The sequence below is a fragment of the Roseivirga seohaensis genome, assembly GCF_001592945.1.
GTDB lineage: Bacteria > Bacteroidota > Bacteroidia > Cytophagales > Cyclobacteriaceae > Roseivirga > Roseivirga seohaensis.
Window position 1 is genome coordinate 1 of the sequence record NZ_LRPB01000049.1, and the last position, 115,343, is coordinate 115,343.

Below are 115,343 nucleotides of genomic sequence, written 5' to 3' on the forward strand. Positions count from 1 at the left end.
CTTCGACAAGGCCATCGCCCGAATGAAAGAAATCAGAAACAACACCCGATTCAAAAACAGCTGGGTGCATATTGTGAGGTTGAGTAGGTAAGAAGGGAGCCTAACAACACAGAAAAGGGACTACAGCATTTTTGCCGTAGTCCCTTTTTATTTGATCATTCACAATGAGCACTAAAGGGTATAAAAAACCCTGATCAGTTTAGATCAGGGTTTCTCTAGAAAATCGTAATGGCAGATTAATATTGCTGTGAGTCATTTTCTCAATAGTACTTTCTCGGTGTTCTTATTCAGCCTTACCTTTTTTAGCTTTTACAGCTTCAGCCAATTGATAAACTGCCATAGCGTAAAGTGGGCTATGATTGTAGCGCGTAATTACATAAAAGTTATTCATGCCAAACCAGTGCTCTTCTCCTTGTTCGTTTTCAAGAATAATCATGGTGGCAGGGCTGTTGGCATTTAACTTTTCGGCTGGCTGAAAACCAATAGCGGTATAGTCGCTTACTTTGTTTTTAGGCTTAAGTACCTGTTTATTTAAGTTAGTGATTTTGCGAGTCATAGTGGCCTTTGAAGTTATAGGTTCACCTTTCTCCCAACGATGGACTTTCAAGTAATTGGCTACCGAAGTAATGGCGTCTTCTGGCGAATTGATTAAATCTCTAGTGCCGTTATCTTCAAAACTTTTGGCATAAGCACGGTAACTAGTAGGCATAAATTGGCTGTATCCCATCGCCCCCGCATAAGAGCCTTTTGTGGTTTCAATGTCGAGTTTCTCTTCCTTAGCCAATATTAAGTAAGCTTCGAGTTCCGAAGTGAAAAATTTGGAGCGTTTAGGGTAACCGAAAGAGAGAGTATAAAGCGCATCAAGCACTTTGTAGCTTCCTTTAATTCTTCCGAAGTAAGTTTCTACTCCTATAATTCCTAGGATGATATGTTCTGGAACACCAGTGTCGGCACTCACTTTTGCCAAAGTTTCACTGTTTTCTTTCCAAAACTCAACTCCCGCATTAATGCGTTCGTCAGTAATGAATATTTTGCGATAGCGCCCCCAAGTCATTGTACCTTCGGCAGGCTTCGATATTTTCTCAATAATATCGGCTTGATAAGTGGCTTTATTTAGAATGGCGTTAACTTCTTCAATCGGTACATTATTCTTTTCAGAAAACGACTTAGCAAAGTTCGCAACAGCAGAATCATCTATTTGTGCGAAAGCGCCAAACGAGATGAATAAAAGAGCAGTGAAAGCAAATGATTTGATCATGTTCGAATTTAGGCTTTTTCGAACTTCATTTACAAATTTAGAGCCAGAGAAAGATTTGAAGCAAGGCTTTACTTACCTGATCCTAATACTGACTCAAGGTCTGCCAATAAACCGATGGTCAAATTGCTATCAGAAAAATTGTTAACATCCACTTGTCCGTCTTTATATTTAAATAGCGTTTTGAATGGTGACTTTGGAATGTCTACACCAAGTGCAATACTGTAATTTATCTTTAGCTTTTGGTTGGGATTAATGGCTTCGCTGAAGTCATAATACGTGTTTGATTCTATAATGATAGAATAGTTATCGAACACGGGAATGTTATAGTAGAGATTGGCAAATACTTGACCCGATAGTTCATTGCTAGATTCTGCTCCAATCCTCATATTGTCAAACTCCTTGTAAACTTTTCCTCCTATATTCAGGACAGGTTTTAACCTAAGCCTATTACTACCATAGGTAAAATCGACCAAATTGCTGATAAGTTTTTCATAAGAGAAGTTGAACGCCATTCTCCCGCTAGTGAATGTTTGATTGCCCTCTACCCCAAACCTAGCCATCATTTGAGCCTCACTGGCTCCCGAAATATCAAAGTTTAAAGGGTAGATGTATAAATAATTTAATGAGTCTTTGGCATTGGTGCTTACCCTTCCTTTAGCATAAAAGACTAACGGTTTTTCATTACCAGCCTTACCTTTTGAGAGGTGATAAGACTGATGAAAACTGAAGTCTGCATTAAGCTCCATTTTATTGATATCACTTTCGCTTTTAGGGGTGAAACTCCAATTGAATGAATTATTTGCATAAGCATATTCACCACCAAAAGCACCAAAATAGGTTTCCATTAGGTCATCGGTAATCAAAATTTTTCCTAATGATTGGGACTCCAAACTGGTTTTAGGAATGACTAGAGAGCCCGAATTAAGGGTTAGAGAAATGTCAGAATTAGAGCTTAAATAAACATTGCTGCCTAAATTTTGGAGCAGCACTAAGTCAGATTTGCTCACCTTGGTTAATTCTACCTGTATGGCATTATTTTGAAAGCGAGTTTTTACTTGGGCATCGGGGCTGTTCAATAAAACTGGCTTGCCATTGGAGTAAAAGTTGATGGAGTTTTTGATTGAATCATAAACAACCAATGAACGGATTTGATTAATAGGCGAACCGTTTCCTAAGTTCGAAATCACAATATTTACAGAAGGAGTTAAAGGAGTATTAACTACCGTAGTAAACGAATATTGGGCTTGTAGACTAAACCCAAAACTTAGCAGGAGAATAATAAAGAGCTTTTTCATGATTAACGGGGACCTGTGCTATAGTTGTTTGTGGTGTAGTCAATACAATCTTTTATGGTTGCCCAACCCGAAAAAATAGAAGGGTTCAAGATAATGTCATACATGTATTGAGGGTAAGGAGTGCCTCCATCGGTTACAGGTATCCCATTTAAGGTAGATTTTATTTTGTTAAGAAATACGGATTGGTGTGTAGGCTGGAAGTTGGCGAAGCTAAAATCCTCAATATCTCCAGTGAAATCGGCAACTGATAATAACGCAGGCTGCACCACCTGGCTTTTAATAATATCCCTTGTTAATGACATGCTTGGTTGAGTTTGTGTGTCACTAATTTATAAATAAAACTTTAAGTTTTATTCGTTCGGGGAATAATTTAAACTTAAATGCTACTGAATGGGCCGCCAGTTTTTTTAGTTGGTAACTTCAGCTCCTCCAAAAATTGCTGTGCCTCGAATTAAAAGTTCTTTATTCCCATCGGCTTGCGGATCTATCAGTTTTCTTTTATCCGACATTCCGCCAAAAATACCAGTAACACTTACCTGTACATTCCAATCTTGAGGTACACGGATTTTCGAACCACCAAACATATAGAATACATCTATTTCATTACGGCCATCGGCCAGTTTGGCTTGGGTTAGGTCTATTGTCGACCCTCCAAAAATTGCGGTTAGAGAACCTCCTTTAAAACTAGAGCTATTAATTACCTTATCTCCACCACCAAAAATTGCTGTGTCGTTTATTTTATTGGCGTCTAAGTTTCCAGTATTTGGGTCGTACCTATCGTCTTTCGTTTCCTTATTTCGGTTTACAATGGCGATGCCAGCAACTACAAATACCAAAGGCCATAAATCAAATATGCTGATATCAAGATTAAACCACTCATCAAGGTTTAACAAAACACCAATCCCCATAAGTATTCCGCCTGTTTTTGCATTCTCTTTGTTAAGGATTAGAATAGCGCCAACAATTATCAAGATGTTTTCCCATTGAAAAATATATCGCCTATAGTGCCACGAAATAATGTCGAGGTTATCTAATAGAAATACTGTACCGATCAGTATAAAGATCAGTCCTACAATGGCATTTCTGTTCAGGTTGTTCATAAAAGCGATTTTTCAGAGTTTAAATGTAGAAAGGTTCCTACCTATTTACAATTCGATTAAATGTAAATGGTTTAGGCCTCTGTTTGAATTGAATCAAAACTTATCTACTTTTGCCATCCCTAATTTAAAAACCATGCGCACGTGGTGAAATTGGTAGACACGCCACCTTGAGGGGGTGGTGCATTAAGTTGTGTGGAAGTTCGAATCTTCTCGTGCGCACTCAAAGCCCTGATTTTATCGGGGCTTTTTGCTTTTAAATCGTCAAGTCTTTTTGTCTTTTTTAATTAGATAAGTACTTCCTGAATGTATTGTATTATCATAGCATTACATTATTAAATCCAAGAGGAATTTCTATGGATTTAGGTGTGAATAGTTACTATTTACTAGAGAGAGCGTTGAATATAAATTTTAGTAGTGAAAAAAATAATTTGATTTCACAGTTCAAAAAATGCAATTGGTAGTTAAAAATACCCATTACACATTCTAAAGGCCTTTTTCAACGAAAACGTAAGTGCTTTTATTGTAGGAAATTAAATAGAGTTTTCTATCTTTGACCATTACCTAACACCAAACGTGCTAACTCAATTGTGATCAACTGCTCTCTCAGGCTGTGGAGATTTTTCTCCGTTACTGTGATTGGCGTGCTGTTTCTGATAATTTGCACTCATGCAAAAGCTCAAAATAACAGCGTAGTCGCCAATGGATTCACGCTGACCTTTGTCAATGGTACTACCATTGGGTCGGTTGATGAAGTTGCCACTAACGTTCTTCGCGTAAAAAATGGCACTTCCCGAAGAGTAACATTTAGCTTAGATATTTCATCGCCCGCAGGTTGGTCTACCCTTTCTAGCCGCGATAAGAACTACACCGTTGCCGCCAACGATTCTATTTTTATTCCAGTCCGAATTATTCCACAAAAAAACGCTGAAGGAAACGTAAATTACTTTGTAAATGCCTCGGCTGTTTCAAATCAAAATATATTGCTGGCAAGCACGCCTTGGAATTTAGAAATCAAGAAATTCTCGCAATGGAGGGCCAATGTAGTAGATAAAGTGGCATATTTTCCTTCAACAGCCGACAGCACAAGTTTCAGGATTAATTTTACAAACACGGGTAACTCCAATGAGGATGTGTATGTGTTTTTTTCGCCTCCAGTAAAAGTGAATATTACCGACAGCCAAGGTAATCCAATAGCAGAGAATGCTTTTTCGATGAATCTACCAGTTGGGGTAGATACTACTTTGAGGTTTATTGCAAAACTTACTAGTGGAAAAGAAAAGGAAGATTTTTTTTCGGCAAAGCCAATGATGGAGCAAGAAACTGACGAAGGAACTTACCGAGTACAAATTCAAGTGAAAGATAACTCTGGCGGAAGTGCCAGTTCTGGTGGTAGAGTAGAGTTATTAAGATTGGGCAATGAAATAAAAGCTGAAAGCGAAGAGGGTAATTCAAGTATCCCGATTACCATGGAGTTTAATTCATATAATATTCTTTCACAATTCACAAACTTCAGTCTCGATCTTTATGGTGATACTGATTTAGCTTTAAACAAAAACCTCAGATACTACTACCAAACAATCATTTCGAACAGTGCTTACACTGGCACTCAGTTTTTAGGTTCATATCGCTTTGTTCAATACACTACTCCCAAATATCAGGTGGCGGCAGGTGATATTGGAGATAACATGGAGATTCTACTGAATGGAACAGGGATTAAAGGCAATTATAGGTATGATAAATTTAAAGTTGGTGGAATTTATGTTAGACGTCAGCAAAACGGAAACCTTGAAAATTACCTCACAAATATTGGCGCTAGAGTAGGGTATAATGGAGGAAAGGGAATTCAGCTAGAAGCGCAGGCGGTCAGTCGAAAAGATGAGTTTAATGATATTGATGGAAGTTTGGCAACCGTGGAAGGAAGTTACAGAATAAGCCAAAGCCAGAGATTAAGTGTAAATGCTGGTTTTAGCCAAGAAAAGCATACCCAAAGCACCAATCCTTTTGTAACCACAGGCTATGGTTTTGGGGCTAGATATACGGTAACCTATAAGGGTATTAGTTTGGCATCTCAGGCCAGATTGAATAGCCCTAACTTTTTATCACAATACAGAGGAACCACCTCACTTAATGTAAATTTAAGATACCCATTTAAAGACGGTCAGTTTTTCAGTTTAAAAACAGATTTGAACTCCAGAAATGCCGAAATATATAGCAAAGGCTTTCTTTTCCCTAAAAATGAATTTAAAAGAAACGTATACGAATTTCAATATGGTTGGAGTACCGAAAGCGGTAATTTCGTACTGTTCCCGCGAATTCATGACGATGAAGTTTTAGGCATTAAAACCTTTACTACAGGCGGGGGTGTTCTTTTCTCAAGTAACATGCAATCAAAATTTAGAATCTACTCTCGGTTCTATACTGGTTTTACCAAAGCAAAGGATTATGATGTAGACCCTTATTTAGTTGCCCGTTGGGAAAATACACTTAGGTATAAAAACCTTAATGTAACCGCCAGATATTATTATGGGCCATATAATGTTTTAGATAACCTTAGGGTGGTAGAAGATGGTATCAACCCTCAGTCTGCCTATATTTCGGCTTTTGCCAATCTCAATTTCCGAAAGGCACGCCTTTCAGTTCGGCCTACTTTCAATGTTGGCTACGAATCAGTTCTAGCACGCGTTCGCAGCAATTTCAGCCCTATGCTGACCTACTACTCTAAAAACGATTTTCAGTTTACCTTAACAGGCGAACTTTTCAGAATTAATCAAGGAGAAAGCCCGCTACCAAGTGTAAATGCTTTAGGCGATGGCGTTTTCAATACTTACACCCAAAGCAATTTTTTATTACGTTTTGGAATCAAAAAAACATTCAATGTTAAGAGGCCAGGTAGCAAGAGCCATGACTTGGAGGTTGTAGTGTTCAAAGATTTGAACGGAAACAACAGAAGAGATGTAGGGGAAGATTTTGTTAATGATGCCTTAATCACTGTCAACGATATGGCATTAATGACAAATGACCAAGGGGTGGTGATTTTTAAAAACCTAACCCAAGGGGAGTACAAAATAAAATCGGATGTCTTATCAAATGTGGAAGGTTGGTTTAAAGGAGATGGCCAAACCGTATTATTAGACAACGACCGTACTATTTTTATTCCTTTAAAACGTGGGGTACAAGTAAAGGGAAATATCATTCTTCAACAAGCTCAGTATTCGGCCCTTGGAACTGATGGAATGAACCTTTCAGGCATTCGAGTAAATATGACAGATAATCTAGGAAACAGTTATTCTGCTTTAAGCGGGCAAGGAGGAGAGTTTAATTTGTACGTTCCTTTTGGCTTGTATACCATTAAGGTGAATGAACAAGCCGTTGATGAACAGTTTCAGTTTGCTCAAAGTAGCTATACCCTAAACGTGAACAACGTGAATGTAAATTATCAGGTGACTTTTTACTTGATAGAAAAATCTAGAAGGATAAATATTAAGAAATTCGACAATAAAGAAGACAATAAATAAATTGAAGAGCTCATGAAAATTGAACGTAAATCAAAAAACAGCAAACTGATTATTAAGTTGGCAATGGCCTGCTTGCTTATGTTTGTGGTTTTTGAAGGCTATGGTCAAAAAATATCTACTTCACCTACAAGACTTAATTTTAAAGTTTCACCAGGCGGAAGTGGCCGAGGAAGAATTACGGTATCCAATAATTCAGAAGAAACACAAACCTTCCAAGTGGATTTTGGTGACTTTGATGCTACAAGAGCGGGTAAAAGTCAGTTTTTGCAGAAAGGAGAACTGCCTCGTTCATGTGCAGAATGGCTAAGCGCTGACCCTGCTTTTTTCGAATTGGCACCAGGCGAACAGCAAGAAGTAATGCTGGCTTTGGATGTACCTCAAGATTCAACCGCATTAATGGCGCGCTGGGCCGTTGCCTACATTCGTATAGCCAATGAGCGTCAAGCGCAACAAAAGGATAGTGATGGCTTGATTGTTAATTTAAATCAGTCGTATAGGTTTGGAGTGTACGTATTTCAAACTCCACCAAGTGTAACTTTTTCAAAAGGCGAAGTCATCGATTTTACCCATAAAGGAGAAGAGCTGGTATTGCGACTTAAAAATACCGGAGAAACTTTTCTAAAATGTAATTCCTATGCTGAAGTGACCAATCTTGGAAATGGTGAAACAAGACGTTTGGAATCTAAAAACTTTACCGTTTTGCCAGCGAGCAATCGAGATGTACACTTTCAAATACCAAAAGATTTTCCGCCAGGCCGATATTCGGTACTTGGGGTACTAGATTATGGTAACCGAGACGAAGTGGCTGCTGCCGAAATTGAAATTACCATACCCGAAAAGGGTAATTAATTCTTTCATGGAAAAAATATTCACAGATAAAATCTGCCTTTCAACCTTTCAGAGGGGTATTTCTTTTAAAAAAGAAGAAAAATTTCTTGTGAATAGTTTTAGATATGAAAATAAGTCCATATATTCACCTGTCAAAACTTTTAACCTAAACATTAAATACTCATGAAAAAAGTTGCTCAACTGAGAGTGCTGGCTATTGCCGCATTACTCGCTGTTACATCCGCTTTTCAAGCGAATGCTCAAGTTCTACCAGACGATAATGAATTCGTTTATGTAGCTATGGATCTTCAAGGTGTTCTTGATTTAACATTGGCTACAGACCCTAACGTAGAATTCACTTTCAACACAATTCCTAGTTATGTTAATGGTATTATTAAGCCAAACGTTACTGAACTTAGAGTAGAATCTACTGTTCCTTGGGATTTGTATGTACAAGCAGAAACTACTAACTGGGCTCAGTTACAAGCTTTCTCTAGTGCGGGTACTTCTACTGTTCCTTCTACTTTGTTAGAAGTAAGAGTAATTGATGGTGCTGGTACTTCTGCCCTTACAAACTTTACTTCTCTTACCGATACTAGGTTAGATATTGTAGGAACTGTAGGTGCTGGTGACGGTATTGCTGCGGGTACTTACTTAACAACCCCAGATTCACACTTTTTCAGAGTAGACTACAGAATTGTACCTACTTTGACTGCTCAGTATCAAGCTGGTTTTTATGGCTTGAACGTGATTTACACACTTGCAGAAGATTTATAAGAAAGAAATTACTTTTTACTAAGACGTAGTAAAAGTTAGTTCGATTTATGTTGATTGGTAAAAAGAGGTAGCATATTGCTACCTCTTTTAATTTTATATACTTTTATACATGGTTAGAGGCTGGTGCTTCATATTTTTACTTTCACTTATCTCCTCTTTTGCTCGATCTCAAAGCCTTGATATCAACATTACAAGAGGAACAGACCTCAATTTTACTTTTAACACCATTCGGCAATACAACAATGGAATTATTCTAGCCGGAGCAACCGAAATCACAGTAGAATCTAGCGCTCAGTGGGATTTATATGTTGGTGCACAAACCAATGTTCCAGGCAGATGGGATTTACTCGACTCTTATTCTAGCGCAGGTACTTCAAATGTTCCTGTTTCAATACTTGAGTTAAGGGCTTCTAGCCCAGGAGGAACCTCTCAACAGAGTGCTTTCTTTCAGTTACAAGACAACTCATCACCTATTTTTCTAATTGGTTCGGCAGCCGATGACCCGTTGACAGCTAGCGGCATAGGTGCAAATGCTCCGGGCGACCCAAGCAGCAATGCTTTTACACACAGGTTTAGAATTGATTATAAACTAACACCTACTATGGGGTATAGTGCTGGTGTTTATTCTATGACAGTAGTGTTTACGCTTGCCGAAGACCTTTAATTCTCTTTTTCTGCTTTTAATTTAGCTCTATATTCGTGCGTAAAATTGTACGTCATATGAGTATTAATGTATCCCTTCTGAAGAAAGTTTGCGAAGAGGCTGGAGCGCCTGGTTTTGAAAAGAGAATTCGCGATTTGGTAATTAAAGAAGTTTCCCCTTTGGTAGATGAGTTGTCGGTAGATAATATGGGCAATGTAATAGCCATTAAAAGAGGAGTGAACAATCCTGAAGGGAAAAAGGCCATGGTAGCGGCTCATATGGACGAAATTGGTTTTATAGTAACCCATATTGATGATAATGGCTTTGTGCGTTTTCATACTTTAGGTGGTTTCGATCCTAAAACTCTGACCGCTCAGAGAGTAATTATTCATGGTAAGGAAGATGTAATTGGCGTAATGGGCAGTAAGCCTATTCACGTAATGTCGGCTGAAGAGCGTACTAAGTTGGCCAAACTTTCAGACTATTTTATCGATTTAGGCAGGCCTAAAGAGGAAGTAGAGAAGCTTATATCAATTGGCGACCCGATTACTAGAGAAAGGGAATTGATTGAAATGGGCGATTGCGTTAACTGTAAATCTATAGATAATCGTGTTTCTGTTTTCATTTTAATAGAGGCTTTGAGAAACCTGAAAAACCAGCCTTATGATGTTTATGGAGTATTTACTGTACAGGAAGAGGTGGGCTTAAGAGGGGCAAACGTTTCTGCTCATACTATTAACCCCGATTTTGGTTTTGGTTTAGATACCACAATTGCTTTCGATTTACCGGGAGCGCAACCACACGAAAAAGTGACTGAATTAGGAAAGGGTACAGCCATTAAAATTATGGATGCTTCAACCATTTGCGATTACCGTATGGTGGAATTTATGAAGCAAACTGCCAATTCTGAGAAAATTAAATGGCAGCCAGAAATACTTACAGCTGGCGGAACGGACACGGCCGGAGTTCAGCGTATGGGCAAGAATGGGGCAATTTCTGGAGCAGTTTCTATCCCTACTCGCCATTTACATCAGGTAATTGAAATGGCGCATAAAGATGATATTCAGGGATCAATTGATCTTTTGATCGCTTGCCTAATGAAGTTGGATACTTATGATTGGAGTCATTAATTAAACTCTTTTCGAGACTTTATTTTATAAGCCTTTCGGTTGGTCGAAAGGCTTAATATTTGACCCTTTCAGAATCTGTTTAGAACTGATTAGCCCCTTGTAAGTTTATAGCCCACATAAGCGCAAACCATTCCAACCACAACACTGGCGGCTATATACAATAGAGCTTGTAGTGGTTTGTTTTCAAGTAGGAGCGTATTGCCTTCATAGGCAAAAGTAGAAAAGGTGGTAAATCCACCACAAAAGCCAGCAATAAGCAAAAGGTTGATTTGAGGAGAAAGGAGCTTTTCTTGCGTAGCCCAGCCCATCAATAGACCGATAAGGAGGCAGCCTGCAATATTTACTACAAAAGTACCATAGGGGAATAGGTTAGGGTATTTTGAATGAATGGTATTCTGAATTACATACCGTAAGGCACTCCCTACTGCGCCACCTAGAGCTACAATGAGTGCGTTTTTAATCATTCTTTTACCTCTTTTTTGGGCGCCTTCTTTTTAATGTATTTGTATACTTTATCGTAATCGCTGTTTTCTTGATTCGATATTTTTACGTAGCCTTTGTTTATAAAAACCAACTTAAGCTGCTTGTATTCGGTTTTATTGGTGTGAATAATAGTTTCTTGCCACGCCCCTAATTCAGATATTTCTTGTACTGATTTAAAGAACCTGAAAGGGTAGTAAACATGAATTTGGTCATAGCCAATTTTCAATACTTTATAATTGAAAATAAGCTTATACAGCATAATGGAACAAACCACCAATAAAAAGCCTAGTAAAATATACCTCCATGTACCCGATGGCTCTGCCAAAACTTGACGCATAAAGTAGAGTGCACCTATAACGGAAATTAGAGTGAAAACCGTTAGGGAAAAGATAGTCTTACGTTTGGGCTTAGAAATAATCATGTGTTACGAATTAATCAAATCTTCTCTGAATTCGCTAATGTGTAATTGAATGTCGGGGAAAAATAGCCTGAATTCTTCTTCGAACATCGAATAATTTCGTGTTAAATCCTGAATTGATTCATCCATTTTCGAATCGAATTTGGTTCTTCTAGACAAACCTAAAAGCGCACGGTGAATTCCTTTTATTTCGGCATATGCCAAGAGCCAATTGTTTGAAACCATATAAGGTAACATGTGTTGAGCACGAGAAGGCATTTGGTTTTGAAAGGCCAATAGTTGCTTAAAGTGATTTTCAGAAAAAGTTTTCAAATCATCGGAATGAAACTCATTAAAGTTTTTGGCCAAAAAATGGTCGTAGAACATATCAACGATTACTCCCGAATAATGTCTGTATTTTTCTGAAAGTCTTTTTTTACTCTCACTTACCACTTCGTGTGAATCGGTAAAACGGTCAATTTCGCGATGCAGCAGCACACCTTTGGCAATATCAGGCTCATAGTCTTGATATTGATTTCCCTTCACAAAATCGCCCAAGAAATTACCAATGGCAATTTTTGAGTGTGACCCTGAGAGATATAAATGTGCTAAATAATTGATGACCTTTTTTATTAGGCCAGTAAGGTAACCACTGAATACTTGAATTACAATTAGCCTTTGGTGAAGATGTTTTTAATGTTCAGATAATCGATAAAATAAACCATTCTAATGGTAATTGAATCCACATTTGGCGCCCCAAAAGTGTTGTTGAAGTTATCGAAGAAACGCAGTTGAGTGTCATAGTCGTTTGTACCTATGCTTCTTTTCCAAATGGCTTTAATTTCAGAACCAGGGGCAAATTGCCAATTGTATTCCATGTCTATATTAAAGGCATTGTAGTTTCTGTTATCAACCCTTTCTCCTGAATCGACACCAGTGTAGTTTGTGGCTATGAGTTCGTCATTTTCAGTAAGTTCATAAAACTCTTTATAGTCTACACGGCTCCAGTAGTGCCTCACTCTAAGCGTAAGCCCCATTCTGTTGGTGAAAATGTAACTTCCGTTTAATGTATTGGTGAAATTTCTTACTTCTCTTCTACCAAAAATCACTGACTCTAAATCACCCGTTCCGCTGTCGTATAATCTTCGTGCATAGCCTCTTTCATTATTTTGTCTACTGATTTCCAGATTATGACTGATTTCCGATCGCTCTCCAATCCTAATTCTAGCAGAAAGATTTGAGGAAATGTCCGTCTGGTCCCAATCAGGACGTCTTCCGTACCTTAAATTACCAGATACCCTTACCTGCTTACGACTATCAGTGTTTATGTTTATTCTTCCGCTATGGTAACTTGGCTTTTTAAACACATAGCCTGCAACTCTGGATTCAAAAAAGTCATTGCTAGTTCCAGGGCTTTGGTTGAATTCAGCACTTAAGCTCCAAAAGTTTTTAAGCTGCCCACTAGCGTTTATACTGTATCTCCAAGACGAGAATTCTTGTGGTTCATACAGTTGTTCGTGGTTTGCATTGAGTCTGATTCTGTAGTTGTTAAATGCTCCTACTGGGCTAAACTGGTTAAATGAGAAGTTTGCTCCATGCTCTATTTGGTTCGATTGGCGCAAAAAGCCTAAATCGTTGATATCGTAAGTGTCTGATTCTACATTTCTGTTTATACCGTATTGAAATTGCCCTCTATTCTTACTAATTCCAATATTGTATTTTATTCCACTTTTGGTGTCTTTGATGTCATCTGCGTAAGAAGCTATGTTACTGTAGCCAAAAAAACCAGAAGCACGCCAATTTCTATTGGCATCATTGAGTCTAAAGTTGAAAGCCGTTACGTTGGCATCATCTCCCTTCTTTGCTCTTGTAACATTCGTATTCGTAAGTGTTACACTAGAGTTATTCTTTAGATTTTGATCTAGAACAATTACGTTGAAATTGGTGAGTGGGTCTGCTTCTACTTGGGTTTTTTCACCAGTATCAATATTCTCTACTTCTAGATAGGTGGGTTTTGTAATGGCATTAAAGAACCCAATCCCCAAGCCTTTATTAGTTCGGCCTGTAATTTTACTCGCATTAATAAGCTGCGCGGCATCGGGTGAATAAATAACCGATTCGTTGTTGTTAAGTGCTCTACTTCTGTGGCCAAAGGTGCCTCCAATTCTTCTGGAATAAAATAGGCCCGCTTTATTAAAAAGCTCAACTCCTTCGGTAAAAAATGCTCTGTTTTCGTCAAACTTAACTTCAAACGGGCTGAGGTTAAGTACTTGTCTGTCAGATCTTACTCCGCTAAAATCAGGAATAAGGGTCATGTCCAAAGTAAAGGCATCATTAATTCCGTACTTTATGTCCATACCTCCGTTTAGCCTTGGGTTGCTTGCACCAACTCCAGTAGCCCTGTTAACAACGGTTGATACATATGGATATAAAAACAATCGGGTTGGGGGCTTTATGTTTTTAATGTTTTTGACCACACCAGCTTGGTTTAAATAACCTGAAATCTCAGGGTCTATCGGGCTCCAATAGGAGCTTTCATTTAAAGAAGTGTTTTGGCGCATAAAGTTGATACCCCAGTTCTGCACATCTTGAGAACTGAATCTCAATACCGCATAAGGTATTTTCATTTCAACAGTCCAGTACTCATCGCTGATTTTTACAGACGAGAGCCAAACAGCATTCCATCCTGAGTCGTTTCTCCAAATACTTTCATTACCACCGTTTGAATATCGGGTGTCATACTGAACACCAGCAACAGTTACGAAAATCCCTACACCGTTAAGTCCAGCATTATAAGGGTCAAAGCTCACCCCAAAATAATCTGAATTACCAATGTTGTCACGGTTGGTAAGCAGGTTAAAAACATCTTCTTTTTTATCATAAAGCTGTGCAACGATATAGATCGCTTCATCATCATAAAGCATTCTTACTTCCGTCTTTTTGCTGGATGGCATTCCCGGATTCGGGCTGTTTTGAATAAAGTCTGTAACTAACGGAGCCTGACACCACACATCTTCATCCATTACACCATCAATAGTGATTTTTTCATTGGTCCTTACCGCTTCAAACGATTTGCGCTCTTGTTGAGCATTTACACTAATGGACCAAACTAATGCTAGAAGTAAGGTTGTTAACTTATTGAAATTCAATGCTTTTTTGTTTGTATGTAATAACACACAAAGGTGGGTATAGTTGGCAGACTTATAAATTCAAATTATTTACGCACCTCATTTTTTGGTGTGAATGGTTTTGGTACACTAATTCCTGAGTTTAATTATATATGATTATTGTATTCAAAAATGTGAATATCAGAAAGGATAGTTTTCAAAACTGAAACTATAAGAGCCTGTATGTGCGGACAAAGAAGAATAGAAGAGGCCAATTTTTATTGCAATGAAATTCTGAATATTCAGTCCTTTCATTTTCTTAATGTACTTTTATGCCATGGATGTTTACGGAAAGGCACTCAACGATTTTCATGCTGGAAAAGAGGATCAATCACTTATACTTAATACTTCTTATGGTGAGGCCGAAGAAATGCCTGTATGGTATTTTTTTAGAAGCTATGAAGAGATGCCTGAAATGGAGCAAATGGCACTTTCCATTGCCGATGGCGACATCCTAGATGTAGGTGCAGGAACAGGATGCCACGCCTTAGTATTGCAACAAATGGGTAAGAATGTTACCGCTATCGATACTTCAAGCCATGCCGTTGATTTAATGAAAAAGGATGGCTTAAAAAATGCCATTCAAGCGGATTACTTCAAATTCAACCAGAAGAAATACGATACCATAATTCTACTGATGAATGGAATTGGTATGGTGGGTAAACTCAACCAATTGAAAACGTTTTTAGATCATGCCAAAACCTTATTAAAACCTGAAGGACAGTTGATTTTTGACACTTCAGACATTAAGTATTTGTATGAGGGACAAGATTTACCAACAGACAAATATTATGGCGAAGTAAGCTTTCAATACGAATACCAAGGCGAAAAAGGGGAGTGGTTTGATTGGGTATATATTGATGAAGATACCCTTGCCGACATTGCCGAAGAGTGCGGTTGGTTTTTATACTACCTCCATAAAGACGAAAACGATCAGTATTTGGTCAGAATGATTCCTAAAGAGTATAAATAATTCTTTTCTAGTCTTTTTTTATAGATGCAGGAAAGAATAAAACGCTTTTTCCAGCATTCTTTTTTTGAATAAAGAACCACCGATTTTGCCCGAACCAAAGACTAATTCTTAAATTCGTTTATGCAACACATTTTGCAATCCTACCTCAGGCGATTGACAAACCTTTCAGCGAACAACCGCTCGCTGGTGTTGCTCAAGCTTTTGTCCGATCAGTTTATCGATCTCCACGATTTCGATCATATGGACCTAAAGCCTTCTTTTCGAATTATAGAAGATATTATTGCCCAGAAAGCCACCATTCCGCTTATTCCAAATTCAGACGCTAGAGATGCGCGTTCCAATCAATTGGCTACTAGGTTGAGAAAAGTGAAAAGGAGGGAGCGGTTCCTCTTTGATGAAACTGGGGGTAAAGACCTTTATGTTGGTTGGCCGTTTGTGCAGGGCAAATTTAACGATGGCTCCATCGTTCGAGCCCCACTTATTTTCTTTCCAGTGAATCTGGAAATGAAAGATAATGAGTGGAGCTTAAAGCCAAGAACAGATGTGAACATAACCCTGAACAAAAGCTTTTTGATGGCTTATGCCCATTTTAATAATGTAAGCCTTGATGAAGATTTGCTCGAAAGGTCTTTTGATGATTTCGAAAAGGGAAGTACCGTGTTCAGAACGAGCCTGTATGATTTGCTGGAAGAAAGCAAAATCAGTATTCGATTCGGAAGCGAAATTTATGCCGATAAACTGAACCCTTTTGCTGAATTCTCAAAAGCTGGATTTGAAAAGGAAAACGATCTTGGTAAGCTCAACTTGGTTTCAGAAGCGGTATTAGGCATTTTTCCTCAAGCCGATTCTTACCTTATGCCAGATTACGAACATATGCTGGCCAATTTAAAAGTGGATTCGCTGGAAGAGTTCTTCGCCCAGAAAAACTATTCAGAACAAAATGACTTTGGAGCCGACTTTGATCCATACCGGTACTTTCTGGATAAGGTAAAAGAAGAGGAAACTTTCACTCCTTTCAGAAAAGATGTTTTTCAGGAAAATGCCATTAAGGCGGTTAAAAAAGGAAATTCTATTGTAGTGCAAGGGCCTCCTGGTACCGGAAAATCACAATTGATCTGTAACCTGATGGCCGACTACATGGCCAGGGGAAAGAAAGTGCTTTTGGTAAGCCAAAAACGAGCGGCTTTAGATGTGGTATATGAACGCCTTAAAACGAAAGACATCACTGACTTTGTTGGCTTGGTGCATGATTTCAAGAATGATCGGAAAGAGATTTATTCGAAAATTTCGAACCAGATTTCTCGACTGAATGAATATAAAAGGAACAATACCAACTTAGACGCCATTCAACTCGATCGTGCTTTCAAACAAGCCAGCCGAACCATAGATGATGTAACCGATACGCTCGAAGATTATAAGAAGGCACTGTTTGATGATTCTGAAAGTGGCCTTTCTGTAAAGGAATTGTACCTCACCTCCGACCCTGAAATGGAGTCAATTCCTTTGGTGCAAGAGTACCATCAAATTGACTTCCGTGGCAATCAATTTGAAAAGGAAATGACTCGCTATTTTGAGTATGCACAGAAATTAAATGTGGAGGGGCATCCTTGGTCTGAAAGGGTTGACTTCTCTTCTTTTAAGGTTCAAGACCTAAAGAAAATACTGGAATACCTAGATGAGATTCCTGTAGAAACCAGTCGTTTGGCAGCTGAAGTGTCGGCCATAGTGGAGGAAAAGGTAGATTATGATACCTGCCGAAGAATGGCTGAAAATTTAGGCAAGCTCAAAGACTTTAATGAGTACCTGAAAAACGAAAAGATTTATGCCCTGCTAAAACCCATGATTGGTGTTCCGAATAAGGAGAGCGACTTGCTTTGGTTGGCCAACAATAGGGTTTTGATCAATAAATGTTTTGAAGGCGAAGGGGTAGAGAAGAGTTTAGAAACTAAAGCACTTGGAGAAGTTCAGACTTTATTGAAGAAAAGAGCAAATGCTCGAAAATCGATTATTAGGTTTATCAAATGGAGTTTTTCTAAAGAGAAAATCCGATTGGCGAGAATTCTTGTGGCCAATGGGCTTTCCAACACCAAGGAAGATTTCAAAATTCTAGATCAGAGAATTGATAACCGTTTGAATTTGCAGCATCAGATCACAAAGATTAAATCGGTTGTTTGGATCGAAGCAGTACCCAATTCTTTTCAACAGGAAGATTTAAATACATGGATTGATCAGCTAGAAATGGCACTAAGGGCCAAGTTGATTTTTGCTTCCTTTACTAATTTCAAAGAGTACTTTCCAGTCAAAAAGCTCTCTGCTAAAGAATTAAAGTCAAGAATAAAGGCCATTCGCACCACCCTAAAGGATTTACCCAAAAAGAGGGAAGCTTGGAATAAATATATACTTCCGGTACAGGTAGACCAGTTACTCCTTTCTTCAGATTTTCTTTCTCAACTAAAACGAACACTCAAGCGCGATTTCGATTCTATCTGCGAGATGGATCAAATCAAAAGCTCATTAACAGAGGCTCGGCTTTCTGGGCTTAAAAGGTTGGAAGAATTGGGCGCAAGAACCACTGCAGAATATATAGCCATTTTCGATAATAGCTTGCGCTTGGCTTGGATCGATCATATTGAAAGTAAACATCCGATTTTGAGGTCGGTATCTACTTTAAAATTTGAGCAGATGATTAGCGATCTTCAGGATGCCGAGGCGCAGAAACTGGAAACGAGCACTCAAATTTTGCTTCAAAAAGCCAGGGAAAAAACCTACGAGCCTGCGGAGTACAATCGCCTGAACAATATGATCACCTATCGGGATCTTGAGCATCAGGTAAATAAAAAGCGACAGATTTGGCCTTTGAGAAAATTGATCAATCATTTTTCTGAGGATATTTTTTCTTTGATGCCTTGTTGGATGGCCTCACCAGAATCCGTTTCGGCCATTTTTCCTATGGAAAGCTTCTTCGATTTGGTCATTTTTGACGAAGCCAGTCAGTGCTTTTCAGAAAAGGGCTTACCCGCCATTTATAGAGGGAAACAATTGGTCATCGCTGGCGATAATCAACAACTGAGGCCGAATGACCTGTATCGGGTAAAGTGGGAAGAAGAATCGGAAGAGATGGCGCTGGAAGTGGAATCGCTTTTAGAATTGGCGAGTAAGTTCTTAATGCAAGTGCAGCTTCAAGGCCATTATAGAAGTCAGTCATTGGCTTTGATTGATTTTTCGAACCAACATTTCTATAAAGGCAAGCTTCAGGTGCTTCCTCATTTTAATCAAATCAATGATTCAAAACCCACCATAGACTTTATTAAAGTAGATGGGCTTTGGGAAAAACAGGCCAATGAACTCGAAGCTGAAAAAGTAATTGAATTGCTCCTTCAACTCAAGAAGAGTGACACATCTAAATCGGTAGGGGTGGTTACTTTCAATGTGAGCCAGCAGCATTTAATTCAAGATAAAATTGAAGAGCACGGACTCAATGATTGGGAAGGGATTTTCGTAAAGAACATCGAGAACGTTCAAGGGGATGAACGTGACATTATCATTTTCTCCACGGCTTACGGGCGTGACGTGAAAGGCAAAATCAATCTGCAATTTGGCAGCCTTAATATGGCTGGCGGAGAGAATCGGTTGAATGTGGCCATTACAAGAGCGAAGGAAAAGGTAATGATTGTGACCTCGCTGCAGCCAGAAGAAATGAAGGTAAGTCAGTTAAAGAATGAAGGGCCAAAGCTACTCAAGGCTTATTTGGAATACGCCAAAAAGGTATCCGAAGGCGAATATGAACCCACTGTCAATGTTTCAAAAGCCTTTGGCCAAGATTGGTATTTGAAAAACAAACTGAAGGATTGGGAGAAAGACTTCTCCATAAAATTCACTGAAGAACTTCCTTTTGCCGACCTTTCTTTAAAGTGGAGGGGAAAATACAAAGGAGTGTTAATGACGGATGACAATGTGTTTTATGAAAGCGCTACGGTTAAGGACAGTTTTGTTTATAAGCCATTTCTATTAGAGTCGAAAGAATGGAAATACAGGTTTGTGCATAGCCGAAATTTTTGGCAGAACCCCCAAGTCGTAAAAGAGAATATCGGTCGTTTGGTGGAGGCGGTTCAAGAATCAAACTAATTCGCAGCTTCCTCCACCCGAACCCCGACAGATGGAATTTCCTGCAAATCAGCTTCGCGCATATATTGGGCTACTCTGATTTTATAGGTTCCTGTTTTGGGAAAGGTGTAGGCAGGAAGAATTTCTACTTCATGTTGAAAAATGCTGTTGCCTTTGCCGGATGGCTTTCCTGTAATGGGGTCAAACAATTGAATATTGATCAATTCTGATTTGATTTCTGTGCCTTGTTCGTTCAGCAAGTAATAAGTGAGATAGAGATTTTGAGATTTAAAATCAATTGAATTACGAACGTTCAACAGTATTCTTTTGGGTTGGCTGTCGTCAATTTTAAACTCGAATTCAGGTATGATATCCATATTCCAGACGGCAGCCTCAAAATCATACACCTCTTCATAGATTTTGTGCCGATCGCAGGCGCTTAGTGTAACTACCAAAACTAACAGGCAAAGCCATTGTACTCGTCTCATTTTTCTGGCCTGTTATTTTTGTTCTTATTTCGGTTTCTGTTCTTGTTACTCCTATTTCTGTTTTTGGAGTTAAGGTTTCTCTTTTTACCTCCTTGATTATTTGCTCCCTTGTCTTTTTGTTTGAACTTTTTGTCCATTTTTTCAAGGTCGCGGTTAATGCCCACATCGCTCAAATCTTTAATCTCAAGTTCGTCTAAGGTCAAGGTTTCAGGAATCACCCCTTTTTCATTCATTTCTTTTATCTCAGCCACTCTATGGGCATCAATAGGGTGCCAAGTGTTTTCGCCATCGTAGCCAAACCACATGATTTTTCTGAAAATATCGGTTTTTTGAAGCTTGGCATCTCCTACCTTGGTTTTTAGCTTGGTCACTTCTGGAATATCTTCCAAAGCCTCCATATAAGTTTCAAGCTCGTAATTTAGGCAACACTTAAGTCGGCCACACTGCCCAGAAAGTTTACCTGGGTTTAAGCTTAGGTTTTGGTAGCGAGCAGCACTGGTGCTCACACTTTTAAACTCGTTCAACCAAGTAGAGCAGCACAATTCTCTTCCACAAGAGCCTATTCCGCCCAAACGACCAGCTTCTTGTCTGAGGCTGATTTGTTTCATTTCGACACGGATTTTGAACTCACTGGCCAAAACTTTGATCAGTTCTCTAAAGTCAACGCGATCTTCTGCTGAATAGTAAAAAGTAGCTTTGGTATTGTCTGCCTGAAACTCAACATCGGTGAGTTTCATATTCAGTTTTTGGTCTTGAATGATCTGGCGTGTACGGAACATGGTAGGCATGTCGCGCTTTCTTACGCTGTCATATTTTTCAAGATCTTTGAGCGTAGCTTTTCGATAAATCTTTTTGATTTCATCGTTGTTGGCTACTTTTTTCTTTTGCATTTGGAGCCTTACCAGTTCGCCTTGCATTGAAACATAGCCTAAGTGGTGGCCACTTGGTACATCTACAATAACGGCATCGCCAGTAACAAAATCTATGTTATCTGTATTACGGAAGAATTCTTTTCTGCCGTTTTTGAATCTAACTTCTACAATATCGAAAGTGTCTACAGCGGGCATGTCCATATTAGACAGCCAGTCGAAGACATTCATTTTGTTACAACCCCCGGTTGAACAGCCTCCGTTATTGTTGCAGCCAGAGACTTCCCCTTCGGTACTTACTCCACAACTACAGCTCATATATTATATTTAAGACCTTTCGGCCGTTAAATCGTTATTTTAATAATTTCAAAATGTCTTGGCCAATATCGGTTCTGTGATATTCATCTTGCCAAGAAATTTTGTTCACCCCAGTATACGCATTTTCAAGGGCTTTTTCTACCGATGCGCCCATGCCTGTAACCGCCAATACTCTACCGCCATTGGTCAATACTTGGTTAGAAGCGTTCAGTTGAGTTCCTGCATGAAAAACAGTGGCCTCGTTTACCTTTTCAATTCCTGAAATTTCTTTGCCTTTTTCATAAGCTTCAGGATAACCGCCCGCCACCATTACCACAGTAGTAGCCGTTTGAGGGCTAACACTGAAGCTCTTTTCATGGAGCGTTCCATTGGCTGAACCTTCTAAAATCTCTAATAGATCAGAGTCGATTCTAGACAATACGGATTGCGTTTCGGGGTCTCCCATTCGAACGTTATATTCAATTACATAGGGCTCACCTTCCATATTCATTAAACCGATGAAAAGGAAGCCTTTGTAGTCGATGCCTTCTTGTTTCAAACCATTGATGGTTGGCTTAATCACTCTCTCTTCTACCTTAGCTAAAAACTCTTTGGTAGCGAAAGGAACTGGTGAAATGGCGCCCATTCCTCCAGTATTTAAACCTGTGTCTTTCTCTCCAATGCGTTTATAATCTTTGGCTTCGGGAAGAATTTTATAGTTAGAACCATCGCTCAATACAAAAACTGAAAGCTCGATTCCGTGTAAAAACTGCTCAACTACTACGCGGCTTGACGCTTCACCAAACTTGGCATCTACCAGCATTTCTTTTAGCGTTTCACGAGCGTGTTCTGCGGTTTCGGAGATAATTACGCCCTTACCTGCAGCTAAACCATCGGCTTTTAACACGATAGGTGTTGGGTGGCTCGAAACGTAATTGAGTCCTTCTTCCAGGGTGTCAATAGTAAAGGTTTTAGATTTTGCGGTTGGAACCCCATGGCGATTCATGAAGTCTTTCGAGAAATCTTTACTGCCTTCTAATTGAGCACCAGCGGCTCCTGGCCCAACCAAAAGCACATTCTTAAGCTGACTGTCTTTTTCAAAATAATCGCGAATGCCATTTACCAAAGGGTCTTCTGGCCCAACAACTACTAAGTCAATCTGGTTTTCTATTACAAATTCACCGATGGTTTTAAAATCGGTTACTTTAATATTTACGTTTTCGGCAATGCTTGCTGTACCTGCATTTCCAGGGGCAACAAACAGTTTATTACAACGTGGGCTTTGCGAGATTTTCCAAGCAAAAGCATGTTCGCGTCCGCCACTGCCCAACACAAGAATGTTCATGAAATTTGAAATTTTTGAAGCGGTAAAGGTAATTAATTTGCGTATTCTGAATGGAATTTTATTCTCACCAAACGAAGGTCTTCTTCAGAAACGTCTTCATCTGCGAATTCCTCAAGTGCCAACTGAATATCATCACTTTCAGCATTTAAGAAATAATCGAGAATGTCTTCTTCACGATCTTCATCCATGATTTCTTCCAAATAGTAATCAAGATTAAGTTTGGTACCAGAGAAACAAATAATTTCCATTTCGTCTAGTAAGGTTTCCATGCTCCAACCTTTCATTTCGGCTACTTCCTCCAAATCTATCTTTCTATCGATCTGCTGAATGATATAGATTTTGTTTTTGGATTTAGAACCAGACGATTTGATTACAACCACATCTTCTGTATCAATGTCGTTGTCTTCAACATACTTATTGATGATTTTAAGGAATGGCGCGCCAAATTTTTTCACTTTACCCATTCCAATACCATTTACATTGCTCAGTGCTTCTTCGGTAGTGGGGTAAGTAGTGGCCATTTCTTGTAAAGATGGCTCTTGAACAATGGCGTATGGCGGTAAATCATGCTCTTTGGCTACTTTTCTTTGTTCTGCTTTTAGCAAATCAAAGAGTACTTTATCGTACGACTGACCAGTAGTGGTTTGGTGGGTCACTTCATTGCCATCATCTTCGCCCAAGTCTACATCACTAAAATCGTGATCTTTAGTGAGCTTAAACGAATATGGATTTTTTAAGAAGTCTTTTCCTTTTTGAGTAAGCTTTAAGACCCCGACATTTTCAATGTCTTTGGCCAAAAACTCATAGAGTAAGGTTTGGCGAACTACAGATTTCCAGAAACTTTCTTCTTGTTCTTTTCCAGTACCAAAAACCGGAAGCTTGTTGTGCTTGTAGCTTTTAATATACTGATTCTGAGAGCCTCGAATTACATTTACAATGTGTCCTAAGCCAAACCTTTCATCTGTTTCGGTTACGGCCTGAATGGCTATTTTGATATAATCTTGGCCCTCGTATTCTTCACGCTCATACTTGCAGTTGTCACACATGCCGCTTTCACGACATTGGGTGTCATCGTATTCTTCGCCAAAATAGTGGAGCAATTGTTTTCTCCTACACACTGTTGACTCTGAGTAATAACTCATTTCATCGAGCAGAATTTTGGAGTTTTCTTTCTCAGTAACTGGTTTGTCTTTGTTGAATTTCTCCAGCTTCATAATGTCTGAATAGCTGTAGAACATTATGCACTGACCTTCTAGACCATCTCTGCCCGCACGGCCAGTTTCTTGATAATATCCTTCAAGCGATTTTGGCACATCGTAGTGAATAACAAACCTTACATCGGGTTTGTCAATTCCCATTCCAAAAGCAATGGTAGCTACAATTACGTCTACTTCTTCATTCAGAAAATCATCTTGGTTTTTGATTCGAACCTCAGGATCGAAGCCTGCATGATAAGGCCTGGCGTTAAAGCCATTTACTTGAAGAAAGTTTGCAATTTCTTCTACTTTTTTACGACTAAGGCAATAGATAATTCCCGATTTGCCTTTGTTTTCCCTCATGAACTTGATCAATTGTTTTTTGATCGATTTCTTGGGTCTAACTTCGTAATAAAGATTTTCGCGGTTGAATGACGACTTGAAAAGGTCGGCTTGTTCCATTTGCAGGTTACGCTGAATGTCTAACTGTACTTTTGGGGTAGCTGTAGCGGTAAGCGCAATAATGGGTAAATCTCCCAGCTGATCGATTATACTTTTAATTCTGCGGTATTCTGGCCTAAAGTCATGCCCCCATTCAGAAATACAGTGGGCTTCATCAATGGCCGCAAAAGAAATGTCGGCTTGCTTAAGAAACTCTACATTTTCTTCTTTTGTAAGCGACTCGGGCGCTACATAAAGCAATTTTACTTCTCCAGCGAGAACTGCTTTTTTCAGTTTGTTGATCTGACTTTTTGTTAAAGTCGAATTCAAGAAACGGGCATTGATTCCCACAGCATTCATTTGATCTACCTGATTTTTCATCAGGGCAATCAAAGGCGATATTACTATGGCCGTTCCTGGCCTAACAATCGCTGGTAACTGATAACACATTGATTTACCCGCTCCAGTGGGCATAATCACGAAGGTATTTTTACCTGCGAGAATATTTCTTATCACTGGTTCTTGGTTGCCTCTAAAGGTATCGTAACCGAATACTTCTTTTAATTTTTTTCTTAATTCCTCCACACTTCCTATAAATATATCCAGTTTTAAAAAACGTTTGAGCGAATCCTTATCTTTGTCGCGTATGTTTCAAACGCCATTAAGTTGAAATTAGCAAAAAATATTCAAACCACAGCCAAAAATACTCTTCTCAAAGAAGCGGACGCTATTAGACAAATTTCTGAATTCATTGACGAGGGTTTTGAAGCCATCGTTTCATTGATTCTAAAATTAGAAGGAAGGGTGGTTATAACTGGAGTAGGAAAGAGCGCAATTGTTGCAAATAAGATTGTAGCGACCTTAAATTCCACAGGAACGCCTTCTCTTTTTATGCATGCCGCAGATGCCATTCATGGTGATTTGGGAATGGTACAGCCAAATGATGCTGTTATTTGTATTTCCAAAAGCGGTAATACTCCAGAAATAAAAGTGCTGGTTCCGCTGATAAAAAGAACGGGAGCAAAACTTATTGCCTTGGTGAGCAATCTGGATTCTGACTTAGCTAAACAAGCAGACCACATATTGAATGCAACAATTGATAAGGAAGCTGACCCTAATAATTTGGCTCCCACCACTAGTACTACTGCGCATATGGCTTTGGGCGATGCCCTAGCTGTTTGTTTATTGGAATGCCGAGGGTTTACCAGTGAAGATTTTGCAAAGTACCACCCCGGTGGGTCATTGGGAAAACAGCTCTATCTTAAAGTGGAGGATATTTACCCTAAAAACGGTTTACCAATTGTGAAAGAAACAGATTTGGTAAAAGAGAGCATTCTCGAAATTTCTAATAAACGTTTAGGGGCAACAGCCGTTGTGGGTAATAACGGAAAACTCACAGGGATTTTTACGGACGGAGATATCAGGCGAATGATCGAGAAAGACATGAGTTTTGAGTACAGGACTGTGGCCGAGGTAATGACTAAAAACCCTAAAACGATATTAAAAGGAGAGTTTGCTTTGCGAGCCATGAACCAAATGAGAGAACATTCAATCAACCATTTGGTAGTTTTAGATAATGCTGAAAATATCGTTGGGTTTATCCATATCCAGGATTTGATAAACGAAGGAATAGTATAGTATGGAACACAATTATGTAGTGATTATGGCTGGCGGCATTGGAAGTCGCTTCTGGCCGTACAGTCGTGCGAACAAGCCCAAACAATTTTTAGATGTTTTGGGTACAGGTCGTACTTTGCTCCAAATGACTTATGACCGATTTTTGGCCGTATGCCCTGAAGAGAATTTCTACATAGTTACCAACAAGCGGTACCACGATTTAGTAAAAGAGCAGCTTCCAATGCTTTCAGATGACCAAATTCTTTTAGAGCCAATTGGAAGGAATACCGCTGCGGCTGTAGCCTATCCTGCTTTTAAAATCAAGAAAAAAGACCCAAAGGGGGTAATGATTGTGGCGCCTTCAGACCATGTAGTTTTTAAAGAAAATCTATTTACTAAAAACTTAAACACTGCAATAAAGGCATCGACTGGATCTGATAAACTGATTACTTTGGGCATAGTTCCTACAAGGCCAGAAACGGGCTATGGCTATATTCAGTATCATTCTAGCCCTTTGAAAAAGGTAAAGAAAGTAAAAACATTTACTGAAAAGCCAGAGCTTGAATTGGCTCAAAAGTTTGTGGAGAGCGGTGATTTTGTTTGGAACGCAGGGATTTTTATATGGTCTGTAGAAACCATTGTTGCGGCTTTACATGAACACCTCACGGACTTGGCAATGATTTTTGAGGAAGGTAATGATGCTTACTATACCCCAGAAGAGCAAAAATTCATCAACAGTGCTTATGCTCAATGCAAGAGTATTTCCATTGATTATGGCATAATGGAAAAGGCCAATAACGTTTTTATGGTGAAAGGTACTTTTGATTGGTCAGACTTGGGAAGTTGGGATTCTTTGCATGAAATTAAAGCCAAGGACGACAACGGTAATGTAGTAGATGGAAAGGCGCTTTTATACAACTCTAAAAATTGCTTTGTAAAAGGTCCAAGCGATACCTTAATTGTAGCACAAGATTTAGATGGCTACCTCATTACACAAAATGATAATGTAGTGCTTATTTGTAAGAAAGATGCCGAGAAGAAATTCAGAGAATTCTTACAAGATGCCAAAGCCAAAGGCGAAGAATTTAGCTAAAGTTGAAAATTTGTATCAAACAAAAATGGCTACCCTGGTATAGAGTGGCCATTTTTGTTTTTATAAAACGAGCCCTTAACCGCGCTGTCTTACTACTTCGTATAAAACTACGGATGTCGCTACCGACACATTTAGTGATTCTATATTACCTTTAATTGGAAGTTTACAAAGCTGATCGGCAAGCTTTAGATACTCAGGCGAAATACCGTCTTCTTCCGAACCCATTAGTAAAGCGATAGGTACGGTAAGGTCATGTTGGTAAACCAAATCAGAGGCTTTTTCGGTACAGGCTAAAACTGTAATTCCGTTATCACGAATTTCTCTAAGGGTGGTTTTTAAATTATCGGCCCGGCAAACTGGAATAAAGTTTAAAGCACCCGCAGAAGTTTTCATGGCATCGCTACCCACTTGTGCGCTTCCTCTCGATGGAATTACAATACCATGGGCGCCTACACATTCTGCTGTTCGGGCAATGGCTCCAAAATTTCTGACATCGGTAATACGGTCCAATACAATCAAAAGAGGCACCTCACCTTTGCTGTAAGCTTCAGAAATAATATTATCTAAAGAAGCATATACTACTGATGAAACAAAGGCAACTGCTCCCTGATGGTTTTTTCGTGTAATGCGGTTCAGTTTTTCTATGGGCACTTTCTGAACCGGAATATTGAAGTCGCGCGCAGCGATTAACAATTCGGTGGTAAGTTCGTTTTTAACGTCTTTTTGTAGAAGCAGCTTATCTATTTCCTTTCCAGCGTTTATGGCTTCGATTATTGTCCGACTTCCGTAAATGAAGTCATCTTTAGGTTGGTCTATCATCATTCAATTACTTTTCCGCTACGCCAGCTGGTCACAGCATCTACCCACGATTCTTTAAACTTACTTTCTCTAATTAAACGGTAAGTCAAAAGGTTATTTTCTTCTGAAACGATTTCGAAATTAAAGCGTATTCGGCCTCCATTTGGAGCAGCATATACCCACAACTCTTGTTCTTCATTGCGGAATACCTGCAATGGGTTTCCGTAAATTTGGTACACCATTCCTCGATCGGTTTTCCAGCCTTCTTTATTAGAAGTGAATAAATGAGCCGATTTTCGAAGCCTCCTGTAATAGTATTTCACAAAATCTAGGGCTATTCTTCCTCCGTTTGAAATTCGAGTGGTAACAAAATTTTCGAAAGCCGACCGTGTATCTCTGGCTGTCCTCAAGGTTTTGTATTCATCGTTGGTAGTAATAAAAATTAAAGGCTCCACCAATCTTTCAAACTGACCGAAGTACGGAAAAAAAGGATCAGTTACCAGTACTCCTAGAGTATTTGATGGGTCCGTAGCTTCATTTATGATGTAATATCCGGGGGTTGAAAACTTCAGAACTTCATTTTCAACTGCACCATACAAGGTATCAATCTCTATTTTAGAAGGAGCCTGTATTCGCTCTTCATCAAAAGGAGGAATGGCAACCGCTTGATTATTAATCACGCCTTCTATTTGATATTTTCCTTCATTACCGAAAACATTCACCAGTCTTACCGATTGATCTAGGTTAATGAAACGAGAGAAATAGGGCACATTTCTTTGTGCCTCAAAAATAAGGAAGGGTTGATTTTGAGTGCTTCTGTTCCTTTCAATCGGTATGTCGATCAAAAATTTTCTACCTCGTAAAATATTGTTGACTTCTAATATTATCAGGCTTTGGTCAGCTGTTTTTTCAAATTCAAATGAGTAAATAAACTCGCGGAAGCCCGTGGCTACTAATGACGCAGAATCTAATCTAGTGGTAGAATTTACGTGCTTTTCATCAATGTAGCTATCACGAACATCGTATTGAATTTCGTAATCACTAATTTTAACCACCCCGCTATTCAGAATAAAGCGAATGTATACTTTTACTTTATTGCCGTCTTGGGCTAGCCTGTGGTCAATTAAAAATTCATGATCTGGGTTGTACAGAAAACTAACGTCTGCTGAACTCATTCGGCTTTGAGAATATAGCCACTGAGCGCAGATTGTAAGAATTAAAGTGAATACGAGCCTTTTCATGCGGTGTAAAACTGACGACAAATGTAATCAAATTGTAGCGAATGCTGACTTGATTAGCTCATTGTAAGCTAAATGGTTTATTTTTGAGCAAAAGTTAAGCATGGCTACGTACACAACTGAAATTGCTTCGGACAAAATTGCATCTGATAACCCCATACATCAAAGATTATTAAGGGCCTATTATTTGGCTGTACCTTATATAAAGGGAGATTTATTAGAGTTGGGTTGTGGCGAAGGGCGCGGTGTAGAACTGCTAGCGCCTTTGGCAGATAGCTACGTGGCTTTAGATAAAATTCAATCTGTAATTGACGAACTGAAGAGTAAATATCCAGCTCTAGATTTCCGTCAGGCGGTTTTTCCACCCTTTTCTGATTTGGCCGATAATAGTTTCGATTCTATTGTTTCGTTTCAAGTGATTGAACATGTAAAGAAGGATAAGGAGTTTTTAAAAGAAATCTACCGTGTATTAAAACCTGGTGGTAAGGCTATTTTGACTACCCCAAATATTAAGAAAACCCTGACCAGAAATCCTTGGCATGTGCGCGAATACACCGCCCAACAGTTAACGGATTTGGCTTCTGAAATTTTTAATAAGGTGGAAATGAAAGGGGTAACGGGCAATGAAAAAGTAATGGCCTATTACGAAGAAAATAAACGATCGGTGCAGCGAATTACCCGCTTCGATATTTTCAATTTGCAATACAATTTGCCAGCGCCTCTGCTTAGAATTCCTTACGATATTCTAAATAGACTGAACAGAAACAAGCTCAACAACGGAAACACAAAGCTTGTAAACGAAATCAGTCAGGAAGATTACCCCCTGACTGATGATGCAGATACTGCATTAGATTTATTTTTGATTTTAGAGAAATAACCGATTTCTCGGCTATTTCAATTCTTTATTTAGAAGTTACTTCTATCCATGGACAACATCGTGTTTTGTCCATCGAGCATCTCCCTTAGCCTTGCTGCTTGCTCTGGGTAGCCATATTGGCTAAAGATGGATTGCAAGTACTGAAGTCCATTTAAGTACTTTCTGAACTCGTAATCATAGCGCATCTTCTTTTGATGATAAGTAGCCATTTCGTTGAACATTTCTGCTATTTCCATCCCCATGGCAAGTGCTTTTTCTTCTTCGCCAATATTTAAATAAGCTTGAACAAAACTTACAGAAGCAATATCGTAAGGAAGCGACTCTTTAGGCATTACTTCCATACCATAGTCCAAAACAGTTTTTGCTCTGGTAGTGTCCCCCTCGGTAATTAAGGCATCTGCTAAAGTGGTAAACATAGACCTGTGGTTCTGAGCAAAACCTCTGTAGTCTCCGTTCAGGTTCGTACTTGGGTCGTCTAATCCCCTAAACTGGAACTTGTTCATCACATTATCATACATCAAATCTGTATTCACAATCTCTCTCATGCTTCCTGGTTTTTGAACAGGAAGAAGGCGGTAGGCCATTCCTTCTTGCACTAAGTAATCATCCAAATCGAATGGAACCGAGCTTACCGAAGTGTAATTGAAATAGATTGGTCTTTCCCAATTATTGGTGGCAATCAAATCAAGCATCATCAGGTGCGCTTTCTCTAAGAAGTTCTCGCCTTGCTTAAAAGTAAACGTCATTCTATCCGTCTGATACTTCTTAAGACTGTTCGGGATAATTCCAAGTTTTTCTACTTGTGCCGAATCCACATTAAGGAAGAGTGAACGGGCAGGTACTGTATTGATTACTGTGCCTGAGCCAAGCTGTCTTTGAATCACTGGGCTCTTGCGCTGTACTAAAGAAATATAATCTTTCAAGTCAATCGCTTTGCCTTTGTATTGAGGGCGTTCGTCTACATATAAATAGTCGTTTGTGCCCTGTCGATAGCTCTCAATATCCAAAGAATATGGGAAAGCCTCTGAGTCGTTCATTTTCACCTTGGTTTGGTCTACATACCAATCGGTGTTATAGTAACTCAGTACAATTACCCGCACATCGGTTCTAAAGCCTTCTACTTCTTGTACATACCAAAGCGGGAAAGTGTCATTATCACCTCCAGTAAATAGTATGGCATTTGGAGCGCATGAAGCCAAGAAGTTTCTTGCTGAATCTACAGAGAAGAACCTTCCAGTTCTGTCATGGTCATCCCAGTTTTCTGCGGCTAAAATAATTGGCGAAACTAGGCATAGCGCCAGCGCGCCATAAGCTAAAGTTTTACCGCGCTTCATTGCTGCACTGCCAATGGCCAATACCGCAAAACCAATCCAAATGGCAAAGGCGTAGTACGAACCCGTGTAAATATAATCTCGTTCTCTTGGTTCTATTGGTGGCGAGTTCAGATAGATTACTAGGGCCAATCCCGTAAGAATAAAGAACATCAGCGTGGCTGAGAAACGTTTTGGGTCTCGGTTAAATTGGAAGAAGAAACCTATGAGGCCGAGAATCAACGGAATCATATAATACTGATTCCTTGATTTATTATTCTTAATAAAATCAGGAACATCTTTATTGCCATCAAAAGCGGTTAAGTAATCGGCATCTTGAATGTCGCTTTCCCTTCCAGAAAAATTGAACATAAAATAGCGCACATACATGTGTCCAATCTGATGTGAGAACATGAAAGCCAAGTTGTCTATGAAAGTTGGTTTTTCACCTTCTCTCAAGCCAGTAATGGCCATATATTTTTGAATATGGGCAGGTGAAGAACTGTACATTCTTGGTAGAAACGTTGACCAAGCATCGTCATAGGTGGTTTCTACTTTATAATCAGAGATTTTATACTCGTCATTATCTTTATAATATATAGGAGCACCTTGTTTTGTTTGTGGCTGTGGTGCATTGTAATACTGACCGTAAAGGAGAGGTCGGCTACCGTACTGCTCTCTTTTAAGGTAAGAGATGAAAGTCATTACATTTTCAGGATTGTTTTGGTCAATCGCAGGGTTGTCTTTAGAGCGAATAAGGATTACCGCATAACAAGAATAACCTATCAACACAAAAGTGATTCCTAGGATCAAGGTGTTTAGAGTAACGTATTCTTTTCTTCTGGTCCATTTCAATCCAAATACAATGGCGGCAATGAGTAGGGCAATCATAAATAATGCGCCCGAACCAAATGGTAAGCCAAAGGTATTTACGAAAGTAATCTCAAACTTTCCGGCCAGAGTTGGAAGTCCAGGAATGATAAAGGAGTTGATGAGCATTACCAAAAACAATGAAATGCCCATTGCCGCGAAAGCACCTTTCCAAGTTGGGTTTTCGTATTTTTTGAAATAATAGATTAAGCCTAAAGCAGGTAAAGTAACCAAGCCTAAAAGGTGGGCACCTGTAGAAAGACCAAGCATATAAAAGATCAATACTATCCATTTATTTCTTCCACTTTCATCATCTACAATTTCCCATTTAAGCATGGCCCAAAACACAAAAGCGGTAAAGAATGAAGACATTCCATATACTTCGCCTTCTACTGCCGAAAACCAAAATGAATCAGTGAAAGCAAAGCTCATGGCGCCTACTACGCCTGCTCCAGCAAGTAATATTTTTTGAACATTGGTCTCGTTGCCCAGCTCAGCATTGATCAATTTTCTGCCCAACATCACGATGGTCCAATAGAGGAAAAGCACTGCAAAAGCACTGGAAACAGCACTTACCATGTTGATCCAATAGGCTACTTGAGTTACATCGCCAAAAGCAAAAAATGAGAACATTCGCCCAATAAGCATGTAAAGTGGCGCGCCCGGAGGGTGAGATACCTCTAGTTTATAGGCAATGGCAATAAACTCTCCTGAATCCCAAAAGCTCGCGGTTTCTTCGAGCGTCAAAATATAAACGATCAACGAAGCTATAAAAACCGCCCACCCAGTGAGATTATTGAATTTCTTAAAGTCTGTCATTTCAGTATTTTTAATGGCGAGTTCATTTTATAGAAAACCAGAATGAACCAAGCGCCATGCGCAATTATAAACCTATTAGCAGGGCGTGAAATTAGTAAAATTTAGATTGTAGAAGGGTTAAATTTTATTAATACGGTGAATGGCAAGTTGCAATGTGAACTTGAGGCTGAAAACCGATCGAGTTTCTCAGTCCATTTTATTTATACACACCTAAGTAAAACCAAAGCCAAAGCAAGAAAAGCGGAACATAAGAAGTGAATACAATGGCGTTGGCAATCGACTTCTTTTTGCGCGCAGCAAAATTAATTCCGTAGGTAAGTAGTATCCAGTAGCCCACCTCAAATACATTGAGGGCCGAATTTACATACCAATACTTTTCGGGTACTTCTTCATGATTAAAGAAGTTCATGTATGAAAGAGGCTCAAAAGCAAGAAAATCTTGGTAAGTTGGGTCTACATCAATAAAAAAGAACCAGAGAATCGTAAGAATCTCAGGAATAAAAAAGATCATTTCAGCAAACATGGCAATCTGCCAACATTGTTTATAAGTTACCTTGTAGCCCCATAGAAAACAGCCGGTCCATAAAATAAAACCTGTGACGGTAAACTTCAAGGCAAACATAATTGGTATTCCAAGGTATTTTAGTCCGGAAATTGCCTTTAAAATCATTAGGTCAACCCCGTCCATGAATTTAAATGCGGTAATTTCATACAAAATAAAAGTTTGCTGAATGTATAGTAGCAGAATAGAGATGATACACATAAGTATAAACACCATTGTTTTATTGATGGAAGTGTATTCCTTCATTTTTACTTCAAGCGGTGTATATTCTCTTGGCATGGCAAAACAATTTCGACAAATCTACGATTAATGGCTAAAAGCAATAATAAAATTAGTTAAGCGTATTGTGAATCGACTGTGTGGCAGTAGTTTTGCGCGTCTGTTGCACATAAATCAATTTGAAGGTTTTGAAGAAGGTAATTATAGGTGTATTCGTGCTGTTTTTAGCAGTACCGAATGTGGTAAATGCGCAGGTACAGAAGGAGAAGGTTTTGGGCGATACAGCCAAGTATCTGTTGCTCAACATGAACCTTCAGAAGGAAATTACAGATGCGGTTGACTATATGTATAACTTCGATTTTCGTAAAGCGGAAGTTGAGTTCAATTGGATAAAATACAATTTCCCAGAACACCCCCTCGGTTATTTCTTATATGGAATAAGTACTTGGTGGCAAATGATGCCCAATTTGGAAAAGGAATCTCCGCTAGGAGAGGAATTTTTGGCCCACATGGATACGGCTATTGCAAAGGCAGAGGCCATGATAGAAATTGATAAGGATAACATAGAAGCAAATTTCTTCTTAGCTGGTTCTTATGGTTTTCAAGGTCGATATCATTCTGAAAAAAAGAATTGGGGAAGAGCGACTAATGCAGGAAGACTTGCGCTAAAGTATTTAGAAAGAACACACGGTAACGAAAGTTTCAGCCCCGAAATCCTTTTTGGAGATGCCTTGTTTAACTATTATTCGGTTTGGATTAGAGAAGAATATCCACTTTTAAGGCCGGTTTTATTTTTCTTCCCAAAAGGCGATAAAAAGTTGGGGGTTGAACAAATGAAAACGGTAGCAACCAATGCTTTTTATACTAGGGTAGAGGCCATTTATTTTTTAATGCGTATCAAGGCATTTGAGTTGAACGAAACATTCGATGCCCTCAGATGGGCTGAATACATGAATGAGCAATACCCAAACAACCCGTATTTTCATCGCTTTTACGCGCAGATGCTATATACCGCGGGGCAGTTTCAAGATGCCGAAAGAGTCTCACTCGAAATTATGAGTAGAATAAAGGATGGTAGGATAGGCTATGAGGAAATGAGTGGCAGGTATGCCAGCTTCTTTTTGGCAGATATTAATAGGAAGAGAAACGAGTGGGATAAAGCAGAAGTTTATTATCTCCAAACCATTGCCTATTCAAATGCGTTGGAGCTTGAGGAATCTGGTTATCATATCTATTCCTTACTTCACCTATCAGAATATTATGTCCAAGAACAGCGGTACGATGAGGCCATACCTATGCTTGATAAAATAAGAGACAATACCAAGCGTAAAGAGGACACCAATAAAAAAGCCAGAGAGCTAGAAAAAGAAATTAAAAAGAATAAGCGTTGAAAATACTCCGTAGGTGTAATTTCATATTGCTTTTATTTTAACAAATAACTAGTATTCCGAATATTATTTCGTAAAAACACTTAGTAATGGGTCAAAATATCAAACTCGACAAAATAGACAGAAAGATCTTAGAGATACTTCAGTCTAATGCAAAAATTACCAATGCACAACTTTCCAAAGAAATTGGATTGTCTCCCGCTCCAACCTTAGAGAGAGTAAAAAAACTTGAGGTTTCGGGAATCATCAAAAGTTACCACGCCAAACTCGATACCGACAAAATCGGTCTTGGGGTGAGCACCTTTGTATATGCTACTCTAAAGGGCCATAACAGGGGAAATATTGATGTTTTCTTAGAAGAGATTAACAAAATAGATGAAGTTATCGAATGCCATCACGTAACCGGCTCTGGCGATTTCGTTCTAAAAGTGATTGCCGCTGATATTTCAGCCTATCAAAAACTAATGCTCGAGAAAGTAAGCGATATATCTGTGGTAGATAACTTGCAGTCTATGGTCATACTCTCTACTTTTAAGGATAGCAAAGTAATGCCTCTATCCTCTACGGAGTAGGTAAAAGTTTATGTCAAAAGAGAAAAAGCAAATTTTAGATAAAAGCCAGATTGAACAAAAAATCAGGCGAATGGCCTACGAAATCTATGAGCAAAACCATGAGCTCAAACAGATTATTTTGGTAGGAGTAGCTGAAAATGGGCTCAAAATTTCTTCAATGTTAAAGAAGGAGATAGAGTCGATTTCAAAAATTTCGGTACACGTGGCTAAGCTGAGCGTAGAAAAAGATGCGCCAGTACAGCCTCAGGTGCAGTTTTCTGACTTTCCAGAAATTGAACAGTTTACAATGGTTCTTGTTGACGATGTAATGAATTCAGGAAGAACCATGATTTACGCCCTCGATCCCTTCTTGAAAATGGGGGCAAAAAAAATACAAACTGCGGTTTTGGTAAACAGAAGTCACAAGCGCTTTCCAATTTCGGTAGATTATAAAGGTCTTGAACTGGCCACTACCATTCAAGAACATATACAAGTGAATTTGACGGACTCTGATTTCTCCGCATATTTGTATTGATTTTTAATACACAGTCTAAGTTCAAATTAGACCAGTAAAACCTTAAACGACTAATAAAAAACAAAATGGAATCTGATTTACAAGAAAGTGTAAAAGGAGTATGGGACCTTATAGTGGGCTATGTAGTAAGCTATGGCCTACAGGTATTGGGTGCATTAATAACCCTTATAGTTGGAGTTTGGCTTATAAAACGACTTGTAAAACTTGCTCATAAAACATTAATTAAAAGAGAGACTGACCCGATATTAATCCCAACCTTAGTGGGGGTAGTTAAAGTTGGTTTATATGCTGTTTTACTTTTTGCAGTTGTAGACCAAATTGGAATTGAAACAGCAAGTTTCTTGGCAGTTTTTGGTGCAGCTGGTTTAGCTATTGGTTTAGCGCTTCAGGGCAGTTTGGCTAATTTTGCAGGTGGAATTTTAGTGTTAACACTTAAGCCTTTTAAGGCAGGTGATTACGTAGAAATAGACGGTACAGGAGGTTCAGTAAATGGGGTTTCTATCATGAATACTGTACTGAAAACACCCGATAATAAAACTATTTTTCTGCCTAATGGAAAAGTAGCAGGCGCCAATATTGTTAACTTCTCTATGGAAGAAAATCGTAGATGGGACAAAGTTTTTGGAATTGGCTATGGAGATGATTTCGAAAAAGCTAAAGCCATTATTTTAAAAATAATAGAAAACGATAGCCGCTTTTTAAAAGAACCAGCCCCAATGGTAAGGGTAGGAAACCTAGGAGACAGCAGTGTAGATATTACTGTGCGCGCTTGGGTGGCAACTCCTGAGTATTGGAATGTTAACTGGGATATGATTGAGAAGGTGAAAAAAGCATTCGATGCTGAAGGAATTTCAATTCCTTTCCCACAAAGAGATGTACACATCTTCAATGAAAAATAACCGTAGATAGCCATCGCTATACTTTGCAAAACAAGAAGGGGTAAATGTTTATATTTACCCCTTTAATTTTATCGACATGTCAATACACAAATCGGAAATAAAGAAAGTAACTACCCACCAACTTCAAGCCATGAAAGACCGCGGAGAGAAAATCTCTATGCTTACGGCTTACGATTATTCAATGGCTTCATTGGTGGATGAAGCGGGTATAGATATAATTCTGGTAGGCGATTCGGCCTCTAACGTAATGGCTGGGCACGAAACTACTTTGCCAATTACACTTGATCAAATGATCTACCACGCCAGTTCTGTGGTAAGGGCTGTAAAGCGCGCTTTTGTAGCAGTTGATATCCCCTTTGGTTCATACCAAGGAAACAGCTCCGAAGCTTTGCGTTCTGCCATCAGAATTATGAAAGAATCTGGTGCACACAGTGTGAAAATGGAAGGCGGTGCCGAAATTAAGGAGTCAGTCACTCGAATCTTGAGTGCGGGTGTTCCTGTAATGGGGCATTTGGGCCTAACACCTCAGTCTATTTATAAATTCGGCACTTATTCAGTAAGGGCGAAAGAAGAAGAAGAGGCAGCTAAACTTATTGAAGACGCCAAGCTTTTAGAGGCCTGCGGTTGTTATGCAATTGTGCTCGAAAAAATTCCTGCCGAACTCGCCAAGCGTGTTTCTGAAGAAATAAATATTCCAACCATTGGTATAGGGGCTGGCCCACATGTAGACGGTCAGGTGTTGGTAATCCACGATATGCTGGGTATTACCACCGAGTTTAAGCCACGTTTTTTAAGGCAGTATGCCGATTTGGGCACTACAATTAAAGATGCGGTGACCAACTACGTGAAAGACGTAAAAGCAAAAGACTTTCCTAACGATAAGGAAAGCTATTAAAAGCAGGTGTTTAAATTGAAGGGAAAGTCCAAATTGAGGAACTTTCAACCTAGATAATTTCTTACCTTAGCAAGATTAACTCAAATTACGAATCAAATAACCGTTTAACGAAATGAGCGAACAAAAAATAACCATTAGTAACGGGGTTCTAAATGTACCCAACAACCCTACAGTTCCATTTATCGAAGGAGATGGCATTGGTGTAGATATTTGGCCAGCCGCCCAAAAGGTTTTGGATAGCGCTGTAGAGAAAGCTTACAGTGGTGAAAAAAGCATAGTTTGGAAAGAAGTTTTGGCTGGAGAAAAAGCCTTTAACCAAACAGGCGAATGGATGCCAGCCGCTACGCTAGATGCTTTTAGAGAGTATTTGGTAGGTATTAAAGGCCCATTAACTACTCCAGTTGGTGGAGGAATTCGTTCATTAAATGTTGCCCTTCGTCAAGAATTGGATTTGTACGCTTGTGTTCGTCCGGTAAGATGGTTTGAAGGAACGCCTTCTCCAGTAAAAGAGCCAGGTCTTACTGATATGGTGATTTTTAGAGAGAATACAGAAGATATTTACGCTGGTATTGAGTTTGAAAAAGGAACTGAAGACGCTAAGAAATTGAATGACTTTTTAAAGTCAACTTTCCCTAAAAAATTCGAAAAAGTAAGATTTCCTGAAACCGCAGGTTATGGCTTAAAACCAGTTTCAGAAGAAGGAACACATCGTTTGGTGAAAAGCGCCATCGATTACGCTTTCGAACAAAAAAGAGATTCTGTTACCCTAGTGCACAAAGGTAACATTATGAAATACACCGAAGGTGCTTTTAAAACTTGGGGTTACGAATTAGCTAAAAATAGCTACGGAGCTAAAGATTATGAAGGTGGCCCTTGGCAGATCATTGAGAAAGATGGACACCAAGTGATCATCAAAGATGTGATTGCTGATGCGTTCCTTCAGCAAATCCTTTTAAGACCAGCTGAGTATTCAGTAATCGCAACATTAAACCTTAATGGTGATTATATTTCTGATGCTTTAGCTGCTATTGTTGGTGGTATTGGTATTGCACCAGGAGCAAACATCAATTACCTGTCAGGAAATGCAATTTTTGAAGCTACCCACGGTACTGCTCCAAAATACGCTGGTCAGGACAAAGTGAATCCAGGTTCAGTAATTCTTTCTGGCGCTATGATGTTAGAATATTTTGGCTGGCAAGAAGCTGCTAATTTGATTTACAAAGGTTTGGAAGCTTCGATTGCTAAAAAACGAGTAACCTATGATTTTGAGCGACTGATGGACGGAGCGACACTCCTTAAATGCTCTGAATTTGGAGATGAAATTGTAAAGAATATGTAAAACAAAAAGCCCCGACAGGGGCTTTTCTTTTTTACTACCAATTGATTTATTATGGAAACATTTCTCCCCTTTTTTCCTTTAAAGCTTGTCGTTTTTCCAGACGAAAAACTCAACCTTCACATTTTTGAACCTCGCTATAAACAGCTGATTAAAGAGTGTGTAGCCGAGGGCAAAAGCTTTGGTATTCCTGTATTCGACACCGGAATTATGGAGTTTGGTTCTGAAATGATTGTTGAGAAGGTAGTCAAAACATACCCCAATGGGGAAATGGATATTGTGACCCGCTGTACTCGGGTTTTCGAATTGGTTACATTTCAAGAAATGGTACAGGGAAAACTCTACGCAGGAGGGAAAGTTACCTTTATAAAGAACAATAAAGACGGTGAAGCCAAACAATGGTCTCGCTTAAAGGAGCTGGCCACTCAATTAGTGGAGATTCTCAGGATGGATCACAAACTCAATGTTGCGGATTTGACCGAGGAATATGAGCTGGTTCATAAATTGGGCTTATCTTTGGAACAAGAATACGATATGTTGCAAATGGAAAACCAGTCGCAGCGATACGAATTTTTGATCAGGCATATGGAATTAGCTATTCCTTTTGTGAAAGAAATGGAGCGCGCCAAAGAGCGCATCCAGTTGAATGGTCATTTTCAGTATATCGACCCATTGAAGTTTTAAATTAGAATGATAGAGCCTAACCTTACAGAATTCGGAACGGTATTGATTTTTATCTTGGGAGCCATCACATTCGTGTCGGTAGGGCTTATTGCAGCCAGTATTATTCGTCCCAAAAAACCTAATTACGAAAAACTGACTACTTACGAGTCGGGTGAAGAAACCATCGGTACGGCTTGGGGTCAGTTCAATATCAAGTTTTACATTGTCGCTATTATCTTCCTGCTTTTCGAAGTGGAAATCATCTATCTATTCCCATGGGCTGTAATTTTTGGAGACAAAGAATTGATACAAGGCACTGATTATACTTGGGCTTGGTTCGCAATTACTGAAATGTTCATTTTCATTTTTATATTGGCCTTGGGCTTGGCTTATGCTTGGCGAAAAGGATATTTAGATTGGGTAAAGCCAGTCAACCGAGCCTCTGATTTTAAATCGCCAATTCCTGCAGAAGCATATCAAAAGTATAGAGACTAATGGGGCTTTTAGATCGAAACATACAGAAAGGTGGTATTGTCATTTCAAAATTGGATGACCTCATTAACTGGGCACGACTATCTTCCATGTGGCCTATGGCCTTCGGTACAGCTTGTTGCGCCATTGAATTTATGGGCGCTCAATCTACTCCCTATGATTTAGATAGGTTCGGTATTGTGCCTTTTGCAAGTCCGCGTCAAGCCGATGTAATGATTGTGGCGGGAACGGTCACTTTCAAAATGGCCGACCGTGTAAGAAGACTTTACGAGCAAATGGCCGAGCCACGCTATGTGGTTTCCATGGGTTCATGTTCTAATTGTGGAGGCCCGTATTGGGAACATGGCTACCATGTAGTAAAAGGGGTGGATAGAATAATTCCTGTTGATGTTTATGTGCCGGGTTGTCCACCAAGGCCAGAAGCTCTGATTGGTGGTTTGCTTAAGCTTCAAGAAAAAATAAGACAAGAAACCATTGTGGCACCAAAAGCCATTGAAAAGTTGTTGGAAAAGAAAGCCAAAGTAGCATGAATTTCGAGCAAATCGTAGCCCATATTAAAGCCAGTTTAGGAGAAGAAATCATTATTTCTACTGATGAAAATGCTTCGCCAAAGGCCATTAATATTAATGATGAAAACTTGGTAGAGGTCATGGATTTCCTTCAGAAAGATAATCAGCTTTATTTCGATTCGCTTTCCTGTATTACTGGCCTAGACAACGGCCCAGAATCAAATACAATGGAGATGATTTATAACCTCTATTCCATTCCTTTCGATCACCATTTGATGGTGAAGGTAGAGTTGCCAAGGGAAAAACCAGCCATCGATTCCCTTTGTGGTTTATGGAAAACTGCCGATTGGCAAGAGCGAGAAGTCTACGATATGTTCGGTATTCACATCAATAATCACCCTGATTTGAGAAGGATTTTAATGCCAGCCGATTGGGATGGTTTCCCGCTCAGAAAAGACTACCAAGAACAAGAATACTATCGCGGAATTAAAGTAGAATATTAAGTGGCGAATCAGGTACAGTATATTTTCGATCAGGAGAATTTGCGCAAGTCGGCTCCTCAAAAATTCAAGTCAGAAGATTTGAAAAGAGAGGAAATGATTATCAATATTGGTCCGCAACATCCTTCTACCCACGGGGTACTTCGTTTAGAGGTGTTGGCCAAAGGCGAAGAAGTCATTGAAGTGGTTCCGCACTTGGGCTATTTACATCGCTGTTTCGAAAAACATGCGGAGAAACTGCCTTATAATCAGATCATTCCTTTTGTAGATCGAATGGATTATTTGGCCGCCATGAACACCGAACATGCTTATGCAATGGGGGTTGAGCGCATGTTGGGTATCGATAAAATTATTCCAAAACGAGTAGAATACATCCGCGTTTTAGTAGCCGAGTTGAACCGATTGGCCTCTCATTTTATTGCGCTGGGTTCTTACGGAATGGACATTGGTGCGGTCACTGCATTTTTCTGGATGACCCGCGATAGAGAGCATATTGTTCGTTTGTTGGAATGGGCCTCTGGTGCTCGAATGCTTTACAATTACATTTGGGTGGGCGGCTTGTTTTACGATTTGCCCGTAGGTTTTGAAGAAAGATGTCTTGAGTTTACTACTTACTTAAAGCCTAAAATTAAGGAGCTAGAAAGAGTAGTCATCGACAATAAAATATTTATTGACAGAACCGCCAATGTGGGCGTATTGCCTGTCGATTTAGCGATTAATTATGGCATCACTGGTCCAATGCTGCGTGGCTCTGGCTTGAAGTATGATTTACGAAAAGTAGATGGCTATTCAGTTTATCCAGAAATAGATTTCGATATACCAGTAGGCAAAGGCGAAGCGGGAACCTTAGGCGATTGCTGGGACAGGACTTGGGTGCGTGTACAAGAATGTTACGAGTCGGTGAAGATTATCGAGCAGTGCTTAGAGAAACTGACGGGTGAACACAAGAGAACTCGTGATTTCGACCCTCGCGCACTAGCGCCAAAGAAAATCAGGCCTAAAGCGCAAGATTTTTACATTCGAGCCGAAAACCCAAAAGGTGAAACTGGTTTTTTCTTCCGTGCCGATGGAAGATCTGATGTGCCATTCCGCTGCAAAGCAAGAGGTGCAAGTTTCGTAAACCTGTCTATTATCAACGAGCTTGCCAAGGGCGGTTTAATATCGGACTTAATTGCGGTAATTGGGTCGATTGATATTGTTTTGGGCGAGGTAGATCGCTAAGAGAGAGAATAATTCATTACCTCTAAGGCAATTCTTTAAGGTTGTTTTCCCTGATAAAAGCCCTAGTGTTTTTCCATTTAATTTCTACCCAAATGTCCTTCTGACCCACAATTTCTACTTTGTGTCCTTCACCCGTGATTTCGATTAAATCGGCTCCGGCCGAAGGGCCGCTCATTAAATAAGCATTGGCCGAAGTGATAATGCCTTTGGTAGGCAACTGCGAAAAATTAAGCAAATAGGTGGCAAGTAAAAGTGTAAAAGCCAATCCTATGGTAAGCCCAGCAGATCTTTCTTCTAGTTTTTTCTTCCTTTTCAAAATCATGCTTAGAGTAAGAATACCCAGTGCAAGAGAAACCAACACAAAGTAATTCCTATTTTCATCAAAGAACTTTAAGAAGAGGTTGAAGTCACTGGTAGAGTAGCCTTCCAGATTATTTTGCTGCGCCATTTCATTCATTTTGGTGAGCACTTTTTTATCTGAAGTGAGTTTGTAATAGTTGTTCAAAGTGTAAAGAGCATTCCCTAAATCCTCTAAACTCTCATATATAAATGCCATCTTTAACAGCATAGCAGGTGATGCAAGCTGCTCTTCTCGTGTAATTTTCTCGTAAATGGTGAGTGATTGCGTATAGAGCTTCTTTTGGAACAAAGAATCTGCAATTTTTAAATCATTTGTAACTTCTTGAGAATAAGAAGGTTCTTGGAAATATAGAAGTCCCAGAAAAATGAATATCAGAATTTTAAAATTTCGCTCTTGCATTTAATTATTTACCTCTTACCTTTGCAGTCGCAATTAAGGAAAACGACCTTAATACAACAAGAAAAACATTTTGATTTGGTAGCTCAGTTGGTAGAGCATCTCCCTTTTAAGGAGAGGGTCCTGGGTTCGAGCCCCAGCCAGATCACTTCCTAAAGTCTCAGCGAAAGTTGAGACTTTTTTTATGCCTCTACCTTTCTGCTTGGTACTCGTGTTTTTTCTGTGATTTAGCATCCCTAAAGATAGTAAGGCAAATGGCAGTCTACCTGCCTTTCACATTATTTAACGGCTGGTAAAAAAATAAACGGTCGGATTCCCTGCCTTCTGAAAGTCAATAATAATTTAGCATAGCCGCGTTAAGTTTTTATTCGAAACAAATACCTTCGTAGTTATACATGACAAGAAATCAGCCCATAGGAATTTTTGATAGTGGAATGGGAGGCCTTACCGTGGCGCATGCGGTAAAGAACTTACTTCCAAATGAACAAATCATCTATTTTGGTGATAGTGCTCATCTGCCCTATGGGGATAAGTCTGCGGCTATCATTCAGGCGTATTCGGTAAAAATTTGTGACGTACTGTTGCAGCAAGGCTGTAAGGTGATTTTGATTGCCTGTAACTCGGCATCTGCTGCCGCATATGAACTTGTTAAAGCCTATGTGGGTAGCAAAGCACAAGTGCTTAATGTAATCGACCCTGTGGTGGCTTATGTGGCCGAGAAATATAGTGATGATGCTAACATCGGTTTGATAGGCACAAAGCAAACTGTGGGCTCTGGTGTTTATGAACGGAAGCTGAAAAGTGAAAACCCAAAGATTAATTTTGGAGCTTTAGCAACACCGCTTTTAGTACCGATGATTGAAGAGGGTTTTTACAAAAACGATATTTCGGAACAAATCATAAATCAGTACTTGGGGCGAGAAGAACTCGAAGGTATCGAAGCATTGATTTTGGGCTGTACGCATTACCCTTTAATCAAAAAGCAGGTGTCGGCATTTTTTCAAGATAGAATCGAAGTGATTGATTCTTCTACCATAGTAGCTCATGCTTTGCAAAATATGCTCCAAGAAAGCGGTTTACTTGCCACTGAGCGTTCAGGAAAGAACAGGTTCCTTGTTTCTGATTTTACACCTTCTTTTCAGGCTGCTGCCGAACTCTTTTTCCAAGAAGAAATTAAATTGGAGAAACACGTTTTGTGGGAGTAGATAGGTTAAAAGGGAAGTAGAAGTGAGGCTTGTTCTGAGTTAATAACTGATATCCTACACATCTTGTAGGCTTTACTTTACGACTTAACGAATTATATACTTTCTTTGCAGTGAACAAGGGAAATTCGGATCGTGTACGCATTTTTATTCTTTTTAAATTTTGTGCTCATCTATACCATTTTTGCGGTGTATGCGGAAAGAAAAATCTCTGCATTCATTCAGGACAGGTATGGTCCAATGGAAACGGGACCTTACGGTTTGCTCCAAACCGTTGCCGACTTGCTCAAATTGCTCCAAAAAGAAGATATTATTCCTTTAGCAGCCGATAAAAGAATCTTCAAAGTAGCTCCGCTCATCATTTTCACTTCGGTATTTGCTGGTTTTGCCGTACTCCCGCTCACTTCAGATTTTGGAGGTTCTCAAATTGAAACTGGAATTTTCTACCTATTGGCCATCGTTTCGCTAGATGTGATTGGTATTTTGATGGCAGGTTGGGGTTCCAATAGTAAATATGCCTTGCTGGGCGCTATGCGCTCTGTGGCTCAAATTATTTCTTATGAAATTCCTTTAGGGCTGTCCGTGGTCTGCGTCATCATGGTTTCTCAGTCCCTCAACTTACAAGAGATCGTTTATCAGCAAGGAATATTCATCAACTCCATCGACCCGAATGCTCAGAACTTCCTTTTCGGCATTAAGGCTTTGGGAATTGAAACTACTCACATTGGCGGCTTCCTGACTTGGAACATTTTCAGAATACCATTTTTCTTCTTTGCTTATCTGATCTTCTTCATTGCCTCTTTGGCCGAAGCCAACCGTGCTCCATTTGATATTCCGATTGCAGAATCGGAATTGGTCGCTGGTTTTCATGTAGAATATTCCGGTTTCAGATGGGCCATGATCATGCTTTCAGAATATGGTATGATGCTCTTGATTTCATTTTTAGGAGCAATTCTGTTTTGGGGTGGTTGGAATACTCCACTACCGAACATTGGTGCTGTGGCCTTGGCCGATTGGACCAGTGGCGAACCGGGCACAATTGCAGGACATTTATGGGGCGCATTTTGGTTGGTGTCGAAGGCTTTGCTTACAGTAGGTTTGCAAATTTGGATCCGATGGACCTACCCTAGATTAAGGCTAGATCAGCTCATGAATTTAAGCTGGAAATACCTGACTCCGGGCGCTATAATTTTGGTTTTGGTGAGTGCTTTGTGGAGATTGCTGATGATATGAGTAAGTACTGGAAAAATATCGCCATTGCTACAAAAACCCTGAAAGAAGGGCTCAAGGTTACTTTTGAGCATATGAAGGATGTGAATACTCAGCGCGATCCATTGTATGTGGACGATGAAAATTACTTCGAGAAACAGAATGGAATTTTCGCCACACAATACCCTAAAGAAATTATTCCGGTGCCCGACAACGGGCGTTATAAGCTTCACAATGAAATTGAAGATTGTATTGTCTGTGACAAGTGCGCTAAAATTTGTCCGGTAGACTGTATTGACATTGAGCCGGTAAGGGCGGTAGAAGAAATAGGAAAAACTTCCGATGGCACTCCAAAACGGATTCATGCTGCCAAATTTGATATCGATATGGCAAAATGCTGCTTCTGTGGTTTGTGTACTACCGTATGCCCTACGGAATGCCTCACCATGACGAAGGAATACGATTTCAGCGCCTTTGATTTTGCGGACCATAATTTTGCTTTTGGCGAAATGACACCACTGGAAATTCTGGAGAAAAAGCAGGCTTTAGAAGAGTTCAACAAAAAGAAGGAAGAAGAGAAAGAGAAGATGGCAGCTTTGGCTAAAAGTAAGCCAGCTTCAGCAATGGCTGCAAAACCCGCAGGGGCAAAGCCAGCTTTCAGGCCTAAGCCAATGAAGCCAAAGACGGCAGCTACTTCCACTGAAGAAAAAAAGGATGATCCACCTAAGCCAGTAAGGCCAAAAGTGGTGATGAAACCAAAAATTCAGGCCAAGAAAACAGAGGAACCAAAGGAGGAAATTAAAGCAGACGAGGCTCCAAAAGCTACAAGACCGAAAATTCCGATGAAGCCTAAAGTTCCTGCTGGGCCTAAAGCTGAGCCTTCAGAAGAAAAGCCTGTGCAGCGTGTGGTGATTCGGCCTAAAATTCAGGTAAGAAAGAAAGAAGAGGAAGGTTCTTCGGAAGAAGCCAAACCAAAACCTCGCCCGATCATGCGGCCAAAAATCCAGCCGAAGAAAAAGGATGATGAAGATAAAAGTGAGACAAACGATTAACGGATGCCAATAGAGAACATCATATTCTATGCGTTTTTAGGACTTACGGGTCTGTCGGCATTGTTTATTCTATTGTCTAAGAATATTCTGTATTCGGCATTTGCGCTGATCGCCACCTTTATTGGGATGGCGGGCATTTTCGTATTGCTCGGTGCTGAATTTGTGGCCATCACTCAAATTTTGGTGTATGTGGGAGGCATCCTCATATTGATGGTTTTTGGAATTATGCTCACCAACCGTCTGTCGCAAGCCAAAGTGGAAACTGAGGTGTACAATAAGTTTTTTGGAATTTTGATCTCGGTCGGGCTATTTTATATTTTGGCCAAAGCCATTGAAATGGCAGATTTTGCCAATATGGGTTGGATGAAAAATGCGCCTTCATCCCCTTCAAGTGTTCGAGATTTAGGAATGAAAATCATGACGGATTATGTACTGGTTTTCGAAGTCATTGGCATTTTGCTTTTGCTGGCTTTAATTGGCGCAGTGCGCATCGCAGGAAATACAAGAGAGGAGGGAGCCGATGCCGCTTAATACGATTTTGCTGTTGGGTGCTGCCTTGTTCTGTGTCGGTTTGGCCGTTGTGGTTACCCGCAAAAATGCCATTGCCGTTTTGATTGGCATTGAACTCATGTTGAATGCTGCCAACTTAAACTTAGTCGCTTTTAGCCGTTTTGATGCAGTAGAGTTTCAAGGTCAAATCTTTGCGCTTTTTGTGATTACCGTGGCCGCTGCCGAAGCCGCAGTAGCGCTGGCAATCGTGATCAAAGTGTATCAACATTTCCAAACCGCCAATCTGGATAAAATCAATGAGCTGAAAGGATGATTGATTTGAATGACATCATATCGACCACGGAATTTAATCCTTTGATTTATTGGATCATCGCTTTGATGGCTATTCCATTGCTATCGTTTTTCACAACCACTTTTCTGAAGAAAATTGCGCCCATTTGGGGTACACTATTATTGGGAGTTAACCTTTCAATTTCCATTTATCTGGCTTCGCAATATTGGGACACTACTGGAGTGTCAATTCGTGGCAACTGGTTTAGCATTGGTGATACGCAACTCACTTACTCTTTCCTCATCGACCAATTAGCGTTGATTATGCTGGTGGTGGTTAATTTTATTTCGGTGTTGGTGCATTTCTTTTCCATGGAATATATGCGCCATGATGAGAATAAGCCACGTTATTTTGGTTTGCTTGGGCTGTTTACCTTCTCCATGTTGGGCATTATTTTGTTTTACGATTTGCTCTTTATTTTCATTTTTTGGGAATTGGTAGGCTTGTCTTCTTTCCTGCTTATTGGTTTTTGGTTCGAAAAGAAATCAGCCTCCTTGGCGGCTAACAAAGCCTTTATTATGAACCGAATTGGCGATTTAGGTTTTATCACTGGTTTGATGATTCTCTATTCGCAATTTCAAACTTTCGATTTAGAAGGCATAAAGTCATTGACAGTACTCAGCAGTATTGAAGATGGAAATTGGGTAGCCGAATACTTTAAAAATGGAGAATTGGTTAGAAATGGCCTCGATGGCCGATGGCTCAGCGCAGCCGGAATTGCCCTGTTTTGTGGGGCTGTAGGTAAATCTGCTCAATTCCCATTGCAAGTCTGGCTTCCCGATGCCATGGAAGGGCCAACGCCAGTTTCGGCATTAATTCACGCGGCTACTATGGTGGCGGCTGGTGTGTTTATGATCGCCAGAATCTTTGTGATTTTAGATGCTCAGGCGTTGGAAGTTGTGGCTGTTGTTGGTGCTATTACTGCTTTTATGGCGGCTGTTGCAGCCTTTTCACAATTCGACATTAAAAAAGTTTTGGCCTATAGTACCATCTCGCAATTGGGTTATATGGTTTTGGCCATGGGCGTGGGCGCTTATACCGCTGGGCTTTTTCATTTGGTAACACATGCCATGTTTAAGGCTGGACTTTTCTTAAGTGCCGGAACTATCATTCATCAATTGCATCAGCTTGAGGACAAGGATATCAATTTCGATCCGCAAGACATGCGAGTGATGGGTGGGCTTCGGAAGTACATGCCAGTCACCTTCATCTGCTTTTTGATTTGTGCATTGGCCTTGGCAGGCTTACCAGGTTTTTCTGGTTTTCTTTCAAAAGATGCCATTTTATTGAATACCGCAGTGTGGATTGATGAAAAGGGTGGAGGCTTCTATTTTATTGAAGTGCTGGCTTTTGCTACGGTATTGATTACTGCTTTCTACACTTTCAGAATGATTTTTTTGGTGTTTACGGGTGATTTCAGGTTACCAAAACTCATTCCAGCGAACACTACATTAAAGCCTTTGCAGGAAGGAAATATCTTCTTGCAGTTGCCGATGATTCTATTGGCCATTGGCTCGCTGAGCGTGATTTTTGGCTTTACTATGAAGGCCGAAAACACTTGGTTTTATAGCCTTATTCAAGATCCAATTTTCTTGGTGCCCGAAAGTTATGCGGCATTCAATCTGATGGATTTGCCTCACGAATGGTTCGAGAATTTACATTTTCGTGTGTTGGCCATTTCAATTGCATTGGCTTTGTCGGGTGTAGTAATTGCCTACTTCTTATTCAGACCAGGAGCAAAATTTTCAGCTTCTTTTGTTGAACAGCGCGAACCAATTGGTGTAATCGCTCAGATTTCATTTTATCACTGGTATCAGAATGCGCTTTACGAAAAGATTATATTGAAATTCATATTGTGGAAGGTGAAGCGCATTGCTTGGTTTGACCGTGTGATTTTAGACGGTTTCATCAATTTTATCGCCAAGTTTCAGGTGGTGTTTGCGCACCTCATTGCTTGGTTCGACAGGAATATCATTGATGGATTCGTACATTTGACGACTTATACCACAGGGCGCGTTGGGCAACTTACGCGTTCGGTGCAGTCGGGCAATGTACAAGCATATATTATGGCTGCTTTGGCCTTTTTAATTCTCATGTTAATCTGGCTTCTATTTTAGTGAAATGATAGAAAATCTTTTAACCTATATCATATTTACCCCGCTACTTGGAGCGCTTGTGGTCTTACTTTTACCACAATCTAAAACTAGTAGCTTTAAATGGGTGGCACTTGTAGCATTGGGCGTTACGCTTGTGCTATCCGTGTTGGCAGTGACTAGTTTTGATGCTACGGTAGAAGGACTTACCAATTCCGAAGAACAACTTCAGTTGGTAGATAAAGCCGAATGGTTTTCTGTAGAACTGGGTTCCCTTGGTAAATTCTCTGTCGATTATTTTGTCGGGGTTGATGGATTAAACCTGTCCTTATTGCTTTTAGCGGCCATTGTACTTTTTATTGGCGCCATTTCTTCCTTTGGAATTAAGCAAAAACAGAAGGGCTATTTCGGTTTATACTTGCTGCTTTCTACTTCGGTTTTGGGTTGCTTTGTAGCGCTAGATTTCTTCCTTTTCTACCTCTTTTTCGAGTTTATGCTTTTGCCCATGTATTTCCTTATCGGAATTTGGGGTGGGCCAAAAAGAGAATATGCTGCCATTAAATTCTTCCTTTATACACTAGTCGGTTCCATCTTAATCCTGATTGTCATGATTGGGCTGTACAATTCGGTTTACGATCCAGTAAAAACCGGTTTGGAAGCAGGAGTGATTGAAAATGTTTCTGAGGCTTCTCCGGACATGATCAGCAGTATACAGTATGCCGTACAAGCTGGGCAAATGGAAAGTGAAAATATTGTGAAGTCATTCAACATGATTTCAATGGCGGATGATGCCAATTACCTGCCTGATTCATTTTTAGGGAAAAACAGTTATGGTGAAATCTTCGGTCAATCTGCCCGATGGATTGCGTTTTTAGCCTTGTTGATCGGTTTTGCGATTAAGCTTCCAGCTTTTCCGTTCCACACGTGGTTACCCGATGCGCACGTGGAGGCGCCAACCGCAGTTTCGGTAGTATTGGCAGGAATTCTATTGAAAATTGGAGGTTACGGAATTATTCGGACGGCCTTTAGTTTCTTCCCTGACAGTGCATTTCATTATTCGTGGCTGATCGGCTTCTTTGGCTTGTTCTCTATATTGTATGGCGCGATGAACGCTTTGGCGCAAAAAGATTTAAAGCGATTGATCGCTTACAGTTCCGTTTCTCACATGGGCTTTGTGTTGCTAGGTTTGGCCGCCATGACAGTGGAGGGTGTTACTGGCGCGATTTATCAAATGTTCAGTCACGGATTAATATCGAGTATGCTCTTCCTTTTGGTGGGTGTTTTATACGATAGAACCCATGACCGTGGAATTGAAAACTATGGCGGCTTGGCTTCTAAAATGCCGAAATTCACTATTCTGATTACCATTGCTTTCTTTGCTTCATTGGGCTTGCCGGGCTTCTCAGGCTTCATTGCCGAACTGATGGTGTTTATCGGAGCCTTCAAGTCTTCAACCGTAATTGGCGCCATTCCTTATTGGATGCCAGTGGTGGCCACTTTAGGTTTAGTATTAGGCGCAGGTTATTATTTATGGACACTCCAGCGTATGTTTTTTGGCAAGTTTTGGGTGAAAGACAAGGCGTGGAGAGAGACTTTGGTAGATTTGAATGCCAGAGAATATGTGATGTTGGTTCCATTGGTAATCCTGATCATTTGGTTCGGTATTTACCCTGCCACCTTGCTCGATCTTATTAATAATTCAGTGGAAGGTTTCACACAGCTTTTAATCCTTTCGGTTGAATGATGTTGCTGCAATCCAATATGGCACTTGGGCTGAAAGAGCAAATTCAAGGCATTTCGGCAGATATTGCTTGGTTAGCGCCAGAAATTACTTTGGTCATTACAGCTGTGCTTTTGTTGATTTATGACTTGATTTTCAAAGAGAATAAGTCTGTTGGTTTGGCTGCCATTGCTTTTGTGGGGCTGGCTTTCTCCTTGGTTTTACTTATTGCTAGTTGGGGAAATGTTGAAGGAGATAGGATCCTTATGGGCGGAATGATCCGTTTGGATGGAGCCGCCATTTACTTGAAAGCACTTTTCAGTATTGGCGGAATGATCGGTTTGGTGATGATGCTTCGCTCTAAGCAAAAGGAGAAATTTTTTAAATCAAGCGAAACGCTATTGCTGTTCTTCAGCTTGGTGTTGGGTACTTTCTTGATGGCAATGGCCATTAATTTTTTAATGGTGTATGTGGCTATCGAACTGGTTTCAATCTGTTCTTACGTGCTTACGGGGCTTTTCAAAAGCAAAAGAAATTCTGAAGCAGCCATGAAATACTTGCTGTTTGGCGCTGTGGCTTCTGCGGTAATGATTTACGGAATGAGTTGGTTGTATGGCTTTACAGGTACATTAGACTTTACTTCAAATGCCTTTGTAGAAGGCGTTTCTCAAGTAGCAATATTGCCGCTTTCCTTGGCTTTAATAATGACTATTGGGGGCTTTGTTTTTAAACTAGGCGCCTTCCCTTTTCATATTTGGTCACCCGATGTGTACGAGGCCAGCCCAACACCAATTGTGGCTATTTTCTCTTCGTTACCGAAATTGGCAGCCTTGGCCATTTTGTTCCGCTTTGTGGCAAACCTTGATATAACCATAATCGATTGGCAGTTATGGTTAGGTATTATTGCCATTGCCAGCATGACGGTGGGTAATTTTTCCGCCATATGGCAAAAAGATGTCAAACGTATGTTAGCCTATTCTTCCATTGCCCACGCAGGTTTTCTCTTGGTGGGAGTTTTGGCTTTTTCTGAAAGTGGATCAACTTCGGCACTATTCTACGGAAGTATTTATCTATTAATGAATTTTGGGGCTTTCTTCTTGGTTCAGTTATTCGAAAATAATGAAGGCAAAACTTCTTTTGATGTCTTTAAAGGAATGGGCTCTAAAGTGCCTTATTTAGGAGTGTTGATCCTTATTGTAATGATTTCGCTCACAGGCCTTCCACCTATGGCCGGGTTCAATGCCAAGCTTTATATTTTCTCAAGCCTTTGGGAATCTTGGCAAACGGAAGGCTCTTCCATTTTAATTTGGGTTTTAATTTTCGGTTTGTTGAATACTGTTGTTTCTCTCTTTTTCTATTTAAAAATACCTTATTACATGTTTTTTAAAACTAGGAAAGAGGCAGAGAACCCTGTAACAGAAAGCTTAACTGACAAAATACTGGGCACTATTTTGGTTGCGCCCCTGTTATTGTTATTCTTTAAATCAGATTGGTTGTTGAACGTTTTGAATAGTATTAACTTTGCCCTTTGAATCGACTAAATGAGCGAACAGATTAAACACGAGTGCGGGATTGCTAAAATCCGTCTCAGAAAACCCCTCCAATACTACATCGACAAGTATGGCTCAGCCACTTACGCCATAAGTAAACTCTACATCATGATGCAAAAGCAAGCCAACCGCGGTCAAGACGGGGTTGGGGTGGCAAACATCAAGATTGGCGTAGACCCTGGAACCCGTTACATTAGCCGTTACAGAACCATAAGCCAGCAGCCGATTACGAATATTTTTGGGAAAATTTCGAAGAAATTTGAGAAGGCCCAAAAGAAAGAAGGCTACAATCCTAAAGATGCTAAATGGCTGAAGGATAATATGGGTTTTACGGGTGAAGTTTGGTTAGGTCACCTTCGTTATGGAACACACGGCAAAAATAGTATTGAAAATTGTCACCCATTTCTGAGACAAAATAACTGGAGAAGCCGAAACTTAGTAATGGCGGGTAACTTCAACATGACTAACGTTGACGAGCTTTTTGATTTGCTTCTAAAATTAGGGCAACACCCAAAAGAAAAAACAGATACGGTAACGGTAATGGAGAAAATCGGCCATTTTATGGACGAGGAAAACCAGCGAATTTTTGAGAAATACAAAAAGAAAAAGAACAACACCGAAATTACCGAAATTATAGAAAGTGAAATGAATATTCAGCGTGTGCTGAAACGTTCATTTAAAGACTTTGATGGCGGCTATGCCATGGTGGGAATGCTAGGGCATGGGGCATCGTTTGTGGTGCGCGACCCAAATGGAATTCGCCCAGCCTTCAAATACATTGACGATGAAGTGATTGTTGTGGCCTCCGAAAAGCAGGCAATCAAAGCAGCTTTCAATGTAAACTATTCCGATATTTCTGAGGTAGAGCCAGGCCATGCCTTGATTGTACATAAGGATGGTGAATGGGATGAAGTGCCAATCATGAAAAAACGCGAGCTTAAGGCTTGTTCATTCGAAAGAATATATTTTTCGAAAGGTACCGATCCAGATATTTATCGTGAGAGAAAAGAGCTTGGTAAGCTATTAATCCCTCAAATATTAAAGGCTGTTAATTTCGACTTAAAGAATACAGTTTTCTCTTATATACCTAATACTGCTGAAATCTCTTTCTTGGGTATGATGCAAGGGGTAGACGAATACCTGCTTCGCAAAAGGAAGGATATTATCATTGATGGGAAACCGCATATTGATGATGTTGAAGAACTTTTGAGTTTTCAGCCAAGGGTAGAAAAACTGGTAATTAAAGATGCCAAACTGCGAACGTTTATTGCTAGTGATGAAAGTCGCGACCAATTGGTAGCCAGTGTGTACGATACTACTTATGAGGTTATCAATAAAAAAGTAGATACCATCGTAGTTGTTGATGATTCGATTGTTCGAGGAACTACTTTGGAAAAAAGTATTCTAAAGATGCTCGATTTGCTCGAGCCTAAAAAGATTGTGATTGTTTCTTCAGCACCGCAAATTCGCTACCCAGACTGTTATGGAATAGACATGTCGAAAATGAAGGAGTTTGTAGCCTTTAGGGCAATGTTGCTGTTGCTAGAAGAAAAATATGGCAAAGGTCATAAAGAGCTTGAGAAGGCTTACGAAATGGCTGCGACAAACATTGATAATAAAGATCAGACCAATTATATAAAGGCACTTTACGATCAGTTTACTGACGATGAAATTTCGGCTAAAATCACTGAAATTGTTCGCCCGAAAGGCATGAAAGCAGAACTTGAAGTAGTGTACCAAACTGTTGAAAACCTGCATAAAGCTTGCCCAGATAATTCAGGCGACTGGTACTTTACCGGAAATTATCCAACCCCTGGTGGGCATCGGGTAGTGAATAAGGCATTTATGAATTTCTATGAAGGAAAAGAAGGAAGGGCTTATTAAGCCCTTTTTTTATGTCTGAATTTTTAAGGTAACAAGCTAAAATCAATTTTGGGAGCAACGCCCAAAGGTTCACGTTCAATCATGCTATCTATGGGTGTCCAGCCAGTAAAGAAGCCACAATTTTGCATAAAGAAAGATGTTCCTTCGGCTCCGCCAGCATAGTCCATTCTAGATTCTTTTCTGGCGGTAGCATCAGCGGTAAACTTGGCGGTGGTCATTTCATGCCAGTTACCTTTAGTGTCATACACCCATTGGTTTGAGTATAGTCCTTTTCTCGATTGATTACCCGTTTCGGTATGGAAGTTTTCTAAAAATGAATGAGGCCTCATTACATAAGTATCGGTTTTGGGTCTTCTAAAAGAAGCGATCAATTCCCACTCCCCAATTTCAGGAGCAAAGAAATAGGCGGTATAGTCTGTACTGTTATTCCCTGCTGGTTCTGCCTTTAAAAGAAAGCGATAGTTAGTTCCAGCTTTCCACATGTATTTGCGATAACTCTGTCCGCCTGATCCTTCATTGCCAAACTCACCAGTATAAACACCATCACCTTTTTTCAACATTTTAATCTGTTGGTCTTCAGGAATTTCTTTTGGGTTATCGGTTTTGAAGGGGCTCCACACTGAGAAGAGGATTCTTCTTTCATCAGCGCCATTTACTTGTATTCCAAAATAGCCTTCCGCAAATCCGTTGGCCATAAAATAACTACCCAATACATCTTCGCCTGCGGGTACATTGATTTCATTGTAGAAATAAAGCACGTCCGATGCCTCTTCGGGCACCTGATATGTTATATGAACTGAAGGGCCTCTTCGCCCCCAGTAAAAATCATCTTTGGCGAAATAAACTTTTTCTTCTGTAGCAGCCCCGCCAATGAGTATTTCAGAAATATCTATAGATGATGAATTGTCATCTCCTGTGATTTCGAGCGTATGATAGCCCGGTTTTTCAATATTGAAGCTGGCAATTGAAACTAGTTCAAGTTCAGTATTGGAGAGTTTTACCGTTTTCCTTTCACCATTGAAACTGACATTTACGGTTGTAGTGTTGGCCGCCTTTGCCTTCATCCCAATTTTAATTTCACCAATGGCCTCAGTATAAAAATAGGTTTTGGCGGTTGCTTTATTTGGATTCCAATTTTTCACACCATTATCAAGCAGTGCCCTATCTTGCTGAGAATCCAGTCCTTCAATCCATGTATTTCCCTTGGTGGGTATGGCAATAGGTAATTCCTCTGTGGTAAATTTTTCAGCTTTTGGGGCGCACCCCATTGTGAAGAGGAGTAGTAATGCCAGAATTGATTTTTTCATGTGTTTATTATTAGGTTCTGAAAATAGTATTTGCTTTCGAGTTTAAAAATGAAACTTACAATTTCAGTAAAGGCTCATCGTGATGTCTCCTTTCAAATAATGATTGAACTCAATCTCCCAATTTATTTCTAAGTAACACTTGTCTCTATTTTCAAAATGAGTGATTAAATAATTATAAAGGTTGTAATGGTCTCGTAAGGTAGTTTAGATAAGTATGTGTAAATGCTAATTCTTATTCGTTTTTAAAATGACTAACCTTTATGATGTTGAGCAAGGAAAAAAAAATGAGCTCTTCTATTTACAAAAATGAAATGTATCTTGAAATGGAATTCAAACTAGACTACAAACCATGCCTTTATCCTTGAAGACATTTATAAGGCTATCTTGCTTTTTATTTTTATTACTACCCTTTAGTAGCCTCTCCCAAAGTCTGGATTCTCTCAGAGCAACACTTAGAGTTGATATTCACGACACTTTGAAAATTCAAACCTATTTAGAATTAGGTAAGGCCTTTGAAAGAAAAAATTTAGACTCTAGTTTGATTTATTTAGATGAAGCACTACTACTTTCTGAAAGACATTTTAGCGAGTCTCCCCAATTTAAAGGCCTTGTATTAAGGGCAAAAGCAGAAGCCTATTTGGCCAATGGAGACGAAGAATGTTTTGAGTACTACCTGGAAGCAATGGACGTTTTTGGGTCTATAGAGTGGAATGAAGAACTGACGCTAACACAGTATGATCTTGGTAAGGCTTATGATAGAGCATCTCAATTTGATAATGCGATTGAGCAATATGAAGCGGTAATAAATAGAAACATAAAAGAAGGCACAGAATTTAAGATGGCTGCTGCTTATAATAATGCTGGTTTGCTGTATTACTATTTAAGAGAGTTGGAAAAAGCTTCTGGAATTTTATTGGACGGAATTAGATATGTAAAAACAACGCCAGATACCGTTAACCTCAGGGCCTTTTACATGAATTACGGTTTGGTATTAAAGGAGCAAAACAGATACGAATTGGCCAAGCAGTACATGAAAAAGGCCATGGTGATTAATGAGGCGATCGGAAACTTGAATTCAGTTGCTTTGGCGCATACCAATATCGGACAGATATTGATTAAACAAGATAGTCTTGATAGGGCCTTTGAATCGCTGACAAAAGGATGGGAGATTTCAAAAGAAATTAACACTTCTGGTTGGCCAACTGCAGACTATTATAGGAATGTATCCACAATTGAATTTTATAAAGGCAACTATCAGCAATCGCATGATTACATCGAGAAATCTGTGGCCAATCTTCCCGAAGGCACAGCCCCTCAGTCTGTTGGTGATATTTATGGGAGTTTGGTAGAGAAAAAGCTGGTTTTGGCTGATTCTGTTTTTGCCAACAATCCGACCAAACAAAGACAATTATGGAATGAGGCTTTGCCTTATGCCAGAGAAGGTTGGGAGTTAGCCCAACAATCAGAAGCAGGCAACGTACGATATCGGTTGGCCTTGGGGCAAGCAAATCTTTACGCTAAATTGAAAGACTACAAAAAAGCCTTTGAGTTTGGTAAACTAGCCTTAGAGATATCACAAGAGATTAACGATCAGGCCAAAACAGATGCCATAGCGCGAATGTCTGCCGAGTTTGAAACAGAGCGCATTGAAGCGCAAAATGACTTACTTCAGGAAACACAAAAACGACAAACAGCACAACTGAAGCAACAGCGATATCTAATTGCAGGTGCTTTAGTAGTATTGATATTGATAGTAGCTATTATGCTTATTATTCAACGTAATGGACTCAAGCTTAAAAAGGCCAATGCGCAAGTAGAGAAGTCATTGGAGCAAAAAGAGCTATTATTAAAAGAGATTCACCACAGGGTAAAAAACAACTTGCAAGTAGTTTCCAGTTTGCTCGATTTACAGTCGAGGGGAATTGAAGATGAAAAGGCACTGTATACCTTTATGGAAGGGCAAAATAGGGTGAAAGCGATGGCGCTTATTCATCAAAAGCTTTATCAAAATGAAGATCTTGCTACAATCGATTTTGCTGAATATGCAGAGCAGCTAATGACAGAATTGGCATCTATTTATGCTGGCTCTGGAAAAGTTAAAGGGTCTGTTAAATCTGCTCAGAAAGCTAATTTCGACATCGATACGGCTATACCATTAGGACTCATCTTGAATGAATTGATTTCAAATGCCTACAAATATGCCTTCCAAGAAGGAGAAGGAGAGTTAAGTATTTCGATTGAAGATTTGGGCAATGGGAAACATCAGTTGACAGTGAGTGACTCTGGCCTAGGTCTGCCGCAAGATTTCGACTTTAATAAGGCCAAAAGCCTTGGGTTAAGGTTAGTGAGAAGATTGGCAAAGCAACTTTATGGCAGTGTGGAGTATTCAAATATTGGAGGAGCAAAATTTGTGATTAACTTCACCGATACCTTACAGCGCAAGGCAATCTAAAAATGAGCAAAGTAAAAATACTGGTAGTAGAAGATGAAATGGTGATAGCAGATAACATCTGTCTGATACTCGAAGATTTGGGTTATGAGGTTTTAGAACCCGCTATTAACTACGAAGAAGCTTTGGAGATGATTGAATCTGAGCGCCCAGATATCGCCATTTTAGATATTCAGTTGGGGGGAAGAAAAGACGGAGTAGACCTGGCCTGGACAATTAAAGAACAGTTTGATTTTCCATTCATTTTCCTCACTTCCAATGCCGATGCAGGAACAATAGAGCGGGTAAAGAAAGTGGCTCCACCAGCCTACTTGGTCAAACCATTCAAAAAAGACGACCTATACACTTCCATTGAGTTAGCCCTTCATAAATATGCCGAGCAGAAAAATGAAGGAAAGGTTGACGAAGAATTGCTCATCAAGGATGCCATCTTTATTAAAGAGAAAAACCTATTTCATAAGATCAAGCTAGAAGACATACGCTTTCTAAAGAGCGATCATGTTTATGTGGAGGTTTATACGATTAAAGATCAAAAACACCTCATTCGTGGTAGCTTGACTGACCTTTCAGAAAGACTGCCCAATAATTTTTACCGCACCCATCGCAGTTTTACCATCAATGTAGACCATATGGACGCTATCAACTCAGCCTATGTGTTGATGAATGGTGAACAAATCCCTATCGGCAAAAACTACCGTGACGACCTCCTGAAGAAAATTCGGGTAGAGTAACTCAAAGCTAAATTGGTACGTCATGCTGAACTTGTTTCAGCATCTCCTGTTGAACTAAAAAGGCTCTGAAAAGAGTTTAGGGTGACGATTTTAGAGGGTGACGAATGCTTGAACTACCAACCTTCTGGTCACCGCCATTGAGAGAAGCAGCTTCGCTATGAGAATAAGGTTGTTATGAGGCAATGAACTGTCGGTCACGTCACCGCGAGGCACGAAGCAGTCTCAACAGCTCGAGATTGCTTCGTCTCAAACTTCCGCTAGTGCTCAGTTTTGCTTCCCGCAATAACAACCTAATAAAAAATCTTCCCCTTAAAAGGGAAGTGCCCATAGGGCGGTGGGGTTCCCAGAACAAAAAATCACCCATTCAGAACAATTTCAGGTTTCTAAACTAACCCTTCATTAACATCACATTCCCATTAGGGAACCTCAACACTGTCAACACTGATTTTGATCAAATAGATTTCTTTAGAAGACTTTCTTCCTCTCTATGTGAAGAGGTTTATCAACCATCCACACTTTCAGAACAAACCAGCCATAGTTCAGAACATAATTTTTCATGCGCAACGAACCATTGGTTTCTTCGCTGCTGACTATTGAATACCGAAACACTTGCTATATGAAAAGTCCCATTTTAAAAGCACTAATTCTTTCGTTTTCCTTTATAACTCTTTTGTCAACTTCACTTTCAGAAGCACAGACCCTAGAGCCAATTTTCAATCCATCAATGACACCAATAGCATTTGGGCCTTCTGAATCTGCTTTGGGCGAGGGGATAGGCAATGTGATTGATGGAAGTAAGTCAAACAAATTTCTGACTTTCGAAAAGTCTTGGGGTTTAAACTTCTATGTCGACACAGAAGAGATATCAATTGTTAAATCCTTGACCATTACAACTGCGAATGACCATCCAGAACGGGACCCTAAGTTGATCAAGATTTATGGAAGAAATGTTCCTGCAGGAACAAACAGTACAGACACAAAGCCCGGATGGACTCTTATTGACGAGGTGAGCTTTAGGTGCAGGGACTTGAATGAGGAGAGACATGCTGACAACACTGAAGATGTTGATAATGATTTGGCCTTTAATAGTTACTGGATCAGGCTTCATAACCCGTGTGATGCGAGTGAGGCAAATAGTGTTCAGATATCAGAAGTTCAGCTTTACGGTATATTTAATCAGGCACCTTCAATAATTTTTGATGAAACAGCAACAGGTGGCGCAGAGGTGGGAAAAGAAATCACAGCAATATATGAATATTCTGATCCTGAAGATGATCCAGAATCGGGTACTACATTTCAATGGTATTCGGATGATGTCGCTATTGAAGGAGCTACGAGTGCGAAATATACACCAACCATTGCTGATCTAGGTTCTGAGCTAAAAGTGAAAATTATACCAAATGATGGGACGTCCTTCGGGTCAGAGGTGCTTTCATCTTTAGGTACAGTCAATTGCAAGGCAGGCTTTACTTGTGATGTTCAAAACGTATCTGTTTGCGACAGTGATAAGTATCAGGTGCCTGGCGGAGATTTAGTTTCGATCAACGGAACTTATGAGGTCACAGAGGGAATAGTTAAAACCTACTACAATGTTACTTTCAATAGGGCAGAGGCAAGTGCTAATGTATTCTCTGATGGCTTAATTGCAGAATCAGGCTCTGTTGCCTACACCGCCCAAACCAGTGTTACAGGAGTGCTCACCTTTGATAAAGATCAGGATTATTGGGTAGACATGAACGCGCTTCAGGATGACCTCAATGGCACCAGCCGTTCCGTTTTTATGTGGGTAAAATCCGAGGCCAATGTGGCCAATGATAATCAGGCACTATTTGCCATTAATACTGGCTCAGGGGGCAATGTTGCCATTTTTTGGATTGATAATGACGGAGACAACCTGGAGTTATACGATGGAAACAATGCCCGCTCTGCGTCCTTTAATATGAGTGACCAGCTCTGGCATTATGTAGGATATACCTATGATGTAAACACCAATGAGACTGTGATTTATGTAGATGGTATAGAAAACCAGAGATTCACGAATAACCAAAGTACGGTAGCTGATTCCAAATACTCTCTCGGTCAGGAATTTGACAATGCCAATGATACTGACCATTTCAATGGCGACATGGCAGAAATTTCGGTATGGGACGAGGTACTCACCGCAGCAGAGGTTAGAGAAGCCATGAAGGCCAAAATCAATAATGGCCACCCCAAATTTGCCAATCTGGTAGGGTATTATTCAATTTTCGGAGATTGTGAAGATGCTACGGATGTACTAAAAGATCACTCAGGTAAAGGTAATGATGGAGTGATGCAGAACAATTTCACTGTTGACTTTAAAAATGTTCAGTCCGTTCCCGGCTTTAATGCCATTGACTGGTACGAACATATAAGTTGGAAAAAGGATGGAGCAGAAGTTTCAACTGATCCTGCATATACTTTCGATGTAGCTGCCGGAAGCTATGAGTTGGTAGCCACTAGAAACTTTGTGCAAAGCACCGACACATGGTCTATGACGGTCAATGGCAATGCCACTACGGTAAACCAAATTACTGACGAAACCCTGTGCTTAAACGGTCCCGTAACCCGGACGGTAACTACCAGTCAGGTGAATTACCTGGATTTTGAAGAAACGGAGAATAATTCCATTGAAGTGAATGGCTTGGCCGATGCGTTGGCCGGTAAAAGCCGCTCTGTGTTTATGTGGCTGAATAAAGAGAGTAACATTGGCAGTGGAGGCTTTAATGAGGTCTTGGTGTTTCAGGATTCAGATGTAGATAATCTGAGCCGCTTTTATTTCAGGGATACGGAGCGTTTAGCCTTATGGGATGGTACTAATGATCGCCTTAACTCTTCCGTACTGTCCAATGACACCTGGTATTTTGTAGGGTACACTTATGACAATGCTACAGGTGAGACAAAACTCTATCTAAACGGTAATGTGGAAGACAGCGGAACGCTGAATATGCCTTTGGGTGAGGGATGGTTTGCCACTTTAGGAGCAAAATATAACGATAATGGCCTGGAAGATTACCTGGATGGCAAAATGGCCGAAATCACCATCTGGGATAAGGTTTTAACTCAGGAAGAAGTAACCATCCTAATGGGCGCTGCCCCGGCACACGATGCCACTAATTTGGTAGCAGCTTATGGTACACATAAGAATATTGCAGACAACCAATTGCGAGACCTGACTGCTAATGGAAATAATGGTTTGGCCTCACACCAAACGATTATTGTCAATAACCTGGAGGAGGTGATTCCAGATTATGATGCTTCGGCTCATTACACTTTTTCCTGGAAAAAAGGAGGGATAGAATTTGATACTGATGCCATCGGCAATATTACTGTAGAAGAAGGCACCACAGCGTATTCTGTAACTTATGGTACACCACTGTTCCAAAAATCAGATGACTTTAGTCTAAGCTATACCAATCTGATACCGACACAGCCTGCTGGAAAAATAATTGCTGCATCTACGAATGTGACATTTGAAGTGGAAGAAATTCCAGGCGCGTCTTACCAATGGTATAGAAGAGAGGAAGGGTTTGATGAAGTCAAAATAGCCGGAGACCTTACAATCCGGGACGTATATCGGGGACCCGATGGCACCATCTACAACGCCACTTCAACCGCAGGTATTTATTATACTACTGATGAAGGAAATACTAAGGTGATAAGAACCACAGCCCATGGTTTGGTTGTAAATGATATTAATGAGATTCGGGTTTTTGACAATGACATCTATGTGGTGCAAAAAAATACCGCTGTGAGTATTTCAAAAGATGGAGGTAATAGTTTCCAAACACTTTTTCAACGTACCTCAATCACTAGCCCTATTCCTAATACGGTACTGAAAGCGGAAGATGGGTCTATTTATATCGGAGCTTTAAACGGCTTACTTGTTTCTACTGATGGGGGAGCAAACTTCAACAATCATACGGATGTTACAGGAACTGTTGATGTGCTCTATGAGGTGGGTGAAACTCTTTACGTAGGAAGCCGTGAAGGGCTATTTATTTCAAATGATAATGGAGCTACTTTTATTCAGAAGACTATTACAGATGGTCTTGCTTTCAATAGTATTCGAGATGTTTATAAATCTGGAAATACGCTTTATGTAAGTACACAAACAGCAGATTTTAAAGATGGAGCTATTTCTACTTCCACAGATGCTGGTGAGTCTTTTACCAAAACCATTACAGAAGCCAATGGTTTTAACGGGCATCTCGTGAATGCCATTTACGAATTCGCTGGTGACCTCTTCGTAGGCACATCCAGAGGTCTCTTTGTTTCTTCAGATCAGGGAGATACATTTAGCCAATTCTCCTCTCCGGACGCATTCACAAAAAGTGTTTTATCCCTTTCTGAATATAATGGACAGCTAGAGGTAGGTACAAGCGAAGGTCTTTCAACCTATAGAAGTAATCTGAAGCTCGAAGATGAAACCAGTGGCTCTACTAACCTGATTGAAGGGGCAAAAACCCGAAAGCTTACCATCAGTAAAGTAGCATTAGAGCAAAATGGAACGGTGTACTTTGTGGAGGTCACCAAAGGAGATTGCAAACAGCAATCAGATGATCTTTTGTTAACTGTTGTGGATGTACCAGGAGTCACATCAATTAGCCCTGCCAATGGCACTACAGATGTAGCCATAGATACCGAACTGAGCATCGAGTTTAGCAAAACCGTTTCCAAAGGCTCAGGAGGGCTAAAGATATTCAACTATGCTACCGATGCTCTGGTCCAAACATTCACAGCCGATGATTTAACCATTGATGGCACCACCGTTTCTATTACCTCGGGCGTTTCGCTAGACAATTCCAGCCAATACTACATCACCCTAGATGCCGATCTAGTAAAAGACAATAGCAATGCCGGCAACCTGGCCATGACAGATAAAGATGCCTGGTCATTCTATACCATTTGTGAACCTTTGGTGCTTACGCAACCGGAAGATCAGTCAGGCTTTGTGTCTGGCAGTGTTACTTTTTCTGTGCCTGAGGTTGCCGGAGCGAGTTACCAATGGTTCAAAAGCCAAAACAAAACAGAAGAGATTTATGATTTTTCAGGATTGCTCATTACCGATATTAATACAAATGAGTCTACAATTCACGTAACAACAGGCTTTGAAAGACTATTCACTTCTACTGATGGAGGTGAGTCATTCACCGAAAATGTAAACATCGCAGGAAGAGCAAGGAAGGTAGTAGAGTTTGATGGTGTGCTGTATGTGGCCACTTTCAACATGGGACTTGCCATTTCCACAGACAATGGGGCAACTTTCGATTACAAGAATCAGGCAAATAATGGACTTGCAGATGATAATGTAAATAGCATCTATGTTAACAATGAAGCCATCTATGTATCTACTGACTCTGGTTTGAGTATTTCAACAGATAATGGTGAAAGTTTTGTTACCAAGACAACAAATGATGGTTTGGGAAGTAATACCGTAGAAGAAGTTTATGCGAAAGGTTCTACTGTGTATGCTGCTAACTCCAATGGTGGGTTTAGTGTTTCCACTGATGGAGGAGAAACTTTTACATCCAGAATAGGTGGAAATAGTGGCCTCACTTCATCTATTTCAGAGTTGGCGGTTGCTTCTGATGGTACTATCTATGCAGGAGGCGTTAGTGTGTTTGTTTCGAAGGATGGAGGGGATAGTTTTACCGAACTGCCTGCTGCTGAACAGTTTTTATCATCACAAGTTTACGACCTAGATATAGAAGATGATATTCTTTATATCAATGTGCAGGAAGAGTCTTTGGGAGCCGCTGTATATTCCAGCGCTGATGAAGGTAATACCCTAACCACACTATCACAAACAGATGCCTCTGGGTATAGGGAAAGGACAATATCTGTTTTAAACGGACAGGTATTTGCTGGTGGATACTCAGGTACACTTGTGAAACACTCTGGTGTAACATCCCTGAAATCTGGAACAGACCCTCAATCCGATAATTATATTTCCGGTGCCACTACCGCTTCGCTAACCATCAGCAAGCTTACTGAAGATCTCGACCAATCCGAATATTTTGTGGTGGTCACTAAGGGTGAATGCGAGGAGACATCTCAGATAGCCAAACTTACTTTGGGCACACCAGCCCCGTTGGTTACAAACCTATTTCCAGCCGATGACGAATTAGATGTTGACATTTCTCCTGAAATCAGCATCACCTTCGATCAGGCCATTGTAAAAGGTACGGGAAATATTGAAGTAAGAAGAGCCTCAGATGATGAGCTGCTGGTAGATGTCGCTGTCAATTCTATATTGGTTACAGTAGATGATCAAACGGCTACCATAGTATTGGGCGATACCAATCTTGAACTAGATACGGAGTATTACATCACCATTCCAAACACCGCTTTTCAAAATGGGTCAGGTATTGCATTCGCTGGGATTTCTGACAAAAACACTTGGAGCTTTACTACAGAAACGGAAGAAGTAATACCTCTTATTGTAGCTGCCACTTCCCCAAGTGCTACTCGCGATGCCCAGATAGATTTTCCATTCTTAAATATTCAGTTCAATGAACAAATTGCTATTGGCTCAGGACAAGTTAGTATTTATCGTACTAGTGATAATAGCCTATTTGAAACTTTAGATATCTCTACTGCGAGAATAAAAAATAGTGGTAGGCCTTTGCAGGCTCAGTTAGAACTTTCACAAAACTGGGAGGCAGGGGTTGAATATTATATTCAATATCCTCAAGGGCTGATCACCAGTTTAGATGGTGCAAAAGTGATTCAAGCCATTGATGATAATACAACCCTTGCTTTCAAAGCAGAAAGTTTCAATGAAAACATCATTACCAGCTTTTTCCCAGCTACAGGAAGCAACACCTATGTAGCCGATTCTGAAGTTGATTTTAAACTCTTTACAAGCATAGGAGTAGGCCTAGAAAGAGATCCGTTGGGTTCCTTTAGAATATATAAAGCAGCCAATGACGAACTAATCAAAACCATTGAATATGATGGCCAGAATGATAGAGACTTAGACTATGGCGATGACGAAAACTATATCAAATTTGAGTTCGATGATGATGAACTGGAACCTGGCACAGAATACTATGTGCTCATTGATGACGGTTTTATTGTGTCATATGAAAACGCATTGTTTCATGTTGGCATCTCAGACCCTACTACATGGCGTTTTACCACATTGGCAGCGCCAACCACGCCAACATTAATAGGTATTGAGCCAGCCACGAGCGCAACGGGTGTTGCTGTAAACAGTAATATAGTGTTGACCTACAGCGAAAACATTCAATCTTATTTATTTGGAGAGAGTGGCACAGCCACCAACAATGTGGTGCTTTATGATGCCAATGATAATGTGATAGAGACTCTTGCTTCCGATAGATTGAAGTATAGCGGAGCTAGAATATTGATTAAACCAACCAATGATCTTGAATACAATACATCATATTATTTATTGATTGATGATGAAGCTTTTGTTAGTAATAATGGAGTGAAAACAGAAGCGATTACTGATCCTACGGTGATCAGCTTTACCACGGCAAGCCAGCCTAATACGGCACCAGTGGCTAGTAGCGTAAGCATTGCTGGCAGCTTAGAAGCCAATCTGGAGCTTACAGGTTCTTATAACTATAGCGATGCAGATACCGATGCCGAATCTGGTTCGGCACTCCAATGGTTTGTGGCCGATGATGCTACTGGTTCAAACAGAACGGCCATTTCAGGCGCAACGTCAAGCACGTTTACCCTGACTTCTTCTGAAGTGGGCAAGTATATCACGTTTGCGGTAACACCAAACGATGGAACCGATGCCGGAACAAGAGTTTTAGCGGCTTATGCCGGTCCTGTAGAGGCAGCTGTTATACCAACCTTGGTCAGCACTTCCCCAGTCGATGGAGCGATTGATATTTTAAAAGACGCCAACCTGAGCCTTACTCTGAGTGAAGATGTTACTGCGGGAATTGGAAACATTACCTTGACTCCGGTTAATGGAACAGCCACAGTAATTGATGTTACTTCTGCCGTGGTGACTATTTTGGGAACCGATGTAACCATCAACCCAGCTTCCGATCTTTTGGAAGGGGAGTTCTATACGGTCACCTTCGATGCTACTGCTTTTGTAGATGCAAATGGCAACAATTCTACTGGATTGACCAATGAGACCACATGGAATTTTACGGTAAAAGAGGCCAATGTAGCACCTGTAGCTCAAGGGGTAAGTATTAAAAAATCTTTGGTTGTTAATGGGGTACTGGAAGGTTCGTACACTTATTTCGATCAGAATGATGATTCGGAGTCAGGTACAACCTTCCAATGGTACCGTGCTGATGATGCGGTAGGAACTGGCAAAACAGCGATCAACGGGGCAACTTCGAATTTGTATACGGTCACTAATGACGACAACGGCAAGTTTGTAAGCTTTGAGGTAACTCCGAACGATGGAACTCTGTCAGGTACAGCAGAAGAAAGCACTTACTTTGGGCCAATTCTGATCAATGATGGAGTCACCAATATTCCACCAGCCTTTACTTCAGATGCTTTGACCTCTGTGTTGGATAATGCAGCTTATAGCTATACCATCACCTACGAGGACCTGAACAACGATGTGCCAACACTCACTAAAACCACTGGGCCAGATTGGTTATCGGTAAATGGGTTTGTGTTATCGGGTAACCCAACTTCAGCCAACATTGGTAACCATAGCATTGTCTTGACCTTAGATGATGGGAATGGCGGTACCGAAACTCAAAAGTTTACAGTAACAGTGCTGGCAAGCAATACGGCTCCTATCGTGAAATCTGTTGGTGTGGATGTTGTAACGAGTCCAACTATTGGTGCTCCACTACGCGGACTTTACAATTTCATCGATTTGGAGTCCGATCCGGATAACTCCAACTACAAGTGGTACAGATATGATGATCTTTCGGGTTCAGGCAAAACTGAAATAAATGGGGCAACCTCGGTTAACTATACTTTGATCGCAGCAGATGCTGGCAAATACCTTAGCTTCGAAGTGACTCCAAACGATGGTAAGGTTGATGGTGCTACCGTAGAAAGTACGGTTTTAGGACCAGTAGACAAGAAAACCCCGGCTTTATCTTTAAGCGATATTACCAAAACTTATGGTGATGCTGATTTCATTCTATCTGCAAACACTAATTCTTCAGGAGCAATTAACTACACTTTCAACAATGACCAGACAGGAGCAGCTATCAATGGTTCTACTGTGACTTTGGGCAATGCGGGTGAGATTACCGTTAATGTCAGCTTGGCTGAAGATGCAGAGTATCAATCAAGACAAGTTCAAGGCACTATAACCATAGGCAAGAAGGCCATTGAATTGACTGCCACTGATGCAAGCAAGAGTGTAGGCGATACTGATCCAATCCTGAATTATACAGTAACAACCGGAAGTATTGTAGGTAGTGATGAAGTGGTGACCGTAAGCAGAGATGCTGGTGAAGCACCGGGTACTTATGCCATAAACCTAACTGATGGTGCAGATGCAGACAATTATGAAATAACGGCTGTTCCAGGAGTATTCACAATTTCACAAAGAAGCCTGACGATAACAGCAGAGGTTGCAACCAAAACCTATGGCGATGCTGACCCTACTTTCAACTACAGCATTACTGAAGGGGCTTTAGAAAATGGAGACGAACTGAGTGGAGGAATTACCAGGGTTGAGGGGGAAGATGTAGGCATATATGCCTTGCAGGGTAGCTTATTCAATCCTGATTACAAGATCACTTTTGTTAGTGCGGACCTGACCATTGGTAAAGCGACTTTAACAGCCACTGCTGATGACAAGTCCAAAGCCTATGGTGAAGAAAACCCTGAATTAACCATTAGCTATTCAGGCTTTGCAAACGGAGATACCAAAGCAGATATTACAGAACCGACCGCTTCTACTGTAGCCAATGCGTCTAGTCCAATTGGGACTTATGACATCACGCTTTCTGGTGGTACAGCAACTAACTATAATATCAACTTAGTTAATGGCCAATTGACTGTTGAGCAGAGGCCGTTTATAACTACTTGGGAGATAACAAGCAATGATGTAAACCGTTCCAGAACATTCTTCAATACTCTTGGAAGTCACACTTATCTCTATGACATTGATTGGGGTGACGGTGCTGTCGAAACTGACCTGACCGGTGCTGCCTCGCATACTTACGTGGCAGAGGGTACTTACACGGTTAAGATAAGCGGGCAGTTTCCACAGTTTGAATTGTCTTTCTCCAGACTGAGGTCTGTTGAGCAGTGGGGTGATATTGAGTGGAAAAGTATGGAAGGAGCATTTGTCGCTGCCGATTTCGACATCAATGCCACTGATGCTCCAAAGCTTTCACAGGTTACTTCAATGAAACGCATGTTCGAGAGAACCTTCATCGGTAAACCAGACCTAACATCTTGGGATGTATCCAAGATCACCAATATGTCTGAAATGTTTAAAGAGAGCGATTTCAATGGAGACATAAATGGTTGGGATGTCAGTGCAGTAACCGACATGTCATACATGTTTGCCCAGACAGAAAACTTCAATTCATCCATTTCCAACTGGAATACATCGGCAGTGCAGAACATGTCTTACATGTTCTACTACGCTCAGAGTTTTGATCAACCAATTGATGCTTGGGATGTTAGTTCGGCAACAACAATGTCATCTATGTTTGCCGATGCAGCTTTGTTCAATCAAAACCTCAATTCTTGGGATGTGAGCAGTGTAACTAAAATGGATAAGATGTTCGATAATGCATTGCTATTCAATGGTGACATTACAGGCTGGAATGTGAGTAGTGTAACGGATATGTCGAACATGTTTGATGATGCCAAAGCATTCAATCAAGACATCAATGGCTGGGATGTGAGTAACGTTACCAGAATGAATGCAATGTTCAATGATGCCGATGCCTTTAACCAAGACCTTAACTCTTGGGATGTGAGCAAGGTGGAAACCTTCCAAGCCATGTTCCAGAATAACGATACGTTCAATGGCAACATCAGCAACTGGGATGTTTCCAATGCTACTAAATTGGAACGTATGTTCGAAGATGCCCATGCCTTTAACCAAGACATAAGCAACTGGCAGCCGACCAATGCCGAAAACCTAACGGCCATGTTCCGCGATGCCAGATCATTTAACCAGGATATTGGTTCTTGGAAATTCCCTAATGCTGATAGGCTAAACCAAATGTTCTATGAGGCAGCGGCTTTTGATCAGGACATTTCATCATGGGAGACAGGCAATATTGTGGACATGAGTTCCATGTTCGAAAATGCAGAAGCCTTTAATCAGAATATTGGAAACTGGGATGTAAGCTCAGTAACCAGTTTCGGCAGTATGTTCAGGGGAGCTTCCATGTTCAATCAGGACATCAGTGAGTGGGATATGAGTGCGGCCACAAGCATGAACAGCATGTTTAAAAATGCCACAGTATTCAATCAGGATATAAGTGGGTGGGTATTTGCCGATGGTTTGAGCAGCATGAGTAGTGTGTTTGAGAATGCCACTGCATTTAACCAAAACCTGAGTAATTGGGAAATAACTAACATTGAGAACCTCTATGCGATTTTTAATAACTCAGGTTTGTCCGTGGCTAATTATGATGCTACGCTAATCGGTTGGGCTGCGCAAGAGGTAAAGAACGATGTTGAGTTTGGGGTCACAGGCCTTCAATACTGCGCAGGTACCGAAGCAAGACAATCATTGATTGATGAGCATAATTGGACTATCGAGAATGATACCCAAGGATGTTCAGCCACAGTTACTATTCCCGATGTATCGGCCAATGAAGATGATGGTGCTATTACGGTTACCCTAACTTCTGACGCATTTGTAATAGGCGGCTTTACGGTAGATGTAAGCACAAGCAATGGAACAGCTGAGGCCGGTACGGATTACACTGCTGTGACTGCCGAAACCATCACTTTTGCCGGTACAGTAGGAGAGACCCAAAGCTTTACCATCACCCCAACTACTGATATCGATGTAGAAGTCAATGAGACCCTGACAGTAAGTATGGACAACCTGATAACAGGGGTCAATAATAGGGTGACCATTACTGATGAGGCGACAATAACCATTCTAAACGATGATGTGCCTGTAGTTTCATTCAACACAACGGCCCAAAGTAATGCAGAATCTGTGACCAACAGTAGCATTGTGGTGAACTTGGATCAGGCCGGTCTTTCTGCGGCAACAGTTGACTATACAGTAACTGGAACAGCCACAGGAGGAGGAGTAGATTACACTCTTGCCAATGGTTCGCTCAGTTTTGCAGCAGGAGAGCTAAGCAAAACGATAGACCTGACAATTGTTGACGATGCACTCATTGAGGAAAATGAGACGGTAGTGATTGCGCTATCCAACGTTTCTGGTGCTAGCTTGGGTGTCAATACAGTGTTCACTTATACCATTGTAAACAACGATGCAAAAGTGACCATCGAAAATATAAGCCAGTTTGAAGACGGAGAGTCTTTCTTAGTGTCAGCTACACTTGAAGGGACTATTGAAGGCGGATTTACAGTTGATCTATCGACTACCGATGGCACAGCTACGGTGGCCGATGGAGACTACACTGCTGTTAGTGGAACTACATTAACCTTCATCGGAACCGATGGTGAAGTTCAAAAGCTGGATATTGCACCAGGTGTTGATAGTAAACTCGAAGCCGATGAGACCTTTACAGTTTCCTTGAGCAACTTGGCTGGAACCACAGCCAATGTAGTGATCACAGATCAGGCCGTATTGACAATCAAGAACGATGATACCGCGGCAGTAACCCTTGCCGATGCCAGCGGAAATGAAGGAGACGGAGCCATTACAGTTACCGCTACCATAGACAATGCTGTTCAGGGTGGGTTCACGGTAGAAGTAAATACAGTGGATGGAACAGCAACACTAGCCAATAGTGACTACACAGCCGTTGCGGGTAAAACGTTGACCTTTGCCGGAATAGCCGGAGAAACACAAACCTTTACCGTAACTCCAACCAACGATTTGATTATAGAGGCTAATGAAACACTAACCGTTTCAATGAGCAGGCTAAGCACTGTCTTGGGAGTTGATGTCAGTGATGAAGCCACGGTAACCATCGTTAACGATGACTTCAATAACTTCCCAACCGACATCACTTTAAGTGCAAGTTCTATTGCAGAGAACAATGCGCTGGATGCTACAGTCGGATCATTGTCTACAACTGATGCTGATGTTACTAACACTCATACTTATGCATTGGTAAGTGGCGCTGGCGATTCGGACAATGCGAGCTTCACGCTAGCGGGTTCAACCTTAAAAACGAATAACACTTCGTTCAACTTTGAGGATAAAGCCAGCTATTCTGTTCGTATTGAAACCAACGATGGAGAAGGCGGAACCTTTGCCAAGGCCTTTGAAATTACTGTGACCAATGTAAACGAAGCACCATTTACCCTGAGCCTTACCAATGCCACCATCGAAGAAGCCGATGAAGCCCAAGAAGTAGGGCAGTTCATATCACTCGACCCAGACAATGGAGACAGCTTTAGCTATAGCTTAATTGCTGGTGCTGGCGATGCCGATAACGCGCAGTTTGCCATTAGTGGAAACACCTTGAGCAGTGCTGGAGCTATAGATTTTGAAGGTGGAGCAAGCCGAAGCATTCGTGTGCAAGTAGCCGATGCAGGCGGGCTTACTTTCGAGCAAACCTTCAGCATAACTATTGAAGATGTGGTGGCCGAACCGGTGAGGGAGTACACTCAGAACGAACCAGGTGCCGATGTGAAAAACGTATTCTCGCCAAATGGTGACGGAGTCAACGAAACCTGGGTGATTGAAGACTTGCTCGATAATCCGTTCAACCAAGTGAAAATTTTCGCCCAAGGCGGAAAACTCATCTATAGTAAGGTGAATTACTCCAACGATTGGGCAGGAACATTCAAGGACAACCCAGTGCCAGAAGGAACCTATTACTATGAGATTCTCATCTATGCAGATGCCCTGTCCACCACGCCAGCCAGAACCATTAAAGGCTTCTTAACTATAATTAGAAACAGATAAACATCAAAGTCATGCAAAAGCAAATGAAAAACTTAAGAAACATCTTCATCCTTGCGTTTACCTTGGCTTTGATTGCCAATAGCGCAAAGGCACAGCAAGTACCGCTGTTCAATCAATATTATTATTCAGGAAGCTTGGCTTATCCATCAAGCACAGTTTTTCAGGAGAACCGTTATGTAAGCTTTGTTTACAGAGACCAGTTTGGGGGTCTGGTGGGTTCTCCTAAGAACTTTGCTTTGGCTTACAGTACGGCAGTGAAAAACAAAATGGCCTTTAGTGGGAATGTTACCACAGCCGACATTGGCTTTACTAGCCAGGTAAAAATATCTGGAGGAATGGGCTATAAGTTTTTTGGAGAAGGAAAAGAAGGCCTTTCAATTGGAACACAGTTGGGGTTATCTCTATTTAGCTTGAACGAAGACAGAGTAAATCCAGAAAGCCCAGCCGATAATGTGCTGCTCGATCTTTTAGGACAAAACGGAAGCTCTCTCAGTTTAGACCTCTCGGTTAGTTATAGAAAGGGTAATTTGTGGATCGATATGGCAGTGCCCACACTTATCAACGAAAGCCTGTCAGACGATGCCTATGTGCGAATCAATGACGACAATGCCCCTGATTTTATTGGAGGAGTTCGGTATGCGTTCACACTTAATCCAGACCTTACTTTTACTCCCTATGGAGGTGTGAGAATCAGAGAAACTATTGGCGCAGAACTCGATGTAATAGGTGAAATGAATTTTAGAGATAAGTTCATGGCCACTTTGGGTTACCGCGACAACTTTGGTGTGTCGGCAGGGCTGGGAGTTCAGATTTTCCCGAAAATACTGTTTACCTACAATTATGATTTCGGGCAGAAAGACACTCCATTTTTGGCCGATGGCTTCAATGAGTTTGGGCTTCACCTTAAATTGGATACCAAAGTTAAAGAAGACTGTGCTCTAGCCGGAGAAGAAGTAGTAAACTACATTATTGACCAAGGTATTTATGATGAAAACTTGGTGAAACTGGAAGACCGAGAAAAGGCCCTTTGCTATTTCCGAAGCTTAGAAGAAGGCAAGCGGAAGGAAATAAACCTAAATGCTGAAGCCGCATATCAGGCGCTTTTCGCTAAAGTAAAGTCCGATGAGCTGGCCAAGATAGAAAAAGAAAGATTGGCCAAACTACAAGCCGAGCAGCAGGAACAGGAGCGATTGAAAAGAGAAAGGGAAGCAATTGAAATAGAGCGTTTGAGATTGCAAGAACTTGAAAGGTTGGCCAGAGAAGAAACGAAGAGAAAAGAAGCTGAAGCTCAGATTGCAAAAGTTTTAATTATGGCAACAGAGGAAATATCATTTAGTAGTGGCAGCAGCAATTTAATGGAAAGCTCATTGACTTCTTTAGATAAAGTAGCTGCTCTTTTTAGAGAAAACGACAATCTTAAATTAGCGGTAAGAGGGTACACTGATAATAGTGGGAATGCAGACTCTAACCTTCAACTATCCAAGGAAAGAGCTAATTCAGTAAAAGAATATCTAATTTCAAAAGGGGTTACTGAAAATAGGATTTCTGCCGAAGGCTTTGGTATAGCCAATCCAAGAGCTGATAATAGTACTAAAGAAGGTAGGGCAAAAAACAGGCGAGTAGAATTAGCCATAGTAAAATAGAAATACACCTTTTGTGTCTACGGACTCATTGGTTATGAAATCGAAGATGACTGACTATATATTGGTTGAGGTAATATAGAGTCAAATTTAGAAAGCCACCCCTTGGGTGGTTTTTTACTTTATCAAACCTCTATTATAAGGTAGAGCAGCTTTAACTTATGAGTCAAATCATCGATTTTGCTGACCAAAGTCACGAATGGTGATGAGGTTTTAAAATAGCTTTGAGAGTAATTCAGGATGAATGATGCTTAAACGAATCACTTTTATTCTTTTCGCAGTTGTTGGACTTGTATCTGGCCTCTTGTCGGGTTGGCTGCGTATTGGCTGGAACATTCCAGTATATGGCATGGCGGGTTTTCATGGCGCGTTAATGCTGGGTGGTTTTTTGGGTTCGCTCATTTGTTTTGAAAAGGCAGTGGCCACAAAAAAGAACTGGACTTTTTTTGCTCCGGCTTCTTCTGGCCTAAGTGTTTTGGCTTTTTTATTCAATCAAGCGTATCTAGGTTATCTACTTCAGATAGTAGCAAGTATTGGTTTAGTATGCATCTATATATTCTTGGCCAAGCAGAGCCAAGAAAACTACATACTTTTAATGTTAATCGGAGCCATGTGTTGGCTTGCAGGAAATGTGCTCCTGTTTCAAACTCATTTTTATCCTACCGTATTCCCTTGGTGGATCGCTTTTATCCTTTTTACTATTGTGGGTGAAAGATTAGAGTTATCGCGTTTTTTGCCTCTTAAAATGTGGAGTAAATACCTGTTGCTTGGATTGCTCATAGCGACTTTAATTGGGTTTATGTTGCCTTATCACGGCATGGGTAGAACTGTAGCTGCTTCGGGTATTGCAGGTTTAGCCTTATGGCTGCTTCGGTTTGATTTGGCCCGTATACTTCTAAAAAAGAAAGGACATTACTTATATACAGGCGCTTGCCTGACTTTGGGCTACGTTTGGCTTTTTGCCTCTGGCTTATTTATGATCTTCGTTAATTCGGGTGCTTTTGCTTTCGATGCCCTTTTACATAGCTATTTTTTGGGCTTCGCCATTTCTATGATCTTCGCTCATGGACCAATCATTTTTCCGAGTTTACTGAACAAAACCGGACATCGTTTTCATTCAATACTCTGGTTTTGGATGGTGATTTTTCAGACTTCAGTAGCCGTCAGAATTTTCGCGGATTTGCAGGAGTTCTTCCTTCTTAGAAAATGGGCTGGAATGATAAATGGCCTTATTATTCTAGTTTTCTTAGTTACAATGTTTGTCCTTGTTCAAAAAGACAGAACTTTGGGGCAAAGTAGAAATTGAATTTATGTATTGGGAAAGTTACTCACATCAGAAAATTAAGAAAATCGTTTTTGACGCTTTAGAGCAAAATTTAGACTACAGAGAAAAACCAGTTTTAGGCTTGCCTGCTTCGTACCTAGATACCGAAGTATTTTATAATGATGCTCCATTTTTGAAAGATGCTCCTTTTCTTTCTGCTCTGATTGCCAACCCAAATCATATTGGCTGCCATACTTTAAATGAATCGGAAGCAGCTTTTGAGGGCACTCATAAAATTGAGAAAGAACTGATTGACCTTTGCGCACAACAGATTTTTGAAGGTGGAAATGAAGAGTTTGATGGCTATGTGGCTTCTGGAGGAACAGAAGCAAATATTCAAGCCATATGGATTTTAAAGCGTTATTTCGAAGTAGAATTTAATGTAAAGCCCAGCGAAATAGGTGTTGTTTTTTCCGAAGACGCACATTATTCAATGCCGAAGGCTTGCAATTTACTGAGCTTAAAATCTTACGTTTCTAAAGTAGATGACACCACCCGAAGGGTAACCAAATCGAGTATTGAAGCTTGTGTTGAAAACGCTAGAAAGGATGGAGTAAAGCATTTTATTGTCATTATGAATATGTCCACCACCATGTTTGGATCAGTGGACGACATCAATGAAATCACTGGCTGGCTCGATGATTTAGGCGCCAATTATATGGTACATATTGATGGTGCTTTTGGTGGTTATATTTACCCTTTTGCTACTGAAAATCTTGACTATACTTTTCAGAACCCAAAGATCAATTCCTTTACATTAGACGGGCATAAAATGCTTCAATCTCCTTATGGTACGGGTATTTATTTAACCCGAAAAGGCTTTATGGAATATGCCCTTACAGAAGAGGCTAATTACGTAAAAGGAAAAGATTATACTCTTGTGGGGAGCCGTTCTGGCGCCAATGCCATAGCCGTTTGGATGATAATGCGTACTTATGGTTCTGATGGGTGGAAAGCCAAGATTAAGCAGTTGCTCTCTAAAACCGACCGCCTTTGCGGAAATCTTGACGAGCGAGGAGTAGAGTATTTCCGCAATCCAAAAATGAATATTGTCACCATTCGAGGCAAGTATGTATCTCCTGCTTTGGCCAACAAATACTTGCTCGTTCCCGATTCTCATGGTTCAGATGTAAAGTGGTGGAAGATTGTAGTGATGGACCATGTAAGGCAAGGTGTGATTGATAATTTTTTAAATGACTTAGATGCAGAGTTGAGGTAGTGTTGCAGGCAAATACCATATGGAGAGTAGCGTTGGGTTTCTTTATCATCTCGGCTGTCTTTGGTTTGCTGTTAAGGCTGCTGTTTTTTCAGCCAATTACAGGGTTGAATTATCAGTATTTACTACATACGCACTCTCATATTATTCTATTAGGCTGGATTTTTAATGCCCTAATGGCTGGAGTCCATTTTATGCTCTTCCAAAATAAGGTAAAGAAGAAGTTCAGCATTCTATTTCTCTTCTTTCAATTAGCGGTGTTGGGCATGATGTTTACCTTCCCTTTTCAAGGCTATGCTACACTATCTATTATCTTTTCTACCCTACATATTATACTGTCCTATTTATGGGTCGTTTGGGTTTGGCGTGAATCTAAGCGTTTGCCAGACTTGGTTAGGAAATCTCTAAGGGCTGGGCTTGTTTATTTGGCCATATCAACCATCGGCCCTTTTTCCTTAGGGCCAATTATAGCTCTAATCGGGCCAGGGTCAGATGAGTATTTTATGGCAATCTATTTTTACCTACACTTTCTATATAATGGTGCCTTTTTCTTCATTCTGTTTGGCTTGTTCTTTTGGCTACTCTTTAAATTGAATGTGTCGATTAATGTAATTGCTATCCAGCGTTTTCTTTGGCTAATGAACATTGGTTGCGTGCTTGGCATAATGCTTTCTGCCCTTTGGATGACACCACCTACGGTTATTTATATTATTGGCGGAATCGCAGGAATTGCCCAATTGGTGGGGCTGGGCTATTTAGTTAAAATGCTTAAAGAAGTTTGGCCAACCTTTAAACTGAAGATTGGGAACACGGCCAAAGTTGTTTTTTGCTTAGTGTTTTTAGGTTTTATATTGAAGATTTTACTACAAGCAATTTCCGCAGTTCCATCGGTTGCTACTTTGGGTTATGAGGTAAGAAATTATGTTATCGCCTATTTGCACCTTGTCTTCTTGGGTATTATAAGTCCATTTTTATTTGCTTGGTTTAATTCGGTTGAATTGTTTCCAATGCGTTCAGTGATTAGAAAATTGGGACTTATACTTTTTTGGATAGGGTTTGTTTTTACAGAAGTTATTTTGGTTTTCCAAAACCAATGGGCTATTGGAGCTAACTATTACCAGCTCCTGTTCGGCTTTTCTGTATTATTGCTAGTAGGTATTATGTTGTTGGCTATTCGCGTTCACTTTTCGCTAGAAGACAGAACAAATTGAGTTAAGAGTTTATACCAGCCTATAGAATAGATGCGTTCATAAGTCTAGAAATTCATTACATTTCAAAATGCAAAATCCGTTTAAGGGTTCTTTAAGTATTGACTTCTACACCAATCAATCCACTATAAAATATATTGTATTGGTGGTGGCGGCTATTATTGGAGTGGGATCAATTATTTACACCACACAGTTGGTGAATATTTTAAAAGAAAGAGAAAGAGAAAACATTGAGCTTTGGGCCAAGGCTGTTGAGTTTTCTACAGTAGCAGATATTGCGTCACTCAACTTTATTACCGACAATATTATTAGGCCAGATAACTCGTTGCCAGTTATCATCCTTGATTCAGCTACTAACGAGATTCTCACCACAAGAAATATTGAGGTAGAGGAATCTTATAACCAAAAGCAAGCTGATGATTATCTGAATGAGATGCTCGGTCAAATGAAGAGTGAAAATGATCCTCAACCTATTTTGATCAGAGACCGACCTGGAAGTAAAATTGTAAGTATTCAATATGTCTATTTTCGAAATTCTAGGCTTTTACGCCAACTGAGCGCTTACCCGTATATTCAACTTTCGGTAATTGCCATCTTTGCATTCATAGCCTATTTGGCTTTCAGCTATTCCAGAAAAGCCGAACAAAACCGTGTTTGGGTGGGGTTGGCCAAAGAAACTGCACACCAACTCGGAACCCCCCTTTCTTCATTAATGGCTTGGGTAGAATATTTAAGAGAGCTTCCGCAAATGGAGAACAGGCAGGAGATTATTACTGAGCTGAATAAAGATGTTCAACGCCTCGAAATGATTACCGCACGTTTTTCAAACATTGGTTCAAAACCAATATTGAAAGATGAGGAGGTGTCTGAAGTAATTGAAGGAGTGATTGCTTATTTGAAACCGCGTGTTTCTTCTAAAGTGCTGTTTGTTGTGGATGCTGATTCGCCACACTTGGTGGCCAAAATGAATCGACCTCTGTTTGAGTGGGTCATCGAAAATATTGTGAAAAACGGAATTGATGCTATGAGCGGGATTGGTAAAATAACCGTAACCGTTGGGCAAGAATCGGAAGGAATGGTGTTTATAGATATTGCCGATGACGGAAAAGGAATAGCGAAAGGTAAGATAAAGGAAGTATTTAAGCCAGGGTTTACTACCAAAAAACGCGGCTGGGGCTTAGGTTTAACCTTAGTAAAACGAATTATTGAAAACTACCACATGGGGAAAATCTATGTAAAATCATCTCATACCGATGTAGGAACGGTATTTAGGATTTCACTCAAAAATTGATGATTCAATAAACCTAATTTCACTTGCAATTTGGGCGTCTGCTTTTCTATGAGGTAAGCGCCCATATTTTTGACTTCCATTTTCTTTATAAGCCTTTGGTTTAATCGAGATTAGACCTACCTTTGCGCCAAGAAAAGTAAACCGCATTTTTCCTATCTAGATAAAAAAATTAAGAATGGCAAATATTGGAAAGATCACCCAGGTTATTGGGCCAGTAGTGGACGTTAGCTTCGATGCTGAAGGATCAAAATTACCAAACATCCTTGATGCATTGGAAGTGACCAAAGAAAACGGTCAAAAAATTGTTTTAGAATGTCAGCAGCATTTAGGTGAAAACCGTGTAAGAACCATTGCGATGGATTCTTCTGAAGGTTTAACAAGAGGTACTGACGTTACAGATACTGGAAAACCAATCGCTATGCCAATTGGAGACGATATCAAAGGTCGTTTGTTCAATGTAGTAGGCGAGGCCATTGATGGTATTCCACAACCAAAAGGAGACAGAAGATTACCTATTCACAGGGCTGCTCCTAAATTCGAAGATCTATCTACTTCAACCGAAGTATTATTCACAGGAATTAAAGTAATCGACCTTATTGAGCCTTATGCAAAAGGGGGTAAGATTGGTTTGTTTGGTGGAGCTGGTGTTGGAAAAACAGTATTGATCCAAGAGCTTATCAACAACATTGCAAAAGGTCATGGTGGACTTTCTGTATTTGCTGGTGTAGGTGAAAGAACTAGAGAAGGAAATGACTTGCTTCGCGAAATGATTGAGTCAGGAATTGTAACCTACGGTGACGATTTCTTACATTCAATGGAAGAAGGCGGTTGGGATCTTTCAAAAGTAGATCAAGAAAAATTAGCCGAGTCTAAAGCAACTTTCGTGTTCGGTCAAATGAACGAGCCTCCAGGTGCGAGAGCAAGAGTAGCCCTTTCAGGTCTTACTATCGCTGAGTACTTCCGTGATGGTGATGGCGATGGACAAGGAAAAGATATTCTATTCTTTATTGATAATATTTTCCGATTTACCCAAGCGGGTTCTGAGGTATCGGCCCTTTTAGGTCGTATGCCATCTGCGGTAGGTTACCAACCAACATTGGCTACTGAAATGGGAGCCATGCAAGAAAGAATTACATCGACAAAGAGTGGTTCAATTACTTCAGTACAGGCCGTTTATGTACCTGCGGATGATTTAACTGACCCTGCTCCAGCTACAACGTTTGCTCACTTGGATGCTACTACTGTACTTTCAAGAAAAATTGCTGAGCTTGGTATTTACCCTGCAGTAGATCCATTGGATTCAACTTCAAGAATTTTGACTGCTGACATTCTTGGCGATGAGCACTACAATTGTGCACAGCGAGTAAAAGAAACACTTCAGCGTTATAAAGAACTTCAAGATATTATCGCCATTCTTGGTATGGACGAACTATCTGATGAAGATAAATTGATCGTATCACGTGCAAGACGTGTGCAAAGATTCCTTTCGCAGCCATTTCACGTGGCAGAGCAGTTTACTGGTCTTAAAGGAGTTTTGGTAGACATTAAAGACACCATTAAAGGTTTCAACGAAATCATGGATGGTAAGCATGACGATCTTCCAGAAGCAGCTTTCAACCTTGTAGGAACAATTGAAGAAGCAAGAGCGAAAGGTGAGAAATTGATGGCTGAGGCTTCTAAATCGTAATGACTATGTTGCTCGAAATCGTAACACCAGATAAAAAAGTATTTGAAGGCGAAGTGAGTTCTGCTACTTTTACTGGTGCAGAAGGCGAATTCCAAGTATTGTCGAATCACGCTCCAATGATTAGTGCTTTAGGCAAAGGGCGAGTAAGCATTACTGCCTCAGGTAAAGTAGAGAATTTGATCATTGACGGTGGTGTTGTTGAGGTTTTGAATAACAACGTAATCGTATTAGCCGAATCAGTAATAGAAGGTTAAATAACCTTAAGAATATTTGAAAGGCCTCTTTGAGAAATCAGAGAGGCTTTTTTGTTTTATTATGATAGAAAATAATAGCTTTGGTAAAAACAACTTTTTATTATGTCTGTTACTTTTCCATTCGGCCTTCCTCAAAACCAAAATTTTTCACAGTTTATTTATTATCCTAATTTTTTGAATCCTGAAGAAATAGATATGGTGCGAGGGCTGTGGCAGCGAAATGAAGAGTTGGAGGCTAAGCTGAGTAATGGTGAGGAAGCCTATGATGATGCTTTAAGAAAAACTAAATTAGCCTTTATCGAGCCTCAAAAAGAGAATCAGTGGCTCTATGAGAAACTTGGTTCTTTGGCCATTAAATGTAATCAAGAGCGGTATGGCTTTGATATTTTAGGCTTTCATTACAACCTGCAGCTTGCCAAATATGGAGAGGGTGACTTTTTTAACTGGCATTTAGATTTTGGTGTAGGTCCAATTTCTAATCGTAAGCTTAGTATATCCGTACAGCTCTCCGATCCTAGCGAATATGAAGGAGGCGAACTTCAGTTTATGATTAATGATGACATTATTAATGCGCCTAAAGAAAAAGGTACAGTTATAATATTCCCGTCCTTCATAATGCACAGGGTTACTCCAATAACAAAAGGAACACGACAATCAATTGTAGCTTGGATTGCGGGCCCCCCTTATCGTTAATCAGGTTTACTTAGCGTTGATTGTAGTAATTTGAACTACACCATAAAGACCTTCATCTCCATACCTTGAAGTGGCCTGCATGCCTCTGATTGTTTTGATACTTTTAACCATTACAGGCGTAAGTAATCCGTTGAGGTTTACCAATGAGCTTCCTACAGGAATGCCGTCTACAACAAATAATGGTTCCCGATTGGTGGCGTTAGTAGTGTTATATCCACTCATAAATACTTTAGCATTACTTCCACTTCCCATTACCCTTAGGCCTTGAACACTTTGAAGTACTTCTACTAAATTATTGTATTGGGAATAATCTTTTACTGCCTTTTGTCTATTGGCAGTGCCAGAGCTGCTACTGCAAGCCACAAGAAATAAGCTGAAAGCAACAGTGACAAATAAGAATTGAAATTTTTTCATGGACTTCGTTTTTAAGAGGTAAAAAAAGGGCTCACTAAAAATAGAGAGCCCTTAAATTAAAGATAAAATGGTTTATTGCTTAGTTAATCTTATTTGAGATCTAATGCTTGATAAAGCACCACCCCCTGTATCAGCTCTAGTGTGATAAAGGTAAAGAACGATTAAATCAGCGCATCCGTAATTTCTAGCAGCACTTGGTCCAGAAACAGCCTCGATTTGAGAACTTACAGGAGCGCCATCATAAGCTGAGCGTCCAGTGTCATCAACATAAGATAGTTGAGCTTCGGCACTTAGGTCACCAGTTTCAGGATCCTGAGTTACAATAAAGTCATTTCCTTGATTGTAGAAGTTTACAATTGTAAACTGATTTGCTCCAGGGCCTGCAACAATTTGGTAGTCGTTACCATTAAGAGTCTCACCTACACGGCTAGAGTGACTTACTTCCTGTGCTCTCCATGTACCTGCCAAGGCGCTTGGCTCTGTTACCGTACCACAAACCACTGTTACTGGAAAGCTCAATGCTTGAGGCGAACCTGTTGCCAATAGCTCATTGTCTGTGTTTCCACCAGTGATAATGGTTTCGCCATTGCCATTAGTGGTTATAGTATTGGATGTTGGGCCAAATACAGTCCCATCATCAGTTGTCACTTCACCAGTAATGTTATATGCTTCACCAAACTCCAAATCAACCCCTGTTGCAGCTCTGATATCAGAAGCTTTTATCTCCAAGGTAGTAGGGAAAGTAGTGTACTCATCACCTAACTGAACTCTAGTTCCGCCAACATTGATGCCCACATTATATGAAACGGCATTGTTGTTAGGGTCGTAAATTAACGCTGTGAAAACGCCTGTGTTTGGGTCGTCACCTTTGAGTAACTTCTTTTGTCTGATATCATCGAAGTCGATCATTCCTCCTCTTTGAAGGTTTGTAATAGCTTCGTTTCTGACTTTTCGAAAATCACTTGGGTCTTGACAACCCGTCACTATTGCTAACATCATCCCGATAGAAAGCAACATTCCGATATATTTATTTGTTATTTTCATTTCGATTAGTTTATAAATCCAGCAGGGTTAGTATCCCAAAATACTTGTATCTGATTGCTGCTTTTTTGAGTAATGTTTTCGTTTACATTTAGCTCATTAGCAGGGTAAAGGAAAGACCTCATAAATGGTCCCAGATCAATAATTGGATCCATTAAGAAAGAAGGATATCCCGTTCTTCTATAAGTATTGAATGGCTCGATGCCGTTAGTGTATGAAGCAATGTACCATTCACGAGCAATGATGTCCATTTTTCCGTCTTCGTCAGCGGCATCGTAATCTGTCAACACCTCATTTACATAATCATTTACCTGTGAAGCAGGTGCAACGTGACCTGTTTCGTCTGACTGGAAGTTGATTACTTTGTCAATGTGTTGTCTAACTGCAGTTTCTAAGTAAGTTCTTGCATTGCCTGTTACTCCAATTTTTAGAGCAGATTCGGCCAGCATAAACTGAACCCAAGAAGAAAGCATGATTGGATGAATACCATCACCACCAAGGTTATCAACAACAGTTATTGGTTCTCCTTGATCATTATCATAAGCACCAGCTGCAGGGTATGCACCATACACGGTTCTTAACAATCCATCTGCCGGAGCAGCAGAATCATCACCGTGGTCTCTACCCCAGTAGCCATCACCTACATAGCAGAAAGTGAAGTTTGGAGCACCAGCACAAGTAAGTTGAGTACCCACTGGTGCATCTAAGGTTTGTCTATAAAAGTAATATCTCAATCTAGGATCTTGCACTGAAGAAGAGTCTTTCATGTATGATATCAAATTGTTAGGTCTGTAACCCGAAGCACCCGTTGTGTAGCTAGATGACATTAGCGGATGTCTACTTTCGTTTACAACGGCCGTAGTTCCATACTGAAATTGCATGTCTTGGCTGTTGTTTTGAATGTATTCACCTCCTGCTAAGATTGCGTCAATCTTAGTTTTAGAATCAGCGGCTGTTACCAAACGTGTGGTTAACAACATTTTGATTTTAAAGCTGTTGGCAAATCTTACCCAGCCCATTGCGTCTCCATCATAGTAGAGGTCGTTTACAGGCCTTTTTGCACCAGATTTTAAATTGGCGATTCCTTCATCAATTAGGTCATACATTGCTGCATAAATTGATTCGCCAGAATCTAGTGTTGGCTTTGGAATAGATGGATCGTTAGCTTCTGTATAAACAGCTTCACCAATAAGGTCTACCATGTTTACAAATAGAGTAGCTTTCATAATTTGAGCCATTCCTAAATGGTAACCTAAACCATCTTCTTCAGCAATGCTCTCCAAAACCTTAAAGTTGGCATTGAAGTTATAAAGGCTCGTCCACTCCCCATTCATGGCAGTAGTTGAGGTTACAGCGTTATAGGTAGAAGAAAGCACTTCCATTCTCATAGAATTGTCTACTGACCCACCAACTGATCGATTCAAGTTTCTGAAATCGAGCTGCATTTCATTCAATATAAAGTCGGGGCTAGCAGAAGAAAGGCCCAATGAGTTTGGGTTTTCTATCAGGGACTCTAACTCCAAAGTTTCACAAGAGATAACTAAGCTGAAAGCCATGATCATCCCTATAGATTTTATTAGTATGTTTTTCATGTTCTTCATCATTAAAATGTTACTCTAAGTCCTACTGAGAATTTTCTCATAGCAGGGTCTGAGATACCTAGTTCACCAAATCCATTTTCACCAGAAGTGTTAGCTTCAGGGTCTAACTTAATTCCTTTAGGGAAATGTGGGGCATACCAGAATACGTTTTGAACGTTTCCAGTGATTGTTGCACTGTTAAGTCCAATTCTGTTTACCCACGTGTTTGGAAGGGCATAGTTGAGGTTAATCTCTCTAATTCTAAATACAGAGGCATCAAACATGCTATTCTCATAAGAGGTGAACGAGTTGGTAAAGTAGATGTCATTCATTGTTAACTGGTACCTGTTCGGTATTTTATTACCAGACTCATCTCTTAAAGGCTCACCGGTAGTAACATCACCATACACACCAGGTAGGTAGAAAGAACCTTCTCTGTCTTCGGTATCGGTAGTTACACCTCTTTCGTAAATGCTAGATACATAACTAGATGCTATGTCACCACCGTGTGTGTATTCTAACTGAACAGTAAGGTTAAAGCCTTTGTAGGTAACACCGTGGATCATAGAGTATCTGAAATCTGGATTAGGATCTCCTGTTACTTTTTGATCTAAACCAACATCGCTACTGATAATGAAATTACCATTTGCAGGGTTTATTAAAGCATTGCCTTCATCGTCTCTTACGATGTAAGTAGACCTGAAAACACCTAAAGGTTGACCTACAATAGCTGTATTGTTTCCTGAGTACTCAACAAGTTCTTCAGGCAGTTCCTTCACAGTAGTTTCGTAAGCAGTGAAGTTGTTAGTGATAGAGTAAGTTAAGTTTCCAGTTCTTACTGGGAATACAGTAACCCCTAATTCTAAACCTTCGGTATCGATTCTACCTGCGTTAATTGAAGTGCTGGTAAATCCAGTTGATGGAGGAAGGTTTGAGCTAAAGATTTGATCTTTACTGATTCGGTTGTAATAACTCATGTCAATATCCAAAAGGCCATTGAATAGAGTAGTTTCTATACCAAACTCAATTTCTTTTTGTCTTTCAGGTTTAAGATTTGGGTTAGGCTGAACGCTTGAAACAAAGTTAGCAGTGATATTGCCGTCAGTGTCTGACACAAAACGAATTGGGTCAGAACCAAGTACCGCTCTTGTTCTGTAAGAACCAGGGAAGCCCGCAGAAGAACCGTATCCTAATCTAAACTTCAAGAAATCTACAAAAGTTGGCATCATATCAGGCAATGCATCAGACATGATGAATGAAGCAGAAGCACTTGGGTAGAATAAAGAGTTATTTTCTTTTTCTACTTGAGAACCCCAATCATTTCTACCGCTTAGGGTTAGGAAAGCATAATCCCTATAAGAAAGCTCTGTTTGAGCATAAAGTCCCAGTACATTGGTTCTTTGTTTCGAATTTCCAGCAGGTGCGTAAGACAAGAAATTGTCATGTCTGAAGAACCCAAAAACTACTTGTTCCGTACTGTTGATTCCAAAGCTTCTCGTGTTGATACTTCTCATGTTGAAACCTGCCTGACTTGTAATGGTTAAGTCTTCATTAATTTCAAGGCCAGTAGTGTTCAACAAGAAGTTGTGGTCAAAGTTAGATCTTGTAAATGAAGACTGGTTGAAGAAACCAAGGCCAGCGTTGTATCTTACACCACCATAATTTTCTCTTTGGAAACTTTCAGTAATGTAATTGTCATAACCTACACGGTAGCCAAACTTCAAGAAGTCTGTTACATCATAAGTTAAACCAATTTTCATGAAAGTTCTATTGGCATCTGATCCAATCATATGGTTCTTCTGCTGCCATAATGGGTTATCTCTATCTGTTCTGTACCAAACACTAGAGCCATCAATAGGGTTTTCAAATGGAAGGCCATTCAAATCTAAGTTTCTAGGCAAGAACAAAGTTCTACTGAAGATATCATTTGGTGGATAACGAAGTACATTGTTCGTAAATGTAAAAGTACTTTGTAAATTAAGCTTATCAGCTAGTTGAGTGTTAGCACTTAATGAAAGATTTAATCGGTCTGATGTATTTGACTCTATATAACCTCTTTCACTGTTATAACCTACACTAAAGCCCATACTGGTTTTTCCGATTCTAGCATTACCGAGTAATGAGGTATTTCCGCCACTTCCGTTATTAAAGAAATCTTTAATTTGGTTAGGGTAGGCTTGGTAAAGCACCTCTTGTCCCTGGAATTGAGGGAATGCTTCAGCGAATCTAGGTTGGTCTAAATGGTGAGGTACCATAAAGTTATCATCAAATCTACCTCCCCAGTTTCCAACAAAGCCTACATTAGGAACATTATCTGAACCTTGGCCATATGTGTTTTGAAAATCAGGAAGCCCAGTGATTTGATTGATATAGAACTGTTGAGAAACAGTAATAGACAAATCTTCAACTTGGTTTGCTGATGCTGTTTTGGTAGTGAAAATGATTACACCATTTCTACCTTCTTGACCGTATAGTGAAGAAGCGGCAAGGCCTTTCAAAACTTGAACATCTTCAATGTTGTTCGGGTCTAAGTCATCAATTCGATTTCCTTCATAGAAAACACCATCCACAATGTATAGGGGCTGGTTGTCTCCGTTAATTGAAGATACACCTCGAATTACAACGTCACTTCTACTTCCGAGCATACCTCCAGTAGATGTAATCTGAACACCTGGAATTTTTCCCCTAAGAATGTTCTGAACATTAGACTCAGGTCGCTGTTCAATGCTTTCAGATTTCACTTCGCTTAGTGCAAATCCGAGTGCTCGCTTTTCTCTGGCAATCCCTTGGGCCGTTACAATAACGTCACCTAGATTAGTTGCTTCTTCGGTTAGTTGAATGTCAACTACAGTTTGACTACCGATGACTACCTCTTGAGTAACGTAACCTATAAAGCGAAAAACTATCGTGGTTCCGCTTTCAGGAACAGATAGTTCGTACTTCCCATCTGGGCCAGTAGCTACCCCAGTAGTGGTGCCTTTAATAACTACTGAAACATTTGGGATTGGTATCTGGTCAGCGGCTCCTACCACTCGTCCAGATATTGTCCGCTCCTGTCCGTTCAGTGCTGTAGTAAGCAGCATCAGAACAAGGAACCGAAACAATTGCAATGGTCTCTTCATGTTGTTTTGTTTTTGTTTAAAATAGCTCTAAACCTAACCAATAGAATATTATGCAAAAATTCATTATTGGAATATAAGGGCTCATTTATGAAGCTTGTCACCAAATTATATGTGGATTAATTTGGATTTTAAGGGAGCTGTTTAAGTGTAGATAAATGGATAGGAAGGGAAGAGTGTTTCGAGGGATGGTTAAATTGATATTTTTAAAATTATATCGAATATTGAAAAATGGAATTGAGATAAAATAATTAAGCTGGTTATTGAATTTAAGGGCTGTTTAAAGCAAAATTAATTTTGAAATTTGCTTTGATTTATTCACTTGATGATTACCCTTATTGGTAAAGTGAAATTTTATTTTTTACAATAATGATGATTGGCAGAGACCTAATGTTAACGGTATTTCCGTTCGTGTAAATATATAAACCGGAGTTAAACCTTTTAGCCTCTTTGTTGTCGGCATATTAAAACTTTATACCTAGAGGCTAAATACGAATAAGATTGTTTTGATCTTACTTACTTCAGATTGTCTATATTAATGTTTATACCATTATAAAGTATGTGATCCTGAGCGACTAAGGCTCCTGAAGAAAGTTTTAGGTAGTTTTCCCAAGTAAACTCCATTCCCCCAAGAGGTAAAATAGACACCCACATTTTTACAGATTTGGGTTTATTGTTTTCGTCTAGAATCCAGACATAGGAATCGCCTGGCGTTGAACCGCCTGAGGTGTAGGTAACCTTTAAACCTTCCCTTCCATCTTTAAGAGTAACAAGGCTTCTTTCCGTTCCCGGGTCGAAGGCTTTGAAAGGGGCACAGAGCCAGAAACTATCGTTATTGAAGTAGCCAAATGCTTGTTTGATCAATTCTTCTTTTCCTTCTTCTCTTATTTTTTCTGGGCGAATGACTTCACCGGTTTGGTTAATTGTATTGAGTAAAACCTCATTCTCATCCCACTTTACGAGCACCGAGTTTTCGGTTCTATTCCATTCATAATGATGAATTCCCTTGAAAGTCCATGAAACGTTAGCAGTACTATCCCAAGCAGATTTGTTAAGGGATTCCATCATTTCAAGAGCTAAGTTGTCGGCTTTTGACCCAGCAGTTCCTTCGGGTAAACTTTCATTCTTAACCAAATAGAATACGAAAAGCCCTAGGATTAGGGTGAGGAAAATTACTGCAAGGATTCGGAATAGCTTTTTCATACCCAAAGTTAAACGGGAAATTCATAACGGCTCAATTAAGAACTTCCTGTTTAACCAACTTGGTATGTGATGCTTCTTTATACGTTTTCTAAAGCCTGCTCAATATCCCAGATAATATCGTCTTGATGTTCTACTCCAATAGAAAGGCGGATAAGCTGAGGGCTGATACCATATTTCTCTCTGTCTTCTGGAGAAACTCCTGCGTGTGTCATTGATGCTGGGTGTTCTGCAAGTGATTCTGTACTGCCAAGGCTCACGGCAAGCTTCATTAGTTTTAAGCTATTCAAGAATTTAAAAGCTCCTTTTTCCGTTTTGTCGGCTTTTATTTCAAAAGAAACCATGGCGCCTGTACCTTCACACTGCTGGTCGAAAATACGTTGTTGGTTTTCGTCTTTGATATTTCCTAAATAGAAAACTTCGCCCACTTTTGGGTGGTTGATTAAGAATTCAGCAACGTTCTGAGCATTTTTTTCCTGAACATTCATTCGTGCTTTTAGGGTTTCTAAGCTGCGCATTAGTAACCAACCCGTCCAAGGCCCTGCCATATTGCCTAAGAAGGTACGCATGCCTTTTACACGGGTCATTAATTCTTTTGAACCCAAACAAGCGCCTGCTATTACATCGCTATGGCCACCAATATATTTTGTGGCAGAATAAAGCACCAAGTCGGCACCGTGCTTTAATGGGTGCTGCCAAAGTGGTCCCATATAAGTATTGTCAACCGCTACTAAGGTTTGGCGTTCTTCTGTACTATAGCGATTGGCCAATCGCTTGCACATCACCATGTCTATCAGTTGATTAGTAGGGTTGGCAGGTGTTTCTATGTAAATCATATTTACCTTATTGCCAAAGCCACTTTTTTCAACTCTATCGATAATGTCCTGCTCAGCATCTTTGGCATCGAAAGAGATAACTTTAATACCAAATCGGGTAATGATTTGCTCAATAAAATGACTAGTTCCACCATACACGGGTTGGCTATAAAGTAGCACATCACCTGGGCTTAAAAACTCCATTAACACTGTTGTAATGGCCGACATTCCGCTTTCAAATACAGCGCAGTCTTCGGCTTTGTCCCAAAGTGTTAAGCGGTTTTCAAGAATTTCAAGGTCTGGATTATTGAGTCTGCTATAGATCAAACCTAGCTCTTCGGTTTCGCCCTTTTCACGCAAACCGTAGGCTACTTCAAAAAAAGCTTTACCTTCTTCTGCGGTTTTAAAAACGAAGGTACTGGTCTGAAAAATTGGGCATTTTAATGATCCTTCGGAAAGCTCAGGCTTGTAGCCGTAAGACATCATTAAACTCTCTGGGTGAAGCTGTGGTTTGTTCATGCTGTTTTTTTTACAAAAATAGCATGAAAGCAGTCTGTTCTTTAATAGCTTGTATAATCAGAAAATATATCTACAAATTCTTTTTTGTTAGAATTTAATTCTGAATATTAACTCATGACAACTAGTATTTAGAAAAATTTGCTACACAATGGTTGATAAGATTGACAAACAGATTCTGCGCCTATTGCAATTGGACGCCAAAAAGACAACTAAGGAAATTGCTGCAGACTTAGGCTTAACCACAACGCCAGTGCATGAACGAATTAAGAAGCTTGAAAGAGAAGGCTATATTCAGCAGTATTCTATTCGAATTGATAGAAAAAAAGTGGGGTTGATGATGATGGCTTTCTGTAGCGTTTCATTAAAAAATCATGAGCGTGCTTTTATAGAAAAGTTTGAGCAGGATATTCAGTTGTTGGATGAGGTAATTGACTGTTACCACATTGGTGGTATGTTCGATTATTTGTTAAAGGTTTTAGTGCCTGATATGGATGCTTACCAACACTTTATTTCTAAGAAATTGGCAGATTTAGATAATATAGGTAACGTACAAAGCTCTTTTGTAATGTCTGAAATTAAGCATTCAGCTCAAATTCCAGATCAGTTTCTTTAGGTTAGAAAGTTCTTTTTCCAAAAAACTTCTGATCGAGCGAGTACTTTCCTGGGCCAGTAATGAATAAAAAGAAAAAGGTTAACAGGTACATTGCTGCTTTTTCTTGAGTGCCGAAAGGGTCGGAAATATGAACAACAAAGAGCGCAACAGCCATTGTAACCATTAGAGGTACAAGCGCAAAACGACTGAATAGGCCAACTATTAATAGAATAGAGCAAAGAAATTCGGCCAGTACAGCTAAGATAAGCGAAACTTCTACCCCCAAACCTATAGGGTCGCCAAACAGGAAGTTACCTGCAATGAGATTTGAAAACTTTGGGTAGCCATGGGTAAGCATCATAAGGCCTACGCCAGCCCTTAAAAGTAATAAACCAAAACTTGTAGATGAACTGTGATTTCCAGGGTTGAGTAGTTTTTTGAACATGGCAATAGTTTATTTCTCTAAGGTGAAAAATAAACTAGTTTTTGCAAAATTCTTTTATGTATTCGGCAGCAAGTTCATCGCCTAGTCTTTCTGCTTTTTTAAAGTCTGAACATGCGTCAGACAGGTTGTATTTAGGTGAGTTTTGCTTGGCCATTCCTCTTCTTGTAATGGCATCTGCATATTCTGGGTCAAGCTCTAAAGCTTTGTTATAGTTTTCAATGGCACCGTCCCAATATTCACTCATAAAAAACACTACACCTTTATTAAAATAGGCTACAGGTAAGTTCGGGTTGATTTTGATGGCCCTGTCAAAGTCGTTTACGGCTAGTGGAATTGCCCTGCCTCTTGCATATGCTGCCCCTCTATTTACGAGGGCCTGAACATTGTTTGGATTGGCCCTGATTACTTTGTCTAAATCGTCTACCGCTTTGTTGTTTTCAAAGAGTTTTACATAAGCATTGCCTCTTAATTCTAGGGCTTCCATATTATTCTCATCTCCCGCCAAAAGAGCGTTCATGTCTACTAATACTCCCTTATAATTTTGAAGCTCAAATGAACATTTTGCACGTGCAATCATAGCCTTTCGGATGTTTTGCTTGGCTTTAATTAATAGAGTAAAATCGTTATAAGCACCTTCATAATCTTCAATCTCCATGCGAGAAAGGCCTCGGTTAAAAATGGCAAAGTGATTGTCGGGCTCATATTTTATGACACTAGAATATTTTGCTTCTGCAGCCTCATATTTTGCTTCCGAAAAAAGCATATCGGCTTCTTCTTGTGTGGCTTCCATACTACAAGCGCTTAGCGCAAAAAATGCTATTAGGCAGAAAAAAGTTTTCAGGGAATTCATGCCTCTAATTAAACTAATATTTTAGTTTAATCAATGAATTTTTTACGGAAACATTAGGCTTAACCTTGTTGTGGGGGCTAATAACTGCCGTTGTATTTTCGAATGAACCATTCTGTTGAGACCAAAAGCAAGAAAAGAAGCAGCAACCAAGGGTTATTAATAATGGATTGCAGCTTTTCATCTGAACGTGTAATGGGTTTTGCAGAAAGATTTTTAAAGTAGTTTGAGGCTTCGTTAATTCTTTCTTGAGGAATAAATTCGCCCCCTGAATTGTTAGCTATATTTTTTAATAATTGATGGTTGGCCGTCAGGTTAATGTTCTCCAAATCTAATTTTTGAACTGAAAAAGTGCCTTGCGCAACCTCTCGTTTTCCGTTCACTGTTGCCGAAGCTTCAAAACTATAAACACCAGGATTTAGCCCCGTCACTTTATAATTGCTGCCTGCGTTATTTACATAATTGAGTTCCTGTTTAGCTCCTTGTTCATCAGTGATGGTCAGGTCAATGTTACGGTCATAAACTTTCTCGTAGAGCTCGTTATATACTTCAGTATTGAACTCAATGGCCTCGCTATCATAATATTGATTTCGTTCGGTGTTTACTCTGAAGTTGCGTTTGTCATCTTTCGTGGCTAAGTATTGAATCAACTTGCCCATTAGGTTATTGAACATTTTTTGGTCATTGTTCAGGGCATATTCCTGGAGTGACCATTTCCAAAAGTCAGAACCAGAGAATACCGCGGACTTTAACTCATCACCATTATAGATACTCAATAATGGGCGTTGGGTAGGTACAGAACCTATTCGCTGATAAAGTAAAATATCTGCCTGTGTTTTAAACATAAACTGGCCATAAGGAACGGAAATAGGAGGGTATTCCGCAAGTCGTTGGGTCAATACTTCATCAATTTTGAAAAGCTCAAAATTCGGGTTGAAATGAGGTCCCGCATTGTCCGATTGTCCTGCATTGTTATAAGACAGCACTGGGTTTTTTTCGTTGATGGCACTCAAAGAACTTGTTCCTGTAATGTAAAAGCTGTTCGTAGTTTTAAGCGCATTGTCTAACCAAACTGGTAAACTTTCTATGGCAGGTAGCTGATGTAAAACAATCAGGTCGAAAGGGCCCTCTGGGGTTTCTGAAGTTATTCCATCAATGTAAACTTGCACCTCGGTTCCCTCATTTTGATCGATTACATTTCTTAAAGCTTTAATGTCTGGGTGAGGCGCACGGGCAGCAATCAATATTTTTTGCTTACTATCAACTATTTCTAGAAAAGCCTGCTGGGTATTGTTTAAGGTTGAATTTTCTCCCTCTAAAGGAAGAATCTGTACTTGATAAGTTTCAATGCCTTTGGTTTCTGCGTTCAGAATAAACTCAAGTGAATTTATTTGTTCATCTCCTTTTGGGCTGAAAGATTTTTCTTCAATCACCTTTCCCTTTTTCAACACTTGAACCTTCACACTTTCATTCACGAAGCCATTATTAAACACTTCAACCACAAGTGGAAAGCGGTTACCTTCGTAAACAATCTTGTTATAATTAAGGCTCTTAATACTCAAATCTTTAGCTGGAATAGTGTCTCCCAAACCGATTGCGACTACGGGGAAATTTAGTTGTGTAAACTGAGGTGAAATGCCGTAATTATGAATGCCATCGCTGGCTAAAACAACACCCGCTAAATTTTGCTGCTCGTAGTCACTAGATATTCCCTTAAGTAAGGATTCAAGATTAGTAGCATTTTGGTCATAATTAACCTCATCAACACTGGCTACATAATCTTGTAAGCTTTTAACTTTTACTTCATAACCTGCATCAATAATTTCCTTTGAAGCTTCTGCAAGTTGCGTTTTCAACGACTCAAATTCGCTCTCTTCATAAGTGGCAGGCACAGAAGCTGAATTATCTACCGCAATTACAACCACAGGCTTTTCTTCAAAAAAAGTCACCTGATTGAGCAGTGGGCCCATGAGTAAAAAACAAAGCAGAGTAACGAGTACAAAACGTAGCCCAGCCAAGGCGCGGTTCGTATTTTTAGACCAAGGCGTTTTTTTAGAATAAAGTAGAAACGCATAGAGTGCCCCAGCCAATAAACAGAAAAGAATAAACCACGAAGGGACGTCTGTTTTAAGAAGAAGGCTAGCGAATATCAATTGACAAAAGCGATTATGGGGTGGAATCTAACTTGGATTTACAATAATGCATTTAAGTTAGGTAAGATACGAGAAGGTAATTAAATAGTTAGCGCCTTTATTTCAACGTGCAAAATCCTGTTTTAAGGGAAAGTAAGGACACGTTTTATACCATAAAAGCGCTAACTATTAGCAGTGTTTAAAATCAGGTAAGCATTCCGCCATCTACCTGAAGCGTTTGGCCAGTAATATAAGCCGACATATCTGAAGCCAAGAATAAACAAACATTAGCTACATCTTCTGGAGAACCACCTCTTTTCAATGGAATAGCATCTCTCCAGCCCTGCACGGTTTTTTCGTCTAAGGCGTCTGTCATTTCGGTTTCAATAAAACCAGGAGCAACCGCGTTTGAACGGATTCCTCTTGAGCCTAATTCCAAAGCCACTGACTTAGTGAAACCAATGATTCCGGCTTTAGAGGCTGCATAATTGGCTTGGCCAGCATTTCCTTTTAAACCCACTACAGAAGTAATGTTGATGATAGAACCTGCTCTTTGTTTCATCATGGTTCTGGTAGCAGCTTTCACGGTATTGAAGCAAGATTTGAGGTTAACGTTGATTACTTCGTCCCACATTTCTTCCGACATTCTCATTAAAAGATTGTCGCGGGTAATGCCTGCGTTGTTTACCAAAATATCTAGACTTCCGAATTCAGTCACTACAGCGTTCACCAATTCTTCGGCAGCAGCAAATTCAGCTGCATTCGATCTAAACCCTTTGGCTTTAATGCCAAAAGCAGCAAGCTCTTTTTCCAAAGCTTCACCTTTTTCAACACTCGATAAATAAGTGAAAGCTACATTGGCCCCTTCTTGGGCCATTTTGGTGGCAATTGCTCTACCAATTCCTTTCGATGCACCCGTAACTAGTGCAGTTTTTCCTGTTAATAAACCCATATTTCTTTTTAACAATTAAATCTGCTTGCGGTTAACTCGACAAGCGTCTTTGGTTTTTAATCCTGTTCAAAGAAAACGAAAAGGATTAATACCTCCAATTCGACTATTTTATTTGCGAACATTTGGCTTAACTTTGCCGCATTGAACAGAAAAAACCTCATAAAATATGGCTACTAAATACGATTTAATAGTAATAGGCAGTGGACCCGGTGGATATGTGGCAGCGATTAGAGCGTCTCAATTGGGTATGAAAGTTGGCGTGGTAGAGCGCTCAGAACTAGGCGGAATATGCCTGAACTGGGGTTGTATCCCAACCAAAGCATTGCTTAAAAGTGCTCAGGTATATGAGTATGTTCAACACGCGCAAGACTACGGAATCAAGATTGACGGTAAGTTTTCTGCCGATTTTGACGGCATGGTAAAACGTAGCCGTGACGTAGCCGCTGGAATGAGCAAAGGAATTCAGTTCTTGTTTAAGAAGAACAAGATCGATCATATCGAAGGCTTTGGTAAACTTAAAGCTGGTAAAAAAGTGGAAGTAACTGGTGCAGATGGTAAAAAAGTAGACTACTCTGCTGACAACATTATTCTAGCGACTGGTGGCCGTTCTAGAGAATTGCCAAACTTACCCATTGACGGAAAGAAAATTATAGGCTACAGACAAGCCATGGTGCTCGACAAACAGCCAAAATCTATGGTAATTGTTGGTTCTGGCGCAATTGGAGTTGAGTTCGCTTACTTCTACAACTCAATTGGAACGGAAGTAACTATTGTTGAATATATGGACAGAATTGTTCCGGTTGAAGACGCTGAGGTGTCTAAACAATTGGAAAGGAGCTTCAAAAAAGCAGGTATGAAAATCATGACCAGCGCTGAAGTAACTTCTGTAGATACAAAAGGTAAAACTTGTAAGGTTACGGTTAAAACCAAAAAGGGTGACGAAGTGCTAGATGCTGATGTAGTACTTTCAGCAGTAGGTGTTTCTACCAACTTAGAAGGAATTGGCCTTGAAGACCTTAAGGTGAAAACTGAAAAAGGAAAAGTAATTGTAGACGACTTCTACAAAACAAATGTAGATGGCATTTATGCCATTGGTGATATCGTTCACGGCCCAGCTTTGGCGCACGTAGCATCTGCTGAAGGTATTATTTGTGTGGAGAAAATTGCGGGTGAAAACCCAGAAGCATTAGACTACGGAAATATCCCAGGCTGTACTTATTGCCAGCCAGAAGTAGCCTCAGTAGGTTATACCGAAGCTGCCGCTAAAGAGGCAGGTTATGAGATTAAAGTGGGTAAATTTCCATTCTCAGCTTCAGGAAAAGCGAAAGCTGGTGGCGCTAGCGATGGTTTCGTAAAATTAATCTTCGATGCAAAGTATGGTGAAGTATTAGGTGCTCATATGATTGGAGCGAATGTAACTGAAATGATTGCCGAAATGGTTTCTGTAAGAAAACTGGAAACCACTGGCCATGAGATCATTAAAACAGTTCACCCTCATCCTACAATGTCTGAAGCCATTATGGAAGCAGCAGCTGCGGCTTATGATGAAGTAATTCATTTGTAAACCACAGTTTATAATAATATATTTAGAAGGTAAAGGGCTTGTTCATCGAGCCCTTTACTTTTACCACAAACAATAAACTAACCATAGCACGTACCCTAGATCATATTGAAGAGCAAGAATTGATCTTGAAATTAAAAAATCAGGACAAGGATGCACTATCGTATTTATATGATAAATATGGCGCAGCGTTGTATGGCGCTGTTCAGCGGATTGTACAAGATGAAGACGTGACCGCTGAAGTTGTTCAAGATATTTTCTTGAAAATTTGGAATAAGATCGGAATGTACGACCCCCAAAAAGGGCGTCTGTTTACTTGGATGCTCAATTTGTCGAGAAATGCTGCCATTGATAAAATACGTTCTAAAGAAATAAAAAGAAGTGCTAAAACTGATTCTATAGATGAGTACGTATATACCATCGACCGACAAAACAGCACAGAAACTTCAGTTGATGGAATTGGTGTAAGAGCGTTGATGGACGCCCTAGTTGAAGAACAGAGGTTTGTTCTGTTAAAGGTATACTTCGAAGGCTTTTCTCATTCAGAAATTGCTGACGAATATGATATACCCTTGGGTACAGTCAAATCTCGTTTGCGATCGGCTTTAAAACATTTAAGAAATAAAGTACAGTTGTAATTGGATATTAAAGAATACATAGCGTCTGGCATACTCGAAGAATACATCTTCGATACGCTCTCCCCACAAGAGCGTATAGAGGTAGAGTTGCGCCTAGCTGAGTATCCTGAATTGCGTGAAGAATTAAACGCCATTGAGGATAGCTTAGAAGGCATCGCCATGGCTACTGCAATCCAACCACCTGCCGATCTGAAAGCAAATATTATGTCGGCTTTGGGCGATAGTGAGGTGGGATTGAAAAATGAGAGTACGCAACAAAAGGAGGCACCAAAGGTGATTCCTATGCCACAAACCAATAATGGAATGTGGAAATATATGGTGGCCGCCTCAGTAACCATAGCACTGGTAACTTCATACTTAGCTTATGATTATCACGGAAAATGGAAGGCTTCTTCCGATGCTTTTGCCCAACTACAAGCACAGAATGCTCAAATGGCAGAGCAATACAATCAAGTAAATAACCGCTTAGACGACTTGGTAGCTGATATTGATATTATCACCAATACGGATTTTAAGCGCGTGAATATGGGGGCGGTAGACCCAACCCAATCTTACGCAGCAAGTGTGTATTGGAATGCTAAAACCGATGAAGCTTACCTAAACATTCAACAGTTAAAAACATTAAGCGAAGAGCAACAGTATCAGCTTTGGGCCATTGTAGATGGAGTGCCAGTAGATATGGGCGTATTTGATTTTGATGTGGAAGGACTGATGAAAATGAAGAATGTTCAGAATGCCTCCATGTTTGCGGTAACCATTGAGCCTAAAGGCGGAAGTGAAAACCCAACACTTGACCTAATGCAAGTAGCTGGAGCAGTCTAAACCTTAAAAGCTTTTATCAAAGAAATTGAAACCACCGGAAGGTGGTTTTTTTGTGCTCTTTCTTTTCTTAAAAATACGGGTGTCATCTTAATGGCAGACTGAAAGCAAAAGCACTGTCGCTTTCTTTTCCTGAGGAACGAAGGATCTATAATTGAGGTCTGTGTTTCTGAAGTAGAATTAGCTTCGAGAACTCTGTTGGAAATTACCGTCACTCTGAGCTATTTGTTTTTTATGCAAGAGCGAAAGAGTCCGTTTGATTAAACTATCTATAATTTAGTGCTTTCCCTCTTTAGAAGTGAGAAATCTGAATACATCTGGGTAATAAAATCTACAATCTACTAAACTAAAAACAGCCCTGATATGCTCTAAACGCATTGGAGCACTAATTGCCAATTAGTTTTCATTACCAAATCAAAGAAAAATGAAAACCATAGGAATCATATTACTCGTAGGCGGAATTTTAATGACAATTTTCACTGGGGTTAACTTAGTTACCAAAGAGGAGGAGGTAGTTGATCTAGGCATTGTTGAAATCAATAAGAAAGAAAATAATCCAATCTATTGGTCGCCAATTACTGGTGGTGTATTGGCCGTAATTGGTGCGATTGTACTGGTTGCTGGGAAAAAGAAAGGATAGGCTTTTAGTCTTCCACCTTAACCCTTGGAGGGTTAGAGAACTGAAGTCTAATACTCATGGCCGTTTTTAGCCTTAGTATTGTACTATAGAAAACCCTCCAAGAGTTTTCAAAAAAAAGAGCCTCACCTTACGGTGAGACTCCCATCAGAAAATCAATTGCTTGAATTCCCTTGTCAAAGATCAAGTTCATTTAGAATTTAACAGCAACAGATAATCTGGCTTGAAATGGTGTGCCTGGTGTAAAATGTATTTCACTTACAGGCTGAGCTTCATTTCGCAATCTCGACTCTGTATCGAATTGCGCTTCTCTCCATTCGGTGTTTAAAATATTTTCTACAGCAATTCCAAAGTCGAATGCGCCAACTTCATAGTTCAAAACAGCATCCATAAGAAAATACCCTTTGGCAACTACGCTATTGTCTTCATTGGCTGCTCTGTCATCTAAATAGCGGTAGCGTAAACTCCCTCTAAAGCCTTTTTTTCCTTCATAATTCAATCCGCCAATGCTAGTGAAAGTAGGGGCTAATGGAATGTAATTCTGTCCTTCCGCTTCATCTACCGATTTCGGGTCTGTATAATTCAAATCTATATTGGCGTATAAAGAAGGCGTAAGCTGATAACGAACAGTTAAGTCTACTCCCTGTCGCTGAGTTTTACCTCCAGCTTCAACTACTCCTTCATCTCCCACATACACAAACTCTTGAGCCAAATCCAGTCGCCATAAGGCTACGTTCACCAAAAGATTTTCGGTAGGTTTCCAAAGTGTACCCAAGTCAACGCCATATGCTTTTGGCAGAATATCGTTTCCGTTTTGGGCAACTACAACACGCGCATCGTTTGAATGGTAGCCAATTCCTGATTTTACATAGAAGTTTAAATTCTTACCTGCCTCATAGCTGATCTTGAATTTTGGAGTTAGTATTCCTTTATTTTCTACTTGTCTGTTATAAGTAGGGGTAAGTGCATCTACATAATCGAAAGTGAAGTAATCGTACCTTAAACCTGCGGTTAATGAGAGTCTTTTTGTTAGATCCAATTGCTCTTCGGCATAGAAGTAAACGCTTGATTCCCTAATGTCTCCTCGGGCCAAATCCGATAATACTTCTCTTCTGTTCAATGTTCTTGATAGGCGAATGTCATTCACCTGATCGTACCTAAAACCTGTTCCGAATTCGGTGGAGGCTTTTAACCCAAACAAACTCCAGTTATTCCAGTAGCTATTATTACTGCCATAAATCTGTCGGTCTTCGGTTTGCGTAATTTGATCACCATTGATCGGGTCGTTTAGGAAAAAGGTGAAATTAGAAACAAGTTTAAAATCATACTTCGACATAAAAACCTGATTTTCAATAATTCCCCCATCCGATAAATCGGTTGTGAGTTTGGCATTTAAATTTACTCTACTGGTATTTCCTCCTTCAGTATCGTCAATCGCTCCAAACCTTGAAATCTGTCCGCTCTCAATTGCTCTTAAAGGTATTTGTCCCGAAGCATCCCAACTGCTGGTAAAGGCAGAGGTAGATAGTTCTATGGTCTTGTTATCTGAAAGTCGTTGGTGGTATTTTAAAAGCGTGTTGAATCGGTTAAAATTCTGTGAGCTTTCAAAATAACCATCGGTACGAAAGTATTCCGTAGCCAAATAGAGGCTTGGGTCTTTGGTAGTTTTTGGTTCTAATAAGTTAAAAAGACCAACCGTTCTGAAAGTACCGAACTGACCGCCTTCAACTTTGAATAAATTAGACTCCAATCGTTTTTTAGTGCTGAAGGCAGCAAAACCCGCAGTATTAAAATCTCCTTTATTGGCATAGTATGGGCCTTTATCAAAAGCAACTCTCTCTATGGTTTCTGGAATTACAAAGTGCAAATCTGAATAGCCTTGACCATGGGCATGCGAGACCATATTCACGGGCATTCCATCTACAGAAAGGGCAATGTCTGTTCCGTGGTCTATATCAAAACCACGAAGGAAAATTTGCTCTGCTTTACCTCCTCCGGCATGCTGGGCAATAAAAAGACCTGGTACAATTTTCAGCACATCTTGCGAAGTACTAATGGGCCTAAGTTCAATGTCTAATGCTGAAATAATGGAAGCATTCTGCGCTAAGTTTTGAGTTACTTGAACATCGCCAAGTGAAAGGGCAGAAGGTTTAAGTGAGAGCTCAACTTGAGTTGTATTACCTTCTGTTACCATTACTTTTTTGCTGAGTTTTTCAAAGCCAACAAAACTTATTTCCAATTCATACTCACCAGTTTTAAGGTTTTGAATAGAAAATTTTCCGTAACTATTTGCGGCCGCTCCTAAACTTGTTTGTGCTATGGCAACGCTGGCACCTACTAAGGGTTCGCCAGAATCTTGATCTATGATTGTGCCCTTGATTTCTCCTGTTTGGGCAGCCAGACTGCTGGTAATTAAACACAGCAATACTATGATGAATTTAAATTTCATGTTGTTAATGTTAAAGCCTCATGAGCGACAGATTAATGTTATTAGACATTCGTATCCTATTCAGGACATGAAAGTTCTGTGCTCAATTAATGATTTGATTTAGTAGCCAACAGATGAGTTGGCATTTCGAGGAATTAACAAATGCTTGGAGGCGGAGGAGTAACTGGCTCTGTATCTAAACTTTTGTAAAGGCTTAAATAATGATGCTCAGTTTCTGAAAGCTTGAATTGGGTAGCAACATGCTCAGTTAAATTATTAGCCTGCGTATAAACAAAAATGAAAAGAGGATTTAAAGTTTTGGTTGGTGAAACATCTTTGTCCTGACTATTCAGTTTGTTAAACCCCAAAGTGTGATCTTCAATGTTGTGCTTATTGTTATTGGTTTGGGTTTCAACATGATCGTGATCATTGTCTACTGCATGATGGCTTTCATTTTCAGTAACTGCATCGTGTTCATGATGATGACTTTCGTCTTTTTCCTCCTCATGTCCATGGCCATGCTCGTGTTTATGAGCATGACCATGGCTATGAAATGGGTTTTCTATGGCATGTAAAAAACTATGGCCTGCTGTCGCTGCCCCATACCCAAAGAGTATGATCACGTAGGTGATTAGAAGTCCGGTGGCGACAAGCTTGGTCATTTAGCTTTTTAGTGCTTTTTCGATTTTTGCAGTAGTTAAAGGGCCTAGCTCAAAAGTGCTTTCTAAAGCTTCTTTTAAGTAAGTGTTACCTTTTTTCGCAAAATTGTTCATTTTGAAGATTACTCCCAAGTGATAAAGTACTTCAGGGTGAGAAGTCTTATTTTCAATATGAGCAGTAGCCAGTTCTAAGGCTTTTTTATGGTTGCCTTTCTGAAAATAAGACCAAGCAAGCAAGTCATACATCTCAGGCGTTGGCCTCTTTTCTTGTTCGGCAGTTGCCCTTGTTAAGGCCGCATCTGGCATTCTTAAATCTTCGGCCTCTAAAAGAATAAGGTACTTGTTATACATACCTAAATATTCGGGAGAAGACGCTTGCGCGTAGTATGCTTTTTTCAATTCTGTAGAAAGTGCTTCATTGTTTTCGTATTCGGCAATTTCGGCCAGAATAAAATTGATCTGAGGATCATTGATATGCGCTTTCACCTTGTTTAAAATTCTTTTGGCTTCACTCGTGTTTTTGTCATGTGCAAAGTTAATCCAAGCAATGCCCTGTAATGAATGCCAGTGTTCTGGATTCTTGTTCAATACTTCTAGGTAGGCATTGTAAGAGTCTTGTATTCTTCCTGCATGGCCGTACATATCGCCTAGATTAGATTTTGCCCAACTGAAAAGTGAGTTATCTGCTTTTACTCTTTCAAACGCTTGTTCCATAAGTACAATGGCCTGATCTAAATCTCCGTTATGATCTGCCAATTTTGAAGCACGTACTAGATAATCAAAAGAAGATTTGTTTTCCTGCATGTTCAAGATACCCGTTGCTCTTTGGTATTCTCCCAATTCCATTAGGGCATCAAAGAGTAAATAGTAAGTACTTGTTTTTTTATCGCCTTCGGCCAAGGCCATTTCAGCGTATTTTTTTGCCTCGACAAACTCATGTTTGGTAATGGAGTTTCCGCTAAGCGCTTGGTATAAACCCGCGTTGCTAAAGGGATTTAATTCAATAGCTTTTTTATAAAGGCTGTCTGAAATGTGGATATTTTCTATAGATCCATCAAGCCTGAATTGTCGGCTTTTTAAGCCTGCTAGCTTATTGATGTAAGTAACATTTTTGGGGGAACTGGAAAGTTTATTTTCCCAGAATTTAATTTCTTCATTTAAAGTTTCTAAAGATTGCTGTGATGGTTGCTCTTGTAGAAACTGATTATAATCTGCCGAATCGGCAATTTTTTGTTCTGACACTTTGCTTTGACAAGAAAGAACAGCGAAGCTAAGGAATAGCCAAATTAGATTTTTCATGATTATAGCTTTTGAGGTGAGAAAAAGAGCAGTCTTGAAATTCGATACAGTCACCCTGTCCCGACAATTCGGGATGTCTCAGGGTCTGTTGGCTATACTGAAATTAAAGACTGCTGCTATTTATTTATTGCTTACCAAGGTGTGGCCAAGTAAGGGAAAGTAGACAAGAATGCTTTGTCGTTTGAACTTACGTTGTCGTCAGTTAGGCCAGGGTTATCGGTCGCATTTGGACCACCAAAGATCAGAATTAACTCTACCGTAATTACGTCATCGGCCAAAGCCCTACCAGTTAACACGTTCGTTCCATCATAGAAAGTTGTTGTTCCATCTAATGATACACTCAAAACATCTGTTGCTAAAGCACCTGTAAAAGTAGCTGCATCAAAGGTTAATAAGTTGGTAGTGTAATTTGGGTTTAAAGCCAAAAGTTTAGCTTGAAATGCCGACTGGAATGCAGCGCCTTGCATAGAAGGAATTGTTGTGTTGAATTCGTCCTTCTTATCAGCCGATACAAATACCGTATTGATGGCAGGTCTACCCATTTGATCTTCTTGTACATATGTAGTTGAAGTTTCTGGAGTCATTTCTCCGTCATCGTCACCACATGATAAAGTTCCTAGGGCAAGTGTGCAAACTGCGGCTACTGCCCAAAATTTGTTTAAATATGTCTTTTTCATCTTAGTATCTTTTTCTGGTTAAAAATTATTGCTTTCTGTTACTGGTTACCCAAGTATTGATGGTTCCTGATCCACCTACAGCAGATTTTGGAACTTCAACTACAACAGACATTACATTCGTACCTGCAAAAGTATCTGCTCCTGGGTTGTTGAAACTTGTTGCGTTTCCTGCTATAATTTCACCATACTGAGCAAAGTCCATAAAGAATGGATCATCTCTTGGACCAGCGAAAACTTTCATTCCACCAGCTGTTCCAACTGTAGCATTTGAGCCATAGGCCGTAATGTTTGCTGATGCAGTCGGTGTCATGGAAGAAACAATTGTAGAAGTTAAGCCTGTTCTTGTTGGCGCCATTGGGCCATACACATAAACTTTACCGTCTTTGAAAGTACACTGGATCACTAAATCTTCAACCGCATCGCCAGTGTTGTCGATATTGAATTCAATCATTACGTTTTCATCAAAATTTGCCGATGCAGAAGCTGATGGAGATAACAAACCTTGAAGGTTGGCTACGAACACTACGTTCGAACTAGTTTCAGGGCTTTGGAAGGCGTAAAAGTCTGTGATATCCGAAGATGTACTTGCAACGCCAGGGGCATCAATATGATCCGCTGCGAAAAGGTAGACTGTGGCAATTAGCGCCAAACTACCGAGGGTGATTACTGCTTTTCTTTTCATAATGTTATTAATTTTTGACAATAAGAATCCCGGATTGATATTTTATCAATCTGATTTTTAAATAGTTATGTTAAATTTGATGGTTTACTTAGGAAGTACGACCGAGTCGATTACATGGATAACTCCATTGGACTGATACACATCGTACAGGGAAATGTTGGATGAGTTTCCTTTCTCATCGGTTAATGTAATGTTCTTCTCACCGTTCATTTTGGCCACTAATACGCCTCCGCTCACAGTTTTTAATTCTGCCATGCCATTGCCTTTTTTAATGGCTTTCATAATGGCCTTTGAGTCCATTTTACCTGCCACTACATGGTAAGTAAGTACCTGCGTCAGCATTTGCTTGTTTTCAGGTTTCAATAGGGTTGCTACTGTTCCTTCTGGCAATTTGTTGAATGCTGCGTTGGTTGGAGCAAAAACCGTAAATGGGCCTGCACCTTGCAAAGTTTCTACCAAGCCAGCTGCTTTCACTGCGGCAACTAGGGTGGTGTGGTCTTTTGAATTCACCGCGTTTTCAATAATGTTCTTCATAGGGTACATCTTTTCTCCCCCCACCATTACGGTGCTTTGGGCTTGAATTGAATTTGCTCCTATTGCGAAAAACGCGATCATCAGTAATTGTGTGATTTTCTTTTTCATTAGGTGTTTGTTTTTGATTATGGTCATACATACGGGGCTCTATGTACGACTGGATTTAGGGGGAGGGAAAATTTATTTTGTCTGTTGATTATTACAAGGGTGGATGCAAGTAAAAGATGGCTGGAAAATGTCGTAAATTGACGTATTCAACCAATTATTATTATGGCTTTCGATGATGCTCCTATAGTAGACAAAAGTGCAGAGAGATCTGAAGAATCGATTTTAGACACTCTAAAAGCCTTTTCTAGAAAAAATGGTTTTATCTCCCATGAGGTAAATGGTAGTAAAGATTATGGTGTAGATATAATTTGTCAGTTAAAATTTAAAAATAATGCCTTACCGTTTCAATTTCCTATTCAGGTAAAAAGTAAAGTGTCATATAAAGAGTCTTTGATTAATGGTGAAACTTTCAAATCATTTTCTTTTACCTCTAGCAGGCTTGGACACTTGATTCGGCATACGCCATATTCTGGCTTGATAATTATTTATGATGATAATACTCAGGAATTGTATTTCGAGACAGCTCTGGCCTTGTATACCAGGGTTAGAGAATCACACACTGACGACCTTTGGAAGGAGCAGGATAGTGTGACACTTCACATACCGATAACAAATGTACTGAATGAAAAAGCGCTTGATCAAATACATTCTTCAGCACTTAATTCTTTCTATAGAAATAATCAACTTTTGGTAGATCACAGCCCTAGTTATGATCTACCCTTGGCATCAGATGCATTACAAACGATGAGTACAGTTGATTTTCTATTAGAATACGGTGAGACATTATTCAATTCTAATAGCTACGGTCGGCTCTGTAACTTACTAGAGCGCCTCTCAAGAAATTCTTTTCAGGATAAAAATATCTGTTACTTAGCTGCCATCACTTATGTTGAAGTTGGGAATATGATAGATGCAGACTACTACTTCAAGTTATGTGAAAGGCAAATATCTGAGTACTCATTGGATAAATTAGAAATGTTGGATTTACAGCGCTACAAACTGGAGTATTATAAAGGAGAGAAGTCAAGGGATGAACTTAGGGAGATGCTTAAAAGTATCAATACTACAAAAACAACTTCAATAAGAGCTTTAAGCCTCAAAATCGATTTACTGGGTTTGGATTTGATAGACTTTATTCCAGATGAATATTACGATGAAGTATTTATTGACTCATTAGAGGATACATTAACTGAAATCGAAGAATCAGTCCAGTCTGAAACTTCAAGGCAATATCAATTGATGTATATATCTGATTTATTGAATAGAGCAGTTAGTGGTGTTTTAACGAGTATGTTACTAAACACCAAAATATCCGAAACTCTCGGTGTCAGCCCTGTAACCCAAGATAGAATTGAAAAGAAAGATAGAATTCTTTATTTGAATAATAAATGCCAGAAATATCTCGCCAATGGTTTGAAATATGCCGAAGATAATCAAGATGAATTAATGGAAGCATCTGCGAAGTATTACCTCTCTTTGGCATCCTTTAGTCTATGGCGATCTTATCACTCAGCCGATAGCAAATTGAAAATAAATAATAGTCTTAAAGAAGGCTTAGAAATAGCTTATATACACTCGATTAAGGCCTACAATATCTTCAACAAAAAGAATATGAGACCCATTGCATATAAGGCTATTCTTCTGGCTGATGAAATTTTCACCTTAGCGAAGGTTTGGGCTAATTTTAGCTTGGAGCATATTGTCCAGCAGTCTCAGGTGAAAAAAGTATTAGGGGAGTTTAAAGGTGTGGATTTTAGGAAGTTTGATGGCTCTTTGACAGAAAAGACAGAAGGCTTTTTAAAGGAAGTTAAAGATGCGTCTAATAGAAGGAATTAATTATTATTGTTACTAAACCTCATTTTAAGCTTATCCCATTCTGATTTAAAAAAGGAATGGAATAAGCAGAATATGGTTTACTTAACCATAGGCATATACTTGGCTCTATTTTCAAAAATCACCCAAAGGTTTACAATCAAGAAGGCAAGAGCCATTGGTAATCCAGATGGGGCATCAATAATATGGGTTAACATAATCCCGACCATTATGGGGAAAATGACTATTGCACCTAAAGCTCTATACTTTGGAATCATAAAGAGGATTCCGCCTAATATTTCGACAACGGCAACAAGTGGCATCAGCCAACTTATCTCCATCATGGCACCCATTATTTTTATCATGTTTTCGGGTAGATCATCTGGTACAGGCATGTAGTTGAAGAATTTGTTTAATCCGGCATTAATAAACATTAACCCAAAGAGTACGCAGAGAACGAGAAGGATTTTCTTTTTCATGGTTTAAGAGTTTTAAGGTTTAAGCCATTGAATATCAAAATTTTTCAACTCAATTTGAAATATATTTTGATCAACTCTTTGCCTTCACTAGCCGTGCTCAACCTTGAAAGATTACTAAAAACTCATTACCTCCCTAAACTTGATGCTTTGCCTGCGTGAAACTTCAATCTCTTCACCATCCTTTAAATAGACTTTGAGTGTACCGCTAAACCAAGGCTCAATACGCTGAATGTATTTGAGGTTGATGATCTGTTGGCGATTGGCCCGAAAGAACACTGCAGGATCTAACCTAGATTCCATATAATTGAGCGACCGCGGAATCATGGGTTTTTGGTCTTTGAAGAAAATACGGGTGTAACTGCCCATAATTTCTAAGATTCGAATTTCTGCTAAATCCACGAACCAGCAGGTTTCGCCATCTTTCACAAAAACTTGGTTATTCAAACCCAATACATTTTTGTCTTTTGCATCTGATGCCCGCTTTCTAATTTTAGAAGCGGCCTTTTCTAATGCCAAGGCCAAACGGTCGTCTTTGATGGGTTTTTGAAGGTAATCGAGCGCGTTATGATCAAAAGCTTTCATGGCATAATGGTCGAAGGCGGTGGTGAAAATAACTTCTGGCGCATCTTCCAGTTCCTGAAGCAGTTCAAAGCCATCTTTGCCCGGCATTTGGATGTCTAGAAAAAGCAGTTCAGGCTTTAGATCGAGAATTTTTTCTATTGCTTCATCCGCGTTTTCAGCTTCGCCAATTACTTGAACATCATCTCTGTGTTTGAGCAAGTGCTTAAGTTCTTGTCTTGCTAAATTTGAATCATCTATGATTAAGGCTTTCATGACAATGGAATTTTGAGCGATGCGGTTACGGTATTTTCAGATGAGTTTTCAACCTTGAGTTCGGCAAAATGGCCAAACAGAATTTTTAAACGTTCGATCAGGTTTTTCAGCCCAATTCCCTCGCGTTTACTTTTTTCCTTGAGCTGGCCGTTATTGCAAACTTCAATGCGCAAGTGGTCATTTTCAAGTACCGACCTGATCAAAATATTCCCCCCAGTTGTCATTTGAGAAACCCCGTGTTTAATGGCATTTTCTACCAAAAGCTGAATGGCCATTGGAGGAATTTTGATGTCTAAACTACTATCGTCTATTTCAAAAGCATATGTCAATCGGTCGTTGAACTGAATGGATTCCAATTGCAAATAATCTTTCACAATAGCCACTTCCTGCCCCAGTGTTACTTTTTCGGCCGCGTTAAATTGGATGGAATAACGCAAGAGTTCTGAAATGTGGGTAACCATGGAACGCGCTCTTTCGGGGTCGGAAAGAATTAGAGAACGGATATTGTTTAGGGCGTTGAACAAAAAATGCGGATTGATCTGGTTTTTTAAAATGGCCAACTCTGCCTCTTGTAAAGCTGTGGTAAGCTCAAGCTTTTCAATTTCACTTCTTCGGTTGCGCTGAATAAAGTGGTAAGCAAAATAGAGGGTGGCCCAGCTAGCCATTACAATGGTGACACTTCCTACATAGCCAACAAAATTTACCCAACTGAAAGCAGCAATATTATTTAGAGGGAGTAAGTAATAAATAAGTAAATGGATGAAAGATTGTGCTAAAAAAGCCACAACAATAACACCTAAAATCAATTTTGGGATTAAAGATTTCAGTGCTAGTCGTGTCCACGCATTCTTTTTTATGAAGGTTCTAAATAGATGAGAAAAAGAGATCAAACAAAGTCCAATAACGAGCTGTAGCTTTAATGTGTCGGGCGTTATGCTCTCTGTTCCGCCAAAAACATACATCATGCCTACAGAAAACAAAGTGTAAATGCCCCATCCAAAAATCTGGCAGATCCAGTAGAGTGTTGATTGCTTCATCTTTTTTCAATTGAAAGAATGGCATAAGAGTCACTGGCTCTTATGCCATTCTGCTAGGCTAATTTATAAGAACTTTTTCAACCAATTCTGAAAGAATTCAGGATCATCCCACATAATAAAGTGATTACCAATGTCGGTCATGTCTACCTGAACTCCTTTTAAGTTGGCATATTGGCCTGTATAAAGTTTTAAAGTACTTTCTCGGGTTGAACCAAATGATTTGTAAGCTACCCAAGCACCCAATACTAAGGTTGGTGCTTTTATTTTGCCAAGCTCGCCTCTAATGTCTGTCGTATACATTTCGTACATCGACTGCCCTACCGTTTCCTGGTCACTGTCAATTGCCCATTGGGTAGCGATTTCAATTTGAGCAGGATCATTAATCATGCTTGTCAGCATTTGGCGTTGATAGGCTTTTCTTCCTTCAAGTGGTTGACTGGCAGAAGCCACTACTTGCGTTTTCATTGATTTGGCCATAGGCTTGGCCTCTTCTGCTGTCATGCCGGGCATCATTACGCCTGTCATAAATGGTAGCGCATCTACAATTACTAGTTTTGAAGGAAGATCAGGATTAGCAATTCCAATGTTCAATGCTAAAAATCCGCCCAAACTATGACCAATAATGATGGGTTTCTTCAACTTTTCCTTCTGGATGTATTTCACTATTTCATCTTTCATTTTGGTTAAATACTTTCCTTCATGATCGGCAAGGGGTGCATTGCCCGCAAAGCCCGGTAGCGTTATGATGTGGTACTCGAAGTTTGCATCTAAGGCTTCGATGGTAGAATCCCATACTTCGCCAGAGCAAGTAAGCCCGGGAATAAGCACTACAGGCTGACCTTTGCCCACTACGCGAATGTTTAAGCCTGGCTCTTGTGCTTTTAGCTGAAAACTGATGACACTTAATAAGGCGACCAGAATTGTTGTTTTGAATTTTCTCATGTCTTGTAAATTTTGTTGTACCCAAAAGTACGCGGGCTACATACCCTTTTTGAAGACATTTAAGGGAGCGGAAGAAAATCCTCGGGAGTGGAATGGCTAAATACTACCGTCACCCTGAGCTATCGGCCAAAGTAAGAAAACGAAAGAATCTGTTTGGTTAACGTGAGAAACTGACGTTAACCGCTTTTCTCTTCAACAAAACCTTTTGTGGACAAGTGAAAATTAGACTGTGAAGATATTGATGATGGGTTCAATGCGTATTTAAATAGCCTGTACAAGCTGAAGAGTGCGGTATTACGAATTAAGCTCAGCCTCATAAAGGCCATTTTTATCTCGCTTCATTTGTATCTCTTTCATTAATTTTTTGGCTTCATCTTTATCTTGAAGCTTACGTGCTGTATCCTCACTCATAATATCTGGTGCGGTATTAAAAAAATCAACTAAAACAGATGTCATTCTGGAAACGGGATTGACTATAAATGATTTTATATTCATGACGATAAGTTTAAGTAGTACTTAATATACGAATTTATACTACAGGTTGTTGTCAGGTTCTTGATTATCTTCGGAATCATTATCAGTAGATTCTATTTCATCATTACCGAGGCGACTAAGTATTGAGGTAATAATGATACCAACTATAATACCAAGAACCCATCCTGCGAGCTTAATTGAGAAAAAGAATATTGCAAATATAATAACCAGTCCAAGAAGGGCTGTTAAATCTTCTTTATTTATTCTTCTAGGTTCAGTTTCTTTGAAATCGTAGTATATATTCAGATTCTTTATTTCTTCATATTTCAGAATAAAGTAGTGTTCAGGCATATAGTAGTATAATGCTTTATCGGGTCTTTCAGAATCTAATTCTTTTTGATCCTGGTCATCTGAATTAATATTTTCTGCCGGGTCTGCTTGTAACGATCGTCTATATGCGTTTGTAAGATAAAGAACATCCAAACCCCCGTCTTTCGATAACCTGTAATCCTCTAGTATTCCTGAGTAAAGCATTGCACCATCTTTTTCACTAACATCAACCAAAGCATCAATATAAACTGCACTCAAAACCTTACCATTTTTATTATAAGGACTTGTTGTTTTAACTCTTGGAAAGTCCAGTACTTCAGACGTTAGTACATAGTGCCATTCATTTTGAAATCGTAGAATTTTAATCGACCTATCTAGTTTAAGTTTACGAACGATAACTTTACAAAGGAAACCTAATACAACACCTAAAAGAGTTAGGATTAGATTATAGGAAATTATGTAGTCTAAATTTAGTCCGATTTCTTTTAAACCACTTAGTAAGTATTGATCATTCCCTTTCCCTGTCAGAATGATCCCAATTAGCTGAAAATTAACAGTTAGACTTGGGATGGATATTTCTGTGAATAGAAAGTTTAAAGATGTTGGAGTAAGCCAATTAATTAAGTGCAAACCTAGCCAGTGTAATAACAAGCTTGGGATGATTCCCATTACGAAGACTTCAGCACTTGAAGACTTGAAATACTCCTTTGAGAATTCACCAGTATAATAAAACCTCCTAAAGGCAAGTCCAGGAACAATAAATAGAAAAAATAGGATAGTAGAAAAAGCTATATTCATTTATAAGGGCTTAAAGAGCAATTTCTTTTTGAAGAAGGATTATGTTTATAGACCAATTCAATGCTTATTTCAGGGTTTAATCTAATAAATTTAATTTATAAATTATAGTATATTTTTGAGAAACACCTTCGGTTCTTAACATGAGATTTTATTTATCTGATATACAGATCATAAAACTCCTCAATACAAACTATGATAATTAACTTAAGCTAATCTATCAACTCTTCCAACCTCTTTGGCCCCCTCACAAAAACACCTTCGCCATGAGCAACGAGTTTTCCTGCTTGGTTATAGATTTCAGAACTGCTGATGATTTCTTTTTCATTAACAGAAACTACTTTTCCAATGGCCTTTAAACGATCTTCAAAAACAGGACGTCTGAAGTGGATAGTGTAAGATTTTGTAAGCAAGAAAAAAGTTTTCTCTATTGAAGCCGAAGCAAAATAAGCAGAGTCGTCTAGCAGTTTGAAGTAGATGGCGCCATGCATGGCATTGGCCGCATGAAAATATTGGCTCCCAATGGCGAGCTCCAAAGTTGCTTCACGGTCACTCACCTTCAATTCAGAATCAGCGAAAATTCCTTGGTTCAAGGGGGCAGAATCAAATAGTCGCTCTAATCGGTTGTAGTGTTCGAGATCATTCATAATCTGGAATAAGCTCAAACTGAATAAGATGATGTTTGATGTGTTTTTTATGGCAGAACAACCATTCTTGAGCCGTTAATGGGCCGCCATAAGGATGATTGGCGATAAACTCGGACTGGGCTTCACAAAACTTTATGAAGGTTTCTGTTTCTGCAAAGAACTTTTGTTTAGCCTCTTCAAGGTCAGCGAATCTTAGTGGCTGAAGGTCGCTTTTACCGTTGGGTGCTGGCACATTTCTACGCATAGGGCTGTCCTTCATTAAGTATTCTTTTAGCTTTGGCCAATCTTCTTCTTTAGAAACCACAGGTACACTAAACCTACCCATCGAAAGTTTATAGACCACAATCAAATGTTCCACCATGTGTTGCGGAGTCATTTTTCCCCAAAGAGGTTTTTGTTCTGGTGTAAGTTGAGCCAAAAGTTCAGCTACGGTGGAGCTTAAGTAATTTTCTACTTCTTTTCTATTGTGTTCCATAAGGTGGTTTTACTCTTTAGTTTTTGTTTGATTTTCAACCGCCTGACTAATTCTATTTTTCACATTCTCCCAAGTCGTATTATTCAATATCACAGGGCTCGGCTCATCTTCCGCATCTTGAAAATAGGTCATGGATTTGAGTACATAGAAGTAATTATCTTCGCTATACTTTTGACCATAAAAGGACAGGAGTTGGGAGAGTGGATAATGATTCAATAACTCAATCAAGTCAAAGAAATCTTTTTTACTTCCCCGTTGTGCTACTGCGGAAAGCTTCATGGCCGCAATATCTTGAGTACTCAGAAAACGGACCGATTCTATAATTTCGAGCGGTTCTAATAACGCGTATTGATGTGAAAGAACATCAACTTTGACCCCTTGAACGGACAGACTTAAGGAGTTTCTGTTCATGTTTAAAACAGATAGATCTTCAAATTTATGGCGAATGGCTGAAATTACTTCTTCTGTATCGAAAGGCTGCCTGGTAAATAAATCAAGGTCAACAGAAACTCTGTGACCAAATTTTAAGGCTAGGGCCGTACCACCACCTAATGAAAAGTCTTGAAGTGAATCAATCCCCTGCAGGTCAATTAGTAATTCCAGTGTTGCGGTGTCAACTGTTTTTCTTTGAAGCATCTGAATTGCTCTTGGTCTAGATTAAAATAAACACAGCAGAAGGAAAGGGTTTTGTTATCGAGGTATCGTGTATTGACAAGTTGTTCTTGGCAAACTTCTTTTCCATAATAAGTAACTACAGCCCAAAAATCATCCATTGTGCCCTTCATAAATACCCGAGGAATAATAAATGATTTGTGCTGGTCGTATGAAACCGTTTTCCGATCTACATCCCAAAACAAGTGACTACTTAATTTCATTTTTAAAGCTGTTATCAAGTAAAGCTCTACCGTTTAATTCGTTCAACTCTCAATTTATTAACTAATTTCTTTTCAAATGGTATTTATTAAAAATCAGAGAGAATATTTCTGTCGTA

General features: G+C 39.9%; 91 protein-coding genes and 2 tRNA genes. 49 read left to right on the forward strand and 44 right to left on the reverse strand.

The genetic code is table 11. From position 1 onward, the window contains the following. Positions 1-283: 283 nt before the first annotated feature. The 4 genes from mltB to AWW67_RS16870 all read right to left on the reverse strand — a co-directional run bounded on the left by mltB (position 284) and on the right by AWW67_RS16870 (position 3,653). Entirely contained in the window at positions 284-1,258 is a 975-nt protein-coding gene (mltB, locus tag AWW67_RS16855) for a lytic murein transglycosylase B (protein WP_053225112.1), read from the reverse strand. Between the two features lie 68 nt (positions 1,259-1,326). Further along, a complete protein-coding gene (locus AWW67_RS16860; protein WP_062303198.1) occupies positions 1,327-2,553 on the reverse strand; it encodes a hypothetical protein in 1,227 nt (408 codons plus the stop codon). Between the two features lie 2 nt (positions 2,554-2,555). Next, complete coding sequence (locus AWW67_RS16865) at positions 2,556-2,855, reverse strand: hypothetical protein (RefSeq protein ID WP_062303200.1); 300 nt, start codon at positions 2,853-2,855, stop codon at positions 2,556-2,558. A 105-nt stretch (positions 2,856-2,960) separates the two neighbouring features. Beyond that, positions 2,961-3,653: a LiaF transmembrane domain-containing protein gene (locus tag AWW67_RS16870; RefSeq protein ID WP_062303202.1), complete on the reverse strand. Its 693-nt coding sequence runs from the start codon at positions 3,651-3,653 to the stop codon at positions 2,961-2,963. Positions 3,654-3,788: 135 nt separating this feature from the next. On the opposite strand from AWW67_RS16870, the gene AWW67_RS16875 reads away from it, so the two are divergent. The 6 genes from AWW67_RS16875 (at position 3,789) to AWW67_RS16900 (ending at position 10,546) form a co-directional block, all read left to right on the forward strand. Further along, positions 3,789-3,872 (forward strand) — tRNA-Leu (locus tag AWW67_RS16875). 422 nt (positions 3,873-4,294) lie between these two features. Then, positions 4,295-7,168: a COG1470 family protein gene (locus AWW67_RS16880; protein ID WP_141655490.1), complete on the forward strand. Its 2,874-nt coding sequence runs from the start codon at positions 4,295-4,297 to the stop codon at positions 7,166-7,168. Positions 7,169-7,180: 12 nt separating this feature from the next. Further along, positions 7,181-8,017 (forward strand): fimbrial biogenesis chaperone, encoded by an 837-nt coding sequence (locus AWW67_RS16885; RefSeq protein ID WP_062303206.1) that lies wholly within the window; start codon positions 7,181-7,183, stop codon positions 8,015-8,017. A gap of 162 nt (positions 8,018-8,179) precedes the next feature. Beyond that, positions 8,180-8,773 carry a hypothetical protein gene (locus AWW67_RS16890; RefSeq protein WP_053225118.1) on the forward strand — a complete coding sequence of 198 codons (594 nt, stop codon included), beginning with the start codon at positions 8,180-8,182 and terminating at the stop codon, positions 8,771-8,773. 109 nt (positions 8,774-8,882) lie between these two features. Further along, positions 8,883-9,437 carry a hypothetical protein gene (locus AWW67_RS16895; protein ID WP_053225119.1) on the forward strand — a complete coding sequence of 185 codons (555 nt, stop codon included), beginning with the start codon at positions 8,883-8,885 and terminating at the stop codon, positions 9,435-9,437. A gap of 56 nt (positions 9,438-9,493) precedes the next feature. Continuing rightward, positions 9,494-10,546, forward strand: coding sequence for a M42 family metallopeptidase (locus AWW67_RS16900; RefSeq protein ID WP_062303208.1), 1,053 nt, complete (start codon positions 9,494-9,496; stop codon positions 10,544-10,546). 89 nt (positions 10,547-10,635) lie between these two features. Here the strand turns inward: AWW67_RS16900 and crcB are convergent, their stop codons facing one another. The 4 genes from crcB to AWW67_RS16920 are packed head-to-tail and all read right to left on the reverse strand — an operon-like array spanning position 10,636 to position 14,575. Then, positions 10,636-11,010, reverse strand: coding sequence for a fluoride efflux transporter CrcB (gene crcB, locus AWW67_RS16905; protein ID WP_062303210.1), 375 nt, complete (start codon positions 11,008-11,010; stop codon positions 10,636-10,638). Next, positions 11,007-11,450 (reverse strand): hypothetical protein, encoded by a 444-nt coding sequence (locus AWW67_RS16910; protein WP_062303211.1) that lies wholly within the window; start codon positions 11,448-11,450, stop codon positions 11,007-11,009. The genes crcB and AWW67_RS16910 overlap by 4 nt, the downstream gene beginning before the upstream one ends. 3 nt (positions 11,451-11,453) lie before the next feature. Then, positions 11,454-12,098 (reverse strand): acyl carrier protein phosphodiesterase, encoded by a 645-nt coding sequence (locus tag AWW67_RS16915; RefSeq protein ID WP_421979033.1) that lies wholly within the window; start codon positions 12,096-12,098, stop codon positions 11,454-11,456. Then, the gene (locus tag AWW67_RS16920) at positions 12,098-14,575 is read right to left on the reverse strand and encodes a DUF5916 domain-containing protein (protein ID WP_141655491.1); all 2,478 of its coding nucleotides are present in this window, start codon (positions 14,573-14,575) and stop codon (positions 12,098-12,100) included. Before AWW67_RS16920 ends, AWW67_RS16915 begins: the two co-directional genes overlap by 1 nt. 295 nt (positions 14,576-14,870) lie before the next feature. Between AWW67_RS16920 and AWW67_RS16925 the strand changes: the two genes are divergently transcribed. Further along, complete coding sequence (locus tag AWW67_RS16925) at positions 14,871-15,566, forward strand: class I SAM-dependent methyltransferase (protein WP_062303667.1); 696 nt, start codon at positions 14,871-14,873, stop codon at positions 15,564-15,566. 120 nt (positions 15,567-15,686) lie between these two features. Beyond that, positions 15,687-19,691: an AAA domain-containing protein gene (locus tag AWW67_RS16930; RefSeq protein WP_062303215.1), complete on the forward strand. Its 4,005-nt coding sequence runs from the start codon at positions 15,687-15,689 to the stop codon at positions 19,689-19,691. Here the strand turns inward: AWW67_RS16930 and AWW67_RS16935 are convergent. The 4 genes from AWW67_RS16935 to recQ are packed head-to-tail and all read right to left on the reverse strand — an operon-like array spanning position 19,688 to position 24,891. Next, positions 19,688-20,158 carry a gliding motility lipoprotein GldH gene (locus tag AWW67_RS16935; protein ID WP_071387170.1) on the reverse strand — a complete coding sequence of 157 codons (471 nt, stop codon included), beginning with the start codon at positions 20,156-20,158 and terminating at the stop codon, positions 19,688-19,690. The genes AWW67_RS16930 and AWW67_RS16935 overlap by 4 nt on opposite strands. Continuing rightward, the gene (locus AWW67_RS16940) at positions 20,155-21,345 is read right to left on the reverse strand and encodes a PSP1 domain-containing protein (RefSeq protein ID WP_082794084.1); all 1,191 of its coding nucleotides are present in this window, start codon (positions 21,343-21,345) and stop codon (positions 20,155-20,157) included. Before AWW67_RS16940 ends, AWW67_RS16935 begins: the two co-directional genes overlap by 4 nt. 34 nt (positions 21,346-21,379) lie before the next feature. Continuing rightward, a complete protein-coding gene (gene purD, locus AWW67_RS16945) occupies positions 21,380-22,669 on the reverse strand; it encodes a phosphoribosylamine--glycine ligase (RefSeq protein WP_062303219.1) in 1,290 nt (429 codons plus the stop codon). Positions 22,670-22,701: 32 nt separating this feature from the next. Continuing rightward, positions 22,702-24,891, reverse strand: a complete 2,190-nt coding sequence (recQ, locus tag AWW67_RS16950) for a DNA helicase RecQ (RefSeq protein ID WP_062303221.1) — start codon at positions 24,889-24,891, stop codon at positions 22,702-22,704. 81 nt (positions 24,892-24,972) lie between these two features. Between recQ and AWW67_RS16955 the strand changes: the two genes are divergently transcribed. Both AWW67_RS16955 and AWW67_RS16960 read left to right on the forward strand, forming a co-directional pair. After that, positions 24,973-25,944 carry a KpsF/GutQ family sugar-phosphate isomerase gene (locus AWW67_RS16955; protein WP_062303223.1) on the forward strand — a complete coding sequence of 324 codons (972 nt, stop codon included), beginning with the start codon at positions 24,973-24,975 and terminating at the stop codon, positions 25,942-25,944. 1 nt (position 25,945) lies between these two features. Further along, positions 25,946-27,016 (forward strand): mannose-1-phosphate guanylyltransferase, encoded by a 1,071-nt coding sequence (locus AWW67_RS16960; protein WP_053223869.1) that lies wholly within the window; start codon positions 25,946-25,948, stop codon positions 27,014-27,016. A gap of 75 nt (positions 27,017-27,091) precedes the next feature. On the opposite strand, the gene rlmB is transcribed toward AWW67_RS16960, so the two are convergent. After that, a complete protein-coding gene (rlmB, locus tag AWW67_RS16965; protein ID WP_082794086.1) occupies positions 27,092-27,835 on the reverse strand; it encodes a 23S rRNA (guanosine(2251)-2'-O)-methyltransferase RlmB in 744 nt (247 codons plus the stop codon). Beyond that, positions 27,835-28,989: a GWxTD domain-containing protein gene (locus AWW67_RS16970; protein WP_176700071.1), complete on the reverse strand. Its 1,155-nt coding sequence runs from the start codon at positions 28,987-28,989 to the stop codon at positions 27,835-27,837. Before AWW67_RS16970 ends, rlmB begins: the two co-directional genes overlap by 1 nt. A gap of 166 nt (positions 28,990-29,155) precedes the next feature. On the opposite strand from AWW67_RS16970, the gene AWW67_RS16975 reads away from it, so the two are divergent. Further along, the gene (locus tag AWW67_RS16975; protein WP_062303229.1) at positions 29,156-29,929 is read left to right on the forward strand and encodes a class I SAM-dependent methyltransferase; all 774 of its coding nucleotides are present in this window, start codon (positions 29,156-29,158) and stop codon (positions 29,927-29,929) included. 29 nt (positions 29,930-29,958) lie between these two features. Here AWW67_RS16975 and AWW67_RS16980 read toward each other — a convergent pair whose 3' ends face one another. Together AWW67_RS16980 and AWW67_RS16985 are read right to left on the reverse strand one after the other, a co-directional pair. Next, on the reverse strand, positions 29,959-32,928 hold the full coding sequence (locus AWW67_RS16980; protein ID WP_062303231.1) for a glycosyltransferase family 117 protein: 2,970 nt from the start codon (positions 32,926-32,928) through the stop codon (positions 29,959-29,961). Between the two features lie 196 nt (positions 32,929-33,124). Next, positions 33,125-33,769, reverse strand: a complete 645-nt coding sequence (locus tag AWW67_RS16985) for a hypothetical protein (RefSeq protein WP_062303233.1) — start codon at positions 33,767-33,769, stop codon at positions 33,125-33,127. A gap of 128 nt (positions 33,770-33,897) precedes the next feature. Between AWW67_RS16985 and AWW67_RS16990 the strand changes: the two genes are divergently transcribed. From AWW67_RS16990 to AWW67_RS17040, 11 genes are all read left to right on the forward strand, one after another. Further along, the gene (locus AWW67_RS16990; protein WP_141655492.1) at positions 33,898-35,100 is read left to right on the forward strand and encodes a tetratricopeptide repeat protein; all 1,203 of its coding nucleotides are present in this window, start codon (positions 33,898-33,900) and stop codon (positions 35,098-35,100) included. 86 nt (positions 35,101-35,186) lie between these two features. Further along, on the forward strand, positions 35,187-35,669 hold the full coding sequence (locus tag AWW67_RS16995) for an Lrp/AsnC family transcriptional regulator (RefSeq protein WP_053223876.1): 483 nt from the start codon (positions 35,187-35,189) through the stop codon (positions 35,667-35,669). A gap of 10 nt (positions 35,670-35,679) precedes the next feature. After that, the gene (locus tag AWW67_RS17000) at positions 35,680-36,183 is read left to right on the forward strand and encodes a phosphoribosyltransferase family protein (protein ID WP_053223877.1); all 504 of its coding nucleotides are present in this window, start codon (positions 35,680-35,682) and stop codon (positions 36,181-36,183) included. Positions 36,184-36,248: 65 nt separating this feature from the next. After that, the gene (locus tag AWW67_RS17005) at positions 36,249-37,082 is read left to right on the forward strand and encodes a mechanosensitive ion channel family protein (protein WP_053223878.1); all 834 of its coding nucleotides are present in this window, start codon (positions 36,249-36,251) and stop codon (positions 37,080-37,082) included. Positions 37,083-37,158: 76 nt separating this feature from the next. Beyond that, a complete protein-coding gene (gene panB, locus AWW67_RS17010) occupies positions 37,159-37,977 on the forward strand; it encodes a 3-methyl-2-oxobutanoate hydroxymethyltransferase (RefSeq protein ID WP_062303236.1) in 819 nt (272 codons plus the stop codon). Between the two features lie 112 nt (positions 37,978-38,089). Next, on the forward strand, positions 38,090-39,316 hold the full coding sequence (gene icd / locus AWW67_RS17015) for an NADP-dependent isocitrate dehydrogenase (RefSeq protein WP_062303237.1): 1,227 nt from the start codon (positions 38,090-38,092) through the stop codon (positions 39,314-39,316). A 51-nt stretch (positions 39,317-39,367) separates the two neighbouring features. Beyond that, complete coding sequence (locus AWW67_RS17020; protein WP_062303239.1) at positions 39,368-39,997, forward strand: LON peptidase substrate-binding domain-containing protein; 630 nt, start codon at positions 39,368-39,370, stop codon at positions 39,995-39,997. A gap of 6 nt (positions 39,998-40,003) precedes the next feature. Next, positions 40,004-40,471: an NADH-quinone oxidoreductase subunit A gene (locus AWW67_RS17025; protein WP_053223882.1), complete on the forward strand. Its 468-nt coding sequence runs from the start codon at positions 40,004-40,006 to the stop codon at positions 40,469-40,471. After that, positions 40,471-40,998, forward strand: a complete 528-nt coding sequence (nuoB, locus tag AWW67_RS17030) for an NADH-quinone oxidoreductase subunit NuoB (protein WP_053223883.1) — start codon at positions 40,471-40,473, stop codon at positions 40,996-40,998. Before AWW67_RS17025 ends, nuoB begins: the two co-directional genes overlap by 1 nt. After that, the gene (locus AWW67_RS17035) at positions 40,995-41,480 is read left to right on the forward strand and encodes an NADH-quinone oxidoreductase subunit C (RefSeq protein ID WP_062303240.1); all 486 of its coding nucleotides are present in this window, start codon (positions 40,995-40,997) and stop codon (positions 41,478-41,480) included. The genes nuoB and AWW67_RS17035 overlap by 4 nt, the downstream gene beginning before the upstream one ends. Further along, complete coding sequence (locus AWW67_RS17040) at positions 41,481-42,698, forward strand: NADH-quinone oxidoreductase subunit D (RefSeq protein ID WP_062303242.1); 1,218 nt, start codon at positions 41,481-41,483, stop codon at positions 42,696-42,698. A gap of 22 nt (positions 42,699-42,720) precedes the next feature. Here AWW67_RS17040 and AWW67_RS17045 read toward each other — a convergent pair whose 3' ends face one another. Next, the gene (locus tag AWW67_RS17045) at positions 42,721-43,458 is read right to left on the reverse strand and encodes an SH3 domain-containing protein (protein ID WP_062303244.1); all 738 of its coding nucleotides are present in this window, start codon (positions 43,456-43,458) and stop codon (positions 42,721-42,723) included. A gap of 72 nt (positions 43,459-43,530) precedes the next feature. Here AWW67_RS17045 and AWW67_RS17050 point away from each other — a divergent pair. The 10 genes from AWW67_RS17050 (at position 43,531) to AWW67_RS17095 (ending at position 55,006) form a co-directional block, all read left to right on the forward strand. Beyond that, positions 43,531-43,603: transfer RNA gene (locus AWW67_RS17050), tRNA-Lys, on the forward strand. Positions 43,604-43,850: 247 nt separating this feature from the next. Continuing rightward, positions 43,851-44,660 carry a glutamate racemase gene (gene murI, locus AWW67_RS17055; RefSeq protein ID WP_062303246.1) on the forward strand — a complete coding sequence of 270 codons (810 nt, stop codon included), beginning with the start codon at positions 43,851-43,853 and terminating at the stop codon, positions 44,658-44,660. Between the two features lie 132 nt (positions 44,661-44,792). Further along, positions 44,793-45,890, forward strand: a complete 1,098-nt coding sequence (locus tag AWW67_RS17060) for a complex I subunit 1/NuoH family protein (RefSeq protein WP_062303247.1) — start codon at positions 44,793-44,795, stop codon at positions 45,888-45,890. Continuing rightward, the gene (locus tag AWW67_RS18640; RefSeq protein WP_071387171.1) at positions 45,887-46,918 is read left to right on the forward strand and encodes a 4Fe-4S dicluster domain-containing protein; all 1,032 of its coding nucleotides are present in this window, start codon (positions 45,887-45,889) and stop codon (positions 46,916-46,918) included. The genes AWW67_RS17060 and AWW67_RS18640 overlap by 4 nt, the downstream gene beginning before the upstream one ends. A gap of 3 nt (positions 46,919-46,921) precedes the next feature. Beyond that, entirely contained in the window at positions 46,922-47,449 is a 528-nt protein-coding gene (locus tag AWW67_RS17070; protein ID WP_071387172.1) for an NADH-quinone oxidoreductase subunit J family protein, read from the forward strand. Beyond that, positions 47,439-47,741 carry an NADH-quinone oxidoreductase subunit NuoK gene (nuoK, locus tag AWW67_RS17075; protein ID WP_062303251.1) on the forward strand — a complete coding sequence of 101 codons (303 nt, stop codon included), beginning with the start codon at positions 47,439-47,441 and terminating at the stop codon, positions 47,739-47,741. The genes AWW67_RS17070 and nuoK overlap by 11 nt, the downstream gene beginning before the upstream one ends. A gap of 5 nt (positions 47,742-47,746) precedes the next feature. After that, positions 47,747-49,876, forward strand: coding sequence for an NADH-quinone oxidoreductase subunit L (gene nuoL, locus AWW67_RS17080; protein ID WP_221405278.1), 2,130 nt, complete (start codon positions 47,747-47,749; stop codon positions 49,874-49,876). Positions 49,877-49,880: 4 nt separating this feature from the next. Then, entirely contained in the window at positions 49,881-51,596 is a 1,716-nt protein-coding gene (locus AWW67_RS17085; RefSeq protein WP_062303255.1) for a complex I subunit 4 family protein, read from the forward strand. Continuing rightward, the gene (locus AWW67_RS17090) at positions 51,593-53,104 is read left to right on the forward strand and encodes an NADH-quinone oxidoreductase subunit N (RefSeq protein ID WP_082794087.1); all 1,512 of its coding nucleotides are present in this window, start codon (positions 51,593-51,595) and stop codon (positions 53,102-53,104) included. The genes AWW67_RS17085 and AWW67_RS17090 overlap by 4 nt, the downstream gene beginning before the upstream one ends. Positions 53,105-53,113: 9 nt before the next feature. Further along, the gene (locus tag AWW67_RS17095; RefSeq protein ID WP_062303258.1) at positions 53,114-55,006 is read left to right on the forward strand and encodes an amidophosphoribosyltransferase; all 1,893 of its coding nucleotides are present in this window, start codon (positions 53,114-53,116) and stop codon (positions 55,004-55,006) included. A gap of 23 nt (positions 55,007-55,029) precedes the next feature. Here AWW67_RS17095 and AWW67_RS17100 read toward each other — a convergent pair whose 3' ends face one another. Further along, the gene (locus tag AWW67_RS17100) at positions 55,030-56,313 is read right to left on the reverse strand and encodes a DUF3472 domain-containing protein (protein WP_071387173.1); all 1,284 of its coding nucleotides are present in this window, start codon (positions 56,311-56,313) and stop codon (positions 55,030-55,032) included. 475 nt (positions 56,314-56,788) lie between these two features. Here AWW67_RS17100 and AWW67_RS17105 point away from each other — a divergent pair, with 475 nt between their 5' ends. The 11 genes from AWW67_RS17105 to AWW67_RS17155 all read left to right on the forward strand — a co-directional run bounded on the left by AWW67_RS17105 (position 56,789) and on the right by AWW67_RS17155 (position 82,829). Beyond that, positions 56,789-58,765 carry a histidine kinase dimerization/phosphoacceptor domain -containing protein gene (locus AWW67_RS17105; protein ID WP_062303260.1) on the forward strand — a complete coding sequence of 659 codons (1,977 nt, stop codon included), beginning with the start codon at positions 56,789-56,791 and terminating at the stop codon, positions 58,763-58,765. 2 nt (positions 58,766-58,767) lie between these two features. Continuing rightward, positions 58,768-59,493: a LytR/AlgR family response regulator transcription factor gene (locus AWW67_RS17110; RefSeq protein WP_053223897.1), complete on the forward strand. Its 726-nt coding sequence runs from the start codon at positions 58,768-58,770 to the stop codon at positions 59,491-59,493. A gap of 616 nt (positions 59,494-60,109) precedes the next feature. After that, positions 60,110-73,516: a BspA family leucine-rich repeat surface protein gene (locus AWW67_RS17115; protein ID WP_176700072.1), complete on the forward strand. Its 13,407-nt coding sequence runs from the start codon at positions 60,110-60,112 to the stop codon at positions 73,514-73,516. A gap of 11 nt (positions 73,517-73,527) precedes the next feature. Further along, positions 73,528-75,159 carry a PorP/SprF family type IX secretion system membrane protein gene (locus AWW67_RS17120; protein ID WP_062303263.1) on the forward strand — a complete coding sequence of 544 codons (1,632 nt, stop codon included), beginning with the start codon at positions 73,528-73,530 and terminating at the stop codon, positions 75,157-75,159. Positions 75,160-75,400: 241 nt separating this feature from the next. After that, positions 75,401-76,462, forward strand: a complete 1,062-nt coding sequence (locus tag AWW67_RS17125; RefSeq protein WP_062303265.1) for a DUF8744 domain-containing protein — start codon at positions 75,401-75,403, stop codon at positions 76,460-76,462. Beyond that, a complete protein-coding gene (locus tag AWW67_RS17130) occupies positions 76,422-77,699 on the forward strand; it encodes a pyridoxal-dependent decarboxylase (RefSeq protein WP_311316229.1) in 1,278 nt (425 codons plus the stop codon). The genes AWW67_RS17125 and AWW67_RS17130 overlap by 41 nt, the downstream gene beginning before the upstream one ends. Beyond that, a complete protein-coding gene (locus AWW67_RS17135; protein ID WP_141655493.1) occupies positions 77,699-78,907 on the forward strand; it encodes a hypothetical protein in 1,209 nt (402 codons plus the stop codon). The genes AWW67_RS17130 and AWW67_RS17135 overlap by 1 nt, the downstream gene beginning before the upstream one ends. Before the next feature lie 67 nt (positions 78,908-78,974). Continuing rightward, positions 78,975-80,195 carry a sensor histidine kinase gene (locus tag AWW67_RS17140; protein WP_062303271.1) on the forward strand — a complete coding sequence of 407 codons (1,221 nt, stop codon included), beginning with the start codon at positions 78,975-78,977 and terminating at the stop codon, positions 80,193-80,195. 175 nt (positions 80,196-80,370) lie between these two features. Beyond that, positions 80,371-81,882, forward strand: coding sequence for a F0F1 ATP synthase subunit beta (gene atpD, locus AWW67_RS17145; protein WP_053223904.1), 1,512 nt, complete (start codon positions 80,371-80,373; stop codon positions 81,880-81,882). Positions 81,883-81,887: 5 nt separating this feature from the next. Further along, entirely contained in the window at positions 81,888-82,136 is a 249-nt protein-coding gene (atpC, locus tag AWW67_RS17150; RefSeq protein ID WP_053223906.1) for an ATP synthase F1 subunit epsilon, read from the forward strand. A 102-nt stretch (positions 82,137-82,238) separates the two neighbouring features. After that, a complete protein-coding gene (locus AWW67_RS17155) occupies positions 82,239-82,829 on the forward strand; it encodes a 2OG-Fe(II) oxygenase (protein WP_062303273.1) in 591 nt (196 codons plus the stop codon). A gap of 6 nt (positions 82,830-82,835) precedes the next feature. Here the strand turns inward: AWW67_RS17155 and AWW67_RS17160 are convergent, their stop codons facing one another. From AWW67_RS17160 to AWW67_RS17185, 6 genes are all read right to left on the reverse strand, one after another. Next, positions 82,836-83,243 carry a TonB-dependent receptor plug domain-containing protein gene (locus AWW67_RS17160; protein ID WP_062303274.1) on the reverse strand — a complete coding sequence of 136 codons (408 nt, stop codon included), beginning with the start codon at positions 83,241-83,243 and terminating at the stop codon, positions 82,836-82,838. Positions 83,244-83,315: 72 nt separating this feature from the next. Continuing rightward, positions 83,316-84,287 carry a hypothetical protein gene (locus AWW67_RS17165; protein ID WP_062303276.1) on the reverse strand — a complete coding sequence of 324 codons (972 nt, stop codon included), beginning with the start codon at positions 84,285-84,287 and terminating at the stop codon, positions 83,316-83,318. A 5-nt stretch (positions 84,288-84,292) separates the two neighbouring features. Further along, positions 84,293-85,876 (reverse strand): SusD/RagB family nutrient-binding outer membrane lipoprotein, encoded by a 1,584-nt coding sequence (locus tag AWW67_RS17170; protein WP_176700073.1) that lies wholly within the window; start codon positions 85,874-85,876, stop codon positions 84,293-84,295. Positions 85,877-85,887: 11 nt separating this feature from the next. Then, complete coding sequence (locus AWW67_RS17175; protein ID WP_082794090.1) at positions 85,888-88,986, reverse strand: SusC/RagA family TonB-linked outer membrane protein; 3,099 nt, start codon at positions 88,984-88,986, stop codon at positions 85,888-85,890. Positions 88,987-89,499: 513 nt separating this feature from the next. Continuing rightward, complete coding sequence (locus AWW67_RS17180; RefSeq protein WP_062303280.1) at positions 89,500-90,186, reverse strand: hypothetical protein; 687 nt, start codon at positions 90,184-90,186, stop codon at positions 89,500-89,502. Between the two features lie 77 nt (positions 90,187-90,263). Continuing rightward, positions 90,264-91,517, reverse strand: coding sequence for a cystathionine gamma-synthase family protein (locus AWW67_RS17185; protein ID WP_062303282.1), 1,254 nt, complete (start codon positions 91,515-91,517; stop codon positions 90,264-90,266). Positions 91,518-91,665: 148 nt separating this feature from the next. On the opposite strand from AWW67_RS17185, the gene AWW67_RS17190 reads away from it, so the two are divergent. Continuing rightward, positions 91,666-92,130, forward strand: a complete 465-nt coding sequence (locus tag AWW67_RS17190) for an Lrp/AsnC family transcriptional regulator (protein WP_062303283.1) — start codon at positions 91,666-91,668, stop codon at positions 92,128-92,130. A gap of 1 nt (position 92,131) precedes the next feature. Here AWW67_RS17190 and AWW67_RS17195 read toward each other — a convergent pair whose 3' ends face one another. From AWW67_RS17195 to fabG, 4 genes are all read right to left on the reverse strand, one after another. Beyond that, complete coding sequence (locus AWW67_RS17195; RefSeq protein ID WP_062303284.1) at positions 92,132-92,554, reverse strand: DoxX family protein; 423 nt, start codon at positions 92,552-92,554, stop codon at positions 92,132-92,134. 34 nt (positions 92,555-92,588) lie between these two features. After that, complete coding sequence (locus AWW67_RS17200; RefSeq protein WP_062303286.1) at positions 92,589-93,344, reverse strand: tetratricopeptide repeat protein; 756 nt, start codon at positions 93,342-93,344, stop codon at positions 92,589-92,591. Positions 93,345-93,481: 137 nt separating this feature from the next. Then, positions 93,482-95,554, reverse strand: coding sequence for a VWA domain-containing protein (locus AWW67_RS17205; protein ID WP_141655494.1), 2,073 nt, complete (start codon positions 95,552-95,554; stop codon positions 93,482-93,484). A gap of 184 nt (positions 95,555-95,738) precedes the next feature. Then, positions 95,739-96,485 (reverse strand): 3-oxoacyl-[acyl-carrier-protein] reductase, encoded by a 747-nt coding sequence (gene fabG, locus AWW67_RS17210; protein ID WP_062303290.1) that lies wholly within the window; start codon positions 96,483-96,485, stop codon positions 95,739-95,741. Positions 96,486-96,651: 166 nt separating this feature from the next. Here fabG and lpdA point away from each other — a divergent pair, with 166 nt between their 5' ends. The 4 genes from lpdA to AWW67_RS17230 all read left to right on the forward strand — a co-directional run bounded on the left by lpdA (position 96,652) and on the right by AWW67_RS17230 (position 100,143). Then, the gene (gene lpdA, locus AWW67_RS17215; RefSeq protein WP_053225077.1) at positions 96,652-98,049 is read left to right on the forward strand and encodes a dihydrolipoyl dehydrogenase; all 1,398 of its coding nucleotides are present in this window, start codon (positions 96,652-96,654) and stop codon (positions 98,047-98,049) included. A 38-nt stretch (positions 98,050-98,087) separates the two neighbouring features. Then, entirely contained in the window at positions 98,088-98,684 is a 597-nt protein-coding gene (locus AWW67_RS17220; RefSeq protein WP_311316230.1) for an RNA polymerase sigma factor, read from the forward strand. Further along, positions 98,685-99,506 (forward strand): anti-sigma factor, encoded by an 822-nt coding sequence (locus tag AWW67_RS17225; RefSeq protein WP_062303291.1) that lies wholly within the window; start codon positions 98,685-98,687, stop codon positions 99,504-99,506. Between the two features lie 421 nt (positions 99,507-99,927). Next, complete coding sequence (locus tag AWW67_RS17230; protein WP_062303293.1) at positions 99,928-100,143, forward strand: hypothetical protein; 216 nt, start codon at positions 99,928-99,930, stop codon at positions 100,141-100,143. A 190-nt stretch (positions 100,144-100,333) separates the two neighbouring features. Here AWW67_RS17230 and AWW67_RS17235 read toward each other — a convergent pair whose 3' ends face one another. The 6 genes from AWW67_RS17235 to AWW67_RS17260 all read right to left on the reverse strand — a co-directional run bounded on the left by AWW67_RS17235 (position 100,334) and on the right by AWW67_RS17260 (position 106,527). After that, entirely contained in the window at positions 100,334-102,589 is a 2,256-nt protein-coding gene (locus tag AWW67_RS17235) for a TonB-dependent receptor (RefSeq protein WP_062303294.1), read from the reverse strand. A 134-nt stretch (positions 102,590-102,723) separates the two neighbouring features. Then, the gene (locus AWW67_RS17240) at positions 102,724-103,230 is read right to left on the reverse strand and encodes a hypothetical protein (protein ID WP_062303296.1); all 507 of its coding nucleotides are present in this window, start codon (positions 103,228-103,230) and stop codon (positions 102,724-102,726) included. Then, a complete protein-coding gene (locus tag AWW67_RS17245; RefSeq protein ID WP_062303298.1) occupies positions 103,231-104,526 on the reverse strand; it encodes a tetratricopeptide repeat protein in 1,296 nt (431 codons plus the stop codon). It lies immediately after the preceding gene. Positions 104,527-104,657: 131 nt separating this feature from the next. Then, positions 104,658-105,203, reverse strand: coding sequence for a DUF4331 family protein (locus AWW67_RS17250; protein ID WP_053222447.1), 546 nt, complete (start codon positions 105,201-105,203; stop codon positions 104,658-104,660). Between the two features lie 25 nt (positions 105,204-105,228). Beyond that, positions 105,229-105,885, reverse strand: a complete 657-nt coding sequence (locus AWW67_RS17255) for a DUF4331 family protein (protein WP_062303300.1) — start codon at positions 105,883-105,885, stop codon at positions 105,229-105,231. Positions 105,886-105,969: 84 nt separating this feature from the next. Next, positions 105,970-106,527 carry a fasciclin domain-containing protein gene (locus tag AWW67_RS17260; RefSeq protein ID WP_062303673.1) on the reverse strand — a complete coding sequence of 186 codons (558 nt, stop codon included), beginning with the start codon at positions 106,525-106,527 and terminating at the stop codon, positions 105,970-105,972. Between the two features lie 162 nt (positions 106,528-106,689). Here AWW67_RS17260 and AWW67_RS17265 point away from each other — a divergent pair, with 162 nt between their 5' ends. Beyond that, the gene (locus AWW67_RS17265; protein ID WP_062303302.1) at positions 106,690-108,363 is read left to right on the forward strand and encodes a DUF4365 domain-containing protein; all 1,674 of its coding nucleotides are present in this window, start codon (positions 106,690-106,692) and stop codon (positions 108,361-108,363) included. 77 nt (positions 108,364-108,440) lie between these two features. Here AWW67_RS17265 and AWW67_RS17270 read toward each other — a convergent pair whose 3' ends face one another. The 10 genes from AWW67_RS17270 to AWW67_RS18920 form a co-directional block, all read right to left on the reverse strand. After that, positions 108,441-108,818: a DoxX family protein gene (locus AWW67_RS17270; protein WP_062303304.1), complete on the reverse strand. Its 378-nt coding sequence runs from the start codon at positions 108,816-108,818 to the stop codon at positions 108,441-108,443. A gap of 114 nt (positions 108,819-108,932) precedes the next feature. Beyond that, on the reverse strand, positions 108,933-109,652 hold the full coding sequence (locus tag AWW67_RS17275) for a LytR/AlgR family response regulator transcription factor (RefSeq protein ID WP_062303306.1): 720 nt from the start codon (positions 109,650-109,652) through the stop codon (positions 108,933-108,935). Then, entirely contained in the window at positions 109,649-110,689 is a 1,041-nt protein-coding gene (locus AWW67_RS17280; protein WP_062303309.1) for a sensor histidine kinase, read from the reverse strand. Before AWW67_RS17280 ends, AWW67_RS17275 begins: the two co-directional genes overlap by 4 nt. 63 nt (positions 110,690-110,752) lie before the next feature. Continuing rightward, positions 110,753-111,631, reverse strand: a complete 879-nt coding sequence (locus AWW67_RS17285; protein ID WP_062303310.1) for an alpha/beta fold hydrolase — start codon at positions 111,629-111,631, stop codon at positions 110,753-110,755. A 294-nt stretch (positions 111,632-111,925) separates the two neighbouring features. After that, entirely contained in the window at positions 111,926-112,126 is a 201-nt protein-coding gene (locus tag AWW67_RS18915) for a hypothetical protein (protein WP_141655495.1), read from the reverse strand. A 39-nt stretch (positions 112,127-112,165) separates the two neighbouring features. Next, positions 112,166-113,233, reverse strand: a complete 1,068-nt coding sequence (locus AWW67_RS17290; protein WP_062303311.1) for a hypothetical protein — start codon at positions 113,231-113,233, stop codon at positions 112,166-112,168. Between the two features lie 209 nt (positions 113,234-113,442). Beyond that, the gene (locus AWW67_RS17295; RefSeq protein ID WP_062303313.1) at positions 113,443-113,877 is read right to left on the reverse strand and encodes a PaaI family thioesterase; all 435 of its coding nucleotides are present in this window, start codon (positions 113,875-113,877) and stop codon (positions 113,443-113,445) included. Then, entirely contained in the window at positions 113,870-114,352 is a 483-nt protein-coding gene (locus tag AWW67_RS17300) for a hypothetical protein (RefSeq protein WP_062303314.1), read from the reverse strand. Before AWW67_RS17300 ends, AWW67_RS17295 begins: the two co-directional genes overlap by 8 nt. Before the next feature lie 9 nt (positions 114,353-114,361). Continuing rightward, positions 114,362-114,988 (reverse strand): nucleotidyl transferase AbiEii/AbiGii toxin family protein, encoded by a 627-nt coding sequence (locus tag AWW67_RS17305; protein WP_062303316.1) that lies wholly within the window; start codon positions 114,986-114,988, stop codon positions 114,362-114,364. Further along, positions 114,943-115,227: a DUF6922 domain-containing protein gene (locus tag AWW67_RS18920; protein ID WP_141655496.1), complete on the reverse strand. Its 285-nt coding sequence runs from the start codon at positions 115,225-115,227 to the stop codon at positions 114,943-114,945. Before AWW67_RS18920 ends, AWW67_RS17305 begins: the two co-directional genes overlap by 46 nt. Positions 115,228-115,343 lie beyond the last annotated feature (116 nt).

Excerpts from the sequence above, each read along its gene's own strand:
- AWW67_RS18915 (WP_141655495.1), bottom strand. The coding sequence starts at position 112,126 with ATGAATATAAAATCATTTATAGTCAATCCCGTTTCCAGAATGACATCT.
- panB (WP_062303236.1), top strand. The coding sequence starts at position 37,159 with ATGTCAATACACAAATCGGAAATAAAGAAAGTAACTACCCACCAACTT.
- AWW67_RS17155 (WP_062303273.1), top strand. The coding sequence starts at position 82,239 with ATGTCTGTTACTTTTCCATTCGGCCTTCCTCAAAACCAAAATTTTTCA.
- atpD (WP_053223904.1), top strand. The coding sequence starts at position 80,371 with ATGGCAAATATTGGAAAGATCACCCAGGTTATTGGGCCAGTAGTGGAC.
- AWW67_RS17300 (WP_062303314.1), bottom strand. The coding sequence starts at position 114,352 with ATGGAACACAATAGAAAAGAAGTAGAAAATTACTTAAGCTCCACCGTA.
- AWW67_RS18920 (WP_141655496.1), bottom strand. The coding sequence starts at position 115,227 with ATGAAATTAAGTAGTCACTTGTTTTGGGATGTAGATCGGAAAACGGTT.
- AWW67_RS17035 (WP_062303240.1), top strand. The coding sequence starts at position 40,995 with ATGAATTTCGAGCAAATCGTAGCCCATATTAAAGCCAGTTTAGGAGAA.
- AWW67_RS17260 (WP_062303673.1), bottom strand. The coding sequence starts at position 106,527 with ATGAAAAAGAAAATCACACAATTACTGATGATCGCGTTTTTCGCAATA.
- AWW67_RS17000 (WP_053223877.1), top strand. The coding sequence starts at position 35,680 with ATGTCAAAAGAGAAAAAGCAAATTTTAGATAAAAGCCAGATTGAACAA.
- AWW67_RS16930 (WP_062303215.1), top strand. The coding sequence starts at position 15,687 with ATGCAACACATTTTGCAATCCTACCTCAGGCGATTGACAAACCTTTCA.
- AWW67_RS17175 (WP_082794090.1), bottom strand. The coding sequence starts at position 88,986 with ATGAAGAGACCATTGCAATTGTTTCGGTTCCTTGTTCTGATGCTGCTT.
- AWW67_RS16910 (WP_062303211.1), bottom strand. The coding sequence starts at position 11,450 with ATGATTATTTCTAAGCCCAAACGTAAGACTATCTTTTCCCTAACGGTT.
- AWW67_RS17240 (WP_062303296.1), bottom strand. The coding sequence starts at position 103,230 with ATGACCAAGCTTGTCGCCACCGGACTTCTAATCACCTACGTGATCATA.
- murI (WP_062303246.1), top strand. The coding sequence starts at position 43,851 with ATGACAAGAAATCAGCCCATAGGAATTTTTGATAGTGGAATGGGAGGC.
- AWW67_RS17305 (WP_062303316.1), bottom strand. The coding sequence starts at position 114,988 with ATGCTTCAAAGAAAAACAGTTGACACCGCAACACTGGAATTACTAATT.
- AWW67_RS17180 (WP_062303280.1), bottom strand. The coding sequence starts at position 90,186 with ATGAAAAAGCTATTCCGAATCCTTGCAGTAATTTTCCTCACCCTAATC.
- AWW67_RS17025 (WP_053223882.1), top strand. The coding sequence starts at position 40,004 with ATGATAGAGCCTAACCTTACAGAATTCGGAACGGTATTGATTTTTATC.
- lpdA (WP_053225077.1), top strand. The coding sequence starts at position 96,652 with ATGGCTACTAAATACGATTTAATAGTAATAGGCAGTGGACCCGGTGGA.
- AWW67_RS17235 (WP_062303294.1), bottom strand. The coding sequence starts at position 102,589 with ATGAAATTTAAATTCATCATAGTATTGCTGTGTTTAATTACCAGCAGT.
- nuoB (WP_053223883.1), top strand. The coding sequence starts at position 40,471 with ATGGGGCTTTTAGATCGAAACATACAGAAAGGTGGTATTGTCATTTCA.
- AWW67_RS17255 (WP_062303300.1), bottom strand. The coding sequence starts at position 105,885 with ATGAAAAGAAAAGCAGTAATCACCCTCGGTAGTTTGGCGCTAATTGCC.
- AWW67_RS17100 (WP_071387173.1), bottom strand. The coding sequence starts at position 56,313 with ATGAAAAAATCAATTCTGGCATTACTACTCCTCTTCACAATGGGGTGC.
- atpC (WP_053223906.1), top strand. The coding sequence starts at position 81,888 with ATGTTGCTCGAAATCGTAACACCAGATAAAAAAGTATTTGAAGGCGAA.
- AWW67_RS16895 (WP_053225119.1), top strand. The coding sequence starts at position 8,883 with ATGGTTAGAGGCTGGTGCTTCATATTTTTACTTTCACTTATCTCCTCT.
- AWW67_RS16925 (WP_062303667.1), top strand. The coding sequence starts at position 14,871 with ATGGATGTTTACGGAAAGGCACTCAACGATTTTCATGCTGGAAAAGAG.
- AWW67_RS16885 (WP_062303206.1), top strand. The coding sequence starts at position 7,181 with ATGAAAATTGAACGTAAATCAAAAAACAGCAAACTGATTATTAAGTTG.
- AWW67_RS17230 (WP_062303293.1), top strand. The coding sequence starts at position 99,928 with ATGAAAACCATAGGAATCATATTACTCGTAGGCGGAATTTTAATGACA.
- crcB (WP_062303210.1), bottom strand. The coding sequence starts at position 11,010 with ATGATTAAAAACGCACTCATTGTAGCTCTAGGTGGCGCAGTAGGGAGT.
- AWW67_RS17275 (WP_062303306.1), bottom strand. The coding sequence starts at position 109,652 with ATGAAAGCCTTAATCATAGATGATTCAAATTTAGCAAGACAAGAACTT.
- AWW67_RS17120 (WP_062303263.1), top strand. The coding sequence starts at position 73,528 with ATGCAAAAGCAAATGAAAAACTTAAGAAACATCTTCATCCTTGCGTTT.
- AWW67_RS17185 (WP_062303282.1), bottom strand. The coding sequence starts at position 91,517 with ATGAACAAACCACAGCTTCACCCAGAGAGTTTAATGATGTCTTACGGC.
- purD (WP_062303219.1), bottom strand. The coding sequence starts at position 22,669 with ATGAACATTCTTGTGTTGGGCAGTGGCGGACGCGAACATGCTTTTGCT.
- AWW67_RS17290 (WP_062303311.1), bottom strand. The coding sequence starts at position 113,233 with ATGAATATAGCTTTTTCTACTATCCTATTTTTTCTATTTATTGTTCCT.
- AWW67_RS17295 (WP_062303313.1), bottom strand. The coding sequence starts at position 113,877 with ATGAATGATCTCGAACACTACAACCGATTAGAGCGACTATTTGATTCT.
- AWW67_RS16865 (WP_062303200.1), bottom strand. The coding sequence starts at position 2,855 with ATGTCATTAACAAGGGATATTATTAAAAGCCAGGTGGTGCAGCCTGCG.
- rlmB (WP_082794086.1), bottom strand. The coding sequence starts at position 27,835 with ATGATAGACCAACCTAAAGATGACTTCATTTACGGAAGTCGGACAATA.
- AWW67_RS17095 (WP_062303258.1), top strand. The coding sequence starts at position 53,114 with ATGAGCGAACAGATTAAACACGAGTGCGGGATTGCTAAAATCCGTCTC.
- AWW67_RS17280 (WP_062303309.1), bottom strand. The coding sequence starts at position 110,689 with ATGAAGCAATCAACACTCTACTGGATCTGCCAGATTTTTGGATGGGGC.
- nuoK (WP_062303251.1), top strand. The coding sequence starts at position 47,439 with ATGCCGCTTAATACGATTTTGCTGTTGGGTGCTGCCTTGTTCTGTGTC.
- AWW67_RS17020 (WP_062303239.1), top strand. The coding sequence starts at position 39,368 with ATGGAAACATTTCTCCCCTTTTTTCCTTTAAAGCTTGTCGTTTTTCCA.
- AWW67_RS17085 (WP_062303255.1), top strand. The coding sequence starts at position 49,881 with ATGATAGAAAATCTTTTAACCTATATCATATTTACCCCGCTACTTGGA.
- AWW67_RS17110 (WP_053223897.1), top strand. The coding sequence starts at position 58,768 with ATGAGCAAAGTAAAAATACTGGTAGTAGAAGATGAAATGGTGATAGCA.
- AWW67_RS17165 (WP_062303276.1), bottom strand. The coding sequence starts at position 84,287 with ATGAAAATAACAAATAAATATATCGGAATGTTGCTTTCTATCGGGATG.
- AWW67_RS16935 (WP_071387170.1), bottom strand. The coding sequence starts at position 20,158 with ATGAGACGAGTACAATGGCTTTGCCTGTTAGTTTTGGTAGTTACACTA.
- icd (WP_062303237.1), top strand. The coding sequence starts at position 38,090 with ATGAGCGAACAAAAAATAACCATTAGTAACGGGGTTCTAAATGTACCC.
- AWW67_RS17045 (WP_062303244.1), bottom strand. The coding sequence starts at position 43,458 with ATGCAAGAGCGAAATTTTAAAATTCTGATATTCATTTTTCTGGGACTT.
- AWW67_RS17090 (WP_082794087.1), top strand. The coding sequence starts at position 51,593 with ATGATGTTGCTGCAATCCAATATGGCACTTGGGCTGAAAGAGCAAATT.
- AWW67_RS17160 (WP_062303274.1), bottom strand. The coding sequence starts at position 83,243 with ATGAAAAAATTTCAATTCTTATTTGTCACTGTTGCTTTCAGCTTATTT.
- AWW67_RS17115 (WP_176700072.1), top strand. The coding sequence starts at position 60,110 with ATGAAAAGTCCCATTTTAAAAGCACTAATTCTTTCGTTTTCCTTTATA.
- AWW67_RS16995 (WP_053223876.1), top strand. The coding sequence starts at position 35,187 with ATGGGTCAAAATATCAAACTCGACAAAATAGACAGAAAGATCTTAGAG.
- AWW67_RS17270 (WP_062303304.1), bottom strand. The coding sequence starts at position 108,818 with ATGAAAAAGAAAATCCTTCTCGTTCTCTGCGTACTCTTTGGGTTAATG.
- AWW67_RS17245 (WP_062303298.1), bottom strand. The coding sequence starts at position 104,526 with ATGAAAAATCTAATTTGGCTATTCCTTAGCTTCGCTGTTCTTTCTTGT.
- AWW67_RS17195 (WP_062303284.1), bottom strand. The coding sequence starts at position 92,554 with ATGTTCAAAAAACTACTCAACCCTGGAAATCACAGTTCATCTACAAGT.
- mltB (WP_053225112.1), bottom strand. The coding sequence starts at position 1,258 with ATGATCAAATCATTTGCTTTCACTGCTCTTTTATTCATCTCGTTTGGC.
- AWW67_RS16980 (WP_062303231.1), bottom strand. The coding sequence starts at position 32,928 with ATGACAGACTTTAAGAAATTCAATAATCTCACTGGGTGGGCGGTTTTT.
- AWW67_RS16970 (WP_176700071.1), bottom strand. The coding sequence starts at position 28,989 with ATGAGTTCAGCAGACGTTAGTTTTCTGTACAACCCAGATCATGAATTT.
- AWW67_RS17125 (WP_062303265.1), top strand. The coding sequence starts at position 75,401 with ATGATGCTTAAACGAATCACTTTTATTCTTTTCGCAGTTGTTGGACTT.
- AWW67_RS17005 (WP_053223878.1), top strand. The coding sequence starts at position 36,249 with ATGGAATCTGATTTACAAGAAAGTGTAAAAGGAGTATGGGACCTTATA.
- AWW67_RS16975 (WP_062303229.1), top strand. The coding sequence starts at position 29,156 with ATGGCTACGTACACAACTGAAATTGCTTCGGACAAAATTGCATCTGAT.
- AWW67_RS16960 (WP_053223869.1), top strand. The coding sequence starts at position 25,946 with ATGGAACACAATTATGTAGTGATTATGGCTGGCGGCATTGGAAGTCGC.
- AWW67_RS17140 (WP_062303271.1), top strand. The coding sequence starts at position 78,975 with ATGCAAAATCCGTTTAAGGGTTCTTTAAGTATTGACTTCTACACCAAT.
- AWW67_RS17190 (WP_062303283.1), top strand. The coding sequence starts at position 91,666 with ATGGTTGATAAGATTGACAAACAGATTCTGCGCCTATTGCAATTGGAC.
- fabG (WP_062303290.1), bottom strand. The coding sequence starts at position 96,485 with ATGGGTTTATTAACAGGAAAAACTGCACTAGTTACGGGTGCATCGAAA.
- AWW67_RS16890 (WP_053225118.1), top strand. The coding sequence starts at position 8,180 with ATGAAAAAAGTTGCTCAACTGAGAGTGCTGGCTATTGCCGCATTACTC.
- AWW67_RS17265 (WP_062303302.1), top strand. The coding sequence starts at position 106,690 with ATGGCTTTCGATGATGCTCCTATAGTAGACAAAAGTGCAGAGAGATCT.
- AWW67_RS18640 (WP_071387171.1), top strand. The coding sequence starts at position 45,887 with ATGAGTAAGTACTGGAAAAATATCGCCATTGCTACAAAAACCCTGAAA.
- AWW67_RS16940 (WP_082794084.1), bottom strand. The coding sequence starts at position 21,345 with ATGAGCTGTAGTTGTGGAGTAAGTACCGAAGGGGAAGTCTCTGGCTGC.
- AWW67_RS17200 (WP_062303286.1), bottom strand. The coding sequence starts at position 93,344 with ATGGAAGCCACACAAGAAGAAGCCGATATGCTTTTTTCGGAAGCAAAA.
- AWW67_RS16900 (WP_062303208.1), top strand. The coding sequence starts at position 9,494 with ATGAGTATTAATGTATCCCTTCTGAAGAAAGTTTGCGAAGAGGCTGGA.
- AWW67_RS17285 (WP_062303310.1), bottom strand. The coding sequence starts at position 111,631 with ATGAGAAAATTCAAAACAACAATTCTGGTCGCCTTATTAAGTGTCATC.
- AWW67_RS17170 (WP_176700073.1), bottom strand. The coding sequence starts at position 85,876 with ATGAAAAACATACTAATAAAATCTATAGGGATGATCATGGCTTTCAGC.
- AWW67_RS16860 (WP_062303198.1), bottom strand. The coding sequence starts at position 2,553 with ATGAAAAAGCTCTTTATTATTCTCCTGCTAAGTTTTGGGTTTAGTCTA.
- AWW67_RS16870 (WP_062303202.1), bottom strand. The coding sequence starts at position 3,653 with ATGAACAACCTGAACAGAAATGCCATTGTAGGACTGATCTTTATACTG.
- AWW67_RS16985 (WP_062303233.1), bottom strand. The coding sequence starts at position 33,769 with ATGCCAAGAGAATATACACCGCTTGAAGTAAAAATGAAGGAATACACT.
- AWW67_RS17070 (WP_071387172.1), top strand. The coding sequence starts at position 46,922 with ATGCCAATAGAGAACATCATATTCTATGCGTTTTTAGGACTTACGGGT.
- AWW67_RS17250 (WP_053222447.1), bottom strand. The coding sequence starts at position 105,203 with ATGAAAAAGACATATTTAAACAAATTTTGGGCAGTAGCCGCAGTTTGC.